Below are 113,929 nucleotides of genomic sequence, written 5' to 3'. Positions count from 1 at the left end.
CGGACGTCGTAACACCCTCGGTCACCGTTGCGGCGGCACCCTGCGCCTGGAAGCCTGAGACGATGACGGAGCCCTGCGCCACGGCATAGATCTGCCCGTCCGCGCCGCTCAGCGAGGTCATGATCAGCGTGCCGCCCCGCAGCGACGAGGCATCGCCGAGCGAACTCACCGTCACGTCGATGCGGCTGCCGGGGCTTGCAAAGGGCGGCAGGTTCGCCGTCACCATGACGGCGGCCGTATTCTTCGCGGCGGATTGACCGCCCTGGGTCGAGATGCCGAGGTTCTGCAGCATCGCGCGCATGGATTGCTCGGTGAACGGCGAGGAACGCAGGCCGTCGCCCGTCCCCTGGAGGCCGACGATCAGACCATAGCCGATAAGCTGGTTGTCGCGGCCGGATTGCAGCGACGCGATATCCTTAATGCGTGATTGCATCGCAAGAGCCGGATCGGCGACGATCAGGCTCGGCAACGCGAACAGGACTGCGAGAAGTTGACGAAGCCGTTTCATTTCGCGACCACGCGGATCGTACCGTTTTGGAGAACGGTGCCGTTGACGATGATGCCCGAGTCCATATTGCGGGCGCGCACACTGTCGCCGACGGCGCCATCATCCAGCGGCGTGCCTGCCGCGGTGATCGTCATGCTGCCCATGCTCATCACCAGGCGAACATTGGAACCGCGCGTCACGGCATAGGGCTGGCGCAGGGCGGAAATGGAAATCGTGCGGCCGGGAAGAAGCGTCCGCTTCGATACCAGCCCCGTGACATCGCGAAGCCGCCTGGCATAGTCGCCGCTCAGGTTGGGGTTGGTGACCTCGACCTCTTCGAGCTGACCGCTGCTGATGATATCGCCCGGATAGATCGTCTCGGTCGGGACCACGGCAGTGCCGAGCGCGGAACCATCGGCGCTCACAGCCCAGGCGGGCATGGCCGAAGCGAATACGACGGAAAGGCTCGCCGCGGCGAACCATGCCATTGCTAAGCTTTTCATCCGGCGAAACCTCATGTTCGGCCCGTCCCTCTTGCTACTTCAGGTTCTTGCTGACGATCTGCGCCATTTCGTCGGCCGTCGTGATGACCTTGGAATTCATCTCATAGGCGCGCTGCGCCGTGATCAGATCGGTGATTTCCTTGACCGGATCGACGTTCGACGATTCCAGATAGTATTGTTTCATGTAGGCGAAGCCGTTCTCGTTCGGATCGGAGACAACGGGATCGCCCGAGGCCGGCGTCTGCGTGAAGAGGTTGCTGCCCATCGGCTGCAGGCCGGCTTCGTTGACGAAATTGGCGATCTGCAGCTGGCCGAGCACGGTCGGCGTCGTTGCGGTGCCGATGGTCGCGGATATCTGGCCGGACTGGTTGATGGTGAGCTTGCTGGCATTGTTCGGCACGGTGATGCCCGGCTCCAGCACGTTACCGTCAGGCGTGACGATCTGGCCGGTATCGCTCTTGTTGAAGGAGCCGGCGCGGGTGTAGGCGGTCGTGCCGTCGGGCATCTTGATCTGGAACCAGCCACGACCGACGAGCGCGACGTCGAGATCGTTCTGGGTCTGCGACAGCTCGCCCTGGATCTGGATGTTGCGCACCGCGGTCGTCTGCACGCCGAGACCGATATTGGCGCCTTCCGGCACCACGGCCTGGTTCGGCCTGTTGGCAATGCCCTTGGCCCGCTCCGTCTGGTAGAGAAGGTCGGAGAACTCGGCGCGCGAGCGCTTGTAACCCGTCGTATTGATGTTCGCGATGTTGTTCGCGATTACTTCGAGATTGGTCTGCTGGGCATCCATGCCCGTCGCGGCGATTGCGAGCGCTCTCATGCTTTCGTCCTTGGATCTAGGGCGGAACCTTCGGAGCCGTGGAAGGGCTTGTGAAAGTCTCTCGCCAAATCAGGTAACTAGAACGGGGGAGACCCCGCCCTATATCTGCATCTTCGTGATATCGAGGAACGCCGAGACGACCTTGTCGCGCAGAGCGATCGCGGTCTGCAGGGTCTGGTCGGCCTGCATGACCTTGTCGACCACCTCGCGGGTGCTCATCGTGCCCTTGATACCGGCAAAGGAGGCATTTTCCGCCTCCTTCAGCGAGTTGACGGAATCCTTCGCGACATTCGACATGACCGACGCGAAGCTCATTCCGGCATCCGCTCCCATGGCGACGGCCGGCGAGGCGTTCATCGCACTGGAGGCGGCGGAGGTCAGATCCGTGGCGATGCTGCCGAGGCCGCGGGTCGCCGAGAGGGAGGCTACATTCTTAATCGTGTCGATCATTGGTTCTTCAGCAGATCAATAGTGGAGGAGATGAGATCACGGGCCTGCCGGACCGTTTGCAGATTGGCCTCGTAGGAGCGATTGGCTTCGCGCATATCGGCCATCTCGACGAGGACATTGACGTTGGGCATCTTAACGTAGCCCTTCTGATCCGCCGCCGGGTTGTCGGGGTCGTATTCTTCGACGAATTTGCCCGTATCTTCACCGAGCTTCTTGACACCGACCGTGGTGAGGCCGTTGGCGCGATCCAGTTCGGCGCCGAAGGTGACCGTCTTGCGCCGGTAGGGATCGGCGCCGGGCGTATCACCCGTCGACCGGGCATTGGCGATATTTTCGGAGACGATTCGCAGACGAGTCGATTGAGCCTCCAGGCCGGAGCCTGCAATTTTCAATGCGGCTGATAAGGGGTCCATGGCATCTTCACTTCATCTATTGTTTTACGGTCATCAACATCATGCGATGAAAGGAGCCTATGAGCGCGGTGTTCAAGCTGTACTGGCGCTTGATGTCACCGGCCTTGGCGAGCTCGTCTTCCAGGCCGACGGTGTTACCCGATTCCTGGACGCCAATTTCCTGGCTGAGCGACGCCTCCTCGACGTTGACGTTGCCGCTCGTGCTGAATTCGTTACCCGAAAGATGCGCGGGATCGGTCCGGACCATGTTGACGTTCTGATTGTCCAGAACGGCCTGGAACGGGGTCACATCCTTGGCGCGATATTTCGGCGTATTGGCATTGGCGATATTGCCGGCAACAACCTCCTGACGCACCTGGAGCCATTCGGCTTGCCGCGAGGCCAGGTCAAAGAGCTGTATGGGTTGCATGGCCTTCTCTCCGTTCTTACGCTAGAAACCTAGCGGGATAATCTTGCGTGGGACTTGCGGGAAATGCGTTCCTGTAAAGGTCTTCGAAATGCCTGAAATTCCGGCGTTTGCGGGTTTTTCAATTGCTGCCGTAGATATCGCCCGCAGACGTGACGATGACCCACTTTCCGTCTCGTTGTTCGATCGAAGCCAGCCGGCTGCTGTCGGGCAGAACCGAGCCGACCCGCACGACATACATGCCGGTATCGTCCTCGATGAGCGCGCGGCCATTTGCGATGTGCAGCAGGTGGAACGGGAACTTGCCGGGGAACGGCTGCTGGTCGGCCGGTTCCCCCTGGTCGTCCTCGCGTCCGGCATTGCTGACCGTCGCCGTCGTCAGCGGATCGGGAACAAGATCCTTCGGCGCGCTCGGTTTTTTGTTGGTCATGGCGAGCGGCGACACGCTGACGATCTCGCGGCCGGGCCAATTCGGCAGATCGCGCGTGCGCTCGCCTTCGGCCACATGGATGCCGAACTTGTCCGGATTGAAGAAGACGTACCAGGGAAAGAAGGCCGAGGCGCCGGCAAGCGCCAGCCCCGTAAAGGCCAGCGCCCTATCCGCAACGGTTCGCCTTCTCGCCTGCTTCGGCGGGGCGACCGGATCATCTGCGTCGGATTCTCTCACTTCTGGCCCCTCTTTCGGCACGAAATTCGGCAATGCCCGGCCGGATGCGGGCAAGGAAAAATCGAGCTAAGCTTCCCGACGATCATCACTTGCCCCTGACCGGAATGCCGCTCGAGGCGTTCCTGAGAGCGGTGGCAAGATCGGTGAAGGCATCGGCCGACGGCTCTTCGCCCGGCGTCTGCTTCAGGATGTCGTAGATGATCGGCACCTGGCGCACGGCGATATCGAGATCGGCGTCGCTGCCCTGGCGATATCCGCCGATCAGGCGCAGATCGCGCGTTTCCTCGTAGCGATGCACAAGCGCCTTCAGCCTCGACACCAGTTTTTCCTGATCGGATGACCAGGCCTTGCGGGCGAGACGCGATACGGATGCGAGCGGATCGATCGGCGGGTAACGGCCTTCCTCGGCAAGGCTGCGCTGGAGAACGATATGGCCGTCGAGAATGCCGCGGGTGGAATCGGCGATCGGATCGTTGTGATTGTCGCCATCGACAAGGATCGAAATGATGGCGGTGATCGTGCCGGTGCCCTCCGGTCCCGGGCCGGCGCGCTCGAGGAGTCGCGGCAGCTCGGTGAAGACCGAAGCCGGATATCCGCGCGCGATCGGCGGTTCGCCGGATGCGGTCGCCACCTCGCGGATGGCGTGGGCGAAACGGGTGACGCTATCGACAATCAGCAGCACATTGTCGCCCTGGTCGCGGAAATGCTCGGCTATGGTGATGGCCGAAAGCGGCGCCATCTTGCGCAGCATCGGGCTTTCATCGCTCGTCGCGACGACCGCTACCGATTTCTGCATGTGCGAACCCAGCGTATCCTCGATGAATTCGCGCACTTCGCGGCCGCGCTCGCCGACGAGCGCGATCACCACCTTGTCGAAGGCTTCGGCTCTTGCCAGCATCGACAGCAGCGTCGATTTGCCGACGCCGGAGCCGGCAAAGATACCCAGGCGCTGGCCAAGGCAGAGCGGCGAGAAGATATCGATGGCGCGCACGCCGGTCTTGAACCCGGTTTCGACGCGCTTGCGCGTCATGGACGGCGGGGCGGTATTGGAGATCGATCGCGATTCAAGACCCGCCGTCAGCGGCCCGAGCCCGTCGATCGGCTCGCCCAGCGAATTGATCGTTCGGCCGCACCAGCTTTCGTCGGGCGCGATGCGGAAGGCGCCCTTGCGGATGATGGTGTCCTGGATACCGATCGGCTCGCCCGGTTCGATCGGACAGACATAGGTGAGTTCCGGCTCGACACGAACGACTTCGCCGAGATGAATGCCTGTCTGGGAACGATGCGCGACGAAATCGCCGAGACGCACCTGCCTGGAGAGGCCCGCGACGGTGTAGTGTCCCGCGGCGATGGTGCGCACATGGCCGCCATGGGCCACGGCATTCTCCGCCATCGCATATTGGCCCGCCAGAACGGCCATATGCGAAAGCTTCGGCGACAGTGCGCCCTCGGGCAACCGATCCTCGACCATCATCCGCCTCTTTACTGGCTGCCGCCGAGGGTCTTGATGGCGTCGGTGAGCGTGCCTTCACTGCTGCTGGTGAGCGTGCTGATATTGTCGAAGGCGCGGCTGACCTCGATCAGGTTGGTCATTTCCCGCATGCCGTTGACGTTGGAGTTTTCCAGATAGCCCTGGGCGATGCCGATACTCGAACGGTCGATCACCGCCTGAGGCGTATCGGTCGGCAGGATGCCGCTGTTTTCGTAGCGCAGGAAACCCTTGCCGACATCGGCGCTGTAGAGGCCGATCTGACCCATGCTCCGGCCGTTCTGCGTGATCACGCCGTTCGATGCAACGGTCGGGGCGCCGCCCGCCGGATCGAGCTGGATCGGGGCGCCGCCCGGATCGAGCACGGGGAAGCCGCGCGTGGAGACCAGCGCGCCGCTGTCGGTCATGGTGAAGCGGCCGTCGCGCGTGATCACCAGGCCCGCCGGCGTATTGAGCCCGAAATAGGCGTCGCCCTTGACCGCGAAATCGAAGAGATTGCCGGTATTTTGAAGTTCGCCATTGTCGGTGGAGAGATAATCATTGCCTTGCGAGACGAAGGCGACCTTGGCGTTGAGCTTGTTTTGGGTATTGCTGAGGACCTGATCGAACTTGACCTCGGTGCCACGGAAGCCCGTCGTGTTCACGTTGGCCAAATTATCGGCGATCGTGGTCAGGCGCCGTTCGAGCGCCATCTGGGACGATAGCGCGACATAAATACCAGACTGCATTTTCAACGCCCTCCGGACATTGGAGAATAACGGGAAAGGAAACGCCACCGGCGCTCCTACATTTCGTTAGCGGGGCATGGATGCCCTTACCCATCATCCTGCAGGGCTTGGCTTGTGCGAAGCTGACAAGGCAAAAAGCGCTTCCGCGAACCCATCGAACAGCCTCACGCAAGGCAGCTCCCCTAGTTCATCATATGAAGCAACGTTCAGGTGTGGACCGACGATGAATATTATTATCGGATTTGTAGTGACCTGCGGCTGCATCATAGGCAGCTTCATGGCTATGGGCGGAGACGTGGGGGCGCTGTTCCAGCCCTTCGAATTTGTCATTATCGCAGGCGCCGGTCTCGGCGGCTTCATCATGGCCAATCCGATGAAGGTAGTGAAGGATTCGGGCAAGGCGCTCGGAGAAGCCTTCAGCCACAAGGTGCCGAAGGAGCGCGACTATCTCGACACGCTCGGTGTGCTTTATGCCCTGATGCGCGACCTGCGCACCAAGTCACGCAACGAGATCGAAGCCCATATCGACAACCCGGATGAATCGACGATCTTCAAAGCCGCTCCGACGGTTCTGAAGAACAAGGATCTGACGGCTTTCATCTGCGATTATGTCCGCCTCATCATCATCGGCAACGCCCGCTCGCACGAGATCGAGGCGCTGATGGACGAAGAACTCGAGACGATGCAGCACGACAAGATGAAGCCTTATCACGCGATCACGATCATGGGCGATTCCTTCCCGGCGATCGGTATCGTCGCCGCCGTTCTCGGCGTCATCAAGGCGATGAGCCACATCAACGAATCGCCCGAAGTGCTCGGCCACCTCATCGGCTCGGCGCTGGTCGGCACCTTCCTCGGCATCATCCTGTCCTATTCGGTCTGCGCGCCGCTGGTTTCGCAGATCAAGGTGGTGCGCAACAAGCAACATCGCCTCTACGTGATCGTGAAGCAGACGCTGCTCGCCTACATGAACGGATCGGTGCCGCAGGTCGCGCTCGAATACGGCCGCAAGACCATCTCCTCCTACGAGCGTCCCTCGATCGACGCCGTCGAGCAGGAGATGATGAACCCCGGCGGCGAAAGCAAGGCAGCCTGACGATCATGAGCCAGCAATCCGCTTTCAAGGCACAGACGATGGACCGCACCCTCTTTGCCAGACTCACCGGCAATCTCGGCGATCAGGCAGCGCTTGCCAAGCTCGGCGCCGCCTTCACCCAGGTCTATGCGGAATTCCTGCCCGACATCGTCAAAAGCGAGACCGGCCTGGATATCAATATCGCCTATGCCGGCTGCCAATCCGGCCCGATGAGCGAGCTGATCGCCGGACTGGGCGGCAACCATGCCCTTATCAACGGCTCGCTGCGCAACTGGGCGCCGAAATTCATCCTCGGCTGCGGCGCCGGCTTCATCATGACGCTGATGGAACATATGCTGGGGGCGCGCCCGGAAGACATGGAAGCAGCGGTCGCCCGGCCGCTTTCCGCGATCGAGCTCGACCTTTCCGTCATGGTGTTCGATAAGATCGCCAATGTGCTGCGCTCGGCCGTCAACGCGCCCGGCGGCTTCGAGCCCTATCTCGACCCGCCCTACAACATCGAGGACCGCCCGAAGGCTACCGGCGACGAGGGAAATGATTTTGCGGCCGCGATCACCATGGCGATCTCGCTCGGCAAATCGATGTCCCACATCGTCATCATCGTGCCCCAACGCGATCTGCTGCGCACCGTCGTCAGCGCACCCCGCGCCAAGAACCCGACGGCCGCCTCCCAGGCATGGTCGGATCAGCTCGGCGAGCAGGTGCGCCGCTCGCAGGTGACGCTTGAGGCGCGCATCCGGCTGCAGTCGCTGACGCTCGACACCATTTCCAAGCTCGCGGTCGGCGATGTCATCCCCTTCAAGGATGCCGGCGACGTCCGGGTCGAAGTCAGCGCCAACAGCAAAGACCTTTACATCTGCGAATTCGGCCGCTCTGGCGAAAATTATACGGTGCGCGTCAAGGATAACGTCAATTCCGACGACGAGCTTCTTCGACACCTGATGAATTAACTAGCTGAAGGTGGTCAGTCGCCCACCCACGGCAGCTTGAGGCAAGTTTCAACTGGAATAGTGATTTCATGGCTACGAAGACGACAAAGCAAAGCAGCGAGGAATCGCTGGAAATTTCAAACAGCGACGCCGCCCTGGACGAGGCCATCGACGGTCTGCGCGGCGTTCTGAAGAAGGATAGCGACGGCGATCTGCCTGACTTCGACGCCGATACGTTCGGCGCGGAGGAAAGCACCGACCTTTCTACCTTCGGCGATTTCGGCGACGACAATTCCGCTCCCGCCTTCGACAGTGGTGACTTCGGCGGTGGTGACTTCGACGACGTTTCCGCGGCGCCTGCGGCTCCCGGCAGCGCATTGACGGCCAATCTCGACCTGATCATGGATATCCCGATCGACGTCCAGATCGTGCTCGGCAGCAGCCGCATGCAGGTGTCGGGCCTGATGAACCTGACCGAGGGCGCAATCATCGCGCTCGACAAGAAGATCGGCGAACCCGTCGAGATCACAGTGAACGGCCGCAAGATCGGCCGGGGCGAAATTACCGTTCTGGAACATGATGACACCAGGTTCGGTATCAAGCTCACAGAAATCTACAACACGAAGAAAAGCTGAACCGGCTCAGGATGAGCCCACTCCCCCTGCGGGATGGAGACGAAGACCATGATGGACTTTGACGATTTCAGCGGCGCCCTTGCCGAGAAACCGTTGACTCAGACTGAAAAAGCAGCGGCCGTCCTTCTCGCGATGGGAAAGCAGGTAGCAGGACGGCTGCTCAAATATTTCACACAGAACGAGTTGCAGATGATCATTGCCTCGGCGCAATCGCTGAGGCTCATTCCGCCGGACGAGCTCGCGCAGCTCGTGGCGGAATTCGAAGACCTCTTCACCGAGGGCGCCGGCCTCATGGACAATGCCAAGGCCATCGAGAGCATCCTCGAGGAGGGCCTGACGCCCGATGAAGTGGACAGCCTGCTTGGCCGTCGCACCGCGTTCCAGGCCTATGAGACATCCATCTGGGATCGCCTGGGCGAAGCCGATCCGGTCTTCGTCGCCAAGTTCTTCCTGCGGGAGCATCCGCAGACGATCGCCTACGTGCTGTCCATGATGCCTTCGGCCTTCGGCGCGAAGATCCTGCTGCAGCTTCCCGAAGCCCAGCGCGCCGATGTCATGAACCGCACCGTCAATATCAAGGACGTCAGCCCCAAGGCCGCCCAGATCATTGATAACCGCGTGCTCGGACTGATGGCCGAGATCGATGCCGAACGCAACACTTCCGGCTCCACGAAGGTCGCCGACCTGATGAACGAGCTCGACAAGCCGCAGGTCGATACCCTGCTGAGTTCGCTGGAATCGATCAACAAGGAATCGGTCGAGAAGGTCCGTCCGAAGATCTTCCTCTTCGACGATCTCACGCGCATGCCGCAGCCGAGCCGCGTGCTGCTGCTCAACGACATCGCTTCCGACATCCTGACGATGGCGCTGCGGGGATCCGGCAACGAGATTCGCGAGATCGTTCTGTCCTCGATCAGCCCGCGTCAGCGCCGCATGATCGAATCCGACCTGCAGATGGGCAATACGGGCATCAATCCACGCGAAATCGCCATCGCCCGGCGCGCCATCGCCCAGGAAGCCATCCGGCTTGCCAATTCCGGCCAGATCGAGCTCAAGCCCCGAGAAAATACGCCTGTGGAAGAAGCAGCGTGACCTCGGCGCGACTCAGCTAAATCGTCTTAAACTGTTCAGCACCGGGCCGCGTATGATGCGCGGCCTCTTTCCGTTTCGCAAAGGGCGGCTGCTTTGGCTGACGAAGACAAGGACAGTAAAACAGAACGACCGACGGAGAAAAAACTCCGCGATACCCTGGAGAAGGGCAATGTGCCCCACTCCAGGGAGGCGACGCTCTTTGCCTCCATGCTGGCAACGGTCATCTACGTCACCTTTTTCCTGCCGGCGCGCATGGGCCGCATGGGCGAGGTATTGCGGGATCTCTTCGAAAAGCCGGATCAATGGCGGCTCGATACGGGTCCGGACGCCCTCTCCCTGTTTACCCGCATAGGCTGGGAAGTCGGAAACATGGCGCTGCCCGCCGTGGTGCTGTTCTTCGTCTTCGGCATCGGCGCCTCGATATTCCAGAATCTGCCCACGCCGGTCCTGGAGCGAATCCGGCCGCAGTTTTCGCGCATATCGCCCGTGTCGGGCTTCAAGCGCATCTTCAGCACGACCGGCCTGGTGGAATTCGGCAAATCGATCGCAAAGATCGTGGTCGTCAGCATCATCATGTTTTTCGTGCTGCGCGGCCAGTTCTTCCATGCGATCGATTCGATGGTTTCCGATCCGCAGACCATCTTCGTGCGCCTGTCGACGGTGGTTCAGCGGATCCTCGTCATCGTGTTGATGGCAACAGCGATCGTCGGCATCGCCGACGTACTGTGGAGCCGCCATCACTGGTTCGACCAACTGAAAATGACCAAGCAGGAAGTCAAGGACGAACACAAGCAGTCCCAGGGCGACCCCATCGTCAAGTCGCGCCAGCGCTCAGTCGCGCGCGACCGCGCCCGCCGCCGCATGATGAAGCAGGTGCCCCGCGCCACCCTCGTCATCGCCAACCCCACTCACTTCGCCGTCGCGCTGCGCTATGTGCAATCGGAAAACGATGCGCCTGTCGTCGTCGCCAAGGGTCAGGATCTGATTGCCTTGAAGATCAGGGAGATAGCCGAGGCAAACAATATTCCCGTTTTCGAAGACCCGCCGCTCGCGCGCTCCATGTTTGCGCAAGTCTCGGTTGATAGCGTCATACCGTCAGTATTTTACAAGGCTGTCGCCGAGCTCATCCATCGGATCTACGCCGCGCAGTCGAATAGAAAACGGGTACGATAAACCAAATGAAAAAATGCCCCTACTCTGTCCAACGCGAACAAATACTAGCCGAAGCCATCAGCCCCGTCGCCAGCGAGCTGCGCCTCCTCGATGCGGCCGACCTCATCTCGCTGCTGCGCTTCGAACGATACGGCAATCTTGGTGACCTCGTAGCCTCGGCCGCCGAGCTCTATTTCCTTCCAGGCATTGTCAATTTCGGTCTTGGCGGCGACTACAAGCTCGATTGGGGCGGGCCGGCGGAAGTCACGCTCGACCTGGAAATCAAGCCGCATGGCGTCACCATCTATGCCAAGCTGTCACTGACGGAGCACCTTGCCGGCATCGAGATCAATCACATCGCCTTCGACAGGGCATCGTCCGACCCGGACGAAAACACGGCGCTGCTCGCACGCAGCCTCAGAGACGCGCGCTACGTCATCCGCGGCGAAGCCGCGCACGCAATCTGAAAAGATTCATCATTTCGAAATTTGCAAAGATGATTCGCCGAGGCGCTGCAATGTCAGCTTATGTAGCCGAAGCGAATCGCCTTTGCGATTGCCTGGATACGGTTGACGCTGTCGAGCTTGATCGTCGCCGATCCGAGATAGGCATTGACGGTGTGGACCGATAATCCCAGTTTCTCGGCAATTTCCTCGCTGATGCGCCCGTCACCGGCAAGCTGTAGGCAGGCAATTTCCCGCTCGCTCAACGCTTCGGCGGCCTGCGAGCGGCGCTCATCCAGCGACAGGAGCTCCATCATGATCTGGCAGCTGCGGCCATGCAGCTCGACGATCATGTCGCTCGCAAGATCCATGAACTTGGCCGTAAAGACGATATAGCCGTTGCCGACCGCGCCCAGCCGCACCGGAAAAGCCACGCCGGCAAAGGGCAGAAGATGCGGCTTCAGGCGCTGCGTGAAAACCGCAAAGTCCGGCGTTTCGGCCGTGCTGTCGCTATCGCGCCCGTTCCACATGAGCGGCAGCAGGGATTTGTCGATATGCTCGATCATGGCCTCGCCATAGGCTTCCAGGAAGGATTTGCCGACGACGGAATTGGCCGAGCCCCAGTTGTCGAGCTCGCAGACCAGCCTCTGCTTGTGCGGCAGGCCCGAGCCATGAAGGCGATAGACGGCGAAATGCTGCGCATCGATCAGCTTCTGCATCGACACGAGCTTTGGAAACAGATCCGAGCGGCCAGAAATCCTGCCGGAACGGGTAAGCCGCGATTCGCCGGGCCTATCCGTCGTCCTGTCTGGCTGATAGCGCATCCGGTAGCCCTTAAACGAGATTGTTTCGCACCGCGAAGGCGATGGCCTCCGAGCGGGTCTTGGTGGCGGTCTTGCGCATGACGCTGGTGATGTAATTGTTGATGGTATTGCGCGAGATCCCGAGAATCATGGCGATCTCGTCGCTCGTCTTGCCCTCGGCGATCCAGAACAGGCATTCCAGCTCGCGCTCGGTCAGATCGAAATCGCGCTCCAGCTTGCCTTCGGCGCACCGGGTGGAGCTCGCGAGATAACCCGACAGCAGGCCGACATCGCGCAACCGCTCCGATGAAAGCACCGCCGATTCACGCGCCAGCAGCAGCAAAGAGAAACGCGTACGCCCGACATTGAAGCTCAAGGCATGATATTGCCGACCGACGCCGTCAGGCAGGGTGAGGTCGTCCGGCAAGAGCGCCACGCTCGGCTGAAACAGCGACATGCATCTTTCCAGCTCGCCGATGCGGCCATAACCGCTGGTCAGTTCCGCCGCCAGGCGCCTCACGAGATCAAAGGGCCAATCGGAGGAAATGACGAAGTCGAGGCCGCTTTCCTGGATAAGATCGGAGCGTACGAGGAGATAGTGGGAGGCGCCGGCATAGCTGGCCAGCGCATGCAGGCCGGCTTGCAGATAGGCCGAGCCTGAAACGGCATTCAGCTGCAGAATGAGCTGCTCGCGTGACATGGCTCCGGCAGGCACGACTGATCGCACATCCCTATCGCCTCTGCTCGCCTGCGATATCTGCATGTCCATACTTGCATTTCCTGCCACTGTTGGGCGATCGGCCGTCAACGAGAGCTTTGTTTCGCCAGAACCCGGCCCATCGCCCCAGGAAATCGAAGGGATTCTCCATGAGGCATTGAAACTGGGTCTTCTCTACCGCGACACAAACACATCCCGGCGGAAGCGGGTAGATGAGCGTACCCATCCCTGAATTCCACGTCGGCAACCGTGCTGGCATATACCGTCGCCAGCACGATCTACGAAGCACGAACTGATTTTTCCGCGCTCCGGAATCTGCAGACGCTTTAAACATGCGAAACGCGGAAAACGAGGGCTGAGCGGCTCCGAATTCACGGCTATTACGCAATAAGCATACTATTTGTATGTCGATTCTTTCTACCCAGCAACCGGATATCCGGGGGAATTCCATCTTACGAACACGTCAATTTACTTGGCAGCGGCTAATTGATCACAGTTGAAATGATAGATATCGGTAAGATTAGCGCGCCCGCGTTCCCGCAACGAAAAAGGACCGGGAGGTATCCCGGTCCTTTGCTCAGGCCGCCTGGTCGACAGCCCATTTTCTGAGGATCTTTGCGGCGCGCTCCTCGCTGATCTCCACCATGCGGGACAGGCGGCGCTCCGGCCCTTCCTTGACGCGGCGGTTGAAGGTGCCGCCATCGTCGCCCATCGTCAGCAGATCGTCGGTGCTGTCGAAGCCGAAGTCCGAGCCGAAGCCGTCCATCAGCGCGGCACCGGGACCGCCCACGGCGGGCGCGAAGTCCGGCAGCTCCAGCCCGGCCGCCTCCGGCAGTGCGGTGCTGCTTGCGGAGCCGCCAAGCGAACGGATCAGCGGACGGAAGCCCATCCAGACGATCAGGAAGGCGACGGCGACGAAGGCCAGCGAATTGATGATGCCGGCCATGTTGCGGCTCAGCATGTCCGTGATGCTGAAGCTGGAAGATGCTTCCTCAAGCAGCTGGTTGTCGACGAAATCCATCGCATTGACGGTGGCGATGTCCCCACGCTTCGTATCGACGCCAGCGGCCGTCGCGACGATCTTCTGCATCTCGGCGATATAGGCATCGATCTTGGCCTGATCAGCGCCCTCGCCGACCATCTGCGCGATGCGGCCCTTATTGACCACCACCGCGACGGACAGCTTTTCGATCTTGTAGCTGTTGCGCGTCGTGGCCGTGGTCTTGCTGTTGATTTCGTAGTTGGTCTGCTCTTCGCGCTTGTCCGACTGGTCGTTCGACGTCGGCGTGTTGCCGCCGGACTGCGGGGCCGCCTGCGGAATATTCTGTTCCACGGTTGCGGCGCTATCGGGCTGGCTCTGCTGCGATTTCTGGGCTTCCTTCACCGTACGGACCGAGCGTTCGACCTTCGAGTCCGGATCGTAGGTGGTTTCCTGCACCTGCTGACTATCGGTGTTGAGTTGCGCCGTGACGCTCGAGCGGAAGTTGTCCGTGCCGAGGAAGGGTGCGAGCGCCTTGTTGATGTTGGATTCGACTTCGCTCTGTACATTCTGCACGATGCCGAGATTGCGATTCAGAACGCCGTTGCTCGGGTCATCACCCGATGCGAGCAGCTGGCCCGTCGAGTCGAGGATCGTGACGTCGTCGACCTCCAGGCCCGGAACGGCGGAGGCGACAAGGTGGCGGATCGCCGACGCGGATTTGCGGGCCGCTTCCGCGCTGGCGCGGATCATGACGGACGCCGTCGGCTTCTGATCCGCCTTCCGGAAATTGCCGACGTCCTGCATGACGATATGGACGCGTGCGGCACTGATGCCGGCGATGGAGGTAATGGTGCGGCCGATTTCACCCTCGAGTGCGCGCACGCGGGTGACTTCCTGCATGAAGGAGGTCAGGCCTAGCGAACCGACATTGTCGAACAGCTCGTAACCCGCATTGCCGCTATTGGGCAGGCCGCGCTCGGCGAGCAGCGCGCGGGCCTTGCCGGTCATCCCGGCCGGAACGGTCAGGCTCGTGCCGTCGGAGCCGACCTGAAAATTGATCTTTGCCTCTGCGAGAGCGATGCTGATCTGATTGAGATCGGTCGCATCCAGGCCGACATAAAGCGTCTCCTGGGAGGGCTTATTGACGTAAAGGGCGGCAAAAAGGATCAACAGCATGGAGACAGCGCCGACGCCCCCAAGGATCATCAGCCGCGTTCTTCCCAGATTCTGAATATTCCGAAACAGGGGAACTAATTGATTTAACAGATTCATTCTGTTCTCGCACGATTCGTCAAAGACCTGATGGCTTTGTACCCTGCGGAGAAAATAGAAATCGAAACTTGTGCGAGCGTTTCGTCCGGCTGGAAAAAACAGGAAAAAATCGTAGGGAACGATGAAGATTATATAAGAAAAACAGTATTTATTGCCGGCGACCGGATCAGAAGAAATCAAAATCGCCGGCAGCCTTCGTCATGGGCTGGGAATGCGCATGGAATGCACCGCCGCCAAGCGCCTTCTGCATCTCCGTCAGCTTGACCAGGCTCAATGCCGTTGCCAGATCGACCGTCCAGCCTTCCGGCATGGTCCCGGCGATCGTGTCGATGAATTCAGCGATGCCGCGGGTCTTCTGCACGGCAAGGTCGATGCCCTGAACGACCTTCATCGCCTCCGGCGAGGCCGTTATATTGGTGTCGCTGATATCGAGCAGCTGCGGCTCGATGCGCTCGATCAGATAGGCGACGTCATGCAATTCGGAAACGACCCGCAGGAGGATGGCGGGGAGCGTCTCCTCGGTGGCGGCCGTTTCAATGCGCTGGAGGGGGGTCATGCGGTAGCCTCGCTGATCAGAAAAATTCGATCGTGTTGTCGACCGGCTTGGGAGCCACGACCGGACGCTGTTCCAGCGCAACGGTCTTCTGCGTCTCCGCGCCGGTCAGCGGGTATTGCCTGGCCCTTCCGGAGATCGGCCAATATTCGACTTTGCGCCCATGCTCGCCGCCCGTGCTGGAGCTGACGACCGGTATGCCTTCGTCTTTTAGAAACTGCATGGCGAAAACAGCATTCTGCTCGCCGACATTGGAGAAGGTGGCGATCGTCTTGGCACCGCCGAAGACTTTTGCCTCCAGCCGATCACGCCGCGCCCCCTTCTTCAGGAGACCGTTGATCAGAAGTTCCATCAGGTGCACGCCGTAACGCGTCGCATCGCCGCCGCTCATCGGCGCGGTGGCCATTCCCGGAAGGAGGAAATGGTTCATCCCGCCGACGCCGGCGATGGGATCGCGCAGGCAAGCCGCCACGCAAGAGCCGAGGATGGTCGTCAGCACCACTTCGGGATCGCTGATGACCTTGTACTCGCCCTGAATAATATGCACGCGGCGGGCAGCACCCTCGACGATCATTTCAGCGCTCCGAAGACAGCCTCGATGGCAGCTTTCATCTTCTCGATGGTGAAGGGCTTGGCGAGCACGTTGTTAGCCCCAAGCTGCGCCGCCTTCTGGACCAGCGCGCGGTCGCCCTGCGCCGTCAGGATTATGAAGGCCGCCTTCTTCGTCGTCGGGTTTGTCCGGACTGCCTGCAGCAGACCGAGCCCGTCCATTTTCGGCATGTTGAAATCGGAGATGACCAGATGGTGCGGCTGCTGCTCCATGATCTTCATCCCCTGCTCACCGTCGCCGGCGGCGGTGATCTGCTTGAAACCGAGCTGCGTCAGAGCATCGCTCAGCAACAGGCGGCTGGTGACCTGATCGTCAACGATCAGAACTTTGATTTTCTCCGCTAGAGACATTATTCGCTCCCTTCCTTTCGGGCGGCTGTTATCTTCAAAATTTCCTCGCCAATGGCATTCAGCGGAAACTGTTGTTCGACGGCGCCAAGCTCGTGGGCGACCCTCGGCATGCCGTAGACCACGCAGGTCTTTTCGTTCTGGCCGATGGTTCGCGCACCGGCGTGGCGCATCTTGAGGAGACCGGCGGCGCCGTCGCGCCCCATACCGGTCAGGATCACGCCGACGGCATTGCGGCCTGCCAATTCGGCAACCGAATCAAAGAGCACGTCGACCGAAGGGCGATGGCCGTTGACCGGCCCACCATCCACCAGACGGCAATGGGGCGCCGAGGCATTGGCAACCCGCAGGTGCCTTTCGCCGCCCGGCGCCAGATAGATCTTGCCTATTTCCAGCCGCGCGCCATCGGTCGCCTCCTGGACAACAGGCGCGCAGAGGCGGTTCAGCCGTTCGGCGAAGCTGCGCGTGAAGGTCGGCGGCATATGCTGCGTGATAACAGTCGGCGGGCAGTTGGCCGGGAATTTCTGCAGCACATTGATCAGTGCCTCGACACCACCGGTGGAGGAGCCGATGGCGACGATCTTGCGTCCCACGCGAAAATCTGAAACGGCAGGCGGCGGCACGCGCTGGGCGGCGGGCTTCACATATTGCCGCTGCGAGCGGGCTGCCGCCTTCACTTTATCCGCGAGGTCGCCGAAGGGATGCGGCTCGCCCGGCGACGGCTTTCCGACGCAGTCGAACGCGCCGATTTCGAGGGCTGCAAGCGTCGCGTCGGCGCCGCGATGCGTCATCGTGGAGACCATGATGACGGGCATGGGCCGCAGCGTCATGATCTTTTCGAGGAATTCGAGGCCGTTCATGTTCGGCATCTCAATGTCGAGGGTGACGACATCGGGATTGAGCGCCTTGATGGCGGCGCGGGCTTCCAGCGCGTCACCGGCCTGGCCGACGACATCGACCTCCGGGTCGGAGCGCAATACGGCCGTGATCAGGCCGCGCATGGTCGGGGAATCGTCGACCACGAGAACACGGGCAGCTGCGCTCATGGTTTCCTCCCCGCGTTCTTGCCGAGATAGCGATAGGTGGTGATGCCGATATTATCGAAGACGTGCTTCGCCTCGCCGGAGACCCGTTCGGAGTGGCCGATATAAAGGTGGCCGCTGTCATGCAGCTGGCCGGCAAAGCGCGACCAGATTTTCGTCTGAGTCGGCTCGTCGAAATAGATGACAACGTTGCGGCAGAAGATGACGTCGAACATGCCCTTGAAAGGCCATTGCGCCAGCAGGTTCAGCTCGTTGAAGGTGATCAGCCGCTTGACGCGATCGTCGATCTGGAATTTGCGCCTGCCCTGAACATTGACCTCCTGAAACCATTGCTTGCGCATGGCGGGCGAGATCGTTTCGAGCGCGGTGTCATCATAGGCGCCGGCGCGGGCAAGCCCGAGGATCTTCGGATCGATGTCCGTCGCCAGGATCTTGAAATCGAAGTCCGCGGCATTCGGCATCAGCGCCAGCACGGTCAGCGCGATCGAATAAGGCTCCTGCCCGTCGGAACAGGCGGCCGACCAGATGCGCACCCGGCCGCCGGCCTTGGCACGCGCCAGGAGACCCGGCAGAACCTCGTCGCGCAGATGATCGAAATGATGGTTTTCGCGGAAGAAGCGCGTGAAATTGGTCGTCAGATGGGACAGCATCTCACGTCGCGCCGCACTTCCCGCCGGCGAGGAAACCAGCTGGCAATAGTCGCGAAAACCGGCGAGACCCAGCGCGCGGATGTGCTTCGACAACCGTGAATAGACCAGCGACGCCTTGCTCTCGTTGAGCGAAATGCCCGCATCGGCATAGATCATGGCGGCGATTTCCATGAGGTCGCGCCGCGTCAGCGGATATTCGCCGCTCGCCAGCACCTCGTCCGGAGACGCCCTGAAATCCATGGCTCCCATCATGCTCATGCAGCCTCGCTTTCGCTTTCAGGGAACAGGGCTTCCAGTTCGATCAGGCAGATCATGCGACGATCGATCGCCACGATGCCGCGTGCAAACTGCCGCTCGTGGTCGGAGGAGACTTCCGGTGTCGGCTGAATGCTGTCGTCGGTGATGGTCAGGATGTCCGACACCGCGGCGACGAGAAGACCGACCGCCTTGCGCTTGACTTGGGCCACGATGATGACATGCCGCACCGTCGGCTCCGTGCGCTTCATGCCGAGGCGAGCGGAGAGATCGATGATCGGCAGGACTGCGCCGCGCAGATTGACAACGCCGAGCATATAGCCAGGCGCATGCGGCATGGCCGTTGCGGGCGTCCAGCCGCGAATTTCGCGGACCGACATAATGTCGACGCAGAATTCCTGGTCGCCGATGCGGAAGGCGATCAGCTCGCGGACGCCCTGGGTCAGGTTCTTGACGGCATAGGACATGAACTCACCCCGCCGCTGCGTAAGACATTTCAGGCTTCAGCGACTGGCCGCGTGAAGCGCCGACCACAGCATCGACATCGAGGATCAGCGCCACGCGGCCATCGCCGAGAATGGTCGCAGCCGCGATACCCGCCACGTGGGTGTAGTTGGCCTCGAGGCTCTTGATGACGACCTGGCGCTGGCCCTGGATGGCATCGACCATGAGGGCGCGCTGTCCGCCGCCTTCCGATTCCACAAGCAGCGCGACGCCGTCGACCGGATTGGCCTGCGTCGCGCGGAAGTTCAGGATACGGCCGACATCGACCAGCGGGCAGAAGCTGTTGCGGATCGAGATCAGGCGATGGTTGGCGCCGAAGGAATGGATGGCGGAGGCCTCGGGCTGCAGCGTCTCGACGATCGCCGTCAGCGGCACGACGAGCGTCTGGCCGGCAACCGTCACCACCATGCCGTCGAGGACGGCGAGCGTCAGCGGCAGGCTCATGGTGAAGACCGAGCCCTGCCCCGGTCTGGAGCTGATGTTGATACGGCCGCCGAGCGCCTGGATCGAGCGCTTGACCACGTCCATGCCGACGCCGCGGCCGGAAATGTCGGAGATCTTGTCGGCGGTCGAGAAGCCCGGCAGGAAGATCAGGTTGTCGACCTCCTCGTCCGACAGATTGGCGTCAGCCGGGATCAGGTCGTTGTCGATGGCCTTCTGGCGTACCTTCTCGCGGTTGATGCCGGCGCCATCGTCGGCAAGTTCGATCAGGATGCGGCCGGAGCGGTGTTTTGCCGTCAGGCGGACGGTGCCTTCCGGATTCTTGCCGAGCGCCGCGCGCTTTTCCGGCGTTTCGATGCCATGGTCGACGGCATTGCGGATCATGTGCGTCAGCGGCTCGGCCAGCTTGTCGATGACGGTCTTGTCGACTTCGGTGTTTTCGCCCTCGGTGATCAGGCGGATCGACTTGCCGGTCATGTCGGCGATTTCGCGGACGATGCGCGACATGCGCTGGAAGACGGGCTTCACCGGCTGGGCGCGGATCGCCATGACGCTGTCCTGGATCTCGCGGGTGAGCTGCTGCAGCTCCTCGAGACCCATGTTGATCGAGGACGCGCCGTTATTGTCATTCTCGATGACGCTCTGGGAGAGCATCGCCTGGTTGATGACAAGCTCGCCGACGAGGTTGATCAGGCGATCGACGCGGTCGAGATCGACACGGATGGTCTGGCCGGCGGCTGCGGCGGCATTGTTCTGCGCTGCGGCGGCATTGGCAGCAGCGGCGGCGGCAAGGGCGGCTTCCTTCTTTTCGACGCGCGCGGCAGCGGAGGTCAGCTGCGTGACGTTGCTCGCGATTTCCGCGGCGGCAACGGCGGCAGCGACATCATTCTTCGGAGCCGCTGCCTCCTCGACGCGTTCGGCAGCCGGCGCGGCACCGTCATCATCGAGAGCGGAGAGATCGAAGGGTACAGGCACCATCGGCAATTCGTCGCTGGCCGAGGAGCTGGCGCCGCTTTCCACCTGTCTGATATCGAGATCGCAATCCCATTCGGCAAATTCGAAGACGGTGCGAATGGCGTCTTCGCCCTTGTCGGTCTTGATCGAGATCGCCCATTTGAAATAGGCGCTTTCGGGATCGAGATCGGGAAGACCCGGCAACATGTCCGTGTCGCAGAAGATGTTCATTTCGCCGAGCCGCGCGAGGTCCCGCAGCAGCAGTGTCGCATCGTTGCCCTTGGCGTAGAGATCCGAGCGCGGCCGGAAATCGACCTCATACTCCGGCACGCCGTCGCCGGCCGGCTCGTCGCCACCGAAATCATCATCGAAGCTGAAGGGGATCGGTTGGAAACCGCTATCATCCGTCGGAGCCGGTGTCGTGGCCTTGGGAGCCGCCTCGACGACGACTGCTGCGGCAGACGGCGCGGGCAGACCGCCGTTTGCCAGCGCTTCCAGTTCCTTGACCAGACCGCGGCTGCGGGCCTGATCGACACTGCCGCCATCGCGGGCGGCGTTGGTGAGATCCGCCAGAACGTCGGCGGCCTTGAGCATGACCTTCAGGACATCCTGGGTCGGCTCCAGCTTGTTGGATCGAACGCAATCAAGCGTGGTCTCGAAGACATGGGCGAATGCGACCAGGTCGTCCAGACCGAAGGCACCTGCCCCACCCTTGATGGAATGAACGGCTCGGAATACGGCATTGACGGTTTCCGGATCGCGGTCGCCGTCATTCATTTTCAGGAGACCGGATTCCAGTTCGGCGAGCTGCTCTTCGCACTCCTGGAAGAAAATCTCTTTGATTTCGTTCATGTCCATGAGGGGTGGATCCTGTTTAGGCGGTTACGCGCTCGATGGCATCGATCAGCTTGGCGGGATCGAACGGCTTGACGATCCAGCCGGTCGCACCGGCCTGGCGGGCACGGTTCTTCTTCTCCGCATCGCTTTCGGTCGTCAGCACGAGGATCGGAACGGCGCGGTATCTGTCGTTGCGGCGCACGCCCTCGATGAAACCGAAACCGTCAAGGCGCGGCATGTTGATGTCCGTGACGATGACGTCGGGATTGGCTTCTTCCAGAATTTCCAGGCCCTCGACGCCGTCTTCGGCCTGAATGGTCTCGAAACCCGCATTGTTGAGGGTCACGAGAAGCATGTTTCGGATGGTCCGTGAATCATCCACGGTCAGCACTTTTTTCTTCATTGCCGGATCTCCTTGGCAAGCAGATGGGAGATATCCACCCCGATCACCTGCATTGTTTTTTGAAATGCATCCGACACCTTGGAAAAGGTGAAGGAGAGCTTGTCTTCATCCCATGTCTTGGCGGCGGCCATGATGACCTGAACGCACAAGGCTCCGATCCTTTCGACGCCGGACGCATCGATCGCGACATTGCTGCCGCGCATCCCCATCAGCGTGCCGCGAAGGGCGGAGGCCTCGTTGAGGTCCAGCACCGCGGCCAGACTGATTGTCTTTTCGCTTTTCCTGCTCGGCATCGCTTCATTCCTCGTTGTCTGAAATCGGACTGGTCGGTCCGCATGTGCATGAAACTGAAAGATCAATAGGCATTGCGATCGCCTCCCGATGCGGCCCTGCGAAGCGGGAAGCCGAAATCGGCCATCGCGTCTTCGTCCCGCGCTATGCTGAATTCATCGCGGGCGGGGAGCTGTCGCTGCTGAGCGGTTTTCACCGGGGCCGAAGATGCCGCGTGGCGCCGCTCGCGGTCGATGCGGAACTCGCGAATGGTCCGGCCGAGCTCGACGACGACGCTATGCAGATGATCGGCGCCTTCCTCGGAGCGGCTTGCCTCGCTCCCGGCGGCTGCCGCACGCTCGCTATAGCCGCCGATATCTGATGTCAGCGCCTTTAGTCCGGCGACCTGCTCGTCGCTGGCCGCGGCAATCCCGGAGATCGCCTCGTTGATGTCGGTCACCTGACGGACGATGCTGCCGATCGCATCCTGGGTGCGGCCGACCATCTGGACGCCAGCATCCACCTGTGCCTTGGTTCCCGTCACCAGAACCTTGATCTCGCGCGCCGCGTCGGCGGAACGCTGCGCGAGTGCGCGAACCTCCTGCGCGACGACGGCAAAGCCACGGCCGCTGTCGCCGGCGCGAGCGGCTTCAATGCCGGCATTGAGAGCAAGAAGATTGGTCTGGAACGCAATCTCGTCGATGACGCCGATGATCTGGCCGATCTTTTCGGCTGATGTTTCGATGTCCGACATGGCGGATATCGCCTGGCCGACGATCCGGCCGCTGTCTTCCGCGGCTACGCGGGTCGATGCCGTGACCCGTTCGGCCGAGCGGGTATTGGCCGCATTGCCGCGCACCTGCTCGGCAAGCTCCGCGAGCTGGCGCGCCGAGACCGCAAGCGCACGCGACTGTTCGGACGATGTTTCCGCCAGGGATTTCGAGGCATGGGAAATGGCGTCGCTCGCCGCCGCCGCCGTCTGCACACCGCCGGACAGAGCCGAAAACTGCTGCTGGATGTCCGCGAGCGCCGCATTCAAGGCTTCCGCGACCTCGGTGTAGGCTTCGGGACAATCCATCGTCATCCGCCTCGTCAGATCGCGATCGGCAAGGCCATTGGCGAGCTCGGCGATGAAAGCCGCCGCCTCCCCGCGATCGGCAGCCCGCTGTTCGGCCAGCGCCCGCTGGTGGCCGACCCGCAATTCGTTGAAGCGAAGCGATACCGCGATCTCGATATCGACCATAACGAGACGCACGACGGATGTGACGAGTTCGCTCAGCTCGCGGGCGCGGCGCTTGGCTCCCGGAAGAATGGCACGGCCGCCCATCTCGTCGAGAAGACCGGAAAGAATATGTTCCAGCACGACGCCATGGCCCGCGACATGCCAGCGCGGGTCGAGACCCATCTTGCTTTCGCTGTCGGACAGAACCTTGACGCGCTCGGCATAAAGGCTGTCGAAGCGTGCGTCCGTCAGCACATCCCAGTGCGAGGACTGCAGATCCTGGAGGCGTTCGAGCTGGCTTTCGCTGGAAAAATTGCGCGCGGCGTCCGGATAGGCCTGGAAGCGATGGAAAAGATCGCGCAGGCCGGCTTTCAGATGCGTCTCGAGCATCGGCCGGTTGCGGCGCAAGGTTTCGCATTGCCCGGCATCGAGACCAGCAAAACGCAAGCGGTCGCGAAGGCTGCCAGCCTGCGCCCTGCCTACCTGATCTGACGGCGTATCCTGCGCCAAAGTCGCCCCTGCCGAACTGCCGCGCGCCCAAGCGCCGGCGAAACCGCTGATGATCCGCGCCAGGCGCAATGAGGAGGCGAGAAAAGGCTGTCATCGCCTTCGATCGATCGATCGCGGCGCTGAAGCTCGCTCGTTCATCAAAGTCTGCTGCGGACCTGTTTGATGAAGTGGATACCGGATCGGACCCGGTACGACGGGGCGGCTTCATGCCTGGTGAGAACGAGTCACAATTTTCCCATTCCGACGTTCAGGTTCAATATTTATGGTTAATTCCTTGCCCGAAGGTTAATGACCGAAGAAGGCATGTTCTGCAGTATTTCACCCTAAATTAGGTATTACTTTCAGATATAGTTTTTCGACCGGTAAAGATGCGGATCGCAAGTCACGAGCAAGCTTCATATCTTACTGCTCTAGGGATAGACAGCTTCGATGTCGATACGGAGAGAGCAATGATTGTTCTTGGTTTGACCGCCTCGCTGATGGCCAGCCTGACGCTGGCGGCCTTCATGCTTCTGTGCCGCATCGAGGAGATGCGCGGCAAAGCCGCTTCACGCGTCCTCTAGGCGCGTTGCAACACGTCTCGGATTTCAAAATCGGACGTATGGCGCTTCGTGGGCCAGCCGGTGTGTGTCGCCGTCTTCCGGATGACCGGGAGCTAGCTTTGGTCTCAATAGTTCCGTATTAAGCCTCACGATCAGGCACCGAGACCCATCCATTAATGCTCGACACGACCCATTCCCGAACGACTGCCCAGAAACTTTCCCTGCAGGTAGCCCTTGCAATCATCTTCGGAGTGACGCTCTGGCGTGTCCTCTTGCTGCTGGTCAACAGGACCGACCTCTTCGTCGACGAGGCGCAATATTGGTTCTGGGGCCAGAATCTCGATTTCGGCTACTATTCGAAGCCGCCGATGATCGCCTGGGTCATCCGCTTCTTCAACGCGATCTCCGGGTCGGACTCGACTTTCTGGATCCGCATATCAGCGCCGCTCTTCCATCTCGCCACCGCTCTGCTGCTCATGTGCACCACGCGGCGGCTGATCGACGGCGAGGAGGGACGCGAGATTGCGCTGTGGGTCGGCGTCATCTTCATCAGCCTTCCGGCCGCTTCGCTTTCGGCCGTGCTGGTATCGACCGACACGATCCAGATCCTGTTCGTGACGATCGCGATCTGGGCGTTTATCGGCCTGACCAAACGGTCTTCGACGCTCGAAGCTTTCATCCTCGGTGCCAGCCTCGGCATCGCCTTCCTGACGAAATATTCGGTGCTCTTCCTTTTGCCGGGTGTCGGCATCGCGATGGTGACAATGCGCTCGGCGCGCATCGCCTGGCGGGACGTTGTCATTGCCGCCGTCGTCGGTGCCATCGTCGTTTCCCCCAATCTCTGGTGGAACTTTGCCCATGATGCGGCGACCATAAAGCACACCGAGAATATTGCCCAATGGAGCAAGGATGGTGGCAGCAACGGCCTTTTGAAGCATATGCTCAACGGACTTGGCTTCTTCGGCGCGCAATTCGGCGTCGTCGGTCCGGTCGTCTTCTATGCCCTGCTGTGGGCGACATGGCGGCTGATCCGCGGACAGAGCGACGACCGGGAAAAGCTGCTGTTCTGGCTGTCGGTGCCGGTCGTGGCTCTCATCACGCTGCAGGCCCTGTTCGCCAAGGCCTATGCCAACTGGGCCGTCTCAGCCTATGCCGCCGGCACCATACTCGCCGTCTGGCTGCTCTATCGCCTGACGAAGAAGGGATTGAGCACCTCGCTGATCATCGGCGCGGTCGTCGCCTTCGTGATCCCGGTGATGACGGTCTTTGCCTATGACATCAAGCTGCCGAACGGCGATCTCGTCATGAAACGCTATGTCGGCCGCACCGTCATCAGCCAGGAAATCGCAGACATAGCGACAGACGCGAAGACACCGGTCATCGTGGCCGAGGATCGCGATATCCTCGCAGACCTCTACTATACGTTGAAGGGCAAGCCCTTCCGGATCTATGCCCGCAATTTCGGCGGCTTTCCCAATAATTATTACGAGCAGAACTTCTCCTTGCCGGCCGACGTGACCGGAGCGGTGCTGTACGTCGACAACGGCCCGTTCGAATGCCCGGGAAGCCAGGTGGACCTCATCAAGAGCTGGTCTCCGCCCTATGGCGAGATGAAAGGCAAAACGCTTCATGCCTATCGCGTTCCGGCATCCTGCCTGGCACCCAAACCGTCAGCCGCCGCCGGAACGGGGGCAACGGAAAATTAAGAAACCGAGCCGGGACTGTTGACCGGCTCGTACAACTGCATCATGACAGACCGTAGGCGTCCTGATATCATGACCGAACCGCCGGCGTTCGCGCCGGCAAAGGAATAAAGGCATTTCTGACTGTTGAGCCCGCTCGAATTCGGCATTGCCGACAGCGAAGATAGAGACGACAGGACGCACCGCGCCGGAGCGCGCGTGATCGCCTCGCTGTTCGTCGCGTTCTTCGCCTATATCGGACTGGCGCTCGGCGGCGGCATCAATCTGGCCGCGCGAGCCGATGCGGATGCTCTTTCTTCCGGCAAGGACAGCCAACCGCTCTACCTTTCCCTGCGCGATCCGGTTCGCGGCATCGTCGTGGCCGACCGCTTGGTTACGCCGAAGGCCACCTGGCACGATATCGGACCGGCGATACTCGCGCCCCTCCCAACTCTCGGCTATCTGGCCACGTCCTGGCAGCCACGCCATTCTGGCGACGCCGCCCGGCTCGAATCCCTGGCATTTGGCGCCTATTTCGCGCGCGGCCCTCCGAGCGATTTGGCGTAAGCGGTCGGCGCCGACGCGCCGCATCTCCAACATGACCTTAAGTCCGCCAGCGGCTCGACCGCCGGCATCAGCGTATTTTCAAGGATAATACCCATGCGCACCTCACCATGGCTCGTGGCACTTTACACAGTCGTCATCCTGCTTGGCCTTCTAATCGCCCTGCCGAACGTGCTGCCGCCGGCGGCTCTCAGCAAAATCCCATCCTGGCTGCCGCACAGCCAGGTGTCTCTCGGCCTCGACCTTCGCGGCGGTTCCTATCTCGTGCTCGAAGTCGACGAGAAGGATCTGACGAACGGCCGGCTGCAGTCGCTGCAGCAGGACGCACGCCGCGTGCTGCGTGACAAGAACATCCAGGTCCGTTCGGTCGTCCGCAATGGCGACCAGATCGTCGTGACGCTCAACGATCCCACGCAGAGCGGTGACGCGGTGACGCAGTTGCAGACGCTGGCCAATACGATCACGTCGGGCCTCTCGACCGGCCAGTCCGATCTCAACATCAAGCCGAACGGCGCAACCATCGCCATGTCCTTCTCACCGGCCGGCATTTCCGCCAACGTCGATTCGGCCGTACAGCAGAGCTTGGAAGTCATCCGCAAGCGCGTCGACCAGGTCGGCGTCGCCGAGCCGACCATTCAGCGCGTCGGTCCGAACCGCGTTCTCGTCCAGCTTCCGGGCGCGCAAGACCCGTCGCACCTGCGCGAACTTCTCGGCTCGACCGCGAAGATGTCCTTCCACCTGCTTGCCGACAATGTCGACCCGAACAATCCAGGCCCCGGCGTCACCATCCTCAAGGATGATAAGGGCACCAGCTATCCGGTTCTCGACCGTATCGAATTGTCCGGCGACCGGCTGACGGACGCCCGCGTCAGTTTCGACCCGAACACGCATGAGCCGCTCGTCACCTTCCGCTTCGATAGCGCCGGCGCCAACCGTTTTGCCGAAATCACCCGCGAGAATGTCGGCAAGCCCTTCGCCATCGTCCTCGACAACAAGGTGCTGAGCGCGCCGAACATCCGCGAGCCGATCACCGGCGGTTCCGGCCAGATCTCCGGCAACTTCACCGCGGATAGCGCGACCACGCTCGCAGCACTGCTGCGCGCCGGCGCCCTGCCGGCCAAGCTCACCGTCATCGAAGAACGCACGGTCGGCGCCGACCTCGGCAGCGACGCGATCCAGAAGGGCATCTATAGCGGCCTGATCGGCTTCGTCCTGGTTGCCGCTTTCATCTTCGTGCTCTACGGCGCCTGGGGGATCCTCGCGAATGTTGCGCTGCTCATCCACACGATCCTGACCTTCTCGGCCCTGACGCTGGTCGGCGCCACGCTGACGCTGCCCGGCATCGCCGGCGTCGTCCTCGGTATCGGCCTTGCGGTTGATGCCAATGTTCTCATCAACGAGCGCATCCGCGAAGAAACCCGCAAGGGTCGCGGTGCCTTCGCCGCCATCGATAACGGCTTCAAGAAGGCCTATTCGACGATTATCGACGGCAACATGACGGCCCTGATCGCCGCGGCCATCCTGTTCTACTTCGGCTCCGGCCCGGTTCGCGGCTTTGCCGTGACCATGGGTCTCGGCCTCATTATCTCGATGTTCACCTCCGTCGCCTTCGTGCGCGTCGTGATGATCGCCATCACCCGTCGCCGCAAGCTGAAGGTGATCAACATTAGGCCGCTGATCCCCTTCAGCCCCTATGACAAGCACATCCAGTTCATGAAGGCCCGCTTCTTTGGCGTTACCGTCTCGGCGATCCTGTCGATCGCCTCGGTGGTGCTGTTCGTCCATCCGGGTCTCAACTACGGCGTCGATTTCCGCGGCGGCATCCAGATGTCGGTCAAGACCAAGGATGCGGCCGATCTGGCGACGTTCCGCGAGGGCCTGAACACGCTCGGCCTCGGCGAAATCGCACTGCAGTCCTTCGGCGACAACAACAGCCTCCTTGTCCGCGCCCAGCGCCAGGACGGCGGTGAAGAGGCTCAGACCGCCGCGGTGACCAAGCTCAAGGCCGAAATCGTCAAGATCGACCCGAGCGCGACGATCGAAGGCACCGATGTCATCGGGCCGAAGGTCTCGGGCGAGCTTGCCTGGGCCGGCATCCTGTCGGTGGTGATCGCCAGCTTGGCGATGCTGTTCTACATCTGGTATCGTTTCGAATGGCCGTTCGCGGTCGGCGCCATCGTCACACTGGTACTCGACGTCACCAAGGCGATCGGCTTCTTCGCGATTACCGGCCTCGATTTCAACCTGACGGCCATCGCCGCGATCCTGACGCTTGTGGGATATTCGGTGAACGACAAGGTCGTGGTCTATGACCGCATGCGTGAAAACATGCGGCTCTACAAGTCGATGCCGCTGCGAGATATCATCGACAAGTCGATCAACGAGACCCTGGCGCGAAGCCTCTATACCAACGCCACCGCCTTCCTGGCGCTGGTGCCGATGGCGATCTGGGGCGGCAGCGCCGTCTCCAGCTTCGCGATCCCGATGGTGTTCGGTATCCTCGTCGCTGGCGCCTCGTCGGTCTTCATCGCCGCGCCGATCCTGCTCTTCCTCGGCGACTGGCGCCGCCGCCATGCCAAGGTCGTCGCCAACGACGCCAAGCCGGCGGACGGCAAGGCCGACAAGGACAAGCAGATCCCAGCGGCCGAATAAGCAGCGAATATATGAGAAAGGGACATGCCCGGGCTTCGGGCATGTCCGTCAGCCGGATGAAAGCATGCCCAGCAAAATGCATGCGAGCGCTGGCCGAAAATCGTAAAGCGCTTTAGGAAATGGACGGTTTACCCAACGGCAGGCCCGGACGAGGCGCCGTTATCTTCTCTATGACACCATTCTCCTGTTCGCTGACGAGTAGGTGCTTGCCATCGACGGTGAAGGCGATGCCGCCCGGTCGCGCGCCATTGGTTCGGATATGGCCGGCCATCATACCCTCGGTATCGATCAGACAAATTTCGCCAAGGCCGGACATGGCGCAATAAAGCGTGCCGCTGCGATCGAAGGCCAGGCCCGATGGCCCGCGCAGCACGTTGACCGCGGGCGACCTCATCGACTGTGCGAACATTTCCTGCCGCCCGCCGACGATCTGCCGATGGATTTTTCCGGTCAGCGTCTCGCTGTAGTAAAGCAGCCCGTCGGGCCCGAAGGCGATGCCGCTGGCAAGCAGCAGGCCGGCGGCCAGGACGCGGATCACCCGGCCTTCGGCGGGATCGATCTGATAGACGCAGCCGTTATAGGCAGCCTTGAAAAAATCTGGATGGATATGCCCTCTTTCCAGCAGATCGGTGAGGCGGATGCCGGAATCGGTCATGTAGAGCAGACCGTCAGGCCCGAAAGCGAGCGCGTTCGGATGAAGAAACAGGCCGTCGGCGCTCCCCTCTATTACCTGGCGGATCCGCCCCTGCGGCGAGAGCCTGATGAGCGAATTCTCCGGGCCGCCTGCCACCCAGAAGCAACCGTCTCCATCAATCGCGATTCCGGTCGGGCTGCCGCCGATCCGACACAGCTCCTCATAGGCGCCGCTCGTATCGAAAAGCTTCAGGTAACGGCGACTTGGGTCCGTCTCAACAAGCGCAATGCGCCCGTCCGGCAGAGCCACCAGTCCGCCAGGCAGGCGCAGCCCAGTGGCGATCGTTTCGTTCATATTCGGAAACCTTCACTCAACGCCCTGCAAAAACCCATACTCAAAAGTGCCGCGCCATAATGATACATAAGAACGAACAAAGTTCTTTTCGAGCCACCTCCACCAAATCCGAATGAAATTCTTGCGCAAAACTTCGCATCGGCGAGGGAATTTCCTCAAACTTGACAGGTCCTGCCGATTCGGAACATCCATAGAACACTCAGATATTTTCACGCCTGCGATTCGTCGCGGGTCGCGCCCGGCTTCCTCGCCCATCCAGGAGAATTGATGACTGCCGCCTATCTGGAAAAATTGAACCCGGAGCAGCGCCTGGCGGTGGAACACGGCACGACTGCGGATACCGGCCATGTCGCCGGACCGCTGCTCGTCATCGCCGGTGCCGGTTCCGGCAAGACGAATACGCTTGCCCATCGTGTGGCGCATCTGATCGTTAGGGGTGCCGATCCGCGCCGCATCCTGCTGATGACCTTTTCGCGCCGCGCCGCCGCCGAGATGGGCCGCCGCGTCGAGCGGATCTGCCGCGAGGTGCTGGGTGCCAATGCAGGCATCACCGCCGATGCGCTTGCCTGGAGCGGCACTTTCCATGGCATCGGCGCGCGCCTGTTGCGGGATTATGCCGAGCAGATCGGCATCGATCCGGCCTTCACGATCCACGACCGGGAAGACAGCGCCGACCTCATGAACCTCGCGCGACACGACCTCGGCTTCTCCAAGACGGAAAACCGCTTCCCGACCAAGGCGACCTGCCTTGCCATCTATTCACGCTCCGTCAATGCGGAAGCGCCGCTCGATGGCGTGCTGCGCGACTTCTTTCCCTGGTGCGCCATGTGGGAGCAGCAGCTGCGCGATCTTTTCGCCTGTTATGTCGAGGCAAAGCAGGTGCAGAACGTACTCGATTACGACGACCTGTTGCTCTATTGGGCGCATATGCTGCAGGAGCCGCTGATCGCCGAGGATATCGGCAGCCGTTTCGATCATGTGCTTGTCGATGAATATCAGGACACCAACCGGCTGCAGTCCTCCATCCTGCTGGCGCTGAAGCCGGATGGCCGCGGATTGACCGTCGTCGGCGACGACGCCCAGTCGATCTATTCCTTCCGCGCCGCGACCGTGCGCAACATTCTCGATTTCCCCAAGGCTTTCACGCCATCGGCTGATATCGTCACGCTCGACCGCAACTATCGCTCGACACAGCCGATCCTGGCCGCCGCCAATGCCGTGATCGATCTTGCCTCCGAGCGCTTCACCAAGAACCTGCGCACCGAGCGGCAGAGCATGGAGCGGCCGCGGCTGGTAACGGTGCGCGACGAGGCCGATCAGGCGCGCTACATCGCCGATCAGGTGCTGGAAAATCGCGAGGGCGGTGCAAGGCTCAAGCAGCAGGCTGTGCTTTTCCGCACTTCGAGCCATAGCGGCCCGCTCGAAGTGGAGCTCACCCGGCGCAACATTCCCTTCGTCAAATTCGGCGGGCTGAAATTTCTCGACAGCGCCCATGTTAAGGACATGCTGGCGGCGCTGCGCTTTGCCCAGAACCCGCGCGACCGCGTGGCCGGCTTTCGCCTGATGCAGCTCCTGCCCGGCGTTGGCCCATCCACGGCGCAGCGCGTGCTCGACCAGATCGGCGAAGAGGCAAGCCCGATCACGGCGCTGACGGAGCTGCCGCCGCCGCCCCGCACCGGAGACGACTGGACCGCCTTCGTCGAGACCATGCGCGAGGTCAAAAGCGGCAATGCCGGCTGGCCGGCGGAAATCGGCCTGGTTCGCCAATGGTATGAGCCGCATCTGGAACGCGTGCATGAGGATGCCGCGACGCGCCAGGCGGATCTCGTCCAGCTCGAACAGATTGCCGCGGGCTACGGCTCGCGCGAGCGCTTCCTCACCGAATTGACGCTCGATCCGCCTGACGCCACCAGCGATCAGGCCGGCGTGCCGCTGCTCGACGAAGATTATCTGATCCTTTCGACCATCCATTCCGCCAAGGGCCAGGAATGGACGAAGGTCTTCATCCTCAACGCCGTCGACGGCTGCATCCCCGCCGATCTCGCCGTCGGATCCTCCGCCGAGATTGAGGAAGAGCGGCGGCTGCTCTATGTCGCCATGACCCGGGCTAAGGACAATCTCGATCTCGTCATTCCGCAACGGTTCTTCGTGCATGGCCAGCATGCGCAGGGCGACAAGCATGTCTTCGCCTCGCGCACCCGCTTCATCCCGGCGACATTGCTGCAGTTCTTTGAGGTCTGCGGCTGGCCGCAAGCGCGGGCCGAAAGCGCAGCCGCCATTCGGGCGCGAGAGGTACGCGTTGATGTCGGGGCGCGGATGCGGGGTATGTGGCGGTGAGTCATAGCGATTGAGATCGGCAGGTCAGGCTTGCTCGCCGATGCCGTGCCGACCTGCCTGGCCCCCTCAGCCTAACCCTCTCCCCGTGAACGGGGAAAGGGAACGACCGTGTAAAAACGCCGGCTCCTCAGCAACTGAAAGCTGTGTAGGGCACAACTCCCCCTCTCCCTGCATGCGGGGAGAAGGCCGGGGTGAGGGGCATCGGAGCTTTCAACTCACTCGATCTTCCTGAGTAACCTTCAACCCGCCTCGCGAAACATCTCGATGATCGCGGAAAAATCACGCCCGCCATTGCCGAGCTTTTCGAAGAGCGCGTAAAGCTGCGCCGCCTCCGCCCCCAACGGCGTGGACGCGCCGCTCGATAGAGCCGCTTCCTGCGAGAGGCGCAGATCCTTGAGCATTAGCGCTGCCGCAAAGCCGGGCTTGTAATCATTGTTGGCGGGCGAAGTCGGCACCGGGCCAGGCACGGGGCAATAGGTATTGATCGACCAGCACTGGCCGGATGAAGTGGAGGCGACATCGAAGAGGGCTTGATGCGAAAGGCCGAGCTTTTCGCCGAGCACGAAGGCCTCGCAGACGCCGATCATGGAGATACCGAGGATCATGTTGTTGCAGATCTTTGCCGCCTGGCCGGCGCCGGCATCGCCGCAATGGACGATCTTTTTGCCCATCACCTCAAGCAGCGGCTTGGCGGCCGCAAAGCTCTCTGGAGAACCGCCGGCCATGAAGGTGAGCGTACCGGCGGCGGCGCCGCCGGTCCCGCCGGACACCGGCGCATCGAGCGAAAGGCAGCCAACTTCGCCGGCCATCGCATGCGCCTTGCGGGCGCTGTCGACATCGATGGTAGAACTGTCGATCAGCAGGGTTCCCTTCGGCAGGGACCGCAGCACATCGGTCCAGACCGTCAGGACATGCTGGCCCTTCGGCAGCATGGTCACCACCACTTCGGCATCGGCCAAGGCCTCGGTCAGCACGTTGGCGGCCTTCACGCCAGACGCTTCGGCTGCCTTCAGGACATCATGCGAGAGGTCGAAACCGGTGACGGCATGGCCGGCCTTGACGAGATTGGCGGCCATCGGGCCTCCCATATTGCCGAGGCCGATGAATGCGATCCGTGACATGATGTTTTCCTCCCATGATCCGTTGAAGCAATTCCAGGAACAGTGTGAAGCGGCTTTCCCGGAATTACTCTAGCTCGAGAAAAGCGGCGGCTGCGCCGGCACGAAGAAGCGGTCGATATCACCCGGCGTCACCTCGGCAAGCGTGGCCGGCGACCATTTCGGATTGCGGTCCTTGTCGATGACGGCGGCGCGGACGCCTTCGTAGAAATCGTGATTATACAATATGCCCATGCAGGCGCCGAGTTCACGATTGAGACATTCGGCGAGATTGGCGCTCGCCCTCCCCTCCCTGAGCAGCCGCAAGGTCAGCTTCAGGCTGGTCGGCGAGCGGCTGGCGATCACGCCTGCGGCCTCAGTGGCAAACTCTCCCTGTTCGCCAGCCAATGCCTGCAGGATCTCTTCGACCGTATCGCCTGCAAAGGCGCGGTCGATCACATCGCGGTTTGCCGCAAGCCGGCTTTCGCCCGCATCTACCGCCATTGTCTTGATCAGCGCATGCACGTCTGCAACGGAGACCGAGAGGGGAAGCGACGCGACTGCATCGGCCAGAGCCGGCAGTTCCGAGGACGGCATGCAGTGATCGGCAAAACCGGCATGGATCGCATCGGCCGCGCCGACGGCAAGGCCGGTCAGCCCCATCCATGTCCCGGCTTCGCCCGGCGCGCGCGGCAGCAGCCATGTGGCGCCGACATCCGGGAAATAGCCGATACCAGTCTCAGGCATGGCAAGGCGCGTGCGCTCGGTGACGACACGATGGCTGCCATGCGCCGAGAGGCCGACGCCGCCGCCCATGGTGATGCCATCCATCAGCACGACATAGGGCTTGGGATAGCGCGAAATGGCATGGTTGAGCCGGAATTCCTCGCGCCAGAAGGTTTCCGCGCCATTGGAGCCTTCCCTGCCGCTCTGGTGCAGCAGACGGATATCACCGCCGGCACAGAAACCACGATCCCCCTCGCCCATGACAATGACGCTTGCGACCAGGGGATCGGCGGCGAAATCATCCAGGGCCGAAGCGATGACCCGCACCATCGGCAGCGTCAGGCTATTCAACGCCTTCGGCCGGTTGAGCCTGACGATGCCAGCCGATCCGCGCCGCTCGATAATGACCTCGTCGGTGCTGTCCATGCAAATCTCCTGTCTCCGCTTCCGTCCATCAATAGGCCTTCATCGGTTGTCGGCAAGGATCATCTCGGCTGCTTTTTCGGCGATCATGATGGTTGGCGAGTTGGTGTTGCCCGATGTGATCGACGGCATGATGGAGGCGTCAGCGATGCGCAGCCTTGCCAATGTCCGCAACCGCAGGCGGGGATCCACAACACTTTGGGCGTCGCTGCCCATGCGGCAAGTGCCGACGGGGTGGAAAATCGTCGTGCCGATATCGCCGGCGGCGCGCTCCAGATCGGCATCCGTCTCATAGGCCGGCCCGGGCTTGAACTCCTCCGGCCGGAATCGGGCGAAGGAGGGCTGCGCCACGATCCGCCGCGTCAGGCGAATGGAGCGCACGGCAATTTCCCGGTCTCGTGCGGCCGAGAGGTAGTTCGGGCTAATGGCCGGCTGCATGGCGAAATCCGGGCCGCGGACATGCACGGAGCCGCGGCTTTCGGGACGGAGATTGCAGACGCTGGCGGTGATCGCTGGAAAGGGGTGAACGGGATCGCCGAACTTGTCGAGCGAGACCGGCTGCACGTGATATTGCAGATCCGGCGTTTCCTTGTCCGGTCCAGAGCGCGTGAAGATGCCGAGCTGGCTTGGCGCCATCGCCATCGGGCCCGAGCGGCGAACCAGATATTCAAGCCCGATCGCCGCTTTGCCGATCAGCTTCGTCGCCTTCTCGTTCAAAGTGGGGACGCCGGTCACCTTGTAGGCGAGGCGAAGCTGCAGATGATCCTGCAGGTTCTCGCCGACGGACCTGACCTCACGCACCACCTCGATGCCGGCCTTGCCGAGCACATCGCCATGGCCGATGCCCGAGAGCTCCAAGATATGCGGCGAGCCGATCGAGCCAGCTGAAAGCACGGTCTCCTTGGTCGCATAGACGCGCTTCGCCACGCCGTCATGCTGGAATTCGACGCCGGTGACGGCATCGCCCTCAACGATCAGGCGGCGAACCTGCGCCTTGGTATAGACGGTGAGATTGCCGCGCTTCATGGCTGGCCGCAGGAAGGCCTTCGTCGTGTTCCAGCGGATGCCGGAGCGCTGATTGACGTCGAAATAGCCCGACCCCTCATTGTTGCCGCGATTGAAATCCGCTGTCTCCGGGATGCCGGCCTCCTTGGCCGCGGCCTGGAAGGCATCGAGTACTGCCCAGCGCACGCGCGCCTTCTCGACCCGCCACTCGCCGCCGGCTCCGTGCATTTCGTCCTTGCCGCGATAGTGATCCTCGGACTTGATGAAATAGGGCAGCACGTCGTCCCAGCCCCAGCCGGCGCAGCCAAGCTGACGCCAGAGATCATAGTCGCGCGCCTGGCCGCGCATATAGATCATGCCGTTGATGGAGGAGCAGCCGCCGAGCACCTTGCCGCGCGGATAGCTGAGCGACCTGCCGTTGAGGCCCTGCTCCGGCGCCGTGGTGAAACACCAGTCGGTGCGGGGATTGTTGATGCAATAGAGATAGCCGACCGGGATGTGAATCCAGTGATAATTGTCATTGCCGCCGGCTTCCAGGAGCAGCACGCGATTGTTGCGGTCGGCGGAGAGCCGGTTGGCCAGCACGCAGCCGGCACTGCCGGCACCAATGATGATGTAGTCGAAGCGATCCATGTCCAAACTCAGTAGTTCCCTCTCCCCGCCTGCGGGGAGAGGGCTAGGGTGAGGGGCCAGGAGGTACAGCAAACCTCGGCATCCCGATCAAACTCGAAATAGCCCCTCATCCGCCCTTCGGGCACCTTCTCCCCGCTTACGGGGAGAAGGAAAATCAAGCAGTCACCGCCGATATTCAAACCCCAGCTTCCGTCCCAGCCGCGAGGCATAGAATTCGCCGACGACGCCGCGGCGGAAGAGCAGGACGCAGACCATGAAGACGATGCCGGTGATGATGGTGACCGGGAATTCGGAAGTGGCGAGATAGTTTTCCAGCGTCGCCACGAAGCCCGCGCCGAAAAGCGGGCCGATCAAGGTGCCGATACCGCCAAGCAAGGTCATCAGGATCACCTCGCCGGACATCTGCCAGGCGACATCGGTGAGCGTAGCGAACTGGAAGACCAGCGCCTTGACCGAGCCTGCAAGACCGGCAAGCGCCGCCGACATGACGAAGGCACCGAGCTTGTAGCGCGCGACGGAATAGCCGAGCGAGATCGCCCGCTGCTCGTTCTCGCGGATCGACTTCAGGATCATGCCGAAGGGCGAATTGATGAACCGCCAGATGATCAGCACGCCGATGAGGAAAACAGCGAGGACGAAATAATACATGTTGAAGGAGTTGTTGAGATCGAGGACGCCAAAGAGGTAGCCGCGCGGCACCGACTGAATTCCGTCCTCGCCATGGGTAAATGCCGCCTGCAGGCAGAAGAAATAGAACATGTAGGAGAGCGCCAGCGTGATCATGGCGAAATAGATGCCCTGTCGGCGGATGGCGACGAAGCCCATGACGAGACCAAGCAACGAGGCTCCCGCGACGCCGATCAAGATGCCGATCTCGGGCGGCAAGCCCCATTCCTTCACCGCGTGCGCCGTGAAATAGGCGGCGCCCCCGAAGAAGGTGGCGTGGCCGAAAGAGAGCAGGCCGGCATAGCCGAGCAACAGATTGAAGGCGCAGGCGAAGAGCGCAAAGCAGAGCACCTTCATGACGAAGATCGGGTAGATGAAGAAAGGCGCCCAGATCAGGCAGACGAGACCGACCACCAGAAGCAGCTTCTGCACGGAAAGCTTCGGACGCTCCTTGGAACTCAAGGTGATTAATCCAGCCATATCACGCCTCCCGACCAAAGAGGCCCGCGGGCCTGAGGAGCAACACGATCGCCATGATGACGAAGATGACGATGTTGGAGGCCTCCGGATAGAAGACCTTGGTGAGGCCCTCGGCAATGCCGAGCAGATAGCCTGTCACGATCGCCCCCATGATCGAACCCATGCCGCCGACGACCACGACCGCAAAGACGATGATGATCATGTTCGATCCCATCAGCGGCGAGACCTGGTAGATCGGCGCGGCCAGCACGCCGGCAAAGGCGGCAAGCGCCACGCCGAAGCCGTAAGTCAGCGTCAACAACACCGGCACGTTGACGCCGAAAACCTGCACGAGCACGGAATTCTCCGTCGCGGCGCGCAGATAGGCGCCAAGCTTGGTCTTTTCGATCAGCAGCCATGTGCCGATGCAGACGACCAGTGAGGCGATGACCACCCAGCCGCGATAGACGGGCAGGAACATGAAGCCGATGTTGCGCGCACCGGCCAGCTCCGTCGGGACGGCATAGGGCTGACCGGAGGAGCCGTAGAGATAGCGGAAGGTCCCCTCGATGGTCAGCGCCATGCCGAAGGTGAAGAGCAATCCGTAGAGCGGATCGATCCCGTAGAGCCGGCGCAGGCAGAAACGCTCGACCAGCGCGCCGAACAGGCCGACGATCAGTGGCGCCAGAACGAGGGCCGGCCAATAGCCGATGCCGGCATAGGCGAGCAGCAGATAGGCGGTGAAGGCGCCGAGCATATAGAGCGCGCCATGGGCGAAATTGATGACCCGCAGCATGCCGAAGATGATCGCCAGGCCAAGGCTCAGGAGCGCATAGAAGGAGCCGTTGATAAGGCCGATCAGCAATTGACCGAGAAGGGCCTGGGCGGGGATGCCGAATATCGTCGTCATGGCTCAGACCCCCAGGACCTTGTGCAGCATGTCCATGCGCTCGGAGAGTTCGCCGACCGGAAATTCCGAGACCATCTGGCCGTGATCCATCACATAGAAGCGATCGGCGATGCGGCTGGCGAAACGGAAATTCTGCTCGACGAGCAATATGGTCATGCCGCGACCTTTCAGCTTCTGCAGGACTTCGCCGATGCGCTGGACGATGACGGGGGCAAGACCCTCGGTCGGTTCGTCGAGCAGCAGCATACGGACGCCGGTGCGCAGGATGCGGGCCATGGCAAGCATCTGCTGCTCGCCACCCGAAAGCCTTGTGCCGACACTATTGCGCCGCTCATGCAGATTGGGAAACAGCTCGAAGATTTCATCGAGCGTCATGCCACCAGCGGCGACGACCGGCGGCAGCATCAGGTTTTCATAGACGCTGAGGGTCGAGAAGATGCCGCGCTCCTCCGGCACGAAGCCGATGCCCTGATGCGCCGTCTTGTGCAAAGGCACCTGCATCATGTCCTTGCCGGCAAAGGCGATCCTGCCCTTGCGGGCGCGGACGATGCCGACGATGGTGCGCAGCGTCGTCGTCTTGCCGACGCCGTTGCGGCCGAGGATGGTGATGGTTTCCCCCTCGCCCACGCGCATGTCGACGCCATGCAGGATATGGCTTTCGCCATACCAGGCATTGAGGCCCTGAACGTCCAGCAGCGGCGCCATCGTCAAGCCTCCTCTGTGCCCATATAGGCTTCGCGAACGCGGGGGTCCCGGCTTACGGTGGCATAATCGCCCTGGGCCAAGATCTCGCCGCGCTGCAGGACCGTGACATGATGGCAGATATCGGCAACGACGGAGAGATTGTGCTCCACCATGAGCACAGCCCTGTCGCGCGCGACATCACGGATGATGGCGGAGACGGTGTTCACGTCCTCCAGCCCCATGCCGGCCATCGGCTCGTCGAGCAGCAGCACTTTCGGATCGAGCGCAAGCGTGGTTGCGATCTCCAGCACGCGCTTGCGGCCGTAGGAAAGGTCGGCGGCGATAGCATCGCGTTCCTTCGAAAGCCCAACCGAGGCAAGCAGCTGTTCGGCGCGGGCGTTGAGGCTATCGAGGGCCGCAAGTGGCCGCCAGAACTGGTGGGCGAGATTGCTCGGCCGCTGCAAGGCGACGCGGACATTGTCCAGCACCGTCAGATGCGGGAAAACGGCCGAAATCTGGAAGGAACGCGCGAGGCCCATGCGCGCAACCTTGTCCGGCCTGGTCTTCGTGATATCGGTGCCGAGCAGGGTGATCGTGCCGTGCGTCGGCTGCAGGAACTTGGTGAGCAGGTTGAACACCGTCGTCTTGCCGGCGCCGTTCGGGCCGATCAGCGCGTGCACGCGGGCGTGCTGCACATCGAGATCGACATTCTTGACGGCGGTGAAGCCGCCGAAATCGCGGCGCAGTCCCCGGGCGGATAGGACCACCCGGAGCTCTTCCTGCTGATGTGTCGCGGACATCGCCATAAGCTGGTCTGAGCCCTATTGCTTGACGAGGTCACAGCCGCTCTTGGCGGGATCAATATAGGCTTCCTTGCCAGGGATCGTCGCGAGCACGTTGAAGTAATCCCACGGCTCCTTGCTCTCTTCGGGTTTCTTGACCTGGAGAAGATACATGTCGTGGATCATGCGGCCGTTGGCGCCGACCGTGCCGCCGCGGCCGAAGAAATCATCAACAGGCATTTCGTGCAATTGCTTGGCAACGGCGTCGGTATCGTCCGTGCCGGCCTTCTGCACGGCCTTCAGATATTGCGTCACGGCGGAATAGGTGCCGGCATGGATCATGTTCGGCATCTTGCCAGTGCGGGCAAAGAAGCGTTTGCCGAATTCACGGCTCTTGTCGTCGAGGTTCCAGTAATAGCCTTCCGTCAGCGTCAACCCTTGCGCCGCCTGCAGGCCGAGGCCGTTGACTTCGGCGAGCGTGAAGAGCAGCGCCGCCAGATGCTGGCCGCCCTGGGTGATGCCGAATTCCGAGGCCTGCTTGATGGCGTTTGACGTGTCGAGACCGGCATTGGCAAGGCCGATGACCTTGGCGCCCGACGATTGCGCCTGCAACAGGAAGGACGAGAAATCGTTGGTCGACAGCGGATGGCGTACCGAACCAAGGATCTTGCCGCCGCTTGCCTTGACGTAATCGCCGGTCTGCTGCTCCAGCGAATAGCCGAAGGCGTAGTCCGCAGTCAGGAAGAACCAGGTGTCGCCACCCTGCTTGACGAGCGCGCCGCCGGTGCCGACCGCGAGGGCATGCGTGTCATAGGCCCAATGGAAGCCGTAGGGCGAGCATTGCTTGCCGGTGAGATCCGTCGTCGCGGCACCCGTGACGATATCGATCTTCTTCTTTTCCTTGCCGACCGCCTGCACGGCGAGCGCGACCGAAGAGGTCGTCAACTCCATGATGGCGTCGACCTTGTCCTGGTCATACCACTGGCGGGCAATGTTGGAGGCAATATCGGGCTTGTTCTGATGATCGGCGTCGACGATCTCGATCGGCACGCCAAGCACCTTGCCGCCGAAATCCTCGGCGGCCATCTTGGCGGCCGCTACCGACGATTTGCCGCCGAAATCCGCATAGACGCCGGACTGGTCGTTGAGGATGCCGATCTTGACGACACCATCGGACGGGCCGGCGGCAAAAGCCGCGGTGCTGGCCGCAAGCAGCAATGCAAAGGATGCAATAAGACTCTTTCGCATGTCCTCTCCTCCCAGAGATTTGGCAAAAACGAATCTGTTCAAAATTGGCCAGCCGCTTTCCTCAAAACGACTTTACCCGACGGGCAGGATCATGGAATTCGTGCGTTGACGCAAGTCGCGATTGCAATTAATTCCAAACAAGGTCTGTTCATTTTTGAACAGAGGAGGATGCATGAAGCGCACGCCGCATTTTACCTGGGATGATTTGCAGTTTTTCCTCGCGGTCGCGCGAACGGGGCAGCTCTCCACCGCGGCACGACAATTGCGCAGCAGCCATGCCACGGTCTCGCGCCGTATCGACCGGCTGGAATTCGCCTTGAAGGTCAAGCTCTTCGAACGCAATCCACGCGGTTACATGCTGACCAGCATGGGGCAGCGCTTCGTCGATACGGCCGAGCACATGGAGCAGGAAACCGAGCGTCTCCGCGCCGATCTTTCCGCAGGACCAGCGGCACAGCGAGGCGTCGTGCGCATCAGCGCGCCGGAGGGCTTTTCAAACTTCTTCTTCACCGGCGTGCTGCCCGAATTCACCGCCAGGCATCCGAATATTTCGCTGGAGCTGATCACCATCCAGCAGATCATGTCGCTCTCGCGCAAGGAAGCCGATATCGTCGTGGTGCTCGACCCACCGAAGGCCGGACCCTATTTCACCGAGAAACTGACGGACTATCATCTGCAGGTTTACGGATCGCGCGATTACCTCGCCCGTCATCCGCCGATCGAAAGCCGCGACGACCTGCCTGACTTCGCCTTCATCGGCTATATCGAGGATATGATCTTCGCGCCGGGACTGGATTATCTCGACGACGTCCATCCGCGCATCAGGCCACAATTCCAGAGCTCGAGCATCTTTGCGCAGCTGACGGCGACGAAGAATGCCCAGGGATTATGCGTGCTGCCGTTTTTCATCGCGGGCAAGCATCCCGATCTGCAGGTCGTCCTGCCGCACGAGGTGGATCTCAGGCGCCACTACTGGATCACATGCCACCGCGATCTGCGCCAATCGCCACGCGTGCGCACCGTCATCGATTTTCTCGTGGAAGCCGTGCGCAAGAATGCGCCGGCTTTTCTGGGGCCTTGGAGAGGTGTCGAGAGCTAAGGCTACAGGATGCTTGGGGTGGCGTAGATCTTCTCTACAGCGCCGCGCGTCATATATGACGCGCAAAGGTCGCTGTAGCGCTTTAAATCTGCTGCATAATTTTTTCCTTAAATCGATTCCGATTTAAGGAATTATGCAGTAGCCCGGCTGCGTCGAAGCCCGAGCGTTCGGCAAGGCGAAGCTCCCAGTCCAGCGACGAGCGCACGATCGTTTCCAGGCAATTATATTTCGGCGTCCAGCCAAGTTCGCGATGGGCAAGCGCCGCGTCGGCGACGATGCTGGCCATGTCGCCGGGCCTGCGCGGTGCGATATGAATACGAAAGGCGTGGCCATGGACGCGCATCACCATGTTGAGCACATCCAGAACCGAATAGCCCTGACCATAGCCGCAATTGGCGACCAATGATCGGCCGCCGTCGCGCAGATGCCGCAGCGCCATCAGATGCGCTTCGACGAGATCGCTGACATGGATATAGTCGCGAACGCCGCTACCGTCATGCGTCGGATAGTCGGTGCCGTAAATCTCCACCTGACCGCGACGGCCGAGTGCCGCCTCGCAGGCGACCTTGACAAGATGCGTGGCACCGCTGGTCGATTGCCCCGCCCGCCCCGCGGAATCAGCGCCGGCCACGTTGAAATAACGCAGCGCCACATAGCGGAAATCATAGGCCGCGGCGGCATCGCGCAGCATCAATTCGGACATCAGCTTGGATTGGCCATAAGGAGATTCCGGCCGCAACGGCGCGTCTTCACCGACCGGTCTATCCGCCGGCTGCTGGCCGTAGACCGCGGCGGTGGACGAAAAGACGAAATGGCGGATGCCGGCCCTGACGGCGGCGCTCATGAGGATGCGGGTCTTGCCGGTGTTGTTTTCATAATAGGCAAGCGGATCCTCGATCGACGCGGGAACAACGGCCGAACCGGCAAAGTGGATGATGGCCTCTATATGGTTTTCGGCGAAAATCTGATGCAGGAGCGCTTCATCGGCGATATCGCCGAGATAGAAGCGGGCCGCCGGTGGAACGGCCCAACGGAAACCCGTCGACAGGCGATCGAGGACCACCACGTCCTCGCCCGCGTCAAGCAATCTCCAGACCATGTGGCTGCCGATATAACCGGCCCCGCCCGTCACCAAGACAGTCATTCTTCGCGTCCCCGCCAAGTCTTATCGGCCCCATATGAGGCCGCTTCCCCTGCGAAATTGATTAAAAGCGGGAGGCCTGGCGGAAAAGATTGCGGGAATGGTTAGGGTGGGCTTTCGCTGATCGATTGCATTTTATGGATTGGACGCATGGTCGCTATTACGGGGATCTTGGAGAGTGTGCACCCCCCTCTGTCACTTTCGTGACATCTCCCCCACAAGGGGGGGAGATCGTTAGGAGTTTGCCGCACGCCTTTGCAAAATAATGAACCTCGGCTGCAGCAGATGCGATGCTGGTTGGTGCGAGAGGCCGCCGCGAGTTCACAATCTCCCCCCTTGTGGGGGAGATGTCGCGACAGCGACAGAGGGGGGTATCAGGACCAGCCAAGTCGAAAGCTGCCAGCTGGAGGCCACTCCTACAACCCCAAAATATACCGGCTCAACCGCTCCGCAGCATCCGCCACCTGCACCGGATCGCGCAGGAAGCAGGCGCGCATGAAGAGCTCGCCGCCCTTTCCGAAGGCCGTTCCGGGCGCCAGGCCGACACCGGTCTTGTCGACGATGTCGATGGCGGTCTTGCGGCTGTCGGTAACGCCGTCGATCTTCAGGAAGGAATAGAGCGCGCCATCCGGCTTCAGCGTCTGCACGCGATTGGTGGCGATCAGGGCGTCGCAGAGGATATCGCGCGAGCGGGTGGCTTTCGCGATGTTGGAGCGGACGAAATCGTCGCCCTCGTTCAGCGCCGCAACCGCGCCCTTCTGCATGAATTGCGCGACGCCCGAGGTCGAATATTGCACGAGGTTTTCGATCACCTGCCCGAGCTCGGCAGGCGCGACGATCCAGCCGACGCGCCAGCCCGTCATCGACCAGTTCTTCGAGAAGGAATTGACGAAGAGGATCTTGTCGTCGGCTTCCTTGACGTCCAGGAAGCTCGGCGCGCGGCCGCCGGCATAATAGTAGAGCGCATAGATTTCGTCGGCCATGATCCAGAGATCATGCTTGCGCGCCAGGGCCAGAATATCCCTGAGATCCTGGTGGGTCGCCGTCCAGCCTGTCGGATTGGACGGGGTATTGATGAACAGGCCTTTAGTCTTCGGCGTGATCGCCGCCTCCAGGCGGCCGAGATCGAGCGACCATTTGCCGTGCTCGAATTCCAGCGGCACGGCGACGGAGCGGGCGCCGGCAATTTCCAGCGCTGCGGCGATATTCGGCCAGGCCGGGGAGAGATAGACCATCTCGTCGCCGGGAGAGGTGATTGCCTGCACTGAAAGCTGGATCGCCTGCATGCCGGAGCCGACGACATAGAAATTCTCCATCGGCAGCGAGGTGCCGAAATGCCGGCCGTAGTAATCGGCGAGCGCCTGGCGCAGCTCGGGAATGCCGCGCTGCCAGGTATAGAAGGTCTCGCCGGCATTGAGCGAGGCCATGGCAGCGCGATTGATGAAATCCGGCGTCGGCAGATCGCCCTCGCCGACCCAAAGCGGCAGCAGGCCCTCGCGACCGCGGGCATAATTGACCACTTCGACGATCCCGCTTTCGGGGGCTGCAAGCGCGCGCGGGCTGAGGCTATCTAGTATCGACATACAAAGTCTCCGGTTTCCGCCTTCATAAAGCAGAGCGGCGAACAAATCCCATGACTTTGCGTTAGCGAATGATCGATTTCGGTGATGAATAAAGCCCCGGCCTTTGCCGGACCGAGGCTTTTAAAAGAGGCCGAGCCGAGCCTCAGCGTTTTGCGAGAAGATCGCGAATCTCGGTGAGTAGCTGGACGTCGGCCGGCGGCGGTGCTGCCTCGGCGATTTTGTCTTCCTTGCGCTCGACCTGCGTGCGCAGCGTGTTCACGCCCTTGACCATCAGGAAGATGATCCAGGCGAGGATAAGGAAGTTGATGAGGACGGTGATGAAATTGCCGTAGGCGAAAACCGCGCCCTGGGCACGGGCAGCCGTCAGCGTCGGCGCATTGACCGCCGAGGAAAGACCTACGAAGTAGTTCGAGAAATCGAACCCGCCAAAGATTGCGCCGACGATCGGCATGATGATATCGTCAACCAGCGATTTCACGATACCGCCGAAAGCGCCGCCGATGATCACGCCGACCGCGAGATCCATGACATTGCCGCGGGCGATGAATGCCTTAAATTCATTAAGCATCGAGCAGTCCCCTTCGCGTTGCCGTTGAATTCACTCATGGTGATTAGCACCATCTTTTTCCTTATTTTTCAACAGCAAATTGGCGCCCACTCTTATCCAGACGCGAATATCCCAAGGTAATTCCATGGGTTAAGCAATTTATCCGCGCATGCCACCAGCTACTGTTCGTCAGTTGCGGGCAACACAATCGAGGTCGCCGCCCACGATACGTGAACAAATCTTTGATGAATCGCCGGGCGCTAGCTGCCATACTCAGGTTTTGCGCGCTCCATCCGGCATCACTTTCGCAACCAGCTTGCGAACATAATCCGCGCCGGGCGCCTGCTCGAAGAGGATGCGATAGATGACCGGCGAAATGACGTGGTCCATCAATTCAGTCAGAGTCGGAAACGGCTCGCCCTGCTCCCTGGCACGGGCAACGAAAACAGCAAGCTGCTGCTGCGTATAACCGCTGCACTTCTCAGCATTTGCCACATCGGCGGCCGAAAGAATGTCGCGCAGCATTTGCCGCCCGACACCGGAAGCCATTTCGTCGGCATATTGCTCTGCCCAGGCTTCCAGATCCTCGCGGGGGCTGCCGATCCTCGCCGGCTCGCCTTCCGGCTGCAGGCGCGAGGCGGCGACGTCGGCCAGAAGCTCTTGAAGATCGCCCCAGCGACGATAGATCGTAGAAGGCGTGACGTTGGCGCGTTGCGCGATCATAGGGATGGTGATGGCGGCGCGATCCATCGTCGCCAGCATCTCGCGGACGGATTGATGCACGGCCGCCTGCACTCTGGCACTGCGCCCGCCGGGGCGGGGATTTTCTCTGTAGCCCATAAGCCTTTGCCAATCTTTCCCTTTTGCCGCTGGCGAATGACCAGGCGCCATTCACTAAGGCAAATTATTTGCTTTTGTACGTTGGGCATCCTATATGCGCCTAACGCAATCTTTTAGCTTTAGGCTAGGATATAGTCGATGACCGAGCCCCATTCCACTGCCAGCGCACCGATTTCGTCGGCCAGACGTTTGGCGCCGTTCTACTACGCCGCGACGAGCGCGCTGTTCTTTGCCGCCTCATCCGCGCCGACGCCGCTCTACCGCCTTTACCAGCAGGCCTTCGCCTTCTCGCCGATCCTGATTACGGTGATCTTTGCCGTCTATGCCTTCGCCCTTCTCGCCTCACTCTTGATCGTCGGCTCGATTTCCGACCATCTCGGGCGGCGGCCGGTGATCTTCGCATCGATCCTCCTCAATATGGTGGCGATGGTGCTGTTTTTAATGGCCAGGGGACCGGATTGGCTGATTGCCGCCCGCATCGTGCAGGGCCTGGCAACGGGGGCCGCGGCAAGCTCCATCGGGGCGGCTCTCGTCGATCTCGATCCGATCAAGGGATCGATCACCAACAGTCTTGCGCCGCTGACCGGCATGGCGATCGGCGCGCTCGGCACGAGCTTCCTGGTCCAGTTCGCGCCGGCGCCGACCCTGCTCGTCTATATCGTCACGCTCGTCCTTCTTATCCTGCAAGCCGTACTGCTCTGGCTGGTGCCCGAGACGACGCGCCGGCGGAGCGGGCTGCTCGCATCGCTGAAGCCGGAGGTCGCCGTTCCCCAGCAGGTGCGCCGCACTTTGCTGGCGCTGACGCCGATCAACATCGCCGTCTGGGCGCTCGCCGGCTTCTATCTGTCGCTGGTGCCTTCGCTCGTCAGCACGACGACCGGCAGTACCGCGCCGCTGGTCGGCGGCTCCGTGGTCGCGGCCTTGACGATCAGCGGTGCGGCGGGCGTGTTCCTGCTGCGCGAGAGATCCACCGCCATGATCATGAGGTTCGGCATACCGACCATGACCCTCGGCATTCTGACCGTTGTCGCCGGCATGCACGCGGCCGAGGTGTCGATCCTCGCCTTGGGGACGTTAATCGCCGGCTCGGGCTTCGGCGCGACCTTTCTCGGCACGGTGCGCAGCATCATGCCATTGGCAAAGCCCGACGAGCGCGCCGGGCTGCTTTCGGCCTTCTACATCCAGAGCTATCTCGCCTTCAGCCTGCCCGCCATCCTGGCGGGTTTCCTGTCGAAGGCGCTGGGCTTTGCCGAGGCTGCAGATATCTACGCGGCGGCAATCCTCCTGCTCGTCGGCTGGGGCGTTCTGGCGTTGCGCGCCGATCGAGAGAAACCATTGAGTATTTCGTAAGGCTATGCTTACGGCTTAAGCCCAAGTTCGGCAAGGCCGCTGCCGTCCATCGCAAACGGCACCGACGTATGCTCATGAACGATCTTCCAGATGCCTGTCTCCTTTCTGAGGCCGAGCGTCTGGCGAAACCATAGATCGACGTCGACACCGTCCGTCTTCCTGCCGGTCATATGCACAAGGCCGGTCCAGAAGGCGACATCCTCGCCGACGGTCAACCTCACATCGACCGCATCGCCGCCGATCGGCCCCTCCCAGGTCGAAAACCACCCCTGAAGGCCTTTTTCGCCCTTGCCCTTGTGCATGAGCGGCGCCGCCAGGGTGAAGCTGACGACATCGTCGCTCAAATGCATGACGACGCCGGCCGCGTCCTTGTTGCCAAGAGCGGAGGTCCAGCCTGCAAGCACTGCATTGATGGCTTCGGCCTCGCCGCGATTGCCGATGATTTCGATCATGTCATTCTCCTCGGTTTGATGGTTCCAAGCAGAGGACGAACGAAAAGGGCCGCTCCCGACAGGAGCGGCCCATGATTTATCGCGAGCAATGGTTTATTGCCTCACGCCGCCTTCTTGGCATTATAGGGATCGAAACGTCCGTAGAAAGTTTCGCCCTTTGCGGCCATGTCCTTCAGCAGTGCCGTCGGCTGGAAATGCGGGCCGTAGGCGGCAGCCAGCTTTTCGCAGAGCTCGACGAAAGCCTTGACGCCCATGCCGTCGATGTAGGACAGCGCGCCGCCGGTATAGGGGGCGAAGCCGAAGCCGAGGATGGAGCCGACATCGGCCTCGCGCGGATCGGTGACGATGCCCTCTTCAATGGTGCGGGCAGCTTCCAGCGCGATAGTCACGAGGAAGCGCTGCTTCAGCACATTGACATCGACCTCGTCGGCTTTCTGCTGCGGATAGAGATCCTTAAGACCCGGCCAGAGCGACTTCTTCGCCGGCTTTGGCGGATAGTCGTAAAAGCCCTTGGCGTTCTTTCTGCCCAAGCGTCCCTCGCCTTCGACGAGACCGCTAACTAGCTGCATGTGACGCGGGTCGACCGCCTTCTCGCCGAGATCGGCGACCGTCGCCTTCAGGATCTTGTGGGAGAGGTCGATGGCAACTTCGTCGTTGAGCGCCAAAGGCCCGACGGGCATGCCGGCCATCTTGGCGGCATTCTCGATCATCGCAGCCGGCACACCTTCGATCAGCATGTCATAGGCTTCGTGGATGTAGCGGAAAACGCAGCGATTGACGAAGAAGCCGCGCGTGTCGTTGACGACGATCGGCGTCTTCTTGATCGCGGCGACATAATCGAGCGCGACGGCCAAGGCATGATCGCCGGTTTCCTTGCCGAGGATGACTTCGGTCAGCATCATCTTCTCGACAGGCGAGAAGAAGTGGACGCCGATGAATTCGGCCGGGCGCTTGGAATTCTTGGCAAGGCCCGTGATCGGCAGCGTCGACGTGTTGGAGGCGAAGACGGCGCCGGCCGGCAGCACGGCCTCTACCGCCTCGATGACGGCCTTCTTGACTTCGCGATCCTCGAACACCGCCTCTATGACGAGATCGGCATCCTTCAGATCGGAATAATCGGCCGATGGCGTGATGCGGGCAAGCAAAGCTGCACCCTCGTCTTGCGTCAGCCTTCCCTTACCGACCGAATCCTTCACCAGCCCCTCGCCGACGCCCTTGCCCTTGGTCGCCGCTTCGATGTCGCGATCAATGAGCGTGACCGGAATGCCCGCGGCAGCGGTGACATAGGCGATGGAAGCGCCCATGAAGCCGGCGCCGACGACGCCGATCTTCTTCAACTCCGTCTTCGGCTGACCGACCGGACGGCGCGCGCCCTTGCCGAGTTCCTGCATGGAGATGAACAGCGAGCGGATCATCGAATAGGCTTCGGTGGTCTGCAGCACATGGGTGAAATAGCGCTGCTCGATCTTCAAGCCGGTATCGAAGGGAACCTGCAGGCCTTCGTAGACGCATTTGAGGATGGCGAGTGCCGCCGGATAATTGCCCGATGTCTCGCGACGCAGGATGGCAGGTGCCGCCGGCCAAAGCTGGGCTGCGGCGGGCGTCCAGATGCCGCCACCCGGCGCCTTGAAGCCCTTCTCGTCCCACGGGGCGACGGGCTTCAGGCCGTCCTTGATCATCTGCTTGGCAGCCGGGATTAGCTGGTCCGGCTCGACCACCTGATGCACGAGATTCATCGCCTTGGCGCGGGCTGCCGTCAGCGACTGGCCGGTCGTCATCATCTGCAGGGCCGACTGCGCATCCGTCAGGCGCGAGATGCGCTGCGTGCCGCCGGCGCCGGGGAAGATGCCGACCTTGACCTCAGGCAGTGCGATCTTGACGCTCTTGGCGCTCGACGCGACACGGCCATGGCAGGCGAGCGACAGCTCGAAAGCGCCGCCCATGCAGGTGCCGTTAATGGCCGAAACCCACGGCTTGCCGCAGGTTTCGAGCTTGCGGAACAGCCCGGTCATGCGCCCCACGAGATCGAAGAGCTTCTGGGTAGCCGCAGCCGGATCCTTGGCCTTCTCCTCCTGATAGAAGGAGAACATGGACTTGATCATCGACAGATCGGCCCCGCCGGAGAAGGAGGACTTGCCCGATGTGAAGACTACGCCCTTGACCGCCGCATCGGCGACAGTCGCGTCGATGATGGCGTTCAGCTCTTCGAGGATCTCCGCGGTGAAGACGTTCATGGACTTGCCGGGCATGTCCCAGGTAACGAGGGCGATGCCATCTGCGTCCGTCTCGACAGTGAAATTCGTGTAGGCCATTGGTTTCCTCCCCTCAGACGCGTTCGACGATCGTGGCGGTGCCCATGCCGGCGCCGATGCAGAGTGTCACCAGCGCCGTGTTGAGATCGCGGCGTTCCAGCTCGTCCAGCACCGTGCCGAGGATCATCGCGCCGGTCGCGCCGAGCGGATGGCCCATGGCAATCGCACCACCATTGACGTTGATCTTGTCATGCGGAATCTCGAAAGCCTGCATGTAGCGCAGCACGACGGCGGCAAAGGCTTCGTTGAGTTCGAAGAGATCGATATCGGCCAGCGTCAGGCCACTGCGCTTCAGGAGCTTTTCGGTGACGTCGACCGGGCCGGTCAGCATCAGCGCCGGGTCGGAGCCGATATTGGCGAAGGCCTTGATGCGGCCGCGCGGCTTCAAGCCCATGCTCTCGCCGCCCGCCTTGGAGCCGAGCAGCACGGCGGCGGCGCCATCGACGATGCCGGAGGAATTGCCGGCGTGATGGACATAGTTGATGCGCTCGACTTCCGGATGCGCCTGGATGCCGACGGCTTCGAAACCGCCCATTTCACCGGGCATCTGGAAAGACGGATTGAGCGAGGCCAGCGCCTGCATATCGGTGCCGGGACGCATATGCTCATCCTTGGCAAGGATGGTCAGGCCGTTGACATCCTTCACGGGCACGACGGAATTCTGAAAATAGCCCTTTTCCCAGGCATTGGCCGCGCGCTTCTGGCTTTCGACGGCATAGGCGTCAACATCGTCGCGGGAGAAGCCGTATTTGGTGGCGATGAGATCGGCCGAGACGCCTTGCGGCATGAAATAGGCCGGGAAATTGACGGAAGGGTCCATGAACCAGGCGCCGCCGGACATGCCCAAGCCAACCCGCGACATGCTTTCGACGCCGCCGGCAATGACGATATCATCAGCCCCTTGCGCGATCTTGGCCGCTCCGAAATTCACGGCATCGAGACCGGAGGCGCAGAAGCGCGAAATCTGCATGCCAGGGGCCCTGGTGGAATAGCCTGCCTCGAAGGCGGCACCCCTCGGAATGACGGCGCCGGCTTCCATGACGGGATCGACGCAGCCCATGATGATATCGTCAACCGTTTCGGTGTCGAGGCCGTTGCGGTCGCGGATCGCCTCCAGCGTCTTGGCGGCGAGGCGGACGGACGGCACTTCATGCAGCGCCCCATCTTTCTTGCCCCGCCCGCGCGGCGTGCGCACATGGTCGTAAATGAAAACCTCGGTCATGTCTCATCTCCCTGCGGCGGCGAACGCCGCCTTGATCAAAAGGCTTCCGCCGCCAGTTCCATCATCGTGTCGGCGCCGGTTTCGATGCGGGCCTTGCGCAGCGCCGTTTCCGGCATGATGCGCTCCATGTAGAACCGCGCCGTGACAAGTTTGTTCTTCAGGTAATCCTCGCGCGCGCTGTCGCCGCCCGCAAGGCCCGTTTGCGCCGCCTTTGCCATCTTCGCCCACATGTAGCCGAGGACGACGAGGCCGAAGAGGTGCATGTAGTCGGTCGAGCCGGCGCCGGCATTGTCGGGCTTGGCCATGGCGTTCTGCATGAACCACATGGTCGCGGCCTGCACGTCGTTCAAGCCCTTCTTCAGATGCTTGGTGAAGAAGGCCATCTGCTCGTCGTTACGGTTTTCCTCGCAGAAATCGCCGATTTCTTTGAACAGCGCCATGACGGCGCGGCCGCCGTTCAGCGCCAGCTTGCGGCCGACGAGATCGAGCGCCTGGATGCCGTTTGCGCCCTCATAGATCATGGTGATGCGGGCATCGCGGACATACTGGCTCATGCCGTGCTCTTCGATATAGCCGTGACCGCCGAAGACCTGCTGCGCCATGACGGCATGGTCGAAGCCCTTGTCGGTCATGACACCCTTGAGGATCGGCGTCGCGAGACCAAGGATATCGTCCGCTGCCTGGCGCTCCTTCTCGTCCGGAGAGCGATGGGCAATATCGGATTTCAGCGCCGTCCACAGCAGAAAGGCACGGCCGGCCTCGTTGAAGGCGCGGATGGTCATCAGCGAGCGGCGGATATCGGGGTGGACGATGATCGGATCGGCCTTCTTGTCCGGCGCCTTCGGGCCGGAAAGCGAGCGGCCCTGGATGCGCTCGCGAGCGTAGTTTGCGGCATTCTGATAGGCAATCTCGGCAACCGACAGTCCCTGCAACCCGACGCCAAGGCGCGCCTCGTTCATCATGACGAACATGGCGTTGAGGCCCTTGTTCTCCACGCCGATCAGGAAGCCAGTGGCCTCGTCATAATTCATGACGCAGGTGGCGTTGCCATGGATGCCCATCTTGTGCTCGATCGCGCCGCAGGAGACCGGATTGCGCGCGCCGAGCGAACCGTCTTCCTTGACGAGGAATTTGGGCACAATGAACAGCGAGATGCCCTTGGTTCCCTCAGGCGCGCCTTCGATGCGGGCAAGGACGAGATGGACGATATTGTCCGTCATGTCGTGCTCGCCGGCGGAGATGAAGATCTTCTGGCCCGAAATCTTATAGCTGCCGTCGGCCTGAGGCACCGCCTTGGTGCGCAAGAGGCCGAGATCGGTGCCGCAATGCGGCTCGGTGAGGTTCATGGTGCCGGACCAGGTGCCCTCGACCAATTTCGGTAAGTAAGTCTGCTTCTGCGCGTCGGAGCCGTGGACGAGAACGGCGGCGATCGCGCCCTGCGTCAGGCCCGGATACATCATCAGCGACATGTTGGCGGCGGAGGTATATTCGCCGACGGCGCAGTGCAGCACATAGGGAAGCCCCTGGCCGCCGTATTCCTCCGGCACGGCGAGACCGAGCCAGCCACCTTCGCGATAAGCGCGATAGGCTTCCTTGAAGCCCTTCGGCGTCGAGACCGTGCCGTCATCGTGGCGCAGGCAGCCTTCCTGATCGCCGGAATAGTTGAGCGGGAAAAGCACCTCTTCCGCCATCTTGGCCGCCTCGCCGACAATCGCCTCGATCATGTCTGGCGTGGCATCGGCATAGCCCGGGAGATTGTTGTAGCGCTCCAGCCCGAGCACATCGTTCAAGACGAAGAGCGTATCATTCACCGGGGCCTTGTAGACTGGCATTTCTCGAATTCCTCCAATTCGCCGCCGGACCTCAGATTCCGGCCACTCGTTATTCTTACAAAATATTGACGTTTGCGTAAACGTCAAATTTCGGACGATGTTGAAATTTTGGTGAAGGGGATAGAGGGGCGACGGATACCTACGCAATGCGCGCGCCCGTCCTGCGCCTGAAAGATCCCGACTGCTCGCAAGAATATCGGCGCGCGAGACAGCAGAACCGAAATAAAAGGTTAAGACTTCCGGTAAACTTAACGAGTTGTTTACCACGTTTCGTAAATTGTATGAGTTGAGCGGCAGTGCTTCGCGTCTCTTCAACTTATCCTTCGATAGGCGCGCCGTTTTGCAGCTCGGTTTGAGGAAAGCCAATACATTTATCCCTTTCCAAATGGTGGGATGCGGGCGGTGCGGCAAAGCCACGACGTCTTCTTTCCGTCAGTATGTTGGCCCCGGGTGGTCCTTAGTTCGAAGCGAGCAAAGATATGAGCGGATCGCGATCAAATCCTACCGGCACGGGCGACTGGGCGTCGCTGGATGCTCTGAGCCGCACGATCGAAGGACTGGAAGCGCGCATCGAGGGGCTGATGGGCACGGCCGCCTCGCGCGATACGCGCCAGCGCGCCGTCGGCGGCTATGCACCCGCCCCGGAACGCGCCGCCCCAGCGGAACGGATGCCGCCGCGCAGCGAACGCGAGCAGCTCGCCAGCCGACCCTATGAACGCCCGTTGCGCAACGAGAGCGATCTTCGTTCCGATCCGCTTGCCGAGATCCGTCAGCGTCAGCGCGCGCTGGAAGCAGGCCGTGAACGGCCGCAAGTACGCCGCGAGGATGTTGCGCATGCCGAACCGCAGCCGGCTCGGCGTCCACTCGATGCTTACGCCCAGCGTCAGCCGATGCGTCCTTCGGCTGAAAACTCGGTCGACATCGCGCAGGCGCTCGTCAATCTTCGTCAGGATTTGAAGCGCGACATCGCCGAGAGCGTGACCCGCGAGGTCAACGCCTTGCGCGCCGAAATCCGCGATATTCGCGAGAATGCCGAGGACAAGCATTTCGTCGCCGATGTCCGCGAGGACATGGCTCGGCTTGCCAACAGCATCAACCAGCTCGCCGGCCAGCCGGAAACGGTCGGTCTGAAAGCCGAATTCGACGAGCTGCGCTCGCTGATGGACGGCCTTGCCCGCGAGGAATCGCTGCATCATGTCGGACGCCAGATCAAGGCGATCGATACGACGGGGCTGCAGGACGAGCTCGTTTCGCTTGCCTATCGCCTTGACGACATCAAGCAGCATCTCGGCGGCATGAACCACAGCCCGGCCGTGCACGCGCTGGAAAACAAGCTGCTGACGATCGCAACCGCGATGGAGAGCCTCGGCTCCATGATGCAGCCGCAGGACCAGGCCATGCAGCGGCTGGAAGGCCGCTTGAGCGGCCTTGCCGACCAAATCGACCTGATGGGCCGCGATGCGGCACGGCGGCAGCCGGCGGACGACCTTTCCGGCCGTCTCGAAGCGCTCGCCATGCGTATCGACGAGCTGGGCAGCGCAAAGGCCGTCGCCCGCCTCGAGGAACGCCTCGACCAGCTCTCGCACCTGATGGAACGCTCGCAGAAGGCGGCACCGCAGCCGGAACTCGTCAGCTACCTCGCCGACATCTCCCACAAGATCGACGCGCTGGAACACGGGTCCGTCGACAACGCTCTGGCGGACCGGCTGGACTATCTGGCTCGCCGCATCGACGAGATGGATTTCCATCCCGCAGCTCCGGCCGCAGCCATCGACGACGGCGCGGTGCGCCGGCTGGAGGGACGCCTCTCCGACATTGCGGCACGGCTGGAGGCCAGCACGGCCGCCCCGCCCACGGATATGCAGGCGCTGCGCAGCCTCGAAGAGCAGATCGCCCATCTTTCGACATTGCTGACGAACGAACCCCGGGCCATCGCCGATCATATGCCTTCAGACTTCGATCGCCGGATGGGCGCGATCGAAGACTATATGGCGACCAATGACGAATATATCATCGAGGCGGCACGCCATGCGGCGGAAGCCGTCGTCGAGGCCTATTCGCGCCAAGGCATGACGGGCAATGGCGGTCAGGCCGCCGACATGTCGGCGCTGACGGCGCTTGCCGAGGACCTTCGCCATCTCGAGGACATCAGCCGCGCCAGCGACGAGCGCACGCACCGCACCTTCGAAGCGCTGCACGACACGCTGCTGCAGATCGCCGACCGGCTCGACCATATGGAACATCGCAGGCCGGCGCCTCTCATGCCGGCCGCGGCATTCGAAAGCGACGTCTTCGCCGAAGAGGATGCTCCGGTCATAAAGCCGCCGATGGCCGCACAGCAGCAGAAGGCCGGGCCGATCATCCGCACGGTCGCGTCTGCGGAACCCGTTATCTCCTCCGAGGTCGCGGTCGCACAGGCGATCGACGCCAATACGAAGGCTGAAATCAAGGCTGCCGCCAAGAGCGGCAAGGCCAGTCTCTTCGCCAGCCTCGGCAAGCGCTTCTTCACGCCGGAAAAGGCCGAGCCGATCTTCCCGCCGGATCGCCCAGTGATCGCGCAGGCGCCATCGATCGATCCGGCGGACTTGATGCCCGGCGAAGAAGCCAACGAATTGCTGGAGCCGGGCTCCGGCGCGCCCGACATCAAGAAGATCCTCGAGCGCGTACGCGCCAGCCAGAATGCCTCTCGCAGCGGAAACGCGCGCCAGCCGACGGAAAACGAGCGCGCCGATTATATCGCGGCAGCCCGGCGCGCCGCGCAGGCGGCAGCCATGGAAGTCGACCAGACGCAGCGTTCGGCTCCCGCCTCCAAGAAGGATGCGAAAAAAGGCGGCGCATTCTCGCGCTTCCGCCGGCCGATCCTGTTGGCCGTCGGTGCGGCACTTCTCGCCATCATGGCCTTCCCGCTGGTCAACACGCTGACGCGCGGCCACAAGGCGCCCCCGCCTGCCGAAGTCTCCTCGATGATCGCGCCGCCGGCCAATGCCGCCAGCAATATCGTCGTCGCATCGACGAACCCGGCCGACAACAATCAGCAGCCCACGGTAAACCAGGCCGCCGCACCCGCGGGCTCGGCCGAGACGGTGGACACGCAAGCTGCGAGCGCGCCCGCCAATCCGGCAGCAGCACCTGCGAGCGACCACCTGACGGCGGCAACGCCGCTCGACGGCAACCAAGCGGCAAGCGAGACCTTATCTCCTGCCGGCAGCGCCGCGCCTACCCAACAGACGGCTGCTTTCGTCCAGCCGGACAAGGCGGCCGCAGGTTCCGTCGCCACCCCGGTGGCGCCCGAGATCACGGTGCCCGACGGCATCCAGCCGCCATCGCTCGTCGCAGCCGCCAAATCGGCCGACCCGGTGGCGCTCTTCGAAATCGGCGCACGTTATACGGATGGCCGCGGCGTTGCCGCCGATATGAAGCAGGCGGCAAGCTGGTATCAGCTTTCGGCCGACAAGAACTATGCGCCCGCGCAGTACCGCCTTGCCAGCATGTATGAGAAGGGCAACGGCGTCGATCGCGATCTCATCAAGGCCAAGCAATATTACGAGCAGGCGGCCAATCAGGGCAATGCTAGCGCCATGCACAATCTCGCCGTTCTCTTTGCCTCTGGCACCGCCGGACCGCAGGACTATGATACTGCCGCAAGCTGGTTTATCCGCGCCGCCAATCTCGGTGTCTCCGACAGCCAGTTCAACCTCGCCATCCTCTATGCACGCGGGAACGGCGTGAAACAGGATCTGCAGCAATCCTACAAATGGTTCGCGATCGCCGCAAAGAGCGGCGACAAGGACGCCGCCCAGAAGCGCGATGAAGTCGCCAATGCCATGAAGCCTGGCGACCTCGAAAGCGCGCGTGCCAAGGCCGACCTTTGGAAGGTGCAGCCGGCCGATGCCAAGGCCAACGGCACGGACATTCCCGACGAATGGACCACGGGCAAGGGCGTGAACACGGCCTCCATCGACATGAAGAAGGCCATCCGCAACATCCAGGCCATCCTCAACAAGAACGGCTTCGACGCCGGTGCGCCGGATGGCGCCATGGGCGACAAGACCGTGGCCGCCCTGAAGAATTTCCAGAAATCCGTGGGCTTGCCGGCCGACGGACGGGTGACCGATCAGGTGGTCAAGGAGCTTCTGGCCCGCAACAAATAGGCCTTCGCAACCCTCTACGAAAATCAGTCAATCGAACATGCCGGTGCGACCACGCCGGCATGTTTCGTTTCGGGCTTGCACAGCCTCGCTCCACGTCATTCTTTCCCTCAGAACGCGACGTCACAGAAATGCGGAAAAAGCCGCGCTAGAGTGAGCCCGGCTATTCGAAAACTGGAGCAGCCCGGCTTTTCCTAAGGCTCTGGCAAGGATTTCAGATTAGAATCCGCCGTTTAAGAGGGGAAAATGGTTCAGGCCCGGCCATCGGCCGCCTGCAGGTGGGAACAGCGCGTGACGATCTATCTGCCGATCGCAGAACTGTCGGTGAATATCCTCATTATTCTCGGCATGGGCACCGCCGTCGGGTTTCTTTCCGGCATGTTCGGCGTCGGCGGCGGCTTCCTCATCACGCCTCTCCTGATCTTCTACAATATTCCACCTGTTGTCGCGGTCGCTACCGGCTCCAACCAGGTCGTCGCCTCCTCGGTGTCGGGCGCGCTTACCCATTTCCGCCGCGGCTCGCTCGACCTGAAGCTGGGCGCGATCCTGCTTGTCGGCGGCCTAGCGGGCGCGACATTCGGCCTGTGGCTATTCGTGTTGCTGCGCCGGCTCGGCCAGATCGACCTGATCATTTCCCTGATCTACGTGCTGCTGCTGGGCACCGTGGGAACGCTGATGCTGTGGGAGAGCGTGCGGGCCATGCGCCGCGCGGCCGGCAAACTGCCGCCGTCGACCGGCAAGCCGCGCCATCACAACTGGGTCCAGCGCCTGCCGCTGAAGCTGCGGTTCAAGAAATCCAAACTTTATCTCAGCGCCATCCCGGTGATCGGCCTTGGCTTCTTCGTCGGCATGCTGACGCCGATGGGTATCGGCGGCGGCTTCATCCTCGTACCGGCGATGATCTATCTGCTGCGCGTACCGACCAATGTCGTCGTCGGCACTTCGCTGTTCCAGGTCATCTTCGTGACCGCCTTCACCACCATCGTGCAGGCGGCCACCAATTATTCCGTCGACGTCATCCTGGCCTTCCTGCTGATGGTGGCGGGCGTGATCGGCGCGCAATACGGCGTGCGCGTCGGCCAGAGGCTGCGCGGCGAGCAATTGCGCGCCCTGCTCGGTCTGCTCGTCCTTGCCGTCGGCCTTCGCCTGGCAATCGCCCTGGTGGTGACGCCGGCCGATGTCTATTCGGTCGTCATGGAAGGCGTGAGCCGATGAGAGGTTTCAGACTGCTCATCGCCGCGACATTGCTGCTTGCCCCACTTGCCGGACAGGCGCAGGTGATGCTCGACCAGCCGACGACCTCGACCACGGCGCGAGAGACGATGGAGATCGGCACCTCGACGAGCGAGATCGCCATCACCTCCGACTTCACCGGCGCCGATCTGACGATTTTCGGCGCCTTGTCCAATACCGACCAACTGCTTCTGGCGATCGGCCAATATGACATCGTCGTCGTGCTGGAAGGCCCGCGCGAAAACGCCACGGTGCGCCGGAAGGAGCGGGTCTTCGGCATCTGGATCAATACCCGCTCGATGACGTTCGAGCATGTGCCCGAAGCCTATTCGCTGTCGAGCACACGCGCGGTCGATAATATCACCACACCGCTCGAACTCAGCGATCGCGGCATCGGCGTCGACCATATTCCGCTGACGCCGCTCGGCTTCGTCGGCAATGTCGGGGACGTACCGGAATTCCGCAACGCCTTCCGACGACTGCAGAAAACAGGCGGCCTCTATGAAAGCGATCCGGCCGGCGTGCGCTTCGTCAGCTCCTCGCTGTTCAGGGCGACGCTCAGAATTCCCGCCGATGTGCCGAATGGCGTGCACACGGTGCGCGCCTATCTCTTCAAGAGCGGCAAGTTCCTGAGCGAGAAATCCTTGCCGCTGCGCGTCATCAAAACAGGCATAGAACAGACCATTACCGATGCCGCGCACCAGCAGCCGATCGCCTACGGCGTGTTCTCCGTATTGCTGGCGCTCGTCACCGGATGGGGTGCGAGCTTCATGTTCCGGAAGAACTGATCAACCGCTTTTCCTGCGATCGACAACCTCGAGATAGGCTTCCGTCAGCCGGCCGAGCACCGAGGGGGTGCCCGGTGACAGCACCTTGCCGAGATGCTTGGCGCGCAGTTCTTCCATGAAATCTTCCCAGAGCTTCGAACCGCCATTTTCCAGGAGTTCAGCGCGGATCGACAGTTCCTCGGACACCGGAAGATGCTTGCGGCCCCAGGCGCCCATATGGGCAAAGAGCGGCACGAGATCGATCGCCATTTCCGTAAGGCTGTAGATGGCCTTCTGCTTGTGGGTTGGATCATCCTCGCGGGTCAGCAGGCCGCGTTCGACCAGCCGTTTCAGGCGATCGGCGAGGATGTTGGAGGCAATCCCCTCCTGCGAATTCTGCAGCAGTTCGCGAAAATGCCGGCGATTGCCGAACATGATGTCCCTGATGACGATCAGGCTCCAGCGGTCGCCGAGAATTTCCAGCGTCAGATTGATCGGGCAGCCGGAACGATGCAATGCGTCCATAATGGTCTCCAAAAAACTGCTTGCATTTTGCCATCAGTCCGACTAATAAACAACCGCTTGCTTTTAACAACCAGTTTCAATTGTGATCTGGTGGTCACAACGGAGGAAAAGTGATGAGGAAGCTCGTTATCTGGAATCTCATGACGCTCGACGGCTATTTCGAGGGAACCAAGCCGTGGGACCTCGATTTTCACATGCTCGCCTGGGGCGATGAGTTGGAACATTATGCGAGCGAGCTCGGCAAGGAAGGCGATCTGCTGATCTTCGGCCGCAAGACCTATGAAGGCATGGCCGCCTATTGGCCGACGGCGACGGAAACGCCTGAGATCAGCGCCTACATGAACGGCATCGCCAAGATCGCCGCTTCGCGGACGCTCGACAAGGCGGACTGGAACAATACCCGCATCGTCGGCGACATTGCCGCCGAAGTGAAGAGACTGAAGCAAGAGCCCGGCAAGACCATGTTCGTCTTCGGCAGCGCCGAGGTGACGGATGTGCTGCTCAAGGCGGGCCTGGTGGATGAGCTGCGGATCTGCCTCGTTCCGGTCGTGCTGGGATCGGGCAATCCGCACTTCAAGCCGGCAGCCGAACAGCGACCGATGAAGCTCATCGATTCACGTCCGTTGAAGACCGGCGCGGTGATCCTGCGTTACGAACCCGCGAAGTAGCGTAGAGCGGTTCAGCTTTTCACGGAATCTCTGAACCGCTCTACCTCCTTGGTTTCGCGCAATTCCGGACGGAAAACCGCTGCGCACTTTTCCTGGAATTGCGCTAGGCCGACAGGTTGCCGAACCGCACGGAATAGATGCGGTCGCGGCCGAGCAGATGGGCAATCAGGCTTTCCCGCTCGAAGAGGCCGGCCATCACCTTGTGGCGAAGATCGAGGCCGCCGGTCATCACGCCGAAGGCCGGCATCAGCAGGCGGGCACCATCCGTTGCGAAGCACGGGCGGCGCACTGATTTTTCGCGACGCCGAACGGTGGCGGAGGGATGCAGATGGCCGGCGATCTCACCGGCCTGCTGTCCCGCTTTCGGCTCGTGGCGGAACGTCAATCCACCGTAATGCATTTCGTCGACCGAGTGGCCCGGCAGGTCGACCGTGCCGTCCGGATCGTGATTGCCGTTGATCCAGATCCACTCGCGGCCGCGGGCCATGTTGACGATCAGGCTGCGAAATTCTTCCGGCAGATGCTGCGAACCGACCCGATCGTGGAAATTGTCGCCGAGCGATACCACGAGTCTCGGATCATAGCGGGAGATGACGGCGGAAAGAACGGTCAGCGTCGCCAGCGTATCATAGGGCGGCAGCAGCATGCCGCGCCGGGCGAAGGCCGCGCCTTTTTCGAGATGCAGATCGGAGACGACGAGAATGCCGCTGTCAGGCAGATAAAGCGCACCCATCGGATCGCAGACGGCGGCAACGCCTTGAACGACGGTCTCGACGCCCGCGGCTAACGCACGTTTACCGCTCTCTTGACTGTTCAAGTCCCGCGCCAGCGCCAGCCGGTTGATCACGTCAGTCCATCCTCATTCGTTCAGCCCATCGCCTCGCGGATCAGGTCGTCGGCCGCTTCCGCAAGCAGGACATCGTGAGCCTCGCCCGGCACCGGCACCTTGCCGATTTCCAGCATCACCGGCACGGCGAGCGGGGAAATATGGTCCAGCGCGCGATGGGTGATATGGCCCTTGATTCGCTTCAGCATATCCGCAAGACGGCCAATATCCAAAAGCCCCGTCGCCGCATCCTGCCTCGTCGCCTGCAGCAGGATATGGTCGGGCTCGTGGCTGCGCAGCACGTCATAGATCAGATCGGCCGAAACAGTCACCTGACGGCCGGTCTTTTCCTTGCCCGGATGCCGGCGCTCGATCAAGCCGGCAATCACGGCGCAATTGCGGAAGGTGCGTTTCAACAGGAAGGATTCGTCGAGCCAGGCCTCGAGATCGTCGCCGAGCATATCCTCGTCGAAGAGGTCGGAAAGATTGAGACGCCGATTTGCGATCATCAGCCCCATATCCTCCAGACCCCATATGCCGAGCGAATAATCGGTCGCGACGAAGCCCATGGGCTTGGCGCCGGCGCGCTCCAGTCTCCGCGTCAGGAGCATGCCGAGCGTCTGGTGCGCCAATCTCCCTTCGAAAGGATAGGCGACCATATAGGCGCGGCTGCCGCGCGGGAAGGTTTCGATCAGAAACTCGTCGCGCTTCGGCAGCAGCGACTTCTCGTTTTGAATTTCCAGCCAGTCGCGCACCTGATCCGGCAGGCGGTGCCGGCGGTCGGGATCGGCAATCATCGCCCGCACCTGATCGGCGAGATAGGTGGAGAGCGGAAACTTGCCACCGGCATAGGAGGGGATTTTAGGGTCGAGCGAAAAAGCCTGCGACGCCAGGCACTCGCTCTCGCGGATGCCTTCGAAGCGCAGCACCTTGCCGGAAAACAGGAAGGTATCGCCGGGCGAAAGCTGCTCGATGAAATATTCCTCGACCTTGCCGAGCGGCGCACCGCCCCTTCCGAGCGAACCCAGCGCGTTGCGTTTCACCAGACGGATATTCAGCATCGCCTCTTCGACGATCGTGCCGAGGTTCAGGCGATATTGCTGGGCGACCTGCGGATTGGGGACGCGCCAGCGCCCATCCGCCATCTTGCGGATGCGGGCATAGCGCTCATAGGTTCTGAGCGCATAGCCGCCGGTGGCGACGAAATCGACGATGCGCTCGAAGGTCTCCCAGGAAAGCGCAGCATAAGGAGAGGCGCTCTGCACCTCGTCATAAAGCTCCAGCATGTCGAAGGGTTCGGCGCAGGCCATGCCGAGTACATGCTGGGCGAGAACGTCGAGCGCACCGGCGCCGATCGGCGGCGTGTCCTGCGCGCCGATATAATTGGCATCGAGAGCTCCCTGGCATTCCATGACCTCGAAACGGTTGGCCGGCACCAGGATCGCCTTCGAGGGCTCATCCATGCGGTGATTGGCGCGGCCGATGCGCTGGGCAAGCCGGCTCGCGCCTTTGGGCGCGCCGACATGGATGACGAGATCGACGTCACCCCAGTCTATGCCGAGATCGAGGGTGGAGGTGGCGACGACGGCGCGCAGCCGGTTTTCCGCCATGGCCGCTTCCACCTTGCGGCGCTGGCCGACATCGAGCGAACCGTGGTGCAGGGCGATCGGCAAATTGTCGTCATTGGCCGACCACAGCTCCTGAAACAGCATTTCGGCCTGGGAGCGCGTGTTGACGAAGAGCAGCGTCGTGCGATGCGCCTTCAGCTCGCGATAGATATCGGGGATCGCATATTTGGCGGAATGGCCGGACCAGGGGATGCGCTCTTCCGTCGACAGGATGGAGATATCCGGCTTGGCACCGCCCTCGACGATGACGAGGCCGGCATGGTGTTCCTCCCCCGGCTGCTGCGCCACCAGCCATTTCTGCAGGTCCATGGGATCAGCGACCGTCGCCGAAAGGCCGATGGTCTGGACGCGAGGCGCCAGCTTGCGGATGCGGGCAAGACCGAGCGACAGCATATGGCCGCGCTTGGAGGTGACGAGCGAATGCAACTCGTCGAAGACGATGTATTTCAGATCCTTGAAGAAGCGCTCGGCCTCATGATTGGCAAGCAGCAACGCCACCTGCTCCGGCGTCGTCAGCAGGATATCGGGCGGATTGAGCTTCTGCCGCTGCCGCTTGCCGCTCGGCGTATCGCCCGTGCGGTTTTCGACTGTGACAGGCAGCCCCATTTCCGAAACGGGCTTCATCAGGTTGCGCTCGATATCCACCGCTAGCGCCTTCAGCGGCGAAACGTAGAGCGTATGGATGCCGGTAAAAGCCGAGCCGGGCGGGATCTTGCCGCGCCGGGTGAGATCGGTGAGCGACGGCAGGAAACCGGCGAGCGTCTTGCCGGCACCTGTTGGCGCGATCAACAGCGTGCTTTCGCCGGCTTCGGCGCGGGCAAGCAATTCCAGCTGATGCGCGCGCGGCTGCCAGCCCTTTTCCGCAAACCAGCGGAGGAAGGGTGCAGGCAAGGCAAGACGGGTTTCCGGATCGATCTGGTCCACGGGGTTCAATGTAATGGATATGCGGCGGATGAGAAGCGGGGTTTGGAGAAGCACAAGGGCGAGCTGGACGTTGCTTCGCCAAGGCCATGGTGTGTCTGTGGTCCCCACACGATCCGTCATCCTCGGGCTTGATGTAAAGCCCGGAGACATGCCTGACAGTCACCCCTGGCTTTACACTGGACCCGAGGATCCAGGCGCAAGTAGGTCAGCGCGCCAGAAACCCCACCGGCAAGCATCGGCGGGAGTGCGTCTTGCATCCCCCTGAACGCCCGCCGCATAGTTGGCAGCCCGGGTGTGGATCCTCGGGTCGAGCCCGAGGATGACGGGTTCAGTGTTTATAGCAGGGCACATAAAGGTCCGGCGATGACCGCCACTAACAAGCTAAGAGCTAGGCCCAAAACGAAAAACGCGGGGCCGAAGCCCCGCGCCGTTCATTAACACCTATGCTCGGCAAGCCAAGCACGGAAACAATCACGCTGCAACCGAGCCGAAGCCAGCCGTCGGAACTTCCGAGATGGTCTTCAGGACCTGCGAAGCGATCTGGTAGGGGTCGCCTTGCGAGTTCGGGCGACGATCTTCAAGATAGCCCTTGTAGTCGTTCTTGACGAAGGAGTGCGGAACGCGGATCGAGGCGCCGCGGTCGGCAACGCCGTAGCTGAACTTGTTCCACGGGGCCGTTTCGTGCTTGCCGGTCAGGCGCAGATGGTTGTCCGGGCCGTAAACAGCGATATGGGCATCCAGGTTCTTGTCGAACTGAGCCATGAGTGCTTCGAAATAGGCCTTGCCGCCGACTTCGCGCATGAACTTGGTCGAGAAGTTGCAGTGCATGCCCGAGCCATTCCAGTCGGTATCGCCGAGCGGCTTGCAATGGAACTCGATGTCGATGCCGTACTTTTCGCACAGGCGCAGCAGCAGGTAGCGTGCCATCCAGATCTGGTCGGCGGCCTTCTTGGAGCCCTTGCCGAAAATCTGGAATTCCCACTGACCCTTGGCCACTTCGGCGTTGATGCCTTCGTGGTTGATGCCTGCTTCGAGGCAAAGGTCGAGATGCTCTTCAACGATCTCGCGGGCGACATCGCCGACGTTCTTGTAGCCGACGCCGGTGTAGTACGGGCCCTGCGGGGCCGGATAGCCGGATTCCGGGAAACCGAGCGGGCGGCCGTCCTGGTAGAAGAAGTATTCCTGCTCGAAGCCGAACCATGCGTCTTCATCGTCGAGGATGGTAGCGCGGCTGTTGGAAGCGTGCGGCGTGACGCCATCCGGCATCATGACTTCGCACATGACGAGCGCGCCGTTGGTGCGGGCCGGGTCCGGATAGATGGCGACGGGCTTCAGCACGCAATCGGAGCTGCGGCCTTCGGCCTGCATCGTCGACGAACCGTCGAAGCCCCAAAGCGGAAGCTGTTCGAGCGTCGGAAATGCGTCGAATTCCTTGATCTGCGTTTTACCGCGCAGGTTCGGTACCGGGGTGTACCCGTCGAGCCAGATGTACTCGAGCTTAAATTTCGTCATTACGCACCTCATAACAGTTAATCAGGCGAAGTAGGAAAAACTTGGCCCGGCGCGCCCGCCGGAAAATCCTCTCTACGATCGGCTGGCAAGAGAGATGCATGTGCCGTGCCAGATCGCATCGACATCTGACTCGTCAGGCGAGATTTTTATGATTCAGCCGCGTTCGGGCAAGATTTCCCGCTGCCAAGCATCAGATTCTTTTCAAATCGCCGCCATGGTCCCAATCGAACTGCCAAAGTGTCGCAGGCTCCAACGGTCCTAAAATGGATTGGAAAATCGGCGGATCAAAGAAGCGGCATCCGCTGCACCAGCGTCGAATTGCCTACAATTTCATCATTTAGCATTTTTTTTAAGCGGAATGGTGATATTTGCCTTGGGCTTTGCTATATATGAGTTGTCTCTTGAAGCGCGCCCGCTTGAACACCAAAAAGGGAGAGACAACGAATGGCAATCGGTACTCGCCACGAAACCGCAAAGATCTATCAGTTTCCCGTCACGGCCCGCCCCACGGCGCTCAGCCAGCGTCCGAAGGTGAACCTCACCCCGGATATCGGCCCGTCTATTGCGACGGCCGCATTCGATAGCTGGTATCACGAAGCCGCGATCGTCGAATCCGACGAGACCCGCAAGCAATAGATATAAGCTTTACAGCGCTATATAGCGGTCTGAGCGATGATTGATCGCAACGAAAAGGTTGAGGACAATTGCGCCGATGACGGAGCAGATGACCACTGGCGGCGTGGTCACAGCAAAAGCGACCGCGAGCACGCATAGGTCGATTGCAAGCTGCACCAACCCTGCCCTGATGCCGAAACGCTCCTGCAGATAAATCCCCAGAATGCCGACGCCGCCGAGGCTTGCCCGATGGCGATAGAGTGCGAGCAGCCCGAAGCCGAGCAGAATGCCGCCGAGGAGCGCCGACCACAGCGCGTTGATATGCGCAACATTGAACAGCACCGGCTGCAGATTGGTCAGCAGCGAGGTCAGCGCGATGGCGATGAAGGTCTTGATGGTGAAGGCCGGGCCGAGCTGTTTCAGCGACAGATAGAAGAACGGCAGATTGACGACGAAGAAGGCCAGGCCGAAATTCACGCCGATGGCGTAATGCAGCAGGAAAGCAATGCCGGCGGTACTGCCGGTCAAAAGGCCGGCACTTGAAAGGCAGAACAGCCCCAGCGACGAAATCAGGCTGCCGGAGACGATACCCTGAACATCCTCAATCCACGAATGCCGGGTCGCGGACGTCTTCCAGACACCAAATGCGCTCTTTGCGTTTGCCATGTGCTTTCCCCTGGGTTTCCAGGCTTTTTGCTGAAAACTCAGGCGACAATCAAGCAAAAATACGTAAGCAATACTGACCTATTTTAAATTCGCAAGATTCGAAATCATCAAGCCGATTTCCGGGTAATGAACAGAATGCCGTGGACCGGTTTTCCGCCATCCATGCGAATGATGCTGCGGGTGAGATCCAGCACCGTAAAGCCGTGACCGACCAATATTTCCCGAACATAGGCTTCGGAGTGCGCAAATCGGAGGGAATCGCGCAGCACATAGCCATCCGGTTGCTGCGCGTCCTCGACGGAAAAGGCGAAGATCGCTCCACCGACCGAAAGCTTGCGGACGATCGCCATCACACCTTGCAGATCGCCGAGATACATCAGCACGTCGGCGGCGGTGATCAGATCGGCACGGCCCGGCACCAGCCCGGCATCGAAAACGCCGGACAGATCCGGCTCCAGCGACAGATCGGCCTGACCGAGATGATCGTAGACATGTTTCTCGGTCGCCTTGGCAAGCATGCCCTTCGAGAGATCGTAACCCTCGAGCCGATCGACATGGGCACGGATTTCCGGTCCGAACAGGCCCGTGCCGCAGCCGAGATCGACGGCAAGGCGGAAATGTTTCGGGATACCGGCCGTTTCGGCAATCAGCGTCGCAAGCTTGTCTGGCACGCTGTAGTCGAGCTTCTCGACGAGCGAGGTTTCGAAACGGTCGGCATAGTCATCGAACAACCGCTCGACATAGAGGCTCGGTGGCCGGTCGGGCACATCGGCGCCGCCGAGAACCGCCAGCTTCAGGCGAGCGCCGAAAACATCGCCCTCATCCAACATCAGCACCTCGTTCAGCGCGGCGATCGCGCCCGGCGCATCGCCGGCCTTCTCGCGATAGGTCGCAAGCGTGAACCAGCCGGCCGCCCAGCGCGGCACCAGCTCCAGCGCCTGCTCCATCAGCTCGGCCGCGCTCGCCGGCTCGCCGCTTTCGGCAAGCATCTTCGCATAGTCGGCGCGGCGGTCGCCAATGACATCGCCGGAGGAAAGCTGGCTCGGCAACATGGGTTTCATCCTGTTTGACGCTCGCCTTTGAACGCGGCCACAAAAAAACTCAAGTCCTATTTCAGGCAAAGGCAAAAGTGCTTGCGAGTCGCAGGCCCCGGCCCTATCTCAAGCACCACCGACTGCCATCATGGAGACGTCCGCATGTCCGATCAGGTGAACAGATTCCTTGGCGACTCGCCCGGCCGCACGCTGGTGAAGCTCATCATCGTGTCGCTCGTCGTCGGCTTCGTGATGAAGTTCTTCGGCTGGCGTCCGCTCGATTTCCTCTATGGCGTCCGCCGCTTCCTCACCGATCTCTGGCACAGCGGCTTCGCTGCGCTCGGCGAATTCGGCGACTACGTGCTGCTTGGCGCATCCATCGTCATTCCCATCTTCATCATCCTTCGTTTGTTCAATTACCGCCGCTGACATGACCTCCCCGACAATGAACTTCACGCGCCGCGATGCGCTGCGCCTCGCCGCCCTTGCGCTCACCGCCTCCGTCGCAAGCTGTGCGACGCCGCCCGCCCGTGTTTCCAATATCCCGGCCAGCGACCAGACCGCTTCCGCTCTGCCGCTCGTCAATGCGCTGCGCGCCAAGAACGGCCTGCCGCCCTTGAGGATCGATACCGCCGCCAGCACCGCCGCCGTCTACCAGGCACGACGCATGGCGGATGCCGGCAAGATGGAACACCTGATCGGCATGGGCGACGATTTCGGCAAGCGTGTCAAGGCGAGCGGCGTCAAGCTGCCGGCCGCCGAGAACATCGCCGAAGGCCAGCACGACGTGAGCGCCGCGGTGACAGCCTGGATCAATTCGCCGAAGCATTTGCACAACATGCTCGGCAAATATGACGGCCTTGGCGTCGCTCTTGCCTATACCCCCTCTTCCGGTGACAAGCCCTATTGGTCCATGGTGCTTTCCTCGAACTGAGGAGGCGGAAGGTAATATGGATGTTCAGCAGCGGAGCGTAAGGGTCCTGCCCTTTGAGGTAACGCATCGGCTCGTGCTGTCGATCGCGCTTCCGATGACGCTCGGCTTCATGACGACACCCCTGCTCGGTCTCGTCGATACAGCCGTCGTCGGCCACATGGGCCAGCCGGACGCGCTGGCGGGCCTTGCCATCGGCGCCGTGCTGTTCGACCTCCTCTTTGCCAGCTTCAACTTCCTGCGCGCCTCGACAACAGGACTGACGGCCCAGGCCTATGGCCGCCACGACCGGCACGAGCAACAGGCGGTCTTCTGGCGTGCCCTGATCTGGGCGCTCGGCTGCGGCATCATGATCGTCCTTCTGTCGCCGCTGCTACTCTGGATCGGCATCAAGCTGATGGGACCGCAAGGCGGTATCGCCGACGCGACGCGTACCTATTTTTCCATCCGCATGCTCTCCGGCCCGGCGGCGCTTGCCAATTACGCACTGCTCGGCTTCGTGCTTGGCCGCGGCCAGGGCCGCATCGGGCTCTTGCTGCAGACGGTCATTAACGGCGTCAACATCGTGCTCGCCATCCTGCTCGGCCTCCGGCTTGGCTGGGGTGTCGCCGGCGTTGCCTGGGGCACGTTGATCGGCGAAGCGAGCGGCATGCTGCTCGGGCTTTTCATCGTGCTGCGCAGCTTTGCCGGCGAAGAACGGCCGGCGCGTTCGGAACTGTTCTCGCGCGCCAAGCTCACGCAGCTCTTCGCGCTCAATCGCGATATCCTGATCCGGACCTTCGTATTGATCGGCGCCTTTACGCTGATGACACGGATCGGCAACAGCTTCGGCGCGGTCATGCTTGCCGCCAATGCCGTGCTGATGAATTTCTTTTTGTTATCCGGCTACTATCTCGATGGTCTCGCCAACGCCGCCGAGCAGATCACCGGCCGTTCGATCGGTGCCAACTACCGTCCGGCCTTCGAGCGCGGGCTGAAGCTGACCGGGCTTTGGTCCTTCGGGCTGGCGCTTGCCGCCGCCATCTTCTTTTTCACCGTCGGGCCGGCACTGATCCGCCTGCTGACCACCTCGGAGGAGGTCCGGGCCGCGGCCGGAACCTATCTGCCCTGGGCGGCGATAACCGGCTTGACCGGCGCGCTCGCCTTCCTGATGGATGGGGTCTTCATCGGCGCCACATGGTCGCGCGAGATGCGCAACAAGATGCTGCTCTCCTTCGGCGGCTATCTCATGGCGCTCGCCATCTTCGTGCCGACGCTCGGCAATCACGGCCTCTGGATGGCCATGAATGCCTTCCTGCTGTTTCGCGGCATCTTCCTGGCCATGGGCTTGAAGAAGCGAGCCGATCAGACGTTCCGGTTTGCCCAGTAATCCAGCCTGGCATCGCGCAGATCGCGGATCGAGCCGGCACGCTGGTGATCAAGCAGTTTCGACAGGCCAGAGACGACCTGTCCCGGCAATCCAGGCCCTTCATAGACCATACAGGAATAGAGCTGCACGAGATCGGCGCCTGCCTTGATCTTTTCCAGCGCCGTCTCTGCCGACGACACGCCGCCGACACCGATGATCGGCAAAGCAGCACCCACACGGCGGCGCATTTTGGCAAGCACAGCGGTCGATTTTTCGAAGACCGGCTTGCCGGAAAGGCCGCCCGCTTCCTTGGCCTGCCGCTGATCCTTCAAGCCATCGCGCGACAGCGTCGTGTTGGAGACGATCAAACCATCGAGCGCATGAGACAAGGCTTCGGCGGCGATATCGTCCATTCCCTCCTCGGTCAGATCGGGGGCGATCTTGAGGAAGACCGGGATGCGCTTGCCGGCCTTCGCCGCTTCCTCGTCACGCGCGACAAGGACTGCCGACAACAGGGCCGACAGGCTTTCGCGCGCCTGCAGGTCGCGCAGGCCCGGTGTGTTCGGCGAGGAGATATTGGCGGTGAAATAGCGCGCCACCGAATAGAAGCGGCGGATACCGGCGACGTAGTCGGCAATGCGGTCGACGCTATCCTTGTTGGCGCCGATATTGACGCCGATGATGCCATTGCCACGGATGGCTTTCAGCCGCTGGAAGGCCGCTTCATGCCCTTCATTGTTGAAGCCGAGGCGGTTGATGACGCCTTCGTCTTCGACCAGGCGGAAGATGCGCGGGCGGGGATTGCCCGACTGCGGCTTCGGCGTAACCGTGCCGATCTCCGTGAAGCCGAAGCCGAGTTTCAGCAGCGCCTCCGGCACTTCGGCATTCTTGTCATAGCCTGCGGCCATGCCGATGGGATTGGCAAAATCGAGCCCGGCCACGGTCTGGCGCAGGCGAGGATCGGTACTGACGCGGCACGCCGGCACGATGCCGGATTTCAGCGCCGCTATCGACATGCCGTGGGCGGTTTCCGGATCGAACAGGAACAGGCCGCGCCGGCCGAGATCGCGAAAGGCGCCGATCATTCCGCCATCTCCGGAAAGACATGGGCGCCGTCATCGCCAAGCGGCAGCGGCTTTTCCCAGAGCACGGCCGAAAGCGGCAGCGGCGCATAGAGATGCGGGAAGAGATCGCCGCCGCGCGAGGGTTCGAACACCAGCTTGTCGCCGAGCGCATCGCCGTCGATCGCCACCAGCAGCAGGCCGGTCTGCCCGGCGAAATGACGCGCGGCCGTCTCCCTTGCCTGCTTCGCGGTGGAGAAATGAATGAAGCCGTCGGTCAGATCGATCGCAGCGCCATCAAAAACGCCGGTTTGTCTGGCTTGCTGCCAGAGCGCATCCGGCACGATCTTGTAAACCATTGGCATGGCGGTCATCATCCCTATGTAAAGCTGTGCTGAAAGGGCTTTGCACGAAAACATCAGCCCGTGTCCACGGTTTCCGTGATGGATTTGAGGTTTAACGCAGAAAATCCGGAGGATGACATGACGAAGGAACTGAAAATCGGCCTTGCAGCCGTGCTTATGCCCACTGCTTTTCTTCTCTCCACACCGGCTCTCTCAGCCGAACCGGATGCAACGCGCTTCCAGCTGGAGCGTAGCGGCGATCATTTCATTCGCCTCGACAAACAGACGGGTGCCATGTCCCTTTGCCAGGACCAGGGCGGCAATCTCGTCTGCCGCATGGCCGCCGACGAGCGCGCCGCCTATGATGACGAGCTCGACCGCCTCGCCGATCGCGTGACGAAACTGGAAAAGACCGTCGCCGCAAACAAGGGCTCAAGCCTTCCGAGCGACGCCGAGGTCGACCGCACGCTCGGCATCATGCAGAAATTCATGCGCGGCTTCATGGGCATGGCGAAGGAGTTCCAGAACGAGCAGCCGGACACCAAGCCGCTGCCGCAGAAGACGTGAAGACGGCAAAAAGCCCCATGATGAAAGCACGGGGATAAAGGACCGTATTCCTATGCCGCCCTTTACTCGTCAAAATGCCTCGGTTAACCTTTTTTAAAGAGTTGAGCGCCGGGCGAGCCGGTACGCGGATGCTGAGCGGCGATGCTGTCACACGAGCAGATATGGGGTGCGATCGACCGGCTTGCCGAGCGGCACGCCTTGACCCCTTCCGGGCTCGCACGCCGTGCCGGGCTTGACGCCACCTCCTTCAACAAATCGAAGCGATTGAGCCAGGACGGGCGCCTGCGCTGGCCGTCGACGGAATCGATCGCCAAGATCCTGGATGCGACCGGAGCCAGCCTGGAGCAGTTCCTGAGCTTCATCCGGCCGGGCGAACCGGCTGGCACCGTAGCGATGCATGGGATTTCGCCGGCTGAAAACGCCATCCCCCTGATCGGTTTTGCCCAGGCGGGCGCCGGCGGCTTCTTCGACGACGGCGGGTTTCCTGCCGGTCAGGGCTGGGACATGGTGGAATTTCCCGTCGCGGCCGGGCAAAGGGCCGGCGTCTATGCGCTCGAAGTCCAGGGCGAAAGCATGTTGCCGCTCTATCGCGACGGGGATATTCTGATCGTCGAGCCAGGGGCTCAGATCAGGAAAAATGACCGTGTCGTTGTAAAGACCCGCGAGGGTGAAGTGATGGCCAAGGTCCTGCTGCGGCAGAGCGCGAAATCGATAGAACTCCTGTCGCTGAACCCCGAACACCCCAACCGCAGCTTCGATCTTGCGGATGTGGAATGGATCGCCCGGATCATATGGGCCAGCCAATAGGAAAGTTTTCTCGTTATGCGTCGTAATCTTTGGCTCGCATGCGCGGTAGGCGCGGTTGTTGGTTCCTGGTTGACCTTCGTCGCGGTCCCGATGGGGAAGCACGGCTTTGCCCTACCCGGCCGAGCCGGCAGCGCCACGACGGCTGCGAACAAGCCCGCCGCGACCGCGCCGACAGAGACTGCCAAGGCCGACGCAAAAGCCGTCGAAATGGCCAAGCAGGACGACACGGCGTCAAACAAATCGCAGCCAAACAGCCAGCCGGCAGCGCAGGTCGCGAACTCCACAAACGAAAAGACGGCTCTGCCAGTCGCGGCCTCCGACAGCAGTCCGGAATTGCGGGCAATCGCGGCTGCAGCGTCGCCTGCATCGGCCACGGACGACGTCGCTAAAACGCCTGGCAGTAACGTTACGAAGGATGCGGATATCTCCGCCGCCCAGAAGCGAGAGCCAGCGAACGCCGCGTCAGACAAGACGGCCACCGCCGAACAGACGAAAGCCGACCCCACTCCGGACAACCGAACCCCGGCCGACCAGATCGATAGGGAAATGTCGGCAGCCGCATATCGGACCCTTCCCCCACAGCCGCAGCAGGCCCAGCCCAAGCCCGAGTCGCAACAGACTTCGCTCGATCCGGCGTCCAAGCCGCAGGGGCAGGCGACGATCGAGCTTGTCCGGCCATTTGCCGACCAGGCGGGCATACTGACCCTCGGCGGCAGAAGCGTGCAGCTGAACGGGATCATTCCGACCGACGTCGACCGGATGTGCACCGGCCCGAGCGGCAACAGCTGGCCCTGCGGCCAGGCCGCCCGCACGGCATTCCGCATGTATCTGCGCGGTCGCGCCATCGATTGCGATGTGCCGGACCCCGCCTGGAAGGGCATGATCAAGGGCGAGTGCCGCTATGTCCGCGTCGACCTCAGCGCTTGGCTCGTCCGCTTCGGCTGGGCGGATCCGGAACCCGGCTCTCCGCTTGCGTCCCTTGTCGATGAGGCCAAGCAGAAGAAGCGCGGCATGTATGGAGACGATCCGCGCAAGAACGGGAAATCGACGCTTGGGCCGCCGCCAGCCAAGGAAAATCCACTCAATCCGATCTGATGCCTTGCTTCCGCCATTGCAGTGCACTGCATGATATATGGCGCTGAGGTCGTTGTAGCACTTTAGATCCGCTGCATAATTCCTTAAATCGATTCCGATTTAAGGAATTATGCAGTAACTTTTGCCATGAGACGCGCGACTTTTCAGTCTGCCAAATTCAAAGGACTTCGCCTGCCATGAACAAGCCGCTTTCTGCTCACGAGGCCCTGATCTACGTCATGGTATTGGCCTCGGCCGTCGACCGCACGATGAACGACCGGGAACTCAGCCGCATTGGCGAGCTCATTCACGCCCTGCCGGTCTTCAAGGGGTTCGACGACGAGAAGCTGATTTCCGTCTCCCGTGATTGCGCCAAACTGCTTTCCAACAATGAGGGCCTGGATATCGTGCTCGAAACCGTGCGCGATACGCTGCCGGCGCGCCTTTACGACACGGCCTACGCGCTTGCCGTCGAAGTCGCTTCGGCCGACCTGTCGGTCAAGGCCGAGGAATTGCGCCTGCTCAGCCTGCTTCGCGATCGCTTCGGCCTGGACAAGCTCACCTGCGCCGCCATCGAGCGCAGCGCCATTGCCCGCTATCGCAAAGCCTGAAGCATTTTCTTGCTTTGCGCATTCCGGACGGAAAACCGCTGCGCATTTTTCCTGGAACTGCTCTGATCAGTAAAGCCCGTAAGGGAAATAGCGCAGATAGATTTCCTGCAGCCTGCCGTCGCGCGACAGTGTGGCAAGGGCATGGTTGATCGCGGCCGTCAGATCGGCATCCTGCTGACGCAGCATAATGGTCATGCCTTCGCCGAGGAACTGCTGCGACAGGTAGGGACCGTCAAACAAGGCGCAGCATTTTTCCGCCGCCGGTGAGGAAACCCAGAATGACAGCTGCAGGCCATCGGCAAAGGCGGCATCGACCTTGCCGTCCTTGACGGCCGCGAGCAGCGCATCCTTGTCGTCGAACGGCACCGGCTTGATCGCAGGGAAGAAGGCGGCCAGCATGGCCTCGTGCACCGTGCCCCTGACGACGCCGACCGGGTGGCCCGCAAGCGACGCGGCCGTGGTGCCACTGAGCGACGCCTTGAGATTGCGCACGAAGCGGGCCGGCAGCATCAGGAACGGGCGCGAGAAAGCGAAGCTCTTGCGCAGCTCGGGCGTGACGGCCACGCCTGATATCACCGCATCGCCCTGCGAAGCCGCCAGTGCTGCCTGCAGCTCGCCAAAGGGCAAGGCCTGGATCTGGCACTTGTCCGCTATGTCGAGCTCGTCGCAGATCTTGCGGGCAAGCTCGACATGGAAGCCGGTGAGCTTGCCGTTCTGATCGAGAAAGTTGAAGGGCGGAAAATCGATCGAAGTCAGGAAGCGCAGCCTGACCAGCGAGGACAGATCGGGCTTGGGCAGGCGTTCGCGCGCATCGAACAGGATCGGCAGGTTCGACGGCTTCGCCTCCTGGGCGTGGACGGAAAACGGCAGAGCGCAGGACATGGCGATCAGCGCCGCATGCGCGATAGACCGGGCCATGGAGATTGGCGACGAAAGGCAAACACGCATGGTCTTGATCCGGCCTCCGGTCGTGGATGCACATTCCTGATTCACCGATACGATGTAGCAGAGTCATGCCCCAGGGGGAATATCGAGGGGAATATCGCGCTCGGCAAGGATGGCGGCAGCGCCCGCGACTACTTTTTCGCGCGGGCGAGCAATTCGACCTTTGCCGATCCGCGGCCGCCGGTTTCTCCCCGCCGCTTCACCAGCCTTGCCGGAGCTCCGACATAGATGCCGTAGGGCTCGGTCTTCCCCTTGACCACGGCGTTGGCGCCGATGACACATCCCTTGGCGACATGGGCGCCGCCGAGGATCTTGGCGCCCGCCCCGATCCAGACATCGTCTTCGATGACGATCGGCTTCTTGGTGACGCCCTGCATGCGGATCGGCTGCGTGAGGTCGTCGAAATTGTGATCGAAGGACACGACCATCGCATGTGCGGCGATGCGCACGTCGTTGCCGATCGTGATGCCGCCGCGTCCCAGCAGAATGGCATAGTCGTTGAGGGAGACATTCCGGCCGATATCGATGCTGCCGCGTTGGGCGTCAATGACGATCCCCCTTCGGAGAAAGGCCTTTTGTCCGATCGTGACGCTGCCATCCTTCCAGATGATCGTCGCGCTGCCCGGCACCTTCGTGCGGCGGGAAATCTTCAACACGCCGCGCGTGAAGATCGCCCTCAGCCTGTAAAACAACGCAACATTGAGCATCGGCATCCATTCCAGTTGACGGATGATCATCTGGCACGAATGTCTGGCATCAACCTGAAGGAAGAAAGGTATTATTGCGGCAGCATCCAATAATGCCGCCGCCATTCGTTTGTAACGAACATTCGGGTCGCCGGACGCGTCATGTCCTTACGGCAAGCCCGGTCAGAAGCGCCGCAGTTCCGAAAACTGCGCCGGCGGCACAGACCGCGGTCCAGCCGCCCCAGCTCCAGGCCGTCCCTGCCAGCGCCGAGCCCACGGCGCCGCCGAGAAAGAAGATGCCGACAAACAGGCCGTTGATACGGCCGCGCGCCTCCGGCCGCAGCAGATTGATTGCCCTGCGTCCCAATGTCTGATCGCCGGTGGCGCCGACATCGAGCATCACGGCGCCCGCGCCGAGCACAACCAGGAAAATCAGGGAATGGCCGGTCTCGCCTTCGCCCGCCCATGCAGACAGCGCCATGGCACCGAGCAGGATCAGGTGCGAGACGGTTGTTGCCATGCGCGTCCAGCCGCGGTCACCCATCCGGCCGAAGGGAGAGGTCGCCGCCGCGCCGCCTGCTCCGACAAGGGCGAAAAGGGCGATGCCGGCTTGGTCGAGGGAGAAAGGCGGCTGCGTCAGGCGCAGCGCGACCGCTGTCCAGAAAAGGCTGAAACTCGCCATCACCATAGCAGCCGTGAACGCGCGTACCCGCAACACCGGCTCATCACGCAGCAATTGCCAGAGCGAGGCGATCAGCGCGACATAGCCGGTGTTCACCAGCGGCCGGCGTTCCGGTAATCGGAGTGCAAGAACGGCGATCAGCAGGGCAAGCGCCGCGGCGCTGATCGCGTAGAAGCTTCGCCAACCCCATATGCCGGCGACCAGACTTGCCAAGGGCCGTGACAGCAAAATGCCGACCATCAGACCGCTCATGACATTGCCGATCACCCGGCCGCGATGTTCCGGCGGCGTCATCGCCGCAGCGATCGGCACGAGGATCTGAATGGCGGAGCAGGCAGCCCCCAGGCCGAAGAGGAAGACAAGCAGGCTCCAGCCGGTCGGCGCGAAAGCGGCAGCGACCGCCATGACCAGGGCCGAGACGAGCATGCGCAGGACCAGCCGGCGGTTTTCGACGAGATCGGCAAGCGGCACGAGGAAAAACAGGCCGGCGGCATAGCCCAGCAATGACGCCATGGCGACGAGGCCGGCTGCGTTTTCTGAAAAACCAAGCGACGGACCGATGACGCCGACCAGCGTCTGCGGCGCAAAGAGATTGCTGACGATGACACCGGTGGCGACGGCAAACAGCAATGTCGAGGGTGCAGCGACCGCCTCCGGCGCGTCGTCTTCGGCATCACTCGTGACGCGTTCGGGAACCTGGGACATGACCTCTCCAATGATTTCTGATAATATTGATAGCCATGTTTATCGCTTTGCTGCATAATGCGGCAATTGAAATGAACTAATAATGATTATGCGAGTTCATCATGAACATTCATGATCTTGAAGCTTTCGTCGCCGTGGTGGAAACGGGCTCGATCGTTGCCGCCTCGGCACGCATCAACCTGACACAGCCGGGCATTACCCGGCGTGTCCAGAACCTGGAAGACAGTCTCGGCATTGCGCTGCTCGACCGGCAGTCGAAGCCCCTCAAGCCGACTGCGGCGGGACGCGAGGCCTATGAGCATGGCCGCCGCGTGCTCCGCTCGCTCGATGATCTCAAGGCCGGCGTTTCGCCCGGCGGTGCGATCGGTGGCGAATTCCGTCTCGGCATCATGCCCTATCTCTCGGAGGCGGCACTCTCGGCCCCCCTCGATCAGCTGCGCAACGAGTTTCCACGGCTGACGCTGCGCATCGTTTCGGGCTGGTCGCCGCAGCTCATCGAGCAGGTGGCGCATAGCCAGCTGGACGCGGCCACTGTCTGCCTGGCGGAAGGTGTCGAGCCGCCTGATAATGTCGTCGGCGATGTGCTCGGGGTCCACAGCGTCATCCTCGTCGCAGCACCATCGCTCGGCGTTCCCAAGACGCCGCGGCTTAAAGACCTCGCCCGCTTCCCCTGGATCATGAACCAGAGCGGCTGCGGCTTCCGCGCCTTCATTCATCACCGCTTCGAAGCGGAGCGCCTGCCCTTTGACGTCGCCGTCGAGGCGATGAGCGCCGATCTGCGCATGTCCCTGGTGGCGCGCGGCCTCGGCATCGGTGTTCTGACACCTGCCGCACTGGCCGACAGCCGCTGGCGCAATGCGGTCGAGATCGTCGAGGCGCCGGATTTCAACCCGAAAGTCGTCAACTGGCTGATACATCGCCCGCCGGCAGGACGGCTTGGCCGCCCGATTGCGACCTTCGGCGAAGCGCTGATGGAGACGCTCAAGACGAGAGGCCGTTTTTGACGTAATACGAATATTTTGGGATTTGGAGCGGGTGAAGGGAATCGAACCCTCGTATTCAGCTTGGGAAGCTGCTGCTCTACCATTGAGCTACACCCGCCTGACACCTTGAGATGTCCAACAGTTGGCCGCCTCTGTCAAGGCCGGTCAGCGACGGATCACAGCCGGAAGTGCTTCGAGAGCTTCAGGCCCTGGGCCTGATAGTTAGAGCCGAGGCCGGAGCCATAGAGGCTGCTGGGCTGTTCCAGCATGTGTTCGTAGATCAGGCGCCCGACGATCTGGCCGTCTTCGAGAATGAAGGGCACTTCGTGGCTGCGCACCTCCAGCACGGCTCGGCTGCCGCGGCCGCCGGCCGGCGCATGGCCGAAGCCTGGATCGAAGAAGCCGGCATAGTGGACGCGGAATTCGCCGACCAGCGGATCGAACGGCGTCATCTCGGCGGCAAAATGCGGCGGCACATGCACGGCCTCGCGCGAGACGAGGATGTAGAATTCATCCGGATCGAGGATCAGCTCGGTGCGGCCACGGCTGTAAAGCGGCTCCCAGAAATCGAAAATATCGTGCTGGGCCTTCTTGTCGACATCGACAACGGCGGTGTGGTGCTTGCCGCGATAGCCGATCAGCCCTTCCTTGTCGCCGGCAAGGTCGATCGACAGCGCGATGCCGCCGCCGGTGATGTTCGGCTTCTTGCTGGCGACCAGCGTCTCGGTTTCGTGCAGCGCCAGAAGTTCCGGCTCTGTGAGCAAGGCCTGGCCGACGCGGAAGCGGATCTGCGACAGGCGCGAACCGCGGCGAACGACGATCGGGAAGGTGCGCGGGCTGATTTCGAGGTAGAGCGGGCCGGAATAGCCGGCGGGGATCTTGTCGAATTCCTGCGCCCGGTCGGTGATGACACGGGTGAAGATGTCGAGACGGCCGGTCGAGCTCTTCGGATTGGCGGAGGCCGACATATCCTCGGGCAGGTCGAGGCGCTCCATCAGCGGCACGATGTAGACGCAGCCGGTTTCCAGCACCGCGCCTTCGGAAAGGTCGATAACATGCAGCTTCAGCCGGTCGAGCTTGTCGGCAACGAGATGCGAGGGACCGGGCATGAAGCTGGCGCGGACGCGGAAAGCATGGGCGCTAAGCCTGAGGTCGAGGCTTGCCGGCTGGATCTGATCGACGTCCAGTTCTCTCTCGCTCGTCAGCCGCCCCGTTTCAAAGAGCGCCGCGATGGCGCGATCGGCCAGAATTCCAGTATTGCGAGCCATCATGCCTCTTTCCCAGTGCATCAGCCGGCCCACTGCATAAGCCGACCCAGTATATAAGCCGGCAAGTCGCGAATAGATCTGCCGGGTGGGCGCGTTCGAAATGTTACTGCGGCCTTCGCACATCCAGACGGAAGCGCGGCCAGTAATTTGCCGCAGACAAAACCAAACTCGGGGAATTGACGCAAGCGGTCAACGGCAGTATTGCAACTTATCCCGTGGTGATTTGGCCGGTCGGCTTGCAGCCACGTTAAATAAGTGGCTAAAAGGACCGGGGTTAAACCGGTCTGCTTTCGCGGCCGGTTTTTTTGTTTTGAAAGTGGTGATGGCATGAGCAAGACTTGGCGCCCCGCAACCCAGCTCGTTCACGGCGGAACGCTCCGTTCGCAATTCGGCGAGACATCCGAAGCAATCTATCTGACCCAGGGCTTTGTCTATGAGACTTCGGAAGCCGCGGAAGCCCGCTTCAAGGGGGAGACTGACGGATTCATCTACGCCCGCTACGGCAGCCCCACCAACGACATGTTCGAGAAGCGCATGTGCGCGCTGGAAGGCGCTGAAGATGCCCGCGCCACGGCTTCCGGCATGGCCGCCGTCACCGCCGCCATTCTCTGCCAGCTGAAGGCCGGCGATCATATCGTCGCTGCCCGCGCGCTTTTCGGCTCCTGCCGCTGGGTGGTCGAGACGCTGGCGCCGAAATACGGCATCGAATGCACGCTGGTCGACGGCCGCTTTGTCGAGAACTGGGAAAAGGCTGTTCGACCGAATACCAAGCTCTTCTTCCTCGAAAGCCCGACCAATCCGACACTGGAAGTGGTCGATATCGCTGCCGTTGCCAAGCTCGCCAACCAGATCGGCGCCAAGGTCGTGGTCGATAACGTCTTCGCGACCCCGCTCTTCCAGAAGCCGCTGGAACTCGGCGCCCATATCGTCGTCTATTCCGCCACCAAGCATATCGATGGCCAGGGCCGTTCGCTCGGCGGCGTCATCCTCTCCGACAAGCAGTGGATCGACGAGAACCTCCAGGACTATTTCCGCCACACCGGCCCGGCTATGTCCCCTTTCACCGCCTGGACGCTGCTGAAGGGCATCGAGACGCTGCCGCTGCGTGTTGCGCAGCAGACGGCGAACGCCTCCAAGGTTGCCGATTTCCTCGCCGAGCAGACCGGCAAAGTCGCCCGCGTCATCTATCCGGGCCGCAAGGACCATCCGCAGGCCGATATCATCGCCAAGCAGATGAGCGGCGGCTCGACGCTGGTCGCCTTCGAGCTGAAGGGCGGCAAGGAAGCGGCTTTCAAGCTGCAGAACGCATTGGACATCGTGAAGATCTCCAACAATCTCGGCGACTCGAAGAGCCTGATCACCCATCCGGCCACCACGACGCACAAGAACCTTACCGACGAAGCCCGCGCCGAGCTCGGTATTTCGCCGGGCACGGTGCGTTTCTCCGCCGGCATCGAGGACAGCGCCGATCTGGTCGAGGATTTCGCCCGCGCTCTCGAGCAGGTTTCCGCCTGATATCAATCGAGCCGCCCGGATATCCTCCGGGCGGCTCGACCTGCCCTCATCGGGCAATGACAGCTCTTCAGCTGGCGACCTTAAACTCAACCAGGCCGTCGTTCAGGAAGACCATCTTGTCGAACAGCTTGAGATCCAGCGGATTCGGCAAGCGGATGTCCGAAAGATCGGGCAAGGGTTTCACCGCCGGATCATAGGAGCGGTCGATCTGCGAGACAAAGACGACGATCACGCCCCTGGCGCGCGCAAACGCCTTCAACGTCTGAACCTGGATCATCAGCTCCGGCTTTTCCCGCTTCTGATCGAGCAGCTGCAGAAAATCGACCACCGCCAGCGTGCCTCGCGGCACCTCGGCCAGCCTCTCGGCGATATAGCCGGCACTGATGGCATCCGAATTGTCGAATTCAAATAGCGGCGCAAATTCCGCATGATCGGCGCCGATGACAGGAAAACGGTCCAGAACGACCTTTTCCGTGTCTTCCAGCGTGAAGAACACGCCGCGATTGCCAGCCTTCATGGCTTCGACGGCGAGCCTCAGACTCATGAGGGTCTTGCCGTGACCGCGCCGCGCGCCGATCAACACCAGGTCACCCGGGCTTAAACGCGAATACAACTCGCCGACAGATACGGCTGTGTTCGCTTTGCTTGCAAGCAAACTCCAGCCTCCGAAACCTTCGCCGGCCGCGACGCGATCCAGCGCGGCATGCAAGGGGATATTCTGCTGGCGGGACAAGAGCCTCGCCTTGCGCTTCAAATGATAAACAGGGGCAGAAAGCCTCATATAAACCTCCTATTGCGAGCAGTGACCGCAACCCCTCCTTATGCCAGGCGCTCAAACAGTCGGTTTGGATATCGACGGCCCCGCATGAAATATACTTTCCCGAGTGGAGGGGGGAGGCATGGGCGATGCCAGAATCAGATGATAGCCGAAATCTCCGCGACGGGAAATCGTGGGCTCCTTCGAAGCGGAACATAAGACCGGATCAGGAATTATATGATCTGGAGATTTTGATTACGGGAAACACAGATATGATGACCGGCCCGCAAGTGCACCCGCAATTTCGGTAAGCGTTTTTGCACGTTGAGGCTGAGCCCGCGGCACTAAGGCGGGTAAGACCAAATGGCAAGCGGATCGAGATACTTTTGAGAGCGCTCTGTTAACCTTCATCATTAGCCGTAATAGCTGATTTGCGGCGCGCCCTGGCTGTTCACGCAAGTTTTCATCAGGCCGTTCCTTGACGGAAGGAATAGGTTATAGGATACCGCTAGATAGCCCGCACTTTGCGGGAGCAGTGGAAAGCGGATAAGATGCCGCGAAAAGGAAAATACTGGAACGCCCGCCGTGCTTGAAAGCGCACCGGACGTTTCAGCGCAGTGGCAAGGTATCAGGCATGTATCGCGCCCTCACACGCGACATCGAGGTGGTCGTAGAACCATTTTATCTGGAGGAGCAATCCGATCCGGACGACGACCGTTATGTCTGGGGATACCGCATCGTCATCTCCAACCATTCGAAAACAGCCGTCAAGCTGGTGACGCGCTATTGGCACATCACCGATATGAACGGCATCGTGGATGAGGTGACGGGGCCTGGCGTGGTTGGCGAGCAGCCGCACCTGAAACCTGGGGATAGCTATGAATATTCTTCCGGCTGTCCGCTGGACACGCCGTCAGGCATGATGTTCGGCCACTACCAGATGGAGACGGACGACGGGGAACTCTTCCATGTCAAGATCCCCGCCTTCTCGCTGGATACGCCGAACCTGCTGCGCACGCTGAACTGAGCCGCCGCAACCGGCAGCGTCAGGCCGCTTCTATCTCCGACGCTTCGAAACGATAGGTCGTCGAGCAGAACTCGCAGGTGACGGCGATTTCGCCATTCTCCTGGCTGGCCTCGATCTCTTCTGCCGTAAAGCCCTTCAGCACACCCTTCAGCTTGTCGCGCGAGCACGAACAGCGATCGAAAACCGCCTTCGGCTCGTAGACGCGCACGCCACGCTCGTGGAACAGGCGATAGAGAAGGCGCTCGGTACCGACAAGCGGATCCGTCAATTCGTCGGCGTCGATGGTTTCCACCAGGCTGCGCGCTTCCGCCCAGGCATCGTCTTCGGCATGATCGCGCAGGCCGCTATCGCCATCGCCGCCATGGAGATCCGGCTGGCGCATGCGCTCGGGGGCTTCCGGCAGGAACTGGGCAATCAGGCCACCGGCCCGCCAGCGGTGACGCGGCTTGCCCTCGCCATCGCGATCGAAAAGCTCTGCGGCACCCAGGCGGACACGCGTCGGGATCTGTTCCGACTGGCGGAAGTACGTGCCGGCAATCTCCTCCAGCGAAGCGCCATCAAGCGCGACGATACCCTGATAGGGCTGGCTGAAACGGCCTTGATCGATGGTGAAGGCGAGCACGCCCTTGCCGAGCAGCTGTTCAGGCTCGGTACGGCCCTCGGCGACGGCCTTTGCCAGCGCCTCCTCATTGAAACGCGCATAGGCCCGGACATTCTCCGGCGTCGAGAAATCGGCGACCAGAAGATCGACGGGACCGTCGCCCTTGGTCTGCACGGTGAACTTACCTTCGAACTTCAGCGAGGTGCCAAGCAGGACGGTCAGGACGATCGCCTCGGCCAGCAGCCGCGCCACCGGCGTCGGATAGTCGTGCCGTGCCAGGATCGTATCCAGCAGCGGACCAAGCTGCACGGCGCGGCCACGCACATCGAGCCCTTCCACCTGGAAGGGGACGACATGGTCGTCACCGGCAAAATCGAATTGACCCAGCGAGGCGGCATTTTCGGCCATTGCTTTACTCCTACTGCGCCCGCGCCCTCGAGACGCGGCTCATATCCTCAGATCGCGCCCAGGCACCAAGCAAGAATCGACTTTTGCGCATGAAGACGGTTTTCCGCCTCATCGAAAACAACGGATTGCGGGCCGTCGATCACCTCGTCCGTCACCTCCTCCCCGCGATGGGCGGGCAGGCAATGCATGAACAACGCGTCTTGGCCGGCCTGTGCCATCAAAGCCTTGTTGACCTGATAGGGCTGGAAGACGTTGTGACCGCGAGCCCGGTGTTCCTGATTCATGGAAACCCAGGTATCGGTTACCACGCAATCGGCGCCGGCGACCGCACGATCGGCATCATGCGAGAGCATGATTTCGGCGCCCTCATTGCGGGCCCAGTTCAGATAGTGATCCTTCGGCTCGGAACCAAGGGGTACGGCCATGTTCATGCGATAGCCGAAACGGGCGGCCCCTTCGATCAGCGAATGCAACACGTTGTTGCCATCGCCCGTCCAGGCGAGCGTCTTGCCCTTGATCGGGCCGCGATGCTCCTCGAAGGTCATGATGTCAGCCATGATCTGGCAGGGATGCGTGTCGTCGGTCAGAGCATTGATGACCGGAACGGTCGCATGCTCCGCGAGTTCCAGCAGGCGCGAGTGATCGGTCGTGCGGATCATGATGGCGTCGACATAGCGCGACAGCACCTTCGCCGTGTCGCCGATCGTCTCGGCGCGGCCGAGCTGCATTTCGGTGCCGGAGAGGAACAGCGTCTCGCCGCCCAGCTGGCGCATGCCGACATCGAAGGAGACGCGGGTTCGAGTGGACGGCTTCTCGAAGATCATCGCCAGCATCTTGCCGGCCAGCGGCTTGTCGGCCGTGCCAGCCTTCTGCGCCTGCTTTCGCACGATCGCATCGTCGATGATATCGCGCAGATCTGCAGCCGGAACGGCAGAGAGATCGAGAAAGTGTTTCGGAGAAGCCATGTCCTTACCTGTACTCCAGAAAAAACAATAACGCCCGCGTGGGGCACGCATAACCCCTTAAATCGCCATCGATTTAAGGGAAGGCTTATGCGATTTCTAAGTATTACCGCGTCCTTTGCGCGTCGCTTCGACGCGCGGCGCGGTAACCGCCCCGACTGCGGGCGCTGAGTTCAAGCCGATTTCTTGATGCGGGCCGTGCGCACACGCTCGGCGGCGCGCTCGAGGCGAGCGAGACCCTCGCGCGCTTCCTCGGCGGTCACGACCAGCGGCGGCAGGAGGCGGATGACGTTATCGCCAGCCGGCACACCCAGCAGATGCTCGGCGCGGACCGCCTGCAGCAGCTCCGCCTGCGGAATTGCCGCCTTGATGCCGAGCATCAGGCCTTCGCCACGAACATCCTCGATGATGTCGGGAAAACGGTCCTTCAGCGAGGCGAGACCCTGGCGGAACACCAGAGCGATATCGCGCACATGCTGCAGGAAGCCGTCGGCGAGCACGATGTCCAGCACCGCATTGCCGACTGCCATGGCAAGTGGATTGCCGCCATAGGTCGAGCCGTGCGTGCCCGCCTTCATGCCCGAGGCGGCTTCCGCCGTCGCGAGGCAGGCACCCAGCGGGAAACCGCCGCCGATGCCCTTGGCAACGGCCATGATATCAGGCTTGATCCCAGCCCATTCATAGGCGAAGAGCTTGCCGGTGCGGCCGACGCCGCACTGCACTTCGTCAAGAACCAGCAGCAGGCCATGCTCGTCGCAGATCTCCCGCAGGCCACGCAGGAACTCGTTGGTCGCGGGACGGATGCCGCCCTCGCCCTGAACCGGCTCGATCAGGATCGCGGCCGTCGCGTCGGTGATGGCCGCGCGAACGGCATCGAGGTCACCGAACGGCACCTGATCGAAACCCGGCGCCTTCGGGCCGAAGCCTTCGATATACTTCTCCTGGCCGCCGGCGGCGATCGTCGCGATCGTGCGGCCGTGGAAGGCGCCTTCGAAGGTGATGATGTGGAACTTTTCGGGATGTCCCTTGGCGAATTGATAGCGCCGCGCCGTCTTGATGGCGCATTCCAGCGCCTCCGCGCCCGAATTGGTGAAGAACACCTTGTCGGCGAAGGTCACTTCCGTCAGCCGCTTCGACAGCTTTTCCTGGCCGGGTACTTCATAGAGGTTGGACAGGTGCCAGACCTTGTCGGCCTGCGCCTTTAGTTCGGCAACCAGATGCGGATGAGCATGACCCAGCGAATTGACCGCAACGCCGGCTGCGAAATCGAGATAGCGTTCGCCATTTTCGGTAACCAGCCAGACGCCCTCGCCTCGCTCGAACCGCAGCGGAGCACGCAGATAGGTATCGTAAAGCGGCGCGGTCTCTGCCATGGCATGTCTCCTCGATCACAACCCTAAGGACCAATCGCTTCCATTCGATGAAACGGGTCCGAAAAAATCAAAAATGCCGCCTTGCGGCGGCCTGGGCACTATTGATGTTTTGCACCGCGATGTCAACAAAACTGGCGATTTAGCAGGTGCGAGAAAGCGCTGGCGGCCAAAAGAGATGCGTTCGGCACTGCCTATTGCAGAAATGCCACGCCGGGGCAGCAAGTTGGGGAAAACCTCGAAATCGATTCCTCAAGATTCCCGCGACTCTTGTCACGGAGTCAGCCTCACACTAGGTTAAAAACCAATTGCTAGACTGCATGCGGCGGAACTAGTCACCACAATTTTAAAGCGTTTCGTGCCTCGATCCCATGCGAGGCAATGGTGAGGGATTCTGCCATCGGAAACGCGACAGCGGAGACAGGGCATGAATTGGACAGACGAACGCGTCGAGAAGCTGAAGAAGCTATGGTCCGAAGGGTTAAGCGCCAGCCAGATCGCTGCGCAGCTTGGCGGCGTGAGCCGTAATGCCGTCATCGGCAAGGTGCACCGCCTGAACCTTCCCGGCCGAGCGAAGGCGGGCGGCACGGCGACTGCGGCACGTACGCCGAAGCGCAGCAGTGCCGCGCCCCGCGCTCCGAATTACACGTCTCGCGTCGCAACCCGCACGATTACCCGCCAGCAGGGCGCGACCATGCTGAAGGAAGAAATCGAAGTCGATGCCGTCAACGAGATCCAATATCGCCCGGCCTCGAACGTCGTCGTTCCGATTTCCCGCCGTCTCGGCCTGACGGAGCTTACGGAGCGCACCTGCAAGTGGCCGGTGGGCGACCCGCTGAAGGACGATTTCCACTTCTGCGGCAACGAAAGCCCGGATTCATCGCCCTATTGCACCTACCATCAGCGCCTGGCCTACCAGCCAGTGCACGAACGGCGTCGGCCGGCTCAGCCGCGCGGCTGAGATGCTCAGAGCATTCCCGCATCCCGGACGGAAAACCGCTCCGCACTTTTCCTGGAAATGCTCCCATGACTGAGATAAAGAAACGGGCCCTTCGGGGCCCGTTTTCTGTTTCCGCCGCTACTGCATAATTCCCTAAATCGAAATCGATTTAAGGGAAAATTATGCAGCATTCCAAGGTGTTACAGCGACCTTAGCACGTCTTGAAAGACGCGCGGCGCTGTAATGTCGAGTGCCTGATCGGGTATTCCCGCTCAGGCTTCCATGGAGTAGCCCGCGCCGCGAACGGTGCGGATGACATCCTGCATATTGGAGAAATTGAGCGCCTTGCGCAGGCGGCCGACATGGACGTCGACAGTGCGTTCGTCGACATAGATATCGTGCCCCCATACGCCGTCCAGCAGCTGCGAGCGCGAGAAGACGCGGCCCGGCGAGGACATCAGGAATTCCAGCAGGCGGAATTCCGTCGGCCCCAACCGCACTTCGCGGCTCTTGCGGTGGACGCGATGGGTTTCGCGGTCCAGCTCGATATCGCCGCAACGCAGCACCGTGGAGAGAACCTCCGGTCGGGCACGCCGCAGCATCGCCTTGACGCGGGCCATCAGCTCCGGCGTCGAGAACGGCTTGACGACATAATCGTCCGCGCCGGTGGAAAGCCCGCGCACGCGCTCGCTTTCCTCGCCACGGGCCGTCAGCATGATGATCGGCAGGCGCTCCGTCTCCGGCCGCATACGCAGCCGGCGGCAGAGCTCGATGCCCGATACGCCGGGGAGCATCCAGTCGAGGATCAAGAGATCGGGGATGCGCTCCTGGAGACGCAGCTCGGCCTCATCGCCTCTGAGGATCGTGTCGACCTCGAAGCCTTCGGCCTCAAGATTGTAGCGCAGCAGAACGCTCAGCGCTTCCTCGTCTTCTACAACAGCAACTCTCGGAACCATGCGCCTTTGGTCTCCTTTTTCGCTTCCAGATTATTCCGTCACCGCGCCGACGGTATTGGCGGTATCGTCCTTCGGGCGCTCGCCTTCCGGCTGCGCGCCTGTCGCCATGTAATAGATCGTCTCGGCGATGTTGGTGGCATGGTCGCCGATGCGCTCGATGTTCTTGGCGCAGAATAGAAGATGCGTGCAGGTGGTGATATTGCGCGGATCTTCCATCATGTAGGTCAGCATCTCGCGGAAGAGCGAGGTGTACATGGCGTCGATTTCCTCGTCGCGCTCACGGATCGATACGGCCTTGTCGGGCGAACGGGTGGCGTAGACGTCCAGAACTTCCTTGAGCTGGCTCAGCGCCAGTTCGGAGAGGTGCTCGATGCCGCGGGCGAGACGACGCGGAACGCCGGTGCCTTGCACGGCGATGACGCGCTTGGCGGTATTCTTGCCGAGATCGCCGACGCGCTCCAGATCGGAAGCGATGCGGATCGAGCCCATGATCTCGCGCAGGTCGGCGGCCATCGGCTGACGACGGGCGATGGTGACAATCGCCTTGTCGCCGACCTCGCGCTCGGCATGGTCGAGAACGACGTCGTCTGAGATGACCTTCTGCGCAAGGGCGGCATCGCTTTGGACCAATGCGCGTACGCTGTCGCTGACCATCTGCTCGGCCAGGCCGCCCATTTCCGCAATGCGGCGCGTCAGGAACTTCAGGTCTTCGTCATAGGCAGAGAGAATGTGTGTGGAGACCATTTTTCTATCCTCAAGGTGAACTGTGTGAAAGGGTCCGCGCGCCTGCCATCATCAACCAAAACGGCCCATGATGTAATCCTGCGTGCGGTAATCGTCGGGATTGGTGAACATTTTATCGGTGTCGTTCTCCTCAACCAGATGGCCGAGATGGAACATTGCGGTGCGCTGCGAAACGCGGGCTGCCTGCTGCATGGAATGCGTCACGATGACGATCGTGAAGTTTTCCCGCAGCTCATGAATAAGATCCTCGACCTTGGCGGTTGCGATCGGATCGAGCGCCGAGCACGGCTCGTCCATCAGGATGACTTCCGGACTGACGGCAACGGCGCGCGCGATGCACAGGCGCTGCTGCTGACCGCCCGAAAGGCTCGTGCCGGCATCATGGAGCCTGTCCTTGACCTCGCCCCAAAGACCCGCCTTCTGCAGGCTGGTCTCGACGATATGATTAAGATCGGCCTTGGAGCGATGCAGGCCATGGATGCGCGGCCCATAGGCGACGTTCTCATAGATCGACTTCGGAAACGGGTTGGGCTTCTGGAAGACCATGCCGACGCGCGCGCGCAGCTCCACCACGTCGATGCTGTTGTCGTAGACGTCCTGATCGTCGAGCGTGATCTTGCCGGTGACGCGGCAGGTCTCGATCGTGTCGTTCATGCGGTTGAGGCAGCGCAGGAAGGTGGACTTGCCGCAGCCGGAAGGGCCGATGAGCGCCGTCACCGTATTGGCGCGGATCTTCAGGTTGACGTCGAAGAGCGCGCGCTTGTCCCCATAGAAAACCGAGACGTCCTGGCCGATCATCTTGTAGGGGATCGTGGTCATCTTCTTGGCCAAGGCTCTTTCGCTTGCGGCTTCGCTCATCATGTTCATTCCTCGGCCCTCCCTTACCAGCGCCGTTCGAAGCGGCGGCGCAGCAGGATGGCGCCGATGTTCATTGCGACGAGGAAGAAAAGCAGGACGATGATGGCGCCGGACGTTCTTTCGACGAAGGCACGCTCGGCTTCGCTGGCCCACATGTAGATCTGCACCGGCAGCGCCGTCGAGGGATCGAGCGGCGATGTCGGATAATTGGCGACGAAGGCGACCATGCCGATCAAGAGCAGCGGCGCCGTCTCCCCGAGCGCATGGGCAAGCCCGAGGATGGTGCCTGTCAGGATGCCTGGCATGGCGAGCGGCAGGACATGATGGAAGACCACCTGCATGCGCGATGCGCCAAGACCGAGCGCGGCGCTGCGGATCGACGGCGGCACGGCGCGCAACGCAGAACGCGTCGCGATGATGATCATCGGCAGCGTCATCAGGCTCAAAACCAGCCCGCCGACGAGCGAGGCAGAGCGCGGCAGCCCCATCATGTTGATAAAGACCGAGAGGCCCAGCAGGCCATAGACGATGGAGGGCACGGCGGCGAGATTGTTGATATTGACCTCGATCAGGTCCGTCAGCCGGTTCTTCGGCGCGAACTCCTCCAGATAGATCGAGGCGGCAACGCCGACCGGCAGAGCGAGCACGAGTACGGTCAGCATCAGATAGAGCGAGCCGATCAGCGCGACGCCGAGACCGGCGGCTTCCGGACGGCTGGAATTGCCCGACACGAAGAGACCATTATTGAACGCCTTGTGCAGGGCTCCGCTTTCGCTGAGCTGCTTCATCCAGGAGACCTGCCGGTCGGATATCTTGCGGTCCTTCTCGTCGACGGCGAGATCGATCTGGCCCTTGTTGGCGGAATCGATATTGGCGCTGGCAAGGAAGGTGACGCTCTCAGTCGTCCCCATGATCGAGGGGTTGGCGACGACCTTGTCGCGCAACACGATCCTCGCGCCCTCAGATACCATCGCCGTCGCCTCGCGGACAAGCGCACGATTGGCGGGATCGATATTCAAGGCTTTCACCAGCGCGTCACGCACCAGAACCGGGTAATTGGCTGCTATCAGCACCTTCGGATCGGTAACCCGCTTGGCCGTGGGGTCGATCACCTTCTCGGTGAATTCGATCGGCAGGGTGATCGATGTCTGAACAAAGGCGGTGTAGCCGGTGCGCACCACGGTCGAGACCAGGATGGCAAGGAAGACGAGGCCGAAGATAACGGCCGTGACGCCATAGGCGCGGAAGCGGCGCTCGGCGGCATAGCGCCGCTTGATGCCGATATCACGCCGCACTGGGGCGCCGGGTGTGAGCCCACGCGGCATATTCGACACCGGGGAGGATACGACATCGCTCATTCGTATTGCTCCCTGTAGCGGCGGACAACGTAGAGGGCATAGACGTTGAGGCACAGCGTCAGGCAGAACAGGGTAATGCCGAGCGCAAAGGCGACGAGCGTCTGGGGCGAGGTGAATTCCAGATCGCCGGTCAGCTGGTTGACGATCTTCACGGTCACGGTGGTCATGGGCTCGAAGGGATCGAACTGCATGCGGGCGGCGACGCCGGCGGCCAGCACCACAATCATCGTTTCGCCGATCGCGCGCGAGGCGGTCATCAAGAGCGCGCCGACGATACCCGGAAGCGCTGCCGGCAGCAGGACGCGCTTAACCGTTTCCGAGCGGGTGGCGCCGAGGCCGAGCGAGCCGTCGCGCAACGATCGCGGCACGGCCATGATGATATCATCCGACAGCGAGGAAACGTAAGGGATGAGCATGACGCCCATGACGAAGCCCGCCGTCATCACGCTCTGAGCCTCGATGAAGCTTCTGTAATTTCCCGTCAACATACCATCGATTTCGGCCGAGATGTCCCTGAGGAAGGGACCGACGGTGACGAGGGCGAAGAAGCCGTAGACGATCGTCGGAATGCCAGCCAGAACCTCCAGCATCGGCTTGGCAACGGAGCGGACGCGCGCCGAGGCATATTCGGCCATGTAGATCGCGGCGAACAGGCCGATGGGCACGGCGAAGAGCATGGCAACGAGGCCGATATAGATCGTGCCCGCCAGCAGCGGTATCAGACCGAAGGTACCCGAGGTCAGCGAGCCGGCGCCGGTAAAGCGCGGATCCCAGACTGTTCCGAAAAAGAACTCCTTCGCAGGCACCATGCTGAAGAAGCGCGCCGCTTCCGAAAGCATCGAAACGGCGATGCCGACCGTCGTCAGCACGGCGATGGAGGAGGCGACGATCAGCGCGCCGAGAATGACCTGTTCGACGCGGTTGCGGGCACGGAAACGCGGAGCGATGACGCGCAGGCCATAGAGCGAGCAAAGCAGCGCCAAAAGGATTGCGACTGCGGACATCACCATCCGGCTGATTTCGCGCATATCGTTGTATTTGTTGGCGGCGTCGATCATGTAGCCGGTGGGACGGACCGCGAGCGGCACGCCCTTCTGCGCCAGCAGCAATTGCAGGTCGGCCGTGCCGCGGGCAACTTCGGCAAGCTCCTGGCTATCCAGCAGGCGCATGCCGCGGGCGATGCTGCGCACCATGCCGTAGCTGAGATTGAGCTCCGCCTGCGGCAGAGACCTGACCTCATCTGGAAAGGATTTCGTCACCACGCGATCGATGACGATAGGGCTGACGATCAACCACACACAGACGAGCGCGAGAGCCGGAAGCACCGCCCATATGGCGGCATAAGCACCGTAATATCCGAGCCGGGAATGCATGGACGAGGACCCGCCGCCCGACAGCGCAGCCGCCCTCACCCGCCCCAGCACGAAAGCGGAGGCGCCGATGACCGACAGGCACAGCAGCAGCAGCGATACACTCATTCCCATTCCCCGGCGAACGCCGGCGCAGCCATGGGGCCGCGCCGCCGCTCAATCCTTACGCATTCACATGATCTTCCCATCCGCGAAATCCTTGCGGATCCGGTCGCGCTCGGCATCCGGCGCCGGCACGAGGCCATATTCCGCCAGCGGGCTGTCCGGTCCGATCATCTGATCGCTCGTGAAGAAATCGACATATTCCTTGAGGCCCGGGATGACGCCCAGATGGGCCTTCTTGACGTAGAAGAACAACGGCCTCGACACAGGATAGGTGCCGTCGGCAATCGTCTGGCCCGAGGGCACGATGCCGCCGACGGTGGCGACCTTAAGCTTGTCGGCATTGTTCTGGAAGAAATAGAGACCGAAAACACCAATGCCATGCTTGTTGGCATTGATGCGGGCCAGTGTCTCCGGATAGTCGCCGTCGATGTCGACAGCAACGCCGTCCTTGCGCACGGCAATGCACTTTTCTGCCTGCTGGTCGGCCGCCTTGACCGCAGCCTTGATCGCATCAACCGCGCCGGAGGCCTTGCAGCCGGCGGCAAGCACCTTTTCCTCGAAGACTTCGCGCGTGCCGTGCTTCTCGCCCGGAATATAGGCCGATATTTCGAAATCCGGCAGCGACGGATTGATCTGCGACCACTTCTTGTAAGGGTTGGCAATCAGCTTGCCGTCGACGACGACCTCGGCGGCAAGCGCCTTGTAGAGATCGACCGGCTCGAACCTGATGTCCGGATTGCTCTTGTCGAAGGCGAAGACGATGCCGTCATAGCCGATCTTGATCTGCTGGATATCGGCGACGCCGGCGGCCTTGCAGGCTTGAACTTCGCTGTCCTTGATCGGGCGCGACGAATTGGCGATGTCGATGGAATCCGTTCCGACACCCTTGCAGAATTCCTTCAGGCCGGCTCCGGAGCCGCCGGACTCCACCACGGGAGTCTTGAAATTGGCAAAGGTCTCGCCAAAGGATTCGGCGACGATCTTGGCATACGGAAATACCGTAGATGAGCCGGCGATCTGGATTTGATCGCGCGCCGTGGCGGCACCTGAAAAGGCGGCCGACGCAACCAGCGCAAGAATGGATAATTTCAAAGCATTCATAATGAATCCTCTAATGAGCTTTGAAGAGCACTGCCGCGGACGCCACATCCACCTTTTCAGCGATCCATTCTTACTGGCGAAAACACCGCCCTTTTATGTCAGGCGAGTGAAACAATTATGACAGTTCATCTAACTGATATTGTTTGGATAAAACTGGCCCGAAATGGCGATTCACAGAGGTATTCAGAAACGGACCGTAAAGTCGGTTCCCTTCCCTACTTCGGACTTGACGATCAATCTGGCGCGGTGGCGGGTGAGAATGTGCTTGACGATGGCAAGCCCGAGACCGGTGCCCTTCTTGGAGCGGCTGTCCTCAACGCTTACGCGATAGAAGCGCTCGGTCAGACGCGGCACATGTTCCGCGGGAATCCCCGGCCCCTGGTCGGAGACGACGACCTCGACGCCCTGGCCCGCATCATTCCGGAGCGAAACATCGACCAGCTTGCCCTCCTGGCCGTATTTGCAGGCGTTCTCGATCAGGTTTTCGAAGACCTGCACCAGCTCGTCGCGATCGCCCGATACCTCGACCTTTCCGGGCGGCAGGTGCAGGTTGATCGAGATGTCGAGATCTCCGGCAAGGGGAAGCAGCGAGTCGCGCACGTGGCCGAGCAGCGGCACCAGATCCACCTTCTGATCCGGCGCGATGTGCGACTTCAGCTCCAGCCTGGACAGCGACAGCAGGTCGTCGACCAGCCTGCTCATGCGCGTCGTCTGGTCGAACATAATTCCAAGGAAGCGCTGCTGCGCCTTCGGATCCGATTTGGCAGGCCCTTGGATCGTCTCGATGAAGCCCCGCAGCGACGCGAGCGGCGTGCGCAGTTCATGGCTGGCGTTGGCGACGAAATCGGAGCGCATGCGATCGATGTGGCGCAGCTCGGATATGTCTCGGAAGGACAGCAGGAAAAGCGCTTCCGCCCGCGCATCGGTCTCCGGCACGTCGATGGGCGCGATGCGGACGACATAGACCCGCTCGGAGGGCAGGCGCTCGGAATGCTCGATCTGGTTCGGCGCGTTGGTGGCAATGGTTTCGCGAACCATGTCAAGCAGGGCCGGCGAGCGCAGCTTCGAAGAAATATGGGCGCCGATCGGAAAGGCACCGAAGGCTTTTTCGACGGCCATGTTCTGCACCAGCACCGACGCCTCCCGGTCGATGATCAGCACCGGCATGTCGAGTGCCGCCAGTCCCGCAAAGGCGGTGCGCAACAGGGTTTGCGCATCGGCGGGCGCAGGCTCGGCCTGTGACGGCACCTCTACCCGCTCAACCAGCGGCGGGCGAAGCAGCGTGACGACTATGACGATGATCCAGATCCAGAATACGGCGCCCGTATTGATACCTTCAATGAGCGCAAGTATGGCGATGAGCGTCGCCAAGATGAGGATGGCAACCTCCTGCCGCAACCGCACCGCCAACTTCCTGACAAATGACCATTCGTTTTCCAAATGCGCCCGTCCCTTCGCCTATCGTCATGGAATGCTGGATTCCGCGTCTTAGACGTGATTCATGACAGAAGTATTCGGCTCTATCCACAGAAGCCGGCAACTGACCATAATAAATGTAGCCGGCAAAAGAGGAAGTGGGCAAAGGGCTTGAAACTATTGGATAAAAGCTCCAATTTCTCCGAAGAGCTTTTTTGCTGCGGCCGAGCGGCAGGATTAACGAAGCGTAAACAAGCGAGGAGCCGATATATGGGAGAGGAAACCGAAAGCCGCGCGGTGGAACTGGATATCCATGGCACAAAGCGCATGTTCGATGTCGATGATCCCGTTCTGCCGGACTGGATCGACGACGAGGCGCTGACATCCGGTGACTATCCCTACAGGAAGAAGCTCAAGGAAGAGGATTATCTGGACGAGCTGGAGGCGCTGCAGATCGAACTCATCAAGGTGCAGTTCTGGCTGCAGGCGACCGGCAAGCGGGTGATGGCGCTCTTCGAAGGGCGCGACGCGGCGGGCAAGGGCGGATCGATCGCCGCGACCTCGGCGCATATGAACCCTCGCCTTGCGCGCGTCGTGGCACTGACCAAGCCGACGGATCGCGAGACCGGCCAATGGTATTTCCAGCGCTATGTCGCCCAGTTCCCGACGGCGGGCGAATTCGTGCTGTTCGACCGCTCATGGTATAACCGCGCCGGCGTCGAGCCGGTCATGGGCTTCTGCACGCCGAAGCAATACGAACAGTTCCTGAAGCAGGCGCCACGGATGGAAAGGCTCATCGTCCAGGACGACATCCATTTCTTCAAATTCTATCTCGATATCGGCCGGGAGATGCAGCTGAAGCGCTTCCACGACCGGCGCCATGATCCGCGCGCGGTCTGGAAACTTTCCTCGATGGATATCGCGGCCCTGCCGAAATGGAAGGATTACGGCGAAAAGCGCGATCGCATGCTGGAGGAAACGCATACCGATTATGCGCCCTGGACCGTCCTCCGCGCCAACGACAAGCGGCGGGCGCGCCTGAACCTCATCCGTCACATTCTGCTGACGCTCGACTATGACGGCAAGGACAAGAAAGCCATCGGCGAGATCGACGACAAGATCCTCGGCATGGGAGCAAGCTTTTTCAAATAGGCGAGATCTAAAGCGTGTCGCGATCTTTCAGACTCGCTTCCCACGCTTTAGGCCTTTGATTTCGCGCATGACGTTGTCGCAAAACCGCTGCACACTTTTGCGCGACATGCTCAAAAGCGGCTCAGCTTTTCAGGGAATCTCTGAACCGTTCTATCGCTTTGTTGTCTTGCAATTCCGGACGGAAAACCGCTGCGCACTTTTCCTGGAATTGCTCCTATTGCCCCGGCAGAACGCGGATGGCGTAGATATTGACGCCACGAGCCTTGCCATCGACATCGCTGTTGATGATGAGGCGGCCGGGACTGGTCGGCGCCAGCGAGCGATCGAACTGGATCTGGAAAAGCGCATCCGTCTTCTGGCGGCTGACGGTGAAGCGATGGCGTCCGCAGCGGCCGAGCGAGCCGAAATCGCATTCCACGGTGATCTGCGTCGCTGCGTCCGAGGTGGACTGCAGCGTCAGTGCGATCGTCGATGTCTTGCCTGCCATCTGCTGCAGCACATTGACGGGCACTTCGACCGTCGCGTTCCCGTCCGAACCGCTGCTGAGCGAGGTCAACCGCACGGCTGGCCCGTCATTTTCCGAGACATTCTCCGCCTTCGACTGCTGGCCGGTTGCGACCTTCTGAGCGTCCGTCGGCTTCAGCACTTCGACCCATTCGTCGGAGAAGCTGTTCTGCGGATCGATGGTCGCCAGTCCAGGATTGACGGGACCACTGTTATCATCCTCGTCGGACGTATCGTCGCCGCTATTACCACTGAAATCCTGCGAATCGACATGCGCCGGCGGGTTGCGCACGCTCGTATCCCTCTGCGCGGCGGACATGAACACGCCCGATGTCTTGATCCACCAGGCGCCGACGCCGAGGAAGGCGAGCAGGATGCAGAAGATCAGCAGGCGCGAAAAGAACTTGCGGGGCTTGCGGCGCACGGCGGCCCGCTCCGGCTTGAAGTTCATCGATCGGGCCGGGGCGGGTACATCGGCCATTGAGCGCGTGTCGCTGTCTGCACCGAGATGATCGGCGGGACCGGCGCGCATATCGCCGAAATCGCTCTCACGCGCCGCGGGCTCCACCGACATCGGCTCGGCGGCTTCACGCGCACGCGCCGAAAGCGGCGGATCGCGGGTTTCGCCACGCACGCTCATGACCGGATCCGGCCGCTGCGCGGGTTCTGGAGCAGAGGAAACTTTCGGGGCGTCGAGCTCCGGCGAAACAGGCATCTCCTGCACCGGGCGGGTGCGCTCCTCGGCCTCGATCTGCCGGATCGTCGCTTCCAGTCGCTGACGCTGGCCGGCGACGATGTCGATATCGGTAATGTCCTGCTTGCGGAGGCCGGCTTCCAGCGCCTGCCGTGCCGATTGATAGATGCGAGCCCGGATCTCCGGATTGGCGCGATCGGACCGGTCCAACGCGCTTCTGATAGCCGTTTCTAATCCGCTCACATCAGGTCCTTTACTCTTACTCGCGGCATACTCGCATACTCGACGAGCAAGACAGCCATAGTTTTAGCATTCGTTAACCGGATTCGGTAACGCCCCGTCCGGCAATACGCAAGCCTCCGGCGGGAGCTGCGGATACTCGGGCGGGGATAAGTGGCAAAGACGACGCAAATGGGGTGGAGGGAGGCAGTAGGCAGTAGGCAGTAGGCAGTAGGCAGTAGGTAAAGAGCCTCCATCGCGGACGCGGTCAATCACTATTGCCCACTGCCTATTCCCTACTGCCTATTGCCTCCCTCCATCTTCCCCTCACGATCCACATCTGCTATCCCTTTGACGTTTTCGTAAACGTCAAATAGCGGATGATGTTCATGGCTCTTCCCTCCATCCTGACCGAGCGTCTGCGCCTGCCGGTCGTGGCTTCGCCTCTTTTCATCATCTCGCATCCGGCGCTGACGCTGGCGCAATGCAAGGCTGGCGTGGTCGGCTCCTTTCCGGCGCTCAACGCGCGCCCGGAAAGCCAGCTCGACGAGTGGCTGGCGATGATCACCGAGGATCTTGCCGCATACAATGCCGCAAATCCGGAGCGGCCGGCAGCTCCATTTGCGGTCAACCAGATCGTCCATACGTCGAACAGGCGCCTGGAGCATGATCTTATGCTTTGCGTGAAGTACAAGGTGCCGATCGTCATCTCCTCGCTCGGCGCGGTGCCCGAGGTGAATGCGGCCGTACATTCCTATGGCGGCATCGTGCTGCACGACATCATCAACAACCGGCATGCGAACTCGGCGATCCGCAAGGGTGCGGATGGGCTGATCGCGGTCGCCGCAGGCGCGGGCGGTCACGCCGGCCAACTCTCGCCCTTCGCGCTCGTGCAGGAGATCCGCGAATGGTTCGACGGGCCGCTGCTGCTGGCGGGTGCGATCGCCACCGGCGGCGGCATCCTGGCGGCGCAGGCGGCCGGCGCCGATATGGCCTATATCGGTTCGCCCTTCATCGCGACGGAGGAAGCGCGCGCGGCGGATGCCTACAAGCAGGCGATCGTCGAGGGCACCGCCGCCGATATCGTCTATTCCAACTATTTCACCGGCGTTCATGGCAATTATCTGAAGCCATCGATCCGCACCGCCGGGCTGGATCCCGACAATCTGCCCGAAGCCGACCCTTCGAAAATGGATTTCGAAGCCGCCACGACCGGCGTAAAGGCCTGGAAGGATATCTGGGGCTCCGGCCAGGGCATCGGCGCCGTCAAATCCATCCAGCCAGTTTCAGCCCTCGTCGACAGATTGGAAGCAGAATACCGGCAGGCCCGCGCCCGGCTGGCGCTTTGACCGGCGCTGAAAAAAGGTTCTTTTTTCACAAGCGTCTCGCTTTTTTGCCAATTGGCGATTTGAGCGCTTGAAATCTGACGGCATAGACTGTATCAGCGCCATGCAAATCGCGGGGCCGAACCTAATGCTCCGCAGAATGCCGCTTTAGCTCAGTCGGTAGAGCACATCATTCGTAATGATGGGGTCACGTGTTCGAGTCACGTAAGCGGCACCATTTGTTTCCAATCACTTAGTATCGAATGATCTGCGCTGCCGTTCCTTGGCACTTCTTTGCTCTATTCGTGGCGGCAATATCGCAATCCGAAGCGCCCTATTCAGGGATCGGGTGTCATCCAGAACAAAATGGATTGCGCTCGACCTTTCGAAAGTGTGAGCTGAAGATGGCTGAACCGGAGACCTCAATGAAGCTCATGAACGCAATCGCTGCCACCGCCTATCTGGCAGCCGCTGGAACGGCGATGGCCGCTCCCGCAGAGAAACCAGCGCATCTGCTCTGCAAGGGTGACGGCGACGCCAATGTATACGTTCACCTGAATTCCAAAAAGCAGTTCGGCCATATCCTCAGTTGCGTCAGCGGCCCATTTATCTCCGACATGACGCCTTGCGCGCCCAATGGCGGATACGGCCTGTCAGCGTCCACCGGATCGGCGGCTCTCGTCGGCGTCGTCATGCGCTCGCAGGAATATCAACGCCACCTTGGCGGTGTCACCGCATTCAGCCGGCAAGGAGACGACGTAACCTTCATCGGCGGTTTCATGGGGTCGAACGGCTTGCAAACGTCCTGGACTTTGAAGCTTGATCCCGACGGTAATGCGGTCGTTCAGGACAGGGAAGGCTCAACACCCTATAAATGCAAGCCTTACACACCCAGCGATTTCAAGTGAGCCATTTTTAAATCAGCGCCTGCGGCTGCAATCAGTCCCGCAAGACTTGGGCAAGTTGCCGCCCTTCCGGTGAATGAAGCGCCTTTATGGCGATGCGTTGAATGCACGCGATTAATACAACCAAAGATTCAGATTTCGATGGTTCTGTGCACCTCGGATAAGGCTCGGAGGATGCACCATGAAGATTGCCGTTGGCGTGGCGACATGCGGTCGCAAAGCTATACTCGCCGCAATGATCGACAGGCTCGCGACACAGGAGCGCAAGCCAGATCACCTCTTCCTGTGCCCGACCAAACATGACGATATCGACATGGCGCGCTTGAGCTCCGCACCGTTTCCGGTGACGATCCTCTCGTCGCCGCAGGGAAGCTGCCCGCAGCGCAATGCCATCATCGATGCGGCTGTCGGCGTCGATGTGGTCGTCTTCTTCGATGACGATTTCTTCCCGGCGACGAACTATCTCGCCGAGACGGAAGCCCTGTTCGAGGCGGATGAAGAGATCGTGGTGGCAACAGGCGAAGTCGTCCGTGACGGTATCCTCGGGCTGGGCATGACGGCGCAGGAAGCGGATGCGGCGCTCGCAGCCGATGCCACTCCCTTTCCGGCGCCGACGATCGAGGCCACGCACAACGCCTATGGCTGCAACATGATCTTCCGCCGGAAGCAGATGCTCGCAAACGGCATCTATTTCGACGAAGATCTGCCGCTCTACGGCTGGCAGGAAGATGTCGATCTGTGCCGGCGGCTGCGTCCTTTCGGCAAGATCGTCAAGTTCAATCGCCTGCGTGGCGTCCATCTCGGCGTCAAGGCCGGGCGCACGTCCGGGCTACGCCTGGGATACTCCCAGGTGGCTAATCCGCTTTACCTCGTCAAGAAGCGCTCCGTCTCGCTGAAATGGGCGCTGAAGCTGATGGGCGGCAATGTTGCCTCAAACCTCGCCGGCTCCGTCAACCCACCACCCCATATCGACCGGCGTGGCCGTCTGCAGGGCAACCTCATCGCCTTCGGTCATCTGCTGAGCGGATCGCTCGATCCGAAGCACATCAACCGGATGTGAAGCCAGCCAGCCGGGCAGGATCCGCCGCGCGACCAACAAAACTGAAGTTCGGCGTTTGGAACGCCCCGTTCCGTGATAGAGATTGAAACCGGCCGCGCAATCGGCGGCGTCCGTTATTCTTCATCCCTATCGCCTATCGTTTCAAGGACATCATCATGATCCATGTTCTCGCCATCCTCACCGCCAAGCCCGGCAAGCGTGCCGAGGTGCTCGACGTCTTCCAGGCGAATGTTCCGGCTGTTCATGCCGAAGACGGCTGCATCGAATATACCGCCGTCGTCGATGTCGAGGGAGCAGATCCGGCCTTCGGGCCTGATACGTTCGTCGTGGTCGAGAAATGGGCAAGCATGGAGGCGCTGAAGGCCCATGCGGCGTCCGCGCATATGGCCGCTTATGGCGAGAAGGTGAAGCATCTGATGGCCGACCGCGCCGTTCATGTGCTGAACCCGGCTTGAGCGGATCCAGTTTGGTCAGGAAGCGGCGCCGAAAGGCGCCGTTTTGCTGTCGGCCGGCTCGTCAGTTGTGCGAGAAATGCGGCTCGCTGTAATACCGCCAATGTCTGCCGCCGCCATGCCAGCCGTGATAGCCGCCATGGTAATATCCACGGTCGCCGTCCCAGCCGTGATGATGATGGTGGTGAAAGCCGCCGAAGCCGCCAAACAGACCGAACGAGTAAAGTGGCTGATAGCCGCCATAGTAGGGCTCATCGTAGCCATAATAGGGCCGGTAGTAAGAGCGATACGGTCGATAATACGGGCGATAGTAGTCGCGATGATAATAGTAGGGCCTATAGACCATCACGCGGTAGTGATGGTGGTGCCAATGATGGTAGTGACGACGCGCTTCGGCATGGGTTGCAGGCAGCGCGAGCATACCTAGCGCTATGAGCGCTGTTGCCAGAATTTTCATTTCCAGCCTCCTTGAACGCCGGACGCAAACGCGACTCGGATCATTCGCGTCGTCCGGACCAGATAATAAACGCAATTGAGCCTTCGATGGTTCCACTTAGGGTGGGCGGCAGGCAATTTCGCAGTGCCTTTCATCGCTCATGAGCTGGCGAAGCCTCAGCTCGTCGGCCGCAGGGGCGCAGGCGGCGGCGAAGTCGCAAGCTTAGCGGAAGGACCGTTGCGACGTCAGCGGTCCAGCATGGGAGGTAGGTCAATCGCGAGGGCTGTCAAAAACGGCGCTCAAAGCGCCGTTTTCGCATCTATCCGCGATCGTCAGTTATGTGAGAAATGCGGCCGGCTGTGCCAGCGATGATGACGTGACTGATGCCGCCAGCCATAATGGTGATGCCAACCATGATGAGAGCGATAATAATGACGGCGGTGGTGATGATGCTTCACGACAGGCCGATGATGATGCCAGCGGTGATGATGATCACGCGCCTCGGCGTAAGTAGCGGGTAAAGCGAGAATACCTAATGCGATAAGCGCCGTTGCAAGAATTTTCATCTATGGTCTCCTTGGGTGCCGAACGAGCCCCCGGCTGCGTACGCCCGGACTAACCTAACCTACCTGAATGCGAAAATGGCGCAATAGTTCCGCTGGAACTGTTCAGCTTTTCGCGGAATCTCTGAACCGCTCCATCTCTTTGTTTCCTAGCAATTCCAGGCGGAAAACCGCTCAGCACTTTTCCTGGAATTGCTTTAGCTTCGGAAGGGCAGGCGCTTTCGCGGCGTCGCCATATCGCCGACCAATTCGCGAACCGCCTGCTCGATCAGCCGGCAGGCTTCGACGGAGGCTTTGCGGCCATTATGGGCGAGATGATAGGACAATGGCAGGAGTTCATCCGGATCGACGATCCGCACCTTGTCGGCAATCGGCAAGGCACTGACGCGGCCGAGGAACGAGACGTAGCCGTGATTGGCAACGAGGTCGACGATGACGGGCAGCGAGTCGGCCGAGGTGATATCGCGGCCACGAAACCGGCGGCGGTCGTGGCTGTCATAGCCGAAGGCGGTCGCGGCATTGCCGATGCCGGTGCGGGGGCTCGGTACGCAGAGGGGATGGTTTTCTACGAGCGCGGCAAAGGTCTCTTCCGTGCTGTCGGGCGGGGCGATCGCCACCATGTCGGTCGCGACCAGTTCCATATGCTCGAAGGCGTCGAGGCCGAAGACAGAATCGACAATGGCGACGTCGATGCGGCCGGATCGGAGCGCTTCGCGCAGATCGTCGGCCGTCATCAGCATCAGCGACAGCATGTTGCTGTTACCGCCGATGTTCCAGCGCGACACCAGGCTTGCGAGCGAGCGTGCCACCCAGCTTTCCGAGCCGGTGGGAATGATCGAGCCGATGCGGACCGCGCGGGCGGTCCGCTGAAAGCGCTCGTCCGCCGCCGCTTTCATCTCGTCCCATGCCTGCACGATGGCTGCTAGGATGGCGTGAACCTCATGGCCCGCTTCCGTCAGCACCGAGCCTTGCGCCTGCCGCTCGAACAGGCGGCAGCCGAACAGCTCCTCCAGATTGGCGATCTGCAGCGAAAGCTGCGGCTGGCCCAGCCGCAGGCGGCGGGCGGCGCGGTTGATGCTGCCCTGATCGGCCACCTCGAGGAAGCGTTCGATGGTGGCGATCTTCAGCGGCAAACGCGCAGCCCATTGGTCATAGTCCCCTGGCGCCGGCGGCTCCTTCATCAGGACCGAAAGCTGGCGGATGCTGGCGAGAATAGGCTGCAACCCCTTCTGAACCTTCGAGCTCGCCAATAAGGTCGCAAGCTCGCCGGAAGCGCGCTCGACCAGCTTCAATGCCAATTCGGTTTCGAGCCGGCGCAGCGCACCGGAGACGGTCGAGGCCGAGAAAGAGAGCCGGCGCGCCGTCTCCCTCACCGAGCCGACGGAGAACACCATGTCGGCTACGAACAATGCGCCGAGATACAAATCCCATTCCCTTTCATCCACAGCGCCTGGCCTGCTTCGACCACGGCAATGTCAACAATATCCGGACGATATGATGTGTTCTCGAAAAAAGATATCCCTAAGCCGAAAAGCGACCGCTATCGTTTCCTCGTCGCCTCACTGATCCAGCCGCGAAAATGAGATCGGAACAGCGCCAAACGGGTAAGGGGAACAAAAACAAACGCACTTGCCCCCGAAAAAAGAAATCCAATTTCGCGCGAATGTCGAGTACGCTCGTCATAATCGCGCGACTGCAACGGGAATCCGGAGCGACATCGACTTTTCCGCGATGAGCGCTACGTGCCTGAAGCAGCCACGAATTCGCCTGTGGGCCGCCGGCCCGCTCGAAGCCTGCCTGTCCGGACTGGGGCCTTGCCAGGCGACGCGGACAAGCAGAGCAAAGATTTAACGGGGTACAAAGGGAAACATCATGTTCAAGAAGCTTGCACTTGCCGCCACGCTGACGGCCCTCCTTTCCAGCGGCGCCAGCGCCGCCGATGTCGTCGTCTCCTCGAAGATCGACACCGAAGGAACGCTGCTCGGCAACATCATCCTCGCAGCACTCAACGCCAACGGCATTAAGGCGCAGGATCGCATCGCGCTCGGCACGACGCCCGTCGTGCGCAAGGCGATCACCGCTGGCGAGATCGACATCTATGCCGAATATACCGGCAATGCCGGCTTCTTCTTCAACAAGGCCGACGATGCCGCCTGGAAGAACCTGCAGCAGGGCTACGATCTGGCCAAGAAGCTGGATTACGACGCCAACAAGATCGTCTGGCTGACACCGTCGCCTGCCAACAACACCTGGGCGATCGCCGTGCGCAATGATGTCGCCGGCCCGGCCAAGCTGAAGACCATGTCCGATTTCGGCAAGTGGGTGGCCGGCGAAGGCGCGGTCAAGATCGCCGCCTCTTCCGAGTTCGTCAATTCTCCAGCGGCCCTGCCGGCCTTCGAGACCACCTACAGCTTCAAGCTGAAGCCGGATCAGGAAGTCGTGCTCTCGGGCGGCGATACGGCGGCGACGATCAAGGCTGCGGCCGACCAGACCAACGGCGTCAACACGGCGATGGTCTACGGCACCGACGGCGCCATCGAAGCCGCCGAACTGACTGTCCTTGAGGACGACAAGAGCGTGCAGCCGGTCTATGCGCCGACGCCGATCATCCGTGAGGCCGTGCTGAAGGCCAATCCGAAGATTGAAGAGGTTCTGGCGCCGATCTTCAAGGGCCTGACCGCCGACGTGCTGCGCAAGCTGAACGGCCGCATCCAGGTCGATGGCGAGCCGGCCAAGGCCGTTGCCGAATCCTACCTCAAGGACAATGGTTTCTTGAAGTAAGGCTTTGCCGCTGCTCCTGCGGCTCCATTTTGATAAGGTGGAGCCGCGGACATTCGAATGGGCATGGTCTTGTCCGAACCCGCCTTGAATTCTCGGCCCATGCGCTGACGGAGCTTGCCTGATGGAAGATGCGCTAGCGGTCCGCCGAGTGGACCGTCTCGGAGTGGTGCTGGTGGCGGGCGGCGCGCTGGCGACGGCCTGGATGCCGTTCATCATCGTCAAGGCGAACCGCATCGCCGCCGGCAAGCCACAACTGCTGACGCAGCTCATTGCCCAGCCGTCCGCTATGACCTTGCTCGCCCTTCTGGCCGCGGCGGCACTTGCGGCGCTTTTCCTGCACAATCAGCTCATTCGCCTCGGCATCGCCACGCTTGCGATCGCCGCACTGATCGTCACGCTCGGCCTCGTCTCGACCGCCGCGACGCCGGCGGGCAGCACCGTGGCGCGCATCACGCCCGGCGGTTCCTTCTGGGTGCTGCTGGCCGTTGTGGGGTTGATGATCTCGGATGCTCTGGTGAAACTGCAGCTGACGCCATGGCTGAGGGTCGCAGCACTGGCGCTTTATGCCGCCTTGCTCGCGGTCGTGCTTCGCTCCGACCTGCTCAACAATCTCTCGATCATGAAGGAATACGCCAACAATGCCGACAAGTTCTGGCACGAGGCGCTCGGCCATGTATTCCTCTCCCTCGGCTCCGTCGCCATCGCCATCGTGCTTGCGCTGCCCCTCGGCATCTTCTGCTACTGGCAGCCGCGTATCCGCGCCGTGGTGCTGCGGGCGCTGAGCCTTGTGCAGACCATTCCGAGCCTGGCGCTGTTCGGCATCCTGATGCTGCCGCTCGGCTATATCGCCGCCCATGTGCCCCTCGCGGCCGCGATCGGCGTGAAGGGTATCGGCGTCGCGCCGGCGCTGGTGGCGCTCGTCATCTATTCGCTGCTGCCGATCGTCGCCAATACCGTTGTCGGCCTTGCCGGCGTCGATCCTTCCGTGCGCGATTCCGCCGCCGGCATGGGCTTGACGCGCCGGCAAATCCTGACCGGCATCGACCTGCCGCTCGCCTTTCCGGTTATCCTGACAGGCATTCGCATCGTGCTGGTACAAGCGATCGGCCTCGTCACCGTGGCGGCGCTCATCGGCGGCGGCGGCTTCGGCCTCTTCATCTTCCAGGGCATCGGCCAGACGGCCAATGACCTCGTGCTGCTCGGCGCCGTGCCGACGGTCTTTCTCGCCTTCTCATCGGCCGTCATCCTCGATGCGGTCATCGACAGCATCCGGGGACAACGCGCATGACCAACATGATCGAGCTCAAGGGCGTCACCAAGCGTTATGGCAGCGCGACCGTGGTCGATAATGTCAGCATGAGCATGGAAAAGGGCACGATCACCGTCATCGTCGGCACCTCCGGCTCCGGCAAGTCGACGCTGATGCGTATGATCAACCGGCTGGTGCCGATATCGGAGGGTCACATCTCTGTTGCCGGCGAAGACATCATGAACGTGCCGGCGACCGAGCTTCGCCGCCGCATCGGCTACGCCATCCAGGGGCATGGGCTTTTTCCGCACCGCACGGTCGCGCAGAATATCGCCACCGTCCCCGAGCTGCTTGGCTGGGAGAAAGCGCGCATCGACGGCCGCGTCGAAGAACTCCTCAATCTCTTCCATCTCGACCCCGGCGCCTTTGCCGGGAAATATCCGAGCCAGCTTTCCGGCGGCCAGCAGCAGCGCGTCGGCGTGGCGCGCGCCCTTGCGGCCGAACCGGAACTGCTGCTGATGGACGAGCCCTTCGGCGCGCTCGACCCCGTCATTCGCGGCAAGGCGCAGGACGATCTGCTCGCCATCCAGAAGCAGTTCGGCACGACCGTCATTCTCGTGACCCATGATATGGACGAGGCCTTCCATCTCGGCGACAAGATCGCCGTCATGAGCGAAGGCAAGCTGCTGCAATGCTCGGAACCCGAGAAGATCCTGACCGAGCCGGCCGATCCTTTCGTGCAGCAGCTGACAGGCACATCCGATCGCGCGTTGAAGCTGATGTCGCTCCTGCCGCTGAAGGAGAGCATGCAGCCGCCACGGCCCGGCCTTGATCACAGCCTGCCGCAGAGCCTCAACCTCCGCGACGCGCTGGCCGAATTGATCTGGCAGGGCGCGGACGAGGCGACGGTCGAGGACGAGCGCAAGGTGCCTGTCGGTTCGATCTCGATCCAGCATCTGATCGAGCTGGGCCGTAAAGCATGAAATTTCTCGCCGCCAATCTCTTCCGCCTCCTCGCGCTGGCGCTGCTGCTGGTGCTGCTGTTTCGCCCGGAGTGGCTGACGCCTGTTCTTGCGCCGCTGACCAAGTTCGGGGCGTCGCCGATCTATACGCAGAACAGCCTGCCGAGCCTGGCGCTCAGCCATCTCGAACTGATCATGATCTCGATTGCCGCAAGCGGGATCCTGGCCGTGCTCGGCGGCATCTTCGTCACGCGGCCGATCGGCGCCGATTTCCTGCCGCTGACGCGGGCGATCGCCAATGCCGGTCAGACCTTCCCGCCGGTTGCCGTGCTGGCGCTTGCCATCTCGACCACCGGCTTCGGCGCGGTGCCGACTTTGATCGCGCTTTTTCTCTACGCGCTGCTGCCGATCTTCGAAAATACGGTTGCCGGCCTGCAGCAGGTGCCGGCCTCGGTGATCGATGCCGCCGACGGCATGGGCATGAGCGGCCGGCAGCGCCTGTTCCGCGTCGAGCTGCCGCTCGCTCTGCCGCTGATCATCGAGGGATTGAAGATCGCGACCGTCATCAATATCGGCACGGCGACGATCGGCTCCACTGTCGCCGCCAAGGGGCTCGGCGAAGTCATTATCGCCGGGCTGATCAACGACAACACCGCCTTCATCCTGCAGGGTGGCCTTATCGTCGGCCTGATGGCGGTGTTGATCTATGACGGCATGGAAATGATCGAGCGGACCGTCACCAGCAAGATCGGATTGCAACCCCATTGAGATCGAAGGCCGCCGTCAGCCCTTGCAGCCGGCGCCGCAAAGGTCTTCGTCAGTCGCCTTCGCCGGAAGGCAAAGACGCGCCGGGCAGGTAAAGCGCGACCGGCCTGATTTCATAGACGGCCGTCGGATTGGCGCGGCGCAGTTCGCGCGCGGCTTCCACCGCCGCGTCGAGCGTCGGAAAATCGACGACGTAGAAGCCGAGCAATTGTTCCTTGGTTTCGGCAAACGGGCCGTCGATGACCAGTCCCGCGCCCGGCCCGCGCAAGGTGACGGCATTCTGGGTCGACCCCAGACGCGCGGCCGGTCCCAGCGACTTTTGCGCGACCATGCGATCGTTGATATCAAGCAGCTCGGTCATCAGCGCAGCATCCTCCTCCTTGGTCCAGGATTCGACGATGCCTTCTTCATGATAGGCCAGAATGGCGTAGTACATGGATTCCCCCTCAATCGTATGCCTCAGCGCGCGGGAGTTAAGCAGAGCGATCGCCATCCGGAAACCCCGGTTCTCCACCAGAGCGCAGCAATGGCACGTTTCCGCGGGCTTGCCTTCCCGGGTTGCCGATGGCATTGGCTCTGAGTGACATGCCCAAAGATCCAAGGAGGCGCCGATGGCCAAGATGATTCATTCGATGATCCGCGTGCTCGACGAAGCGCGCTCGATCGAATTCTACGACAAGGCTTTCGGGCTGAAGATCGCCGACCGCGTCGCCTTCGAGACCTTCACGCTGATCTATCTCAGCAATGACGAGACAGGTTTCGAGCTGGAATTGACAATCAACCCGGGTCGCACCGCGCCCTATCCGCTGGGGGAGGCCTACGGCCATCTTGCGGTCTCGGTCGCCGAGCTGAAAGACGAACATGCGCGCATGATGGCGCTGGGGCTGAACCCTGGCAAGATCGTCGAACTCAATCGGGATGGGAAGCTCTTTGCGCTCGTGTTCTTCGTCACCGACCCTGACGGTTACAAGATCGAAGTCGTGCAAAGGCATGGGCGGTTTCAATAGAAACACATCTCTCGGCACCCCGCGTCGGCGGGGACTGCCGAACCGGCTTTATCAGCGCGCTCACATCCAATAGGGCGGCACGCCAAAATAATCGTGGCTTTTGTGGCCATGATTCTTATGGTCGTGATCGTCCTTGGCGGCGAAACGGCATGCCTTTTCGATGTCGTTCTTGGTCATGCTGACGCGATAGCCGTCGATGCGGGCATCGTAGCGCAGCTTCTCCCACGGCAGCCGATAGTGCTCCTGGCCGATGCCGAAGAAGCCGCCGAAGCTCAAAATGACGAAAGCGATGCGTCCATCACTTTTCTCGAGCATCAGGCGTTCAATATGACCAATCTGCTTGCCATCCGAACCGAATACCCTGGATCCCTCGACGCGGTCGCAGGCAACCAGCATCGACATGTCCTTGATGTAAAGGTCACGGCCCGAGATTTCGGCACTCTCTTTATGCATATGCGCACCTCCTTTTGGATACGCGTCACATAAAATCGTGGAGCGTCCGACCTGCTCTTTGGGGCAGCACGATGCTCCGATGGGTTACACCCACGGGCCCATTAACGCTCCGTTGTCATAAAAGTTCCAGTACTTTTTTCAAAACTGTAAAAAAACGTGAGCGCAGAACGTTTATTGACGTTTACGTCAAGGTTATTATAGCTTCCTTGATGCTCCAATGATTTAGTTGAGAGCAAAGGCTGCGACGATGTGAAAAGCGGGAGACTTTTCGATCGCGCAGTGACACTTTACATAACCGCCGCCCTGGGACGGCGGGGCGTGGTGATGATGCGTAAAGGAGGAAGTGCGCATGAATTCAGTCTCCGCTCCTTCGGATAGACCGCAGGTCAAGAAAATATGGCTCGCGTCTTATCCGGACATCGTACCGGCGGAATTGCCGCCGCTGGAGCATGCGTCACTCGTCGATCTGCTGGAGGAAAGCTGCGCGCGCTATGCCGACCGCCTTGCCTTTACTAGCATGGGCAAATCCATCACCTATCGCCAACTCAACACGCAGACGCGCAAGATTGCCGCATGGCTGCAGAGCCTCGGCCTTCAGAAGGGCGACCGCGTCGCCGTCATGATGCCGAATGTGCTGCAGAACCCGGTCACGGTTTACGGCATCCTTCGCGCCGGCCTCGTCGTCGTCAACGTCAATCCGCTCTATACGCCGCGCGAACTCGAACACCAGCTGCGCGACTGCGGCGCCAAGGCGATCTTCGTTCTGGAGAATTTCGCCCATACGGTGGAGCAGGTGCTGGCGCATACGGATGTGCGCCATGTCGTCGTCACAGCACTTGGCGACATGCTCGGCATCAAGGGCCATATCGTCAACCTCATCGTCCGCAAGGTGAAGAAGCTCGTGCCGGCATGGTCCATCCCCGGCCACCGCAGTTTCAAGGGTGTTCTTGACGAAGGCGCGCGCCTGCCGCTGAAGCCTTCCGCGCTCACCGGCAGCGATATCGCCTTCCTGCAATATACCGGCGGTACGACCGGCGTTGCCAAGGGCGCGATCCTCACCCACTCCAATCTGCTCGCCAACCAGCTGCAATTGCTGCTCTGGCTGCAATCCGCCTACATCAACAAGCCCCGCCCCGAGCAGCTGACCTTCGTCTGCGCGCTGCCGCTCTATCACATCTTCGCGTTAACGGTGAATTCGCTGATGGGCATGTCGCTCGGCGGCCATAACGTTATGATCGCCAACCCGCGCGACATACCGGCCTTCATCAAGGAACTGGGCAAATACAAGTTCGATATGTTCCCGGGCCTCAACACGCTGTTCAACGCACTGATGAACAATCCCGAGTTCACTAAGCTCGATCTCTCGAATACGGCAACGCTTGCCGGCGGCATGGCCGTGCAGCGGCCGGTGGCCGAGCGCTGGCAGAAGATGACCGGGGCCTGGATCACCGAAGGCTACGGCCTTTCCGAGACATCGCCGGTCGCAAGCGCCAACCGCTTCGACAGCCCGGAATTCAGCGGCACCATCGGCCTGCCGATAACAGGCACGGATTTCGACATTCGCGATGAGAACGGCAACTCGCTGCCGCTCGGCGAAGTCGGCGAGATCTGCATCCGCGGGCCGCAGGTGATGGCCGGCTATTGGAAGCAGCCAGCCGAAACCGCGCGCGTGATGACATTGGACGGCTTCTTCCGCAGCGGCGACATGGGCTTCATGGACGAGCGCGGCTTCACCAAGATCGTCGACCGTAAGAAGGACATGATCCTGGTGTCGGGCTTCAACGTCTATCCGAACGAGATCGAGGAAGTGGCCGTCATGCATCCCGGCGTTCTGGAAGCAGCCGCGATCGGCGTGGCCGATCAGCATTCCGGCGAAGCGGTGAAGCTCTTCATCGTCAAGAAGGACCCGGCCCTGACGGAGGCCGACGTCAAGGCCCATTGCGCAGCCAACCTAACCAATTACAAGCGCCCGCGCTTCATCGAATTCCGCACGGAACTGCCGAAATCCAACGTCGGCAAGATCCTGCGCAAAGAGTTGCGCGGCTGACATAATTCCGTGCCATTCAGGAAGCCGCTCGCCCTTTTTCGCAAGCGGCTTTTTTCGTTTTGGATGATACGTGAACTTGATTTACGCCCTACATAGGGAATAGTTTCCGCGACCAACTCAGAGTGCCCTGCCCTCTCCGGACGGCAAGCGGCGCGAACCGCAAGGAGTCCCCATGAACGCCCTCGTCGATCAACTGAAGAGCGCCGCAACGGCAACAAAGGCCACCGATATCCGCGCCGCCTTTGCCGCCGATTCCAACCGCTTTTCCCGCTTCAGCGCATCGGTCGACGACCTGCTGATGGATTATTCCAAGACGGCGGTGAACGACGAAATCCTCACCCTGCTCGAGAAGCTCGCTGCCGAGGGTGGCATCGCTGCCAAGCGCGAGGAAATGTTCTCGGGCGTCGCCATCAACTTCACCGAAAACCGCGCCGTCCTGCACACCGCGCTGCGCAACCGCTCCAATACGCCGGTGCTGGTCGACGGCAAGGATGTCATGCCCGACGTCAACGGCGTTTTGGCCGCCATGGGCAAGTTTGCCGACGGCGTCCGCTCCGGCGCGCTGAAGGGCTCGACCGGCAAGGCGATCACCGACGTCATCAATATCGGCATCGGCGGTTCCGATCTCGGCCCGGTCATGGCGACGCTGGCGCTGGCTCCCTTCCACGACGGTCCGCGCTCGCACTTCGTCTCCAACATCGACGGCGCCCATATCGCCGATATCCTGAAGCTCGTTTCGCCTGAAACGACGCTCTTCATCGTCGCGTCGAAGACCTTCACGACGATCGAAACGATGACCAATGCCCAGACGGCGCGCAAGTTCATCGCCGATGCGCTCGGCGAAGCCGCCGTGCAGCATCACTTCGCCGCCGTTTCGACGGCGCTCGACAAGGTCGCCGCCTTCGGCATCGACAGCGAGCGTGTCTTCGGCTTCTGGGATTGGGTCGGCGGCCGCTACTCGATCTGGTCGGCCATCGGCCTGCCGCTGATGATCGCCGTCGGCCCGGAAAACTTCGGCAAGTTCCTCGATGGCGCGCATGCGATGGACAACCATTTCCGCCAGGCTCCCTTCAAGGAAAACCTGCCGATGCTGCTCGGCCTCATCGGCTTTTATCATCGCAACGTGCTTGGCTATCCGACCCGCGCGATCCTGCCCTACGATCAGCGCCTGTCGCGCTTCCCGGCCTATCTGCAGCAGCTCGACATGGAATCGAACGGCAAGGGCGTCACCATCGACGGCACGCCGGTCGAAGGCAATTCCGGCCCGGTCGTCTGGGGCGAACCCGGCACCAACGGCCAGCACGCCTTCTACCAGCTCATCCACCAGGGCACGAGCGTCATCCCCGCCGAGTTCATGATCGCCGCCAACGGCTTCGAACCGAACCTGCGCCACCAGCACCAGCTCTTGATGGCCAATTGCCTGGCGCAGTCGGAAGCACTGATGAAGGGCCGCACCTTCGAGGAGGCCAAGGCCCAACTCACCTCCAAGGGCATGGACGACAAAAAGGCCGATTTCATCGCGCCGCACCGCGTCTTCACCGGCAACCGCCCGTCGATCACCTTCGTCTACGACAAGCTGACGCCCTATGCGCTCGGCCGCTTGATCGCGCTTTACGAGCACCGCGTCTTCGTCGAAGGCGTGCTCTTCCGCATTAACTCCTTCGACCAGTGGGGCGTCGAGCTCGGCAAGGAACTGGCAACGGGCCTGCTGCCTGTCATCGAAGGCAAGGAAAGTGCTGCCGGCCACGATTCCTCGACGCAAGGGCTGGTGGCTGCGCTGGCAAGCCGCGCGAAGTAAGCATTATTCACCTCCCCCTCGAGGGGGAGGTCGCCGCAAAGCGGCGGGT

At 61.4% G+C, this 113,929-nt stretch carries 107 protein-coding genes, 2 tRNA genes, 1 pseudogene and 1 riboswitch (1 of these 111 cut by a window edge); of the genes and pseudogenes, 41 read left to right on the top strand and 69 right to left on the bottom strand.

From position 1 onward, the window contains the following. The 9 genes from ACPYOP_RS13845 to flgF all read right to left on the bottom strand — a co-directional run. Positions 1-508 carry the start of a flagellar basal body P-ring protein FlgI gene (locus ACPYOP_RS13845; RefSeq protein ID WP_481410946.1) on the bottom strand. It extends 611 nt beyond the left edge of the window, so 508 of the gene's 1,119 nt are visible here — the first part of the coding sequence; its start codon is at positions 506-508; its stop codon lies beyond the left edge, outside the window. Next, complete coding sequence (gene flgA / locus ACPYOP_RS13840; protein ID WP_481410945.1) at positions 505-1,005, bottom strand: flagellar basal body P-ring formation chaperone FlgA; 501 nt, start codon at positions 1,003-1,005, stop codon at positions 505-507. Before flgA ends, ACPYOP_RS13845 begins: the two co-directional genes overlap by 4 nt. A gap of 19 nt (positions 1,006-1,024) precedes the next feature. Then, positions 1,025-1,813, bottom strand: a complete 789-nt coding sequence (gene flgG / locus ACPYOP_RS13835) for a flagellar basal-body rod protein FlgG (RefSeq protein WP_481410944.1) — start codon at positions 1,811-1,813, stop codon at positions 1,025-1,027. A gap of 99 nt (positions 1,814-1,912) precedes the next feature. Then, on the bottom strand, positions 1,913-2,263 hold the full coding sequence (fliE, locus tag ACPYOP_RS13830) for a flagellar hook-basal body complex protein FliE (RefSeq protein ID WP_120662980.1): 351 nt from the start codon (positions 2,261-2,263) through the stop codon (positions 1,913-1,915). Then, a complete protein-coding gene (gene flgC / locus ACPYOP_RS13825) occupies positions 2,260-2,676 on the bottom strand; it encodes a flagellar basal body rod protein FlgC (protein ID WP_149633049.1) in 417 nt (138 codons plus the stop codon). Before flgC ends, fliE begins: the two co-directional genes overlap by 4 nt. Positions 2,677-2,692: 16 nt before the next feature. Then, positions 2,693-3,085 carry a flagellar basal body rod protein FlgB gene (flgB, locus tag ACPYOP_RS13820; RefSeq protein WP_481410943.1) on the bottom strand — a complete coding sequence of 131 codons (393 nt, stop codon included), beginning with the start codon at positions 3,083-3,085 and terminating at the stop codon, positions 2,693-2,695. A 118-nt stretch (positions 3,086-3,203) separates the two neighbouring features. Beyond that, positions 3,204-3,749: a flagellar protein gene (locus tag ACPYOP_RS13815; RefSeq protein ID WP_481410942.1), complete on the bottom strand. Its 546-nt coding sequence runs from the start codon at positions 3,747-3,749 to the stop codon at positions 3,204-3,206. Between the two features lie 85 nt (positions 3,750-3,834). Beyond that, positions 3,835-5,220 carry a flagellar protein export ATPase FliI gene (fliI, locus tag ACPYOP_RS13810; protein ID WP_481410941.1) on the bottom strand — a complete coding sequence of 462 codons (1,386 nt, stop codon included), beginning with the start codon at positions 5,218-5,220 and terminating at the stop codon, positions 3,835-3,837. A gap of 11 nt (positions 5,221-5,231) precedes the next feature. Next, complete coding sequence (flgF, locus tag ACPYOP_RS13805; protein WP_481410940.1) at positions 5,232-5,966, bottom strand: flagellar basal-body rod protein FlgF; 735 nt, start codon at positions 5,964-5,966, stop codon at positions 5,232-5,234. A gap of 223 nt (positions 5,967-6,189) precedes the next feature. Between flgF and motA the strand changes: the two genes are divergently transcribed. From motA to ACPYOP_RS13775, 6 genes are all read left to right on the top strand, one after another. After that, the gene (gene motA, locus ACPYOP_RS13800) at positions 6,190-7,062 is read left to right on the top strand and encodes a flagellar motor stator protein MotA (RefSeq protein WP_095433943.1); all 873 of its coding nucleotides are present in this window, start codon (positions 6,190-6,192) and stop codon (positions 7,060-7,062) included. Between the two features lie 2 nt (positions 7,063-7,064). Then, a complete protein-coding gene (locus tag ACPYOP_RS13795) occupies positions 7,065-8,012 on the top strand; it encodes a FliM/FliN family flagellar motor switch protein (RefSeq protein ID WP_481410958.1) in 948 nt (315 codons plus the stop codon). Positions 8,013-8,080: 68 nt separating this feature from the next. After that, a complete protein-coding gene (gene fliN / locus ACPYOP_RS13790; RefSeq protein WP_481410939.1) occupies positions 8,081-8,626 on the top strand; it encodes a flagellar motor switch protein FliN in 546 nt (181 codons plus the stop codon). Between the two features lie 48 nt (positions 8,627-8,674). Beyond that, complete coding sequence (gene fliG, locus ACPYOP_RS13785) at positions 8,675-9,718, top strand: flagellar motor switch protein FliG (protein WP_149633041.1); 1,044 nt, start codon at positions 8,675-8,677, stop codon at positions 9,716-9,718. A gap of 93 nt (positions 9,719-9,811) precedes the next feature. Beyond that, positions 9,812-10,891 carry a flagellar biosynthesis protein FlhB gene (gene flhB / locus ACPYOP_RS13780; protein WP_481410938.1) on the top strand — a complete coding sequence of 360 codons (1,080 nt, stop codon included), beginning with the start codon at positions 9,812-9,814 and terminating at the stop codon, positions 10,889-10,891. A gap of 5 nt (positions 10,892-10,896) precedes the next feature. Then, a complete protein-coding gene (locus tag ACPYOP_RS13775) occupies positions 10,897-11,337 on the top strand; it encodes a hypothetical protein (RefSeq protein WP_481410937.1) in 441 nt (146 codons plus the stop codon). 53 nt (positions 11,338-11,390) lie between these two features. On the opposite strand, the gene visR is transcribed toward ACPYOP_RS13775, so the two are convergent. The 13 genes from visR to ACPYOP_RS13710 form a co-directional block, all read right to left on the bottom strand. After that, on the bottom strand, positions 11,391-12,137 hold the full coding sequence (visR, locus tag ACPYOP_RS13770) for a transcriptional regulator VisR (protein WP_481410936.1): 747 nt from the start codon (positions 12,135-12,137) through the stop codon (positions 11,391-11,393). A 10-nt stretch (positions 12,138-12,147) separates the two neighbouring features. Then, positions 12,148-12,885 (bottom strand): transcriptional regulator VisN, encoded by a 738-nt coding sequence (gene visN / locus ACPYOP_RS13765; protein ID WP_481410935.1) that lies wholly within the window; start codon positions 12,883-12,885, stop codon positions 12,148-12,150. 526 nt (positions 12,886-13,411) lie between these two features. Further along, positions 13,412-15,088, bottom strand: coding sequence for a flagellar basal-body MS-ring/collar protein FliF (gene fliF, locus ACPYOP_RS13760; protein WP_481410934.1), 1,677 nt, complete (start codon positions 15,086-15,088; stop codon positions 13,412-13,414). A gap of 166 nt (positions 15,089-15,254) precedes the next feature. After that, positions 15,255-15,644: a chemotaxis protein CheT gene (cheT, locus tag ACPYOP_RS13755; RefSeq protein ID WP_481410933.1), complete on the bottom strand. Its 390-nt coding sequence runs from the start codon at positions 15,642-15,644 to the stop codon at positions 15,255-15,257. 16 nt (positions 15,645-15,660) lie between these two features. After that, on the bottom strand, positions 15,661-16,215 hold the full coding sequence (cheD, locus tag ACPYOP_RS13750; protein ID WP_481410932.1) for a chemoreceptor glutamine deamidase CheD: 555 nt from the start codon (positions 16,213-16,215) through the stop codon (positions 15,661-15,663). Further along, positions 16,212-16,601: a response regulator gene (locus tag ACPYOP_RS13745; protein ID WP_004128537.1), complete on the bottom strand. Its 390-nt coding sequence runs from the start codon at positions 16,599-16,601 to the stop codon at positions 16,212-16,214. The genes cheD and ACPYOP_RS13745 overlap by 4 nt, the downstream gene beginning before the upstream one ends. After that, positions 16,601-17,644, bottom strand: a complete 1,044-nt coding sequence (cheB, locus tag ACPYOP_RS13740) for a protein-glutamate O-methylesterase CheB (protein WP_481410931.1) — start codon at positions 17,642-17,644, stop codon at positions 16,601-16,603. The genes ACPYOP_RS13745 and cheB overlap by 1 nt, the downstream gene beginning before the upstream one ends. Then, entirely contained in the window at positions 17,641-18,549 is a 909-nt protein-coding gene (gene cheR, locus ACPYOP_RS13735) for a protein-glutamate O-methyltransferase CheR (protein ID WP_481410930.1), read from the bottom strand. The genes cheB and cheR overlap by 4 nt, the downstream gene beginning before the upstream one ends. Beyond that, complete coding sequence (locus ACPYOP_RS13730; RefSeq protein ID WP_481410929.1) at positions 18,546-19,013, bottom strand: chemotaxis protein CheW; 468 nt, start codon at positions 19,011-19,013, stop codon at positions 18,546-18,548. The genes cheR and ACPYOP_RS13730 overlap by 4 nt, the downstream gene beginning before the upstream one ends. Positions 19,014-19,017: 4 nt before the next feature. Then, entirely contained in the window at positions 19,018-21,303 is a 2,286-nt protein-coding gene (locus tag ACPYOP_RS13725) for a chemotaxis protein CheA (protein WP_481410928.1), read from the bottom strand. A gap of 16 nt (positions 21,304-21,319) precedes the next feature. Continuing rightward, a complete protein-coding gene (cheY1, locus tag ACPYOP_RS13720; RefSeq protein WP_004128526.1) occupies positions 21,320-21,685 on the bottom strand; it encodes a chemotaxis response regulator CheY1 in 366 nt (121 codons plus the stop codon). Further along, on the bottom strand, positions 21,682-21,978 hold the full coding sequence (locus ACPYOP_RS13715) for an STAS domain-containing protein (protein WP_481410927.1): 297 nt from the start codon (positions 21,976-21,978) through the stop codon (positions 21,682-21,684). The genes cheY1 and ACPYOP_RS13715 overlap by 4 nt, the downstream gene beginning before the upstream one ends. Before the next feature lie 62 nt (positions 21,979-22,040). Beyond that, on the bottom strand, positions 22,041-23,687 hold the full coding sequence (locus ACPYOP_RS13710; RefSeq protein ID WP_481410926.1) for a methyl-accepting chemotaxis protein: 1,647 nt from the start codon (positions 23,685-23,687) through the stop codon (positions 22,041-22,043). A gap of 718 nt (positions 23,688-24,405) precedes the next feature. On the opposite strand from ACPYOP_RS13710, the gene ACPYOP_RS13705 reads away from it, so the two are divergent. The 3 genes from ACPYOP_RS13705 (at position 24,406) to secD (ending at position 29,127) form a co-directional block, all read left to right on the top strand. Next, positions 24,406-25,935 carry an ArnT family glycosyltransferase gene (locus tag ACPYOP_RS13705; RefSeq protein ID WP_481410925.1) on the top strand — a complete coding sequence of 510 codons (1,530 nt, stop codon included), beginning with the start codon at positions 24,406-24,408 and terminating at the stop codon, positions 25,933-25,935. A gap of 123 nt (positions 25,936-26,058) precedes the next feature. After that, on the top strand, positions 26,059-26,478 hold the full coding sequence (locus tag ACPYOP_RS13700; protein WP_481410924.1) for a hypothetical protein: 420 nt from the start codon (positions 26,059-26,061) through the stop codon (positions 26,476-26,478). Positions 26,479-26,571: 93 nt separating this feature from the next. After that, complete coding sequence (secD, locus tag ACPYOP_RS13695) at positions 26,572-29,127, top strand: protein translocase subunit SecD (protein WP_481410923.1); 2,556 nt, start codon at positions 26,572-26,574, stop codon at positions 29,125-29,127. A gap of 112 nt (positions 29,128-29,239) precedes the next feature. On the opposite strand, the gene ACPYOP_RS13690 is transcribed toward secD, so the two are convergent. Beyond that, entirely contained in the window at positions 29,240-30,115 is an 876-nt protein-coding gene (locus tag ACPYOP_RS13690) for an SMP-30/gluconolactonase/LRE family protein (protein WP_481410922.1), read from the bottom strand. Between the two features lie 267 nt (positions 30,116-30,382). Between ACPYOP_RS13690 and ACPYOP_RS13685 the strand changes: the two genes are divergently transcribed. After that, the gene (locus ACPYOP_RS13685; protein ID WP_481410921.1) at positions 30,383-32,452 is read left to right on the top strand and encodes an ATP-dependent helicase; all 2,070 of its coding nucleotides are present in this window, start codon (positions 30,383-30,385) and stop codon (positions 32,450-32,452) included. Positions 32,453-32,691: 239 nt separating this feature from the next. On the opposite strand, the gene mmsB is transcribed toward ACPYOP_RS13685, so the two are convergent. The 8 genes from mmsB to ACPYOP_RS13645 form a co-directional block, all read right to left on the bottom strand. Continuing rightward, positions 32,692-33,573, bottom strand: coding sequence for a 3-hydroxyisobutyrate dehydrogenase (gene mmsB, locus ACPYOP_RS13680; protein WP_481410920.1), 882 nt, complete (start codon positions 33,571-33,573; stop codon positions 32,692-32,694). Positions 33,574-33,642: 69 nt separating this feature from the next. Then, positions 33,643-34,701: an enoyl-CoA hydratase/isomerase family protein gene (locus ACPYOP_RS13675; protein ID WP_481410919.1), complete on the bottom strand. Its 1,059-nt coding sequence runs from the start codon at positions 34,699-34,701 to the stop codon at positions 33,643-33,645. 39 nt (positions 34,702-34,740) lie between these two features. Next, complete coding sequence (locus ACPYOP_RS13670; RefSeq protein ID WP_481410918.1) at positions 34,741-36,336, bottom strand: GMC family oxidoreductase; 1,596 nt, start codon at positions 36,334-36,336, stop codon at positions 34,741-34,743. A 162-nt stretch (positions 36,337-36,498) separates the two neighbouring features. Then, positions 36,499-37,482 carry a branched-chain amino acid ABC transporter permease gene (locus ACPYOP_RS13665; RefSeq protein WP_481410917.1) on the bottom strand — a complete coding sequence of 328 codons (984 nt, stop codon included), beginning with the start codon at positions 37,480-37,482 and terminating at the stop codon, positions 36,499-36,501. A 1-nt stretch (position 37,483) separates the two neighbouring features. Beyond that, positions 37,484-38,371, bottom strand: coding sequence for a branched-chain amino acid ABC transporter permease (locus ACPYOP_RS13660; RefSeq protein WP_481410916.1), 888 nt, complete (start codon positions 38,369-38,371; stop codon positions 37,484-37,486). Positions 38,372-38,374: 3 nt separating this feature from the next. After that, positions 38,375-39,076 (bottom strand): ABC transporter ATP-binding protein, encoded by a 702-nt coding sequence (locus tag ACPYOP_RS13655; protein ID WP_481410915.1) that lies wholly within the window; start codon positions 39,074-39,076, stop codon positions 38,375-38,377. A gap of 2 nt (positions 39,077-39,078) precedes the next feature. Continuing rightward, entirely contained in the window at positions 39,079-39,861 is a 783-nt protein-coding gene (locus ACPYOP_RS13650) for an ABC transporter ATP-binding protein (RefSeq protein ID WP_481410914.1), read from the bottom strand. A gap of 15 nt (positions 39,862-39,876) precedes the next feature. Beyond that, a complete protein-coding gene (locus ACPYOP_RS13645) occupies positions 39,877-41,085 on the bottom strand; it encodes an ABC transporter substrate-binding protein (RefSeq protein ID WP_481410913.1) in 1,209 nt (402 codons plus the stop codon). A 172-nt stretch (positions 41,086-41,257) separates the two neighbouring features. On the opposite strand from ACPYOP_RS13645, the gene ACPYOP_RS13640 reads away from it, so the two are divergent. Continuing rightward, positions 41,258-42,184 (top strand): LysR family transcriptional regulator, encoded by a 927-nt coding sequence (locus tag ACPYOP_RS13640; protein WP_481410912.1) that lies wholly within the window; start codon positions 41,258-41,260, stop codon positions 42,182-42,184. Positions 42,185-42,266: 82 nt separating this feature from the next. Here ACPYOP_RS13640 and galE read toward each other — a convergent pair whose 3' ends face one another. The 4 genes from galE to ACPYOP_RS13620 all read right to left on the bottom strand — a co-directional run bounded on the left by galE (position 42,267) and on the right by ACPYOP_RS13620 (position 46,295). Beyond that, positions 42,267-43,328, bottom strand: coding sequence for a UDP-glucose 4-epimerase GalE (gene galE / locus ACPYOP_RS13635; RefSeq protein ID WP_481410911.1), 1,062 nt, complete (start codon positions 43,326-43,328; stop codon positions 42,267-42,269). A 413-nt stretch (positions 43,329-43,741) separates the two neighbouring features. Continuing rightward, positions 43,742-44,908 (bottom strand): pyridoxal phosphate-dependent aminotransferase, encoded by a 1,167-nt coding sequence (locus ACPYOP_RS13630; protein ID WP_481410910.1) that lies wholly within the window; start codon positions 44,906-44,908, stop codon positions 43,742-43,744. A 142-nt stretch (positions 44,909-45,050) separates the two neighbouring features. Continuing rightward, on the bottom strand, positions 45,051-45,476 hold the full coding sequence (gene mscL, locus ACPYOP_RS13625; RefSeq protein WP_120662945.1) for a large conductance mechanosensitive channel protein MscL: 426 nt from the start codon (positions 45,474-45,476) through the stop codon (positions 45,051-45,053). Between the two features lie 252 nt (positions 45,477-45,728). Continuing rightward, positions 45,729-46,295: a TetR/AcrR family transcriptional regulator gene (locus ACPYOP_RS13620; RefSeq protein ID WP_481410909.1), complete on the bottom strand. Its 567-nt coding sequence runs from the start codon at positions 46,293-46,295 to the stop codon at positions 45,729-45,731. 138 nt (positions 46,296-46,433) lie between these two features. Here ACPYOP_RS13620 and ACPYOP_RS13615 point away from each other — a divergent pair, with 138 nt between their 5' ends. After that, positions 46,434-47,645, top strand: coding sequence for an MFS transporter (locus ACPYOP_RS13615; protein ID WP_481410908.1), 1,212 nt, complete (start codon positions 46,434-46,436; stop codon positions 47,643-47,645). 8 nt (positions 47,646-47,653) lie between these two features. Here ACPYOP_RS13615 and ACPYOP_RS13610 read toward each other — a convergent pair whose 3' ends face one another. The 4 genes from ACPYOP_RS13610 to ACPYOP_RS13595 all read right to left on the bottom strand — a co-directional run bounded on the left by ACPYOP_RS13610 (position 47,654) and on the right by ACPYOP_RS13595 (position 53,463). After that, complete coding sequence (locus ACPYOP_RS13610) at positions 47,654-48,097, bottom strand: YybH family protein (RefSeq protein WP_481410907.1); 444 nt, start codon at positions 48,095-48,097, stop codon at positions 47,654-47,656. A 101-nt stretch (positions 48,098-48,198) separates the two neighbouring features. Further along, positions 48,199-50,409: a 3-hydroxyacyl-CoA dehydrogenase NAD-binding domain-containing protein gene (locus ACPYOP_RS13605; RefSeq protein WP_481410906.1), complete on the bottom strand. Its 2,211-nt coding sequence runs from the start codon at positions 50,407-50,409 to the stop codon at positions 48,199-48,201. A 13-nt stretch (positions 50,410-50,422) separates the two neighbouring features. After that, positions 50,423-51,631, bottom strand: a complete 1,209-nt coding sequence (locus ACPYOP_RS13600) for an acetyl-CoA C-acetyltransferase (RefSeq protein WP_481410905.1) — start codon at positions 51,629-51,631, stop codon at positions 50,423-50,425. A gap of 35 nt (positions 51,632-51,666) precedes the next feature. Then, positions 51,667-53,463: an acyl-CoA dehydrogenase C-terminal domain-containing protein gene (locus ACPYOP_RS13595; RefSeq protein WP_481410904.1), complete on the bottom strand. Its 1,797-nt coding sequence runs from the start codon at positions 53,461-53,463 to the stop codon at positions 51,667-51,669. A gap of 479 nt (positions 53,464-53,942) precedes the next feature. Here ACPYOP_RS13595 and ACPYOP_RS13590 point away from each other — a divergent pair, with 479 nt between their 5' ends. The 3 genes from ACPYOP_RS13590 to ACPYOP_RS13580 all read left to right on the top strand — a co-directional run bounded on the left by ACPYOP_RS13590 (position 53,943) and on the right by ACPYOP_RS13580 (position 59,632). Further along, positions 53,943-57,614: a peptidoglycan-binding protein gene (locus ACPYOP_RS13590; protein WP_481410903.1), complete on the top strand. Its 3,672-nt coding sequence runs from the start codon at positions 53,943-53,945 to the stop codon at positions 57,612-57,614. A 288-nt stretch (positions 57,615-57,902) separates the two neighbouring features. Further along, positions 57,903-58,826, top strand: coding sequence for a sulfite exporter TauE/SafE family protein (locus ACPYOP_RS13585; RefSeq protein ID WP_481410902.1), 924 nt, complete (start codon positions 57,903-57,905; stop codon positions 58,824-58,826). Then, complete coding sequence (locus ACPYOP_RS13580; protein WP_481410901.1) at positions 58,823-59,632, top strand: TIGR02186 family protein; 810 nt, start codon at positions 58,823-58,825, stop codon at positions 59,630-59,632. Before ACPYOP_RS13585 ends, ACPYOP_RS13580 begins: the two co-directional genes overlap by 4 nt. On the opposite strand, the gene ACPYOP_RS13575 is transcribed toward ACPYOP_RS13580, so the two are convergent. Further along, positions 59,633-60,136 (bottom strand): winged helix-turn-helix transcriptional regulator, encoded by a 504-nt coding sequence (locus tag ACPYOP_RS13575; protein WP_481410900.1) that lies wholly within the window; start codon positions 60,134-60,136, stop codon positions 59,633-59,635. Between the two features lie 113 nt (positions 60,137-60,249). On the opposite strand from ACPYOP_RS13575, the gene ACPYOP_RS13570 reads away from it, so the two are divergent. After that, the gene (locus ACPYOP_RS13570) at positions 60,250-60,804 is read left to right on the top strand and encodes a dihydrofolate reductase family protein (RefSeq protein ID WP_481410899.1); all 555 of its coding nucleotides are present in this window, start codon (positions 60,250-60,252) and stop codon (positions 60,802-60,804) included. 103 nt (positions 60,805-60,907) lie between these two features. Here ACPYOP_RS13570 and pdeM read toward each other — a convergent pair whose 3' ends face one another. The 3 genes from pdeM to ACPYOP_RS13555 all read right to left on the bottom strand — a co-directional run bounded on the left by pdeM (position 60,908) and on the right by ACPYOP_RS13555 (position 65,694). Continuing rightward, a complete protein-coding gene (gene pdeM, locus ACPYOP_RS13565) occupies positions 60,908-61,651 on the bottom strand; it encodes a ligase-associated DNA damage response endonuclease PdeM (RefSeq protein ID WP_481410898.1) in 744 nt (247 codons plus the stop codon). A 20-nt stretch (positions 61,652-61,671) separates the two neighbouring features. Beyond that, positions 61,672-64,182: a ligase-associated DNA damage response DEXH box helicase gene (locus ACPYOP_RS13560; RefSeq protein ID WP_481410957.1), complete on the bottom strand. Its 2,511-nt coding sequence runs from the start codon at positions 64,180-64,182 to the stop codon at positions 61,672-61,674. 471 nt (positions 64,183-64,653) lie between these two features. Next, a complete protein-coding gene (locus ACPYOP_RS13555) occupies positions 64,654-65,694 on the bottom strand; it encodes a glutamine synthetase beta-grasp domain-containing protein (RefSeq protein WP_481410897.1) in 1,041 nt (346 codons plus the stop codon). Between the two features lie 444 nt (positions 65,695-66,138). Between ACPYOP_RS13555 and ACPYOP_RS13550 the strand changes: the two genes are divergently transcribed. Then, positions 66,139-66,330, top strand: coding sequence for a DUF2735 domain-containing protein (locus ACPYOP_RS13550; RefSeq protein ID WP_015338743.1), 192 nt, complete (start codon positions 66,139-66,141; stop codon positions 66,328-66,330). Positions 66,331-66,339: 9 nt separating this feature from the next. On the opposite strand, the gene ACPYOP_RS13545 is transcribed toward ACPYOP_RS13550, so the two are convergent. Both ACPYOP_RS13545 and ACPYOP_RS13540 read right to left on the bottom strand, forming a co-directional pair. Continuing rightward, a complete protein-coding gene (locus tag ACPYOP_RS13545) occupies positions 66,340-66,975 on the bottom strand; it encodes a YitT family protein (protein WP_132715772.1) in 636 nt (211 codons plus the stop codon). Positions 66,976-67,082: 107 nt separating this feature from the next. Next, on the bottom strand, positions 67,083-68,027 hold the full coding sequence (locus ACPYOP_RS13540; protein WP_481410896.1) for a class I SAM-dependent methyltransferase: 945 nt from the start codon (positions 68,025-68,027) through the stop codon (positions 67,083-67,085). Between the two features lie 144 nt (positions 68,028-68,171). Between ACPYOP_RS13540 and ACPYOP_RS13535 the strand changes: the two genes are divergently transcribed. The 3 genes from ACPYOP_RS13535 to ACPYOP_RS13525 are packed head-to-tail and all read left to right on the top strand — an operon-like array spanning position 68,172 to position 70,309. Continuing rightward, positions 68,172-68,438, top strand: coding sequence for a DUF6460 domain-containing protein (locus ACPYOP_RS13535; RefSeq protein ID WP_481410895.1), 267 nt, complete (start codon positions 68,172-68,174; stop codon positions 68,436-68,438). A 1-nt stretch (position 68,439) separates the two neighbouring features. Beyond that, positions 68,440-68,943, top strand: coding sequence for a CAP domain-containing protein (locus tag ACPYOP_RS13530; protein ID WP_481410894.1), 504 nt, complete (start codon positions 68,440-68,442; stop codon positions 68,941-68,943). Between the two features lie 16 nt (positions 68,944-68,959). After that, complete coding sequence (locus tag ACPYOP_RS13525; protein WP_481410893.1) at positions 68,960-70,309, top strand: MATE family efflux transporter; 1,350 nt, start codon at positions 68,960-68,962, stop codon at positions 70,307-70,309. On the opposite strand, the gene ACPYOP_RS13520 is transcribed toward ACPYOP_RS13525, so the two are convergent. After that, positions 70,285-71,373: a quinone-dependent dihydroorotate dehydrogenase gene (locus ACPYOP_RS13520; RefSeq protein ID WP_481410892.1), complete on the bottom strand. Its 1,089-nt coding sequence runs from the start codon at positions 71,371-71,373 to the stop codon at positions 70,285-70,287. The genes ACPYOP_RS13525 and ACPYOP_RS13520 overlap by 25 nt on opposite strands. Next, a complete protein-coding gene (locus ACPYOP_RS13515) occupies positions 71,370-71,726 on the bottom strand; it encodes a DUF952 domain-containing protein (RefSeq protein WP_481410956.1) in 357 nt (118 codons plus the stop codon). The genes ACPYOP_RS13520 and ACPYOP_RS13515 overlap by 4 nt, the downstream gene beginning before the upstream one ends. 105 nt (positions 71,727-71,831) lie before the next feature. Between ACPYOP_RS13515 and ACPYOP_RS13510 the strand changes: the two genes are divergently transcribed. The 4 genes from ACPYOP_RS13510 to ACPYOP_RS13495 all read left to right on the top strand — a co-directional run bounded on the left by ACPYOP_RS13510 (position 71,832) and on the right by ACPYOP_RS13495 (position 74,752). Then, positions 71,832-72,260 (top strand): hypothetical protein, encoded by a 429-nt coding sequence (locus tag ACPYOP_RS13510; protein ID WP_481410891.1) that lies wholly within the window; start codon positions 71,832-71,834, stop codon positions 72,258-72,260. A gap of 141 nt (positions 72,261-72,401) precedes the next feature. Further along, positions 72,402-73,067 carry a S24 family peptidase gene (locus tag ACPYOP_RS13505; protein ID WP_481410890.1) on the top strand — a complete coding sequence of 222 codons (666 nt, stop codon included), beginning with the start codon at positions 72,402-72,404 and terminating at the stop codon, positions 73,065-73,067. Between the two features lie 15 nt (positions 73,068-73,082). After that, on the top strand, positions 73,083-74,162 hold the full coding sequence (locus ACPYOP_RS13500; protein WP_481410889.1) for a hypothetical protein: 1,080 nt from the start codon (positions 73,083-73,085) through the stop codon (positions 74,160-74,162). A gap of 176 nt (positions 74,163-74,338) precedes the next feature. Next, positions 74,339-74,752 carry a tellurite resistance TerB family protein gene (locus tag ACPYOP_RS13495; protein WP_112343752.1) on the top strand — a complete coding sequence of 138 codons (414 nt, stop codon included), beginning with the start codon at positions 74,339-74,341 and terminating at the stop codon, positions 74,750-74,752. Positions 74,753-74,818: 66 nt separating this feature from the next. Here ACPYOP_RS13495 and ACPYOP_RS13490 read toward each other — a convergent pair whose 3' ends face one another. The 3 genes from ACPYOP_RS13490 to ACPYOP_RS13480 form a co-directional block, all read right to left on the bottom strand. Further along, on the bottom strand, positions 74,819-75,670 hold the full coding sequence (locus ACPYOP_RS13490) for a transporter substrate-binding domain-containing protein (RefSeq protein ID WP_481410955.1): 852 nt from the start codon (positions 75,668-75,670) through the stop codon (positions 74,819-74,821). Positions 75,671-75,828: 158 nt separating this feature from the next. Next, the gene (locus ACPYOP_RS13485) at positions 75,829-76,434 is read right to left on the bottom strand and encodes an acyltransferase (protein ID WP_481410888.1); all 606 of its coding nucleotides are present in this window, start codon (positions 76,432-76,434) and stop codon (positions 75,829-75,831) included. A gap of 109 nt (positions 76,435-76,543) precedes the next feature. After that, positions 76,544-77,770: an MFS transporter gene (locus tag ACPYOP_RS13480; RefSeq protein WP_481410887.1), complete on the bottom strand. Its 1,227-nt coding sequence runs from the start codon at positions 77,768-77,770 to the stop codon at positions 76,544-76,546. Positions 77,771-77,871: 101 nt separating this feature from the next. Here ACPYOP_RS13480 and ACPYOP_RS13475 point away from each other — a divergent pair, with 101 nt between their 5' ends. Beyond that, complete coding sequence (locus ACPYOP_RS13475; RefSeq protein ID WP_481410886.1) at positions 77,872-78,774, top strand: LysR family transcriptional regulator; 903 nt, start codon at positions 77,872-77,874, stop codon at positions 78,772-78,774. A gap of 23 nt (positions 78,775-78,797) precedes the next feature. Here ACPYOP_RS13475 and ACPYOP_RS13470 read toward each other — a convergent pair. Both ACPYOP_RS13470 and ACPYOP_RS13465 read right to left on the bottom strand, forming a co-directional pair. Beyond that, positions 78,798-78,871, bottom strand: a tRNA-Gly gene (locus ACPYOP_RS13470). 58 nt (positions 78,872-78,929) lie between these two features. Beyond that, positions 78,930-80,024, bottom strand: a complete 1,095-nt coding sequence (locus ACPYOP_RS13465; RefSeq protein ID WP_481410885.1) for a 2'-deoxycytidine 5'-triphosphate deaminase — start codon at positions 80,022-80,024, stop codon at positions 78,930-78,932. A 202-nt stretch (positions 80,025-80,226) separates the two neighbouring features. After that, positions 80,227-80,305: riboswitch (SAM riboswitch) on the top strand. A gap of 43 nt (positions 80,306-80,348) precedes the next feature. Here ACPYOP_RS13465 and ACPYOP_RS13460 point away from each other — a divergent pair. After that, positions 80,349-81,536 (top strand): O-succinylhomoserine sulfhydrylase, encoded by a 1,188-nt coding sequence (locus ACPYOP_RS13460; protein ID WP_481410884.1) that lies wholly within the window; start codon positions 80,349-80,351, stop codon positions 81,534-81,536. Between the two features lie 67 nt (positions 81,537-81,603). Here ACPYOP_RS13460 and ACPYOP_RS13455 read toward each other — a convergent pair whose 3' ends face one another. Further along, positions 81,604-82,317 carry a DNA helicase gene (locus ACPYOP_RS13455; RefSeq protein WP_481410883.1) on the bottom strand — a complete coding sequence of 238 codons (714 nt, stop codon included), beginning with the start codon at positions 82,315-82,317 and terminating at the stop codon, positions 81,604-81,606. A 610-nt stretch (positions 82,318-82,927) separates the two neighbouring features. Between ACPYOP_RS13455 and apaG the strand changes: the two genes are divergently transcribed. Beyond that, positions 82,928-83,320 carry a Co2+/Mg2+ efflux protein ApaG gene (gene apaG, locus ACPYOP_RS13450; RefSeq protein WP_481410882.1) on the top strand — a complete coding sequence of 131 codons (393 nt, stop codon included), beginning with the start codon at positions 82,928-82,930 and terminating at the stop codon, positions 83,318-83,320. A gap of 19 nt (positions 83,321-83,339) precedes the next feature. On the opposite strand, the gene ACPYOP_RS13445 is transcribed toward apaG, so the two are convergent. From ACPYOP_RS13445 to ACPYOP_RS13435, 3 genes are all read right to left on the bottom strand, one after another. After that, positions 83,340-84,329 (bottom strand): Hsp33 family molecular chaperone, encoded by a 990-nt coding sequence (locus ACPYOP_RS13445; RefSeq protein ID WP_481410881.1) that lies wholly within the window; start codon positions 84,327-84,329, stop codon positions 83,340-83,342. 47 nt (positions 84,330-84,376) lie between these two features. Next, complete coding sequence (gene argF, locus ACPYOP_RS13440) at positions 84,377-85,294, bottom strand: ornithine carbamoyltransferase (protein WP_481410880.1); 918 nt, start codon at positions 85,292-85,294, stop codon at positions 84,377-84,379. Positions 85,295-85,464: 170 nt separating this feature from the next. Next, complete coding sequence (locus tag ACPYOP_RS13435) at positions 85,465-86,664, bottom strand: acetylornithine transaminase (protein WP_481410879.1); 1,200 nt, start codon at positions 86,662-86,664, stop codon at positions 85,465-85,467. A gap of 424 nt (positions 86,665-87,088) precedes the next feature. Here ACPYOP_RS13435 and ACPYOP_RS13430 point away from each other — a divergent pair, with 424 nt between their 5' ends. Then, positions 87,089-87,622, top strand: coding sequence for a GcrA family cell cycle regulator (locus ACPYOP_RS13430; protein ID WP_481410878.1), 534 nt, complete (start codon positions 87,089-87,091; stop codon positions 87,620-87,622). 251 nt (positions 87,623-87,873) lie between these two features. Here ACPYOP_RS13430 and phoB read toward each other — a convergent pair whose 3' ends face one another. From phoB to phoR, 7 genes are all read right to left on the bottom strand, one after another. Beyond that, complete coding sequence (gene phoB / locus ACPYOP_RS13425; RefSeq protein WP_004128368.1) at positions 87,874-88,557, bottom strand: phosphate regulon transcriptional regulator PhoB; 684 nt, start codon at positions 88,555-88,557, stop codon at positions 87,874-87,876. Between the two features lie 30 nt (positions 88,558-88,587). Further along, a complete protein-coding gene (gene phoU, locus ACPYOP_RS13420) occupies positions 88,588-89,301 on the bottom strand; it encodes a phosphate signaling complex protein PhoU (RefSeq protein ID WP_112343740.1) in 714 nt (237 codons plus the stop codon). Positions 89,302-89,352: 51 nt separating this feature from the next. After that, entirely contained in the window at positions 89,353-90,168 is an 816-nt protein-coding gene (gene pstB / locus ACPYOP_RS13415) for a phosphate ABC transporter ATP-binding protein PstB (RefSeq protein ID WP_481410877.1), read from the bottom strand. A gap of 14 nt (positions 90,169-90,182) precedes the next feature. Continuing rightward, positions 90,183-91,517, bottom strand: a complete 1,335-nt coding sequence (pstA, locus tag ACPYOP_RS13410; RefSeq protein WP_481410876.1) for a phosphate ABC transporter permease PstA — start codon at positions 91,515-91,517, stop codon at positions 90,183-90,185. After that, complete coding sequence (pstC, locus tag ACPYOP_RS13405) at positions 91,514-92,995, bottom strand: phosphate ABC transporter permease subunit PstC (protein ID WP_481410875.1); 1,482 nt, start codon at positions 92,993-92,995, stop codon at positions 91,514-91,516. The genes pstA and pstC overlap by 4 nt, the downstream gene beginning before the upstream one ends. 63 nt (positions 92,996-93,058) lie before the next feature. Beyond that, on the bottom strand, positions 93,059-94,093 hold the full coding sequence (locus tag ACPYOP_RS13400; RefSeq protein WP_481410874.1) for a substrate-binding domain-containing protein: 1,035 nt from the start codon (positions 94,091-94,093) through the stop codon (positions 93,059-93,061). Between the two features lie 183 nt (positions 94,094-94,276). Continuing rightward, positions 94,277-95,503 carry a phosphate regulon sensor histidine kinase PhoR gene (gene phoR, locus ACPYOP_RS13395; RefSeq protein ID WP_481410954.1) on the bottom strand — a complete coding sequence of 409 codons (1,227 nt, stop codon included), beginning with the start codon at positions 95,501-95,503 and terminating at the stop codon, positions 94,277-94,279. Between the two features lie 276 nt (positions 95,504-95,779). Between phoR and ppk2 the strand changes: the two genes are divergently transcribed. After that, complete coding sequence (gene ppk2, locus ACPYOP_RS13390) at positions 95,780-96,661, top strand: polyphosphate kinase 2 (RefSeq protein WP_481410873.1); 882 nt, start codon at positions 95,780-95,782, stop codon at positions 96,659-96,661. 214 nt (positions 96,662-96,875) lie between these two features. Here ppk2 and ACPYOP_RS13385 read toward each other — a convergent pair whose 3' ends face one another. Continuing rightward, a complete protein-coding gene (locus ACPYOP_RS13385) occupies positions 96,876-98,102 on the bottom strand; it encodes a hypothetical protein (RefSeq protein WP_481410872.1) in 1,227 nt (408 codons plus the stop codon). Positions 98,103-98,467: 365 nt separating this feature from the next. On the opposite strand from ACPYOP_RS13385, the gene ACPYOP_RS13380 reads away from it, so the two are divergent. From ACPYOP_RS13380 to ACPYOP_RS13360, 5 genes are all read left to right on the top strand, one after another. Next, positions 98,468-99,427 carry an NAD(P)H-dependent flavin oxidoreductase gene (locus ACPYOP_RS13380; protein ID WP_481410871.1) on the top strand — a complete coding sequence of 320 codons (960 nt, stop codon included), beginning with the start codon at positions 98,468-98,470 and terminating at the stop codon, positions 99,425-99,427. Positions 99,428-99,565: 138 nt separating this feature from the next. Further along, positions 99,566-99,641, top strand: a tRNA-Thr gene (locus tag ACPYOP_RS13375). 187 nt (positions 99,642-99,828) lie between these two features. Beyond that, the gene (locus tag ACPYOP_RS13370) at positions 99,829-100,311 is read left to right on the top strand and encodes a hypothetical protein (RefSeq protein WP_481410870.1); all 483 of its coding nucleotides are present in this window, start codon (positions 99,829-99,831) and stop codon (positions 100,309-100,311) included. Positions 100,312-100,489: 178 nt separating this feature from the next. After that, a complete protein-coding gene (locus tag ACPYOP_RS13365) occupies positions 100,490-101,368 on the top strand; it encodes a glycosyltransferase family 2 protein (RefSeq protein ID WP_481410869.1) in 879 nt (292 codons plus the stop codon). 155 nt (positions 101,369-101,523) lie between these two features. Continuing rightward, complete coding sequence (locus tag ACPYOP_RS13360; RefSeq protein WP_481410868.1) at positions 101,524-101,823, top strand: putative quinol monooxygenase; 300 nt, start codon at positions 101,524-101,526, stop codon at positions 101,821-101,823. 61 nt (positions 101,824-101,884) lie between these two features. On the opposite strand, the gene ACPYOP_RS13355 is transcribed toward ACPYOP_RS13360, so the two are convergent. From ACPYOP_RS13355 to ACPYOP_RS13345, 3 genes are all read right to left on the bottom strand, one after another. Further along, positions 101,885-102,277 (bottom strand): hypothetical protein, encoded by a 393-nt coding sequence (locus tag ACPYOP_RS13355; protein WP_481410867.1) that lies wholly within the window; start codon positions 102,275-102,277, stop codon positions 101,885-101,887. A 311-nt stretch (positions 102,278-102,588) separates the two neighbouring features. Further along, positions 102,589-102,822, bottom strand: coding sequence for a hypothetical protein (locus ACPYOP_RS13350; RefSeq protein ID WP_481410866.1), 234 nt, complete (start codon positions 102,820-102,822; stop codon positions 102,589-102,591). Between the two features lie 194 nt (positions 102,823-103,016). Then, entirely contained in the window at positions 103,017-104,243 is a 1,227-nt protein-coding gene (locus ACPYOP_RS13345; protein WP_481410953.1) for a LysR family transcriptional regulator, read from the bottom strand. A gap of 511 nt (positions 104,244-104,754) precedes the next feature. Between ACPYOP_RS13345 and osmF the strand changes: the two are divergent. The 4 genes and pseudogenes from osmF to ACPYOP_RS13325 all read left to right on the top strand — a co-directional run. Beyond that, positions 104,755-105,600: pseudogene (osmF, locus tag ACPYOP_RS13340) on the top strand (glycine betaine ABC transporter substrate-binding protein OsmF); the annotation flags it as partial. A gap of 121 nt (positions 105,601-105,721) precedes the next feature. Beyond that, positions 105,722-106,888 carry an ABC transporter permease gene (locus ACPYOP_RS13335; RefSeq protein ID WP_481410865.1) on the top strand — a complete coding sequence of 389 codons (1,167 nt, stop codon included), beginning with the start codon at positions 105,722-105,724 and terminating at the stop codon, positions 106,886-106,888. Further along, positions 106,885-107,832 (top strand): ABC transporter ATP-binding protein, encoded by a 948-nt coding sequence (locus tag ACPYOP_RS13330; protein ID WP_481410864.1) that lies wholly within the window; start codon positions 106,885-106,887, stop codon positions 107,830-107,832. The genes ACPYOP_RS13335 and ACPYOP_RS13330 overlap by 4 nt, the downstream gene beginning before the upstream one ends. After that, a complete protein-coding gene (locus ACPYOP_RS13325; RefSeq protein WP_481410863.1) occupies positions 107,829-108,578 on the top strand; it encodes an ABC transporter permease in 750 nt (249 codons plus the stop codon). The genes ACPYOP_RS13330 and ACPYOP_RS13325 overlap by 4 nt, the downstream gene beginning before the upstream one ends. A 49-nt stretch (positions 108,579-108,627) precedes the next feature. Here ACPYOP_RS13325 and ACPYOP_RS13320 read toward each other — a convergent pair whose 3' ends face one another. Further along, positions 108,628-109,011, bottom strand: a complete 384-nt coding sequence (locus ACPYOP_RS13320) for a YciI family protein (protein WP_481410862.1) — start codon at positions 109,009-109,011, stop codon at positions 108,628-108,630. Between the two features lie 175 nt (positions 109,012-109,186). Between ACPYOP_RS13320 and ACPYOP_RS13315 the strand changes: the two genes are divergently transcribed. Continuing rightward, complete coding sequence (locus ACPYOP_RS13315; RefSeq protein WP_481410861.1) at positions 109,187-109,582, top strand: VOC family protein; 396 nt, start codon at positions 109,187-109,189, stop codon at positions 109,580-109,582. Between the two features lie 60 nt (positions 109,583-109,642). Here the strand turns inward: ACPYOP_RS13315 and ACPYOP_RS13310 are convergent, their stop codons facing one another. Beyond that, positions 109,643-110,035: a PRC-barrel domain-containing protein gene (locus ACPYOP_RS13310; protein WP_112343721.1), complete on the bottom strand. Its 393-nt coding sequence runs from the start codon at positions 110,033-110,035 to the stop codon at positions 109,643-109,645. 349 nt (positions 110,036-110,384) lie between these two features. Here ACPYOP_RS13310 and ACPYOP_RS13305 point away from each other — a divergent pair, with 349 nt between their 5' ends. Together ACPYOP_RS13305 and pgi are read left to right on the top strand one after the other, a co-directional pair. Further along, positions 110,385-112,082, top strand: coding sequence for a long-chain-fatty-acid--CoA ligase (locus ACPYOP_RS13305; protein ID WP_481410860.1), 1,698 nt, complete (start codon positions 110,385-110,387; stop codon positions 112,080-112,082). Between the two features lie 172 nt (positions 112,083-112,254). Continuing rightward, positions 112,255-113,880: a glucose-6-phosphate isomerase gene (gene pgi, locus ACPYOP_RS13300; protein ID WP_481410859.1), complete on the top strand. Its 1,626-nt coding sequence runs from the start codon at positions 112,255-112,257 to the stop codon at positions 113,878-113,880. Positions 113,881-113,929 lie beyond the last annotated feature (49 nt).

This window comes from Rhizobium sp. KNZ2-6A (assembly GCF_056755475.1).
Note: the sequence above shows the minus strand (reverse complement) of the source record. Positions and strands in the feature narration are given on the sequence as shown.

Coding starts and splice junctions, on each gene's coding strand:
- ACPYOP_RS13475 (WP_481410886.1), top strand. CDS start 77,872: ATGAACATTCATGATCTTGAAGCTTTCGTCGCCGTGGTGGAAACGGGC.
- ACPYOP_RS13400 (WP_481410874.1), bottom strand. CDS start 94,093: ATGAATGCTTTGAAATTATCCATTCTTGCGCTGGTTGCGTCGGCCGCC.
- fliE (WP_120662980.1), bottom strand. CDS start 2,263: ATGATCGACACGATTAAGAATGTAGCCTCCCTCTCGGCGACCCGCGGC.
- ACPYOP_RS13590 (WP_481410903.1), top strand. CDS start 53,943: ATGAGCGGATCGCGATCAAATCCTACCGGCACGGGCGACTGGGCGTCG.
- ACPYOP_RS13705 (WP_481410925.1), top strand. CDS start 24,406: ATGCTCGACACGACCCATTCCCGAACGACTGCCCAGAAACTTTCCCTG.
- galE (WP_481410911.1), bottom strand. CDS start 43,328: ATGACTGTCTTGGTGACGGGCGGGGCCGGTTATATCGGCAGCCACATG.
- ACPYOP_RS13685 (WP_481410921.1), top strand. CDS start 30,383: ATGACTGCCGCCTATCTGGAAAAATTGAACCCGGAGCAGCGCCTGGCG.
- argF (WP_481410880.1), bottom strand. CDS start 85,294: ATGGCTTCTCCGAAACACTTTCTCGATCTCTCTGCCGTTCCGGCTGCA.
- ACPYOP_RS13730 (WP_481410929.1), bottom strand. CDS start 19,013: ATGTCCTATGCCGTCAAGAACCTGACCCAGGGCGTCCGCGAGCTGATC.
- ACPYOP_RS13555 (WP_481410897.1), bottom strand. CDS start 65,694: ATGACGAAATTTAAGCTCGAGTACATCTGGCTCGACGGGTACACCCCG.
- ACPYOP_RS13595 (WP_481410904.1), bottom strand. CDS start 53,463: ATGCCAGTCTACAAGGCCCCGGTGAATGATACGCTCTTCGTCTTGAAC.
- ACPYOP_RS13715 (WP_481410927.1), bottom strand. CDS start 21,978: ATGCCGAGCAGGAAAAGCGAAAAGACAATCAGTCTGGCCGCGGTGCTG.
- ACPYOP_RS13515 (WP_481410956.1), bottom strand. CDS start 71,726: ATGATGACCGCCATGCCAATGGTTTACAAGATCGTGCCGGATGCGCTC.
- ACPYOP_RS13535 (WP_481410895.1), top strand. CDS start 68,172: ATGTCCGATCAGGTGAACAGATTCCTTGGCGACTCGCCCGGCCGCACG.
- ACPYOP_RS13305 (WP_481410860.1), top strand. CDS start 110,385: ATGAATTCAGTCTCCGCTCCTTCGGATAGACCGCAGGTCAAGAAAATA.
- ACPYOP_RS13455 (WP_481410883.1), bottom strand. CDS start 82,317: ATGAGGCTTTCTGCCCCTGTTTATCATTTGAAGCGCAAGGCGAGGCTC.
- fliG (WP_149633041.1), top strand. CDS start 8,675: ATGATGGACTTTGACGATTTCAGCGGCGCCCTTGCCGAGAAACCGTTG.
- mscL (WP_120662945.1), bottom strand. CDS start 45,476: ATGCTTAATGAATTTAAGGCATTCATCGCCCGCGGCAATGTCATGGAT.
- flgF (WP_481410940.1), bottom strand. CDS start 5,966: ATGCAGTCTGGTATTTATGTCGCGCTATCGTCCCAGATGGCGCTCGAA.
- ACPYOP_RS13335 (WP_481410865.1), top strand. CDS start 105,722: ATGGAAGATGCGCTAGCGGTCCGCCGAGTGGACCGTCTCGGAGTGGTG.
- flgB (WP_481410943.1), bottom strand. CDS start 3,085: ATGCAACCCATACAGCTCTTTGACCTGGCCTCGCGGCAAGCCGAATGG.
- ACPYOP_RS13640 (WP_481410912.1), top strand. CDS start 41,258: ATGAAGCGCACGCCGCATTTTACCTGGGATGATTTGCAGTTTTTCCTC.
- cheD (WP_481410932.1), bottom strand. CDS start 16,215: ATGATCGTCGAGGGTGCTGCCCGCCGCGTGCATATTATTCAGGGCGAG.
- cheY1 (WP_004128526.1), bottom strand. CDS start 21,685: ATGAAGAAAAAAGTGCTGACCGTGGATGATTCACGGACCATCCGAAAC.
- ACPYOP_RS13445 (WP_481410881.1), bottom strand. CDS start 84,329: ATGGCCGAAAATGCCGCCTCGCTGGGTCAATTCGATTTTGCCGGTGAC.
- ACPYOP_RS13545 (WP_132715772.1), bottom strand. CDS start 66,975: ATGGCAAACGCAAAGAGCGCATTTGGTGTCTGGAAGACGTCCGCGACC.
- flgA (WP_481410945.1), bottom strand. CDS start 1,005: ATGAGGTTTCGCCGGATGAAAAGCTTAGCAATGGCATGGTTCGCCGCG.
- ACPYOP_RS13370 (WP_481410870.1), top strand. CDS start 99,829: ATGAAGCTCATGAACGCAATCGCTGCCACCGCCTATCTGGCAGCCGCT.
- ACPYOP_RS13315 (WP_481410861.1), top strand. CDS start 109,187: ATGGCCAAGATGATTCATTCGATGATCCGCGTGCTCGACGAAGCGCGC.
- flgG (WP_481410944.1), bottom strand. CDS start 1,813: ATGAGAGCGCTCGCAATCGCCGCGACGGGCATGGATGCCCAGCAGACC.
- ACPYOP_RS13490 (WP_481410955.1), bottom strand. CDS start 75,670: ATGGCCCGGTCTATCGCGCATGCGGCGCTGATCGCCATGTCCTGCGCT.
- ACPYOP_RS13610 (WP_481410907.1), bottom strand. CDS start 48,097: ATGATCGAAATCATCGGCAATCGCGGCGAGGCCGAAGCCATCAATGCA.
- fliI (WP_481410941.1), bottom strand. CDS start 5,220: ATGGTCGAGGATCGGTTGCCCGAGGGCGCACTGTCGCCGAAGCTTTCG.
- ACPYOP_RS13670 (WP_481410918.1), bottom strand. CDS start 36,336: ATGGATCGCTTCGACTACATCATCATTGGTGCCGGCAGTGCCGGCTGC.
- flgC (WP_149633049.1), bottom strand. CDS start 2,676: ATGGACCCCTTATCAGCCGCATTGAAAATTGCAGGCTCCGGCCTGGAG.
- ACPYOP_RS13645 (WP_481410913.1), bottom strand. CDS start 41,085: ATGCGAAAGAGTCTTATTGCATCCTTTGCATTGCTGCTTGCGGCCAGC.
- ACPYOP_RS13525 (WP_481410893.1), top strand. CDS start 68,960: ATGGATGTTCAGCAGCGGAGCGTAAGGGTCCTGCCCTTTGAGGTAACG.
- apaG (WP_481410882.1), top strand. CDS start 82,928: ATGTATCGCGCCCTCACACGCGACATCGAGGTGGTCGTAGAACCATTT.
- ACPYOP_RS13320 (WP_481410862.1), bottom strand. CDS start 109,011: ATGTACTACGCCATTCTGGCCTATCATGAAGAAGGCATCGTCGAATCC.
- ACPYOP_RS13310 (WP_112343721.1), bottom strand. CDS start 110,035: ATGCATAAAGAGAGTGCCGAAATCTCGGGCCGTGACCTTTACATCAAG.
- ACPYOP_RS13600 (WP_481410905.1), bottom strand. CDS start 51,631: ATGACCGAGGTTTTCATTTACGACCATGTGCGCACGCCGCGCGGGCGG.
- ACPYOP_RS13485 (WP_481410888.1), bottom strand. CDS start 76,434: ATGATCATCCGTCAACTGGAATGGATGCCGATGCTCAATGTTGCGTTG.
- pstA (WP_481410876.1), bottom strand. CDS start 91,517: ATGAGCGATGTCGTATCCTCCCCGGTGTCGAATATGCCGCGTGGGCTC.
- ACPYOP_RS13550 (WP_015338743.1), top strand. CDS start 66,139: ATGGCAATCGGTACTCGCCACGAAACCGCAAAGATCTATCAGTTTCCC.
- ACPYOP_RS13380 (WP_481410871.1), top strand. CDS start 98,468: ATGGCTCTTCCCTCCATCCTGACCGAGCGTCTGCGCCTGCCGGTCGTG.
- ACPYOP_RS13630 (WP_481410910.1), bottom strand. CDS start 44,908: ATGTCGATACTAGATAGCCTCAGCCCGCGCGCGCTTGCAGCCCCCGAA.
- fliN (WP_481410939.1), top strand. CDS start 8,081: ATGGCTACGAAGACGACAAAGCAAAGCAGCGAGGAATCGCTGGAAATT.
- ACPYOP_RS13465 (WP_481410885.1), bottom strand. CDS start 80,024: ATGATGGCTCGCAATACTGGAATTCTGGCCGATCGCGCCATCGCGGCG.
- visR (WP_481410936.1), bottom strand. CDS start 12,137: ATGCGCTATCAGCCAGACAGGACGACGGATAGGCCCGGCGAATCGCGG.
- ACPYOP_RS13520 (WP_481410892.1), bottom strand. CDS start 71,373: ATGATCGGCGCCTTTCGCGATCTCGGCCGGCGCGGCCTGTTCCTGTTC.
- ACPYOP_RS13690 (WP_481410922.1), bottom strand. CDS start 30,115: ATGAACGAAACGATCGCCACTGGGCTGCGCCTGCCTGGCGGACTGGTG.
- ACPYOP_RS13530 (WP_481410894.1), top strand. CDS start 68,440: ATGACCTCCCCGACAATGAACTTCACGCGCCGCGATGCGCTGCGCCTC.
- ACPYOP_RS13580 (WP_481410901.1), top strand. CDS start 58,823: ATGAGAGGTTTCAGACTGCTCATCGCCGCGACATTGCTGCTTGCCCCA.
- ACPYOP_RS13460 (WP_481410884.1), top strand. CDS start 80,349: ATGAGCAAGACTTGGCGCCCCGCAACCCAGCTCGTTCACGGCGGAACG.
- ACPYOP_RS13500 (WP_481410889.1), top strand. CDS start 73,083: ATGCGTCGTAATCTTTGGCTCGCATGCGCGGTAGGCGCGGTTGTTGGT.
- pstC (WP_481410875.1), bottom strand. CDS start 92,995: ATGAGTGTATCGCTGCTGCTGCTGTGCCTGTCGGTCATCGGCGCCTCC.
- ACPYOP_RS13325 (WP_481410863.1), top strand. CDS start 107,829: ATGAAATTTCTCGCCGCCAATCTCTTCCGCCTCCTCGCGCTGGCGCTG.
- ACPYOP_RS13355 (WP_481410867.1), bottom strand. CDS start 102,277: ATGAAAATTCTGGCAACAGCGCTCATAGCGCTAGGTATGCTCGCGCTG.
- ACPYOP_RS13605 (WP_481410906.1), bottom strand. CDS start 50,409: ATGGCCTACACGAATTTCACTGTCGAGACGGACGCAGATGGCATCGCC.
- ACPYOP_RS13435 (WP_481410879.1), bottom strand. CDS start 86,664: ATGGCAGAGACCGCGCCGCTTTACGATACCTATCTGCGTGCTCCGCTG.
- ACPYOP_RS13650 (WP_481410914.1), bottom strand. CDS start 39,861: ATGGCGATGTCCGCGACACATCAGCAGGAAGAGCTCCGGGTGGTCCTA.
- cheR (WP_481410930.1), bottom strand. CDS start 18,549: ATGAGCATGATGGGAGCCATGGATTTCAGGGCGTCTCCGGACGAGGTG.
- ACPYOP_RS13575 (WP_481410900.1), bottom strand. CDS start 60,136: ATGGACGCATTGCATCGTTCCGGCTGCCCGATCAATCTGACGCTGGAA.
- ACPYOP_RS13505 (WP_481410890.1), top strand. CDS start 72,402: ATGCTGTCACACGAGCAGATATGGGGTGCGATCGACCGGCTTGCCGAG.
- ACPYOP_RS13660 (WP_481410916.1), bottom strand. CDS start 38,371: ATGACGACGATATTCGGCATCCCCGCCCAGGCCCTTCTCGGTCAATTG.
- motA (WP_095433943.1), top strand. CDS start 6,190: ATGAATATTATTATCGGATTTGTAGTGACCTGCGGCTGCATCATAGGC.
- ACPYOP_RS13360 (WP_481410868.1), top strand. CDS start 101,524: ATGATCCATGTTCTCGCCATCCTCACCGCCAAGCCCGGCAAGCGTGCC.
- ACPYOP_RS13570 (WP_481410899.1), top strand. CDS start 60,250: ATGAGGAAGCTCGTTATCTGGAATCTCATGACGCTCGACGGCTATTTC.
- ACPYOP_RS13365 (WP_481410869.1), top strand. CDS start 100,490: ATGAAGATTGCCGTTGGCGTGGCGACATGCGGTCGCAAAGCTATACTC.
- ACPYOP_RS13430 (WP_481410878.1), top strand. CDS start 87,089: ATGAATTGGACAGACGAACGCGTCGAGAAGCTGAAGAAGCTATGGTCC.
- ACPYOP_RS13480 (WP_481410887.1), bottom strand. CDS start 77,770: ATGTCCCAGGTTCCCGAACGCGTCACGAGTGATGCCGAAGACGACGCG.
- ACPYOP_RS13725 (WP_481410928.1), bottom strand. CDS start 21,303: ATGGACATGAACGAAATCAAAGAGATTTTCTTCCAGGAGTGCGAAGAG.
- pstB (WP_481410877.1), bottom strand. CDS start 90,168: ATGAACATGATGAGCGAAGCCGCAAGCGAAAGAGCCTTGGCCAAGAAG.
- pgi (WP_481410859.1), top strand. CDS start 112,255: ATGAACGCCCTCGTCGATCAACTGAAGAGCGCCGCAACGGCAACAAAG.
- ACPYOP_RS13655 (WP_481410915.1), bottom strand. CDS start 39,076: ATGGCGCCGCTGCTGGACGTTCAGGGCCTCAATGCCTGGTATGGCGAA.
- ACPYOP_RS13330 (WP_481410864.1), top strand. CDS start 106,885: ATGACCAACATGATCGAGCTCAAGGGCGTCACCAAGCGTTATGGCAGC.
- ACPYOP_RS13745 (WP_004128537.1), bottom strand. CDS start 16,601: ATGTCTCTAGCGGAGAAAATCAAAGTTCTGATCGTTGACGATCAGGTC.
- phoU (WP_112343740.1), bottom strand. CDS start 89,301: ATGGTCTCCACACACATTCTCTCTGCCTATGACGAAGACCTGAAGTTC.
- ACPYOP_RS13540 (WP_481410896.1), bottom strand. CDS start 68,027: ATGTTGCCGAGCCAGCTTTCCTCCGGCGATGTCATTGGCGACCGCCGC.
- cheB (WP_481410931.1), bottom strand. CDS start 17,644: ATGAGCGCAGCTGCCCGTGTTCTCGTGGTCGACGATTCCCCGACCATG.
- ACPYOP_RS13620 (WP_481410909.1), bottom strand. CDS start 46,295: ATGGGCTACAGAGAAAATCCCCGCCCCGGCGGGCGCAGTGCCAGAGTG.
- ACPYOP_RS13615 (WP_481410908.1), top strand. CDS start 46,434: ATGACCGAGCCCCATTCCACTGCCAGCGCACCGATTTCGTCGGCCAGA.
- cheT (WP_481410933.1), bottom strand. CDS start 15,644: ATGACCCCCCTCCAGCGCATTGAAACGGCCGCCACCGAGGAGACGCTC.
- ACPYOP_RS13665 (WP_481410917.1), bottom strand. CDS start 37,482: ATGGCTGGATTAATCACCTTGAGTTCCAAGGAGCGTCCGAAGCTTTCC.
- phoB (WP_004128368.1), bottom strand. CDS start 88,557: ATGGTTCCGAGAGTTGCTGTTGTAGAAGACGAGGAAGCGCTGAGCGTT.
- ACPYOP_RS13350 (WP_481410866.1), bottom strand. CDS start 102,822: ATGAAAATTCTTGCAACGGCGCTTATCGCATTAGGTATTCTCGCTTTA.
- fliF (WP_481410934.1), bottom strand. CDS start 15,088: ATGAATCTGTTAAATCAATTAGTTCCCCTGTTTCGGAATATTCAGAAT.
- ACPYOP_RS13510 (WP_481410891.1), top strand. CDS start 71,832: ATGACGAAGGAACTGAAAATCGGCCTTGCAGCCGTGCTTATGCCCACT.
- visN (WP_481410935.1), bottom strand. CDS start 12,885: ATGGACATGCAGATATCGCAGGCGAGCAGAGGCGATAGGGATGTGCGA.
- ACPYOP_RS13675 (WP_481410919.1), bottom strand. CDS start 34,701: ATGGACAGCACCGACGAGGTCATTATCGAGCGGCGCGGATCGGCTGGC.
- secD (WP_481410923.1), top strand. CDS start 26,572: ATGCGCACCTCACCATGGCTCGTGGCACTTTACACAGTCGTCATCCTG.
- mmsB (WP_481410920.1), bottom strand. CDS start 33,573: ATGTCACGGATCGCATTCATCGGCCTCGGCAATATGGGAGGCCCGATG.
- ACPYOP_RS13775 (WP_481410937.1), top strand. CDS start 10,897: ATGAAAAAATGCCCCTACTCTGTCCAACGCGAACAAATACTAGCCGAA.
- ppk2 (WP_481410873.1), top strand. CDS start 95,780: ATGGGAGAGGAAACCGAAAGCCGCGCGGTGGAACTGGATATCCATGGC.
- ACPYOP_RS13495 (WP_112343752.1), top strand. CDS start 74,339: ATGAACAAGCCGCTTTCTGCTCACGAGGCCCTGATCTACGTCATGGTA.